Genomic DNA, 112,372 nt, shown 5'->3' on the forward strand with positions numbered 1-112,372 from the left:
ATGGGCGAGATCGCCTCGGCCAGCCAGGAGCAGACCTCGGGCATCGAGCAGATCAACCAGGCCATCACGCAGATGGATCAGGTCACGCAGCAGAACGCGGCGCTGGTGGAAGAGGCCGCGGCGGCCGCCGCTTCGCTGCAGGAGCAGGCCGGCCACCTGGTGCAGGCGGTCGGGGTGTTCCGCGTGGGCGAACCACGCTGAGAACGCGCGAATGAACCTGCTGCGCGCCTCGATCTCGCATCTGCGGTCCTCACCGCACGCCAGTGCGGCTCCGGTCCTCGACGCAAGCTCGGGGCGCTCGCGACGGTTCCTTCACGCGTTCTGAGCCGGCGGCCAAACGGGGAAAAGAAGGATGAAAGCCTCGCTGTTTGGCCCATCGAACCCTCTTCAGATTCGGGCGGCGCTGCCGATAAACAGTCAACGGCATCGCACGGTGCCCTTCACATCCCTACCAAACAGGTATCGAAACATATGGCCGGCAACATGTTCCTGACGGGCCTCAGTGGCCTCAACGTAGCGCGCAGCTCGTTGGTCACCACCGCCCACAACACCGCCAACGTCTACACCGCGGGCTACAGCCGGCAGGTGGCGCAGATCTCCACCAGCGGCGCGATCGCCACGGGCTCCGGCTTCGTCGGCATGGGTGCGCTGGTGACCACGACCAGCCGCAGCTATGACAGCTATCTGACGGCGCAGCTCAACACCGCGCAATCGGTGGCGGCGGGCCTGACCAGCTACGGCACCCAGATCGACCGCATCGACTCGCTGCTGGCCGACAAGACCTCAGGCATCAGCCCCCTCATGCAGAGCTTCTTCACGGCGACGCAGGGCGTGGCCAACACGCCGGCCGACCCGGCCGCGCGCCAGCAGCTCATCAGCTCGGCGCAGGCGCTCGCCACCAAGTTCCGGTCGACCGACCAGTACCTCACCGACCTGAACGGTTCGGTCAACGACCAGATCAAGGGCAGCGTCGAACAGATCAATACCTACGCCACGCAGATCGCCAGCCTGAACCAGCAGATCAGCCAGCTCACCGCCACCTCCGGCGGCCAGCTGCCCAACGACTTGCTCGACCAGCGCGACCAGCTGGTGAGCCAGCTCAGCCAGATCGCCGACATCAAGGTGCTCGAACAGGACAGCGGCAAGTACAACGTCTTCATCGCCACCGGCCAGTCGCTGGTGGTGGGCGACCGTGCAGCGACGATGAAGGCGGTGCCCTCGGCCACCGACCCGACCCGCATGGCCGTGGCCCTGGTCGGCCTGGCCGGCAACGTGATGGAACTGAGCCCCAACGCCATCACGGGCGGATCGCTCGGCGGCCTGATGTCCTTCCGCACCGAAACGCTGATCCCCACGCAGAACGCCATCGGTCGCCTGTCGATCGCCCTGGCCGACGCCTTCAACGACCAGCACAAGCTCGGCGTCGATCTCACGGGCGCGCTGGGCAAGGACTTCTTCTCGGTGGGTTCGCCGACCGTGCTCAGCAACGCCAGGAACACGGGGAACGCCGTCATCTCGGCCAGCGTGACCAACACCTCGGCGCTCACCACCAGCGACTATTCCGTCGAGTACAAGGACGTGGCCGGCACGCCCACCTATGTCGTGACGCGCGTCTCCGACAAGACGCCGGTCGGCAGCTTCACGACCTTCCCCGCCACCTTCGACGGTGTCACCGTGGCGCTGGACAGCGGCACGGCGACGCTCGGCGACACCTTCCTGGTGCAGCCCACCCGCACCGGCGCGCGCGACATGACCGTGCAGGTGCTCGACCCGGCCAAGGTGGCCGCGGCTTCTCCCGTGGTCACCGGCAACACGGCCGCCAACCAGGGCTCGGGCCTGCTGGGCAAGGCCACCATCGATGCGGGGTACCTCGCCGCACCACTGGCTGCGAACGTCACCATGAGCTACGACGCCGCCACCGGCACGCTGTCGGGCTTTCCGGCCACGTCGGCCGTGACCGTCACGCTGGCCGACGGCACATCGACCGTGTATGCGGCCGGGACGGCCGTGCCCTACACCGCCGGCGCGAGCATCGGCTTCGACGGCATTTCGGTGAAGCTGACCGGCGCCCCGGCCAATGGCGACACCTTCACCATCGGCAAGAACGTCGGCGGCGTATCGGACGGCAGCAATGCGCTGCTGCTGGCGGGCCTGCAGCGCGCGACCATCATCGGCGGCGGCACCAGCACCTTCAACGGTGCCTATGCACAGCTGGTGAGCACGGTGGGCAACCGTGCCATGGAAGTCGCCGTGGCCGAGAAGACGCAGACCAGCGTCGCGTCCCAGATCAAGACGAGCCAGCAGTCGGTGTCCGGCGTGAACCAGGACGAGGAAACCGCCAACCTGCTGATGTTCCAGCAGATGTACCAGGCCAATGCCAAAGTGATCCAGACCGCCTCGACGATGTTCGACGCGATCCTGGGCATCAGCCACTGAGCCCCCGCTTCCTACGAATCCAGGAGTCATGATGCGTATCAGCACCAGCACCTTTTACGAGCGCAACCTGTCTGCCTTGAACTCGCAGCAGCAGCAACTCTTCCGGACCCAGCAGATGCTGTCGGCCGGCACCAAGTTCCTGACCGCCGGCGACGATCCGGTGGCGGCGACCCGCGTCCTCGGCGTGACGCAGACCCTATCGGAGTCCAAGCAGTTCGCCACCAGCCGCGAACGCGCCATGCTCACCCTGTCGCACGAGGAAACGGCGCTGGACAGCGCCACGACGATCCTGCAGGACATCAAGACGCTCACCGTGGCGGCTGGCAACGGCACGCTGTCGGACGCCGACCGTGCGACGCTGGCGACCACGCTGCAGAGCAAGCTCGATCAACTCGTCGCGGTGGGAAACACCGACGACGGCAACGGCCAGTTCCTGTTCGCCGGCTACAAGAGCGGCAGCGCGCCGTTCGCGACCAGCGCCGGCGGCGGCATCCAGTACGTGGGTGACCAGGGCCAGCGCATGATCCAGGTCGACGTGGCACGCCAGATGTCGAGTTCGGACGACGGCCGCTCGGTGTTCCAGTCGGTCCAGGGCGGCGCCGGCTACGTGACCTCGGGCGGCACGGCGAACACCGGCACCGGAATCTTCGGTGCGGTGAGCGTCGTGGATGCCACCGCGGCCAACTACGGGAAGGACTTCGTCGTCAGCTTCGCGGCCGGCGCCTACACCGTCACCACCAACGACACACCGCCCGTGGTGGCGGCCACCGGCGCCTTCGTGGCCGGCACGCCGATCGCTTTCGGCGGCGTGCAGCTGAGCGTCTCCGGCACGCCTGCCGACGGCGACACCTTCGCCGTCACGACGGCCAAGAATGCCGGCACCGACGTGTTCGCCAGCATCGGTCAGCTGGTGACGGCGCTGCGTACGCCACTGCAAGGCGGCGGTGAACCGGCGCGCGCCAAGTTGCTCAATGCGCTGAGCACCGCCAACGTCAAGGTGACGAACGCGCACGACAACGTGCTGACGATCCGCTCCTCGGTCGGTTCGCGCATGAACGAAATCGACGCACTCGACAGCGGCGGCGCCGCGCGCGACCTGACGGAGAAGAGCTACCTCTCGAGCATCGAGGATCTGGACCTGACCAGCGCCATCTCGGACTTCTACCAGCGCGAAACCTCGCTCAAGGCGACGCAGCTGACCTTCGCGCGCCTGTCGAACATCGCGCTGTTCAACTACATCTGACCGGCTGACCGGGCAAGGCGCAGGTGGCTTGCCCGATCAGGGGGCGCCGCCCGACCGCCTGCCTTCGGCCAGCCAAGCCGTCATGGCCGCGCGCGACAGCGGCTGCGCGAACAGGTAGCCCTGCCCCTTGGCGCAATGGAGCCGCGCCAGCGCGCTCGCCTGTTCTTCCGTCTCGATGCCCTCGGCCACGGTCCGCATGTTCAGGCTGCGCGCCACGAGGATCACGGCCTCGATCAGCACCCGGTGGTGCTCGCTGCTTTCGACCTGCATGACGAACGATCGGTCGATCTTGAGCACGTCGATGGGCAGAAGATGCAAGGTTGCCAGCGACGAATAGCCGGTGCCGAAGTCGTCCAGGGCGATGGTGACGCCCATTGCCTTCAGTTCGTGAAGACTGTGCTGAACGCGCTCGTCCTGCGCTGCCAGGCTTTCCGTGACTTCCATCTGCAGTGCCGCGGCGTTCATGCCGCTCGACTCCAGCGCCTGCCGGACCTGTTCGGTGTGGTCGGTTCCGAGCAACTGGGCGCGCGAGACGTTCACCGAGACGCTGCGGGGTGCGTGGCCGCCGAACTGGCGCTTCCATGCCACGCAGGCCCGACAGGCCTCGTTCAGGACGAATCGGCCGAGTTCCGCGATCAGGCCGGTTTCCTCCGCGATCCCGACGAACTCCAGCGGCGACACGTCCCCCAGCGACGGATGGTGCCAACGCACCAGGGCCTCCATGCCCACGCACTGCCGGCTCGCCAGCGACACGATCGGCTGGTAGGCCACCGCGAGTTCGCCGCGGCCGATGGCGCCACGCAGGTCCGACTCGATGGTGGCGCGCCGGGCGGCGCGAAGCTTCATCGCGGGGTCGAACAGGCTGTAGCCCGCACCGCCCGCGCGTTTCGCTTCGCCCATGGCGAGGCTGGCGTCCAGCATCAGGGCGTCGGCGCTGCCGGCATCGCGCTGCCCCAGGACCACGCCCACGCTCGCGCTCACGCGCTCGGGCTGTTGATCGATCGCGTAGGGCTCGCCCAGTGCGTCGACCACCTTCTTCGCCAGCTGCGCCGCCACGTCGCGGTGCGCCACCTGGCGCGCCACGACGAGGAATTCATCCGCCTCCAGGCGGGCGGCGAGCAGTCCATGGGCACCGAGCGCCTCGATCCGGCCGCCCGGCTGGACCAGCCGAGCCAGTCGGTCCGCCGCGAGCCGCAGCAGATGATCCCCCGCTGCCTGACCGCGCGTGGTGTTGATTCGGTAGAAGCGATCGAGGTCGATAAATGCAATCGCGAACAAACCGTCGGGCGAGGTCGCGGCGTGGGCCCGTGCCGCCTCGATGTGTTCGGCAGCGACCGCGCGGTTGGGCAGCGCGGTCAGCTCGTCGCTGCGCGACTGGTCGTGCAGGCGCTTCTGCAGGTGCTGCTCTTCCTCGTGTACCGCCTGCGTGATGTCGCTGATCGTGGCCATCCACGTCTGCGCGTCGAGCAGCACCAGCCGCAGGCCCAGGGTCGACAGCAGGGTGCCCGGCTGGGCGCGATCGCCGACCGGGATGGGCAGCGTCCTGTCGCCCACAGCGTTGCCAGGGCTGGTGTGCGCAGCGGCCTGGGCACGGAGCTCGGGCGCGAAAGGATCGAGCACATCGAACAGATTGATCAGGGCGCCGGCCCGCGTCAGCGGCATGAGCAGCGACGCAGCCATCGGATTGATCATGGTGATCTCGCCGCCGAGCTCGGTCTGCAGCAGCCCGATGGGCACCTGGTAGAGGAACTGGATCAGCGCGTCGTAGTCGCCGCTGTCGGCGCTCATGGCAGTACCCCGCCGACCGAGGCGCGGCCCTGTTGCTCGAGAGCGTCGTCCCAGACGGCCACCCGATCACGCCCCGCAGCCTTCGCGGCGTAGAGCGCGATGTCGGCCTTCCGCAGAAGCTCGTCGATGCCGCAAGCCCCATCGGTAGAGGTCGCGACGCCCGCGCTCACCGTGCAGAGCACCTGAACGCCATCGACGGTGACCGGGCTGGCCGCGATGTGCGAACGGAAGCGATCGGCAGTGGCTTTGGCCTCGGCGAGGGAGTTGCCCGTCAGCAGCACCACGAACTCTTCGCCGCCGAAACGCGCGACGACGTCCGTCGGCGTGAACGTCACCGAAAGCCCCGCTGCGAGATGCCGCAGGACCGCATCGCCCGCTGCATGGCCATGCGTGTCGTTCACGGCCTTGAAATGGTCCGCATCGAACAGGACGATCGTGATCGGTTCTCCGGTGCGCGTGCGGCGCTGCGCGGCAGTCGATGCGGCGTCGAAAAACGCACGGCGGTTGGCCAGGCCGGTCAGGTGGTCCGACCATACGGATCGTCGCAGCGCTTCGTCGGATTCGCGGCGGTCGCTGATGTCACGAATGACAAGGCTGTAGGTGCATTTCGTGCCCGAAACCGCAGTGACCGTTTCGACCGGCGCGATCAGGCAGCTTCCCCAATAGCGCTCACCGTTGCTTCGCCGAAGCCATCCTTCCTCGAGGTTCCAGCCTGTCTGATCGGCTTCTCGAAGGCGTTCGAGCGCGCGATGGCCCAGCATTCCGCCTTCTGGATAGAAGTTTGCATAGGACCGGCCGATGGTTGCTTCGGCCTCGAAACCCGTCAGATTGCGGATGCCGACGTTCCACCCCTGCACGATGCCCTGGTCGTCCAGCGACATCAGTGCATAGCTGACATCGAAGATGCCGGAAGAGATGCTGTGAATCCATGACTGGCTGTGGCGCAGCTCCCGGTCGCGCTTGACCGATTGGGTCACGTCGTCGAGAACGGCCATCAAGCGGTCGGCGTCCAGCTTGAGCAAGGTCAGCGACAGGATCTGCGCATCGTGGCTCGACGTGCCGCCATGGGTCTGGATGTGCATGGCATCGCACACCTTGCCATGCAGGGGCGCAAAGATGCGCGCACGATGCGCCAGGTCGGGCGCGACCGGCTTCAGCACCTCGAAGAGGTTGGAGAGATCTCCCTGCTTCGAAAGCGGCATCAGCAGCTGCGCGCACAGTGGGTTGATCAGAACGATATTGCCATCGCGCGAGAGCTGCGCGAGACCGACCGGCGCCATGTAGAGAAACTGCAGCAGCGCCTCGTGGTCCTGTTCCAAGGTCGACGGGGCGCTGTCGCCGGGAATCACCGGTGCCTCTGCACGAAGAGATGGCGCAGGGGGATCGCCGGCTCGGCCAGCAGGCGCAACTTGACCTTGAGCGGCCGCATGCGCAGGGTCAGGACATAGTCGATCGTCTCGTCGAGCGTGCCGCCGGCCTGTGCCGTGTCCTCGAAGCGCTGGGCCACCATGAAATTGTTCATGCATGGCGCGACCACGGTGAAGAGGGAATAGCCCACCACGCGATCGAGCGAGAGACCGGCTAACTGCGATTCATGTGCGTTGTAGCGCTGGACGACACCCTCGGCATCGAACCCGATGACGCCGAACTCGAGGGCGTCGAGGTCGACCGCAGAAGCGCGACCCAGGAATGCTGAAACGTCGGCGGGGGCCGCGTCGAACTCGATCAAGACGGGTTGCGTCATCAGGGTGGCTTTCAAAAAAAAAAGGGAGCCGTCGCTCGGCAACGTCACGGCGGGTCCGGGGGCTTACCGATCGTGGTCGGGGAGAAAGCGCAAGTCTTATGTTGTCCAGGAGGCCATCGTGTAGGAAGAGGCGCCATCGCTTGCGACGCCGGGGAGGCAAGTTGGCGCGGGGTCATGTCCCGCGCAGGGCCTGCGTGAAGCGCAGCACCCCGGCCGCGCTTTCCGCGAAGCGCGGCTCGAGGAAGGCGCCGAGGTTCGGGATCAGCAGCAGCAGCATCGCGATGCCCGCCAGCAGCGTGAGCGGGAAGCCCACGGCGAAGATGCTGAACTGCGGCGATGCGCGATTCAGGATGCCCATGGCCAGGTTCAGGATGAGCAGCGCCGTCACCAGCGGCAGCGAGAGCATCAGGCCGCTGGCGAACACCTGGGAGCCGCCTTGCACCAGGAACATCCAGCCGCCGGTGGACCAGGGCGCGTCGGCGATCGGCAGCGTCTGAAAGCTCTCGGCCAGCACGCTCACCAGCAGCAGGTGCACGTCGAAGGCCAGGAAGAGCAGCATGGCGAGCAGGTTGAGCAGACGCCCGACGACCATCGTGGTGCCGCCGGCCATCGGATCGAAGAAGGACGCGAAGGACAGGCCCATCTGCAGGCTGATGTACTCGCCCGCTGCCTGGACGGCGGCGAAGACGAGCTTCATCGTGAAGCCCATGGCCGCGCCGATGAGCACCTGCTGGACGATGATCCAGATCCCCCCGGGTGAGACGATCGGCACGCTGGGCACCGGCCCGATCGCCGGGGCGAGCACCACCGCCAGGATGGCGGCGATGCCGACCTTCACCTGGCGCGGCACCGACTTCTCGCTGAACACCGGCGCGGTGCTCATCAGCGCGAGCATGCGCACGAAGGGGTAGAAGAAGGTGGTCAGCCAGACGGTCAGCTCCGCCGAGGTGACCGAGAAGACGGCCGGCATCGAAGGCTCAGCCGACGAGCGTGGGGATGCTGCCGAACAGCTGGCGGATGTAGTCGACCATGTTGCCGAGCATCCACGGGCCGGCGATCACGAGCGTCGCGAAGACCGCCAGCAGCTTCGGGATGAAGGACAGCGTGGCTTCGTTGATCTGCGTGGCCGCCTGGAAGATGCTGATCACCAGGCCGATGACGAGCGCCACCAGCAGCATCGGTGCGCCGAGCAGCAGCGCCACGTTGATGGCCTGGTTGCCCATGGTCATGATGGTTTCGGGGGTCATGGCTGGGGTTCCGTCGCGAAGGCTGGCTAAGTGAAAAAGCTCTGCGCCAGCGCGCCGATGAGCAGCTGCCAGCCGTCGGCCAGCACGAAGAGCATCAGCTTGAAGGGCAGCGCGATGCTCGCGGGCGGCACCATCATCATGCCCATCGACATCAGCACGCTGGCGACCACCATGTCGATGATCAGGAAGGGGATGAAGATCGTGAAGCCGATCTGGAAGGCCGTCTTCAGCTCGCTGATGACGAAGGCCGGCAGCAGGATCCGCAGCGGCACGTCTTCGGGGCCCTGCATCTCGGGCACCTTGGCCAGCTTGGCGAACAGGGCCAGGTCGTTCTCGCGGGTCTGGCGCAGCATGAAGGTCTTGAAGGGCTCGATGCCGCGTGCCAGGGCGGTTTCGACCGGGATCTTGTTCTCGGAGAAGGGCTTGTAGGCGTCGGCGTAGACCTTGTCGAACACCGGCGACATGACGAAGAAGGTGAGGAACAGCGACAGCCCGACCAGCACCTGGTTGGGCGGCGACGACTGCGTGCCGATGGCGGTGCGCAGCAGGCCCAGCACGATCAGGATGCGGGTGAAGCTGGTCATGCTCAGCATCAGCGCCGGCAGGAAGGTCAGCGACGTGAGCATCACCAGCGTCTGCACGCTGAGCGACCAGGTCTGGGCGCCGCCGGGGCCGGGGGTGCTGGTCACGCCGGGGAGGCCCTGCGTCCAGGCGGCCAGCGGCAGCGTCGCGGCCAGCAGGGCCAGCGCGATGCGCAGGCTGCGAAGAACGGTGCGCGGGTTCATGCGGTCGGCCGGCCCTTGACGCCCAGCGATTCGCGGAACTTCTGCGCGAAGAGGTCGAGCGGGCGCTGCAGGGAGGCCGGTGTGGCCATGCCGTCGGCGGCGTGCGCGGCGCCGGGCCTGGCCGGCAGGGTGTGCAGTGTCTGGATCTGGCTGGCGGTGACGCCGAGCACGAGCCAGGTGCCGTCGATCTCGACCACCACCACGCGCTCGCGCTGGCCCAGGGACGAACTCGACACCACCTTCACGACGTTCCCGGTACCGAAGCGTTGCAGCCCGAAGCGGCGGGCCGCCCAGGCGCACAGGAAGATCAGGCCCAGCACCATCGCCATGCCGAAGGCCGCCTGCAGCACGCCGCCGGCACCGACCGCGGCCGGTGCGGCTTCGGCCACCGGTGCGGGCACGGTCGGCAGTGCCGCGTGCGCGCCCGCGGCCAGCAGCCAGCCGCACACGAGGGCGGTGTGCGAGCGCCAGCGCAGCAGGTTCATGAACGTGCGAGCTTCTGCATGCGTTCGGACGGCGTGATGATGTCCGTCAGGCGGATGCCGTACTTGTCGTTCACCACCACCACTTCGCCCTGGGCGATGAGGTAGCCGTTGATCAGCACGTCCAGCGGCTGGCCGGCCAGGCCGTCGAGCTCGACCACCGAGCCTTGCGACAGTTGCAGCAGGCTCTTGATGGTGATGCGGGTGCGGCCGATCTCGGCGGTGAGCTGTACCGGCACGTCGAGCACGCGGGCCAGGTCGAGCCCGGCGACGCCGCTGGCCGCCGTGGGCGCGTCCATCGGCTGGAAGACCTGCGCGGTGGCGGGCGTTGCAGCGGGCGCCGCTGCAGGCGCGGGGGCCGGAGAAAGGGCCGGTGGAGGCGCCGGTGTGGCGGCGGTCTGTTCGGCCATTGCAGCCGCCCAGTCGTCCGTGTCGTCGGAAGCAGGGGTGTTGTCAGTCATGGTCGGTCTTGGGCTCGGTGTCTTGGTGGGTGATCATGTGCTGCACGCGCAGCGCGTAACGGTCGTTCGAGGTGCCGAAGGTGCAGTCCATCACCGGGATGCCGTCGACGTTGGCGGTGACGGTGGTGGGGAGCTCGATCGGCAGCACGTCGCCGACCTCCAGTGCGAGCACCTTGCCGATGGTCGAGGTCATCTGCACGAAGTTGGCGACGAGTTCGACGTCGGCCGACTGCATCTGGCGCGACATCTGCGTCACCCAGCGCTTGTCGATCTCGACCTCGTCCTGGATCGGGTTGGACAGCTGGTTGCGGATCGGCTCGATCATCGAGTAGGGGATGCACACGTGCAGGAAGCCGCCCACCGGGCCGAACTCGATCTGCAGCGTGGTGTTCACCACCACCTCGTTGGCCGCCACGATGTTGGCGAGCTTGCCGTGCATCTCGGCGCGCACATAGTCGAAGTCGAGCGGGAACACCGGCTTCCAGGCGTCGCCATAGCATTGCAGCGACAGGTCGAGCAGGCGCTTGATGATGCGTTGTTCGGTGCGCGTGAAGTCGCGGCCTTCCACGCGGACGTGGTAGCGACCATCGCTGCCGAACAGGTTGTCGACCACCAGGAAGACCAGCTTCGGGTCGAACACGAACAGCGCGGTGCCGCGCAGCGGCTTCATGTGCAGCATGTTGATGTTCGCCGGCACCGGCAGGTGGCGCACGAACTCGCCGTACTGCTGGATCTGGATCGGCCCGACCGAGATGTCCGGGCTGCGCCGCATGAAGTTCAGCAGGGCGCCGCGCAGGCCGCGCGCGAAGCGCTCGTTGATGACTTCCAGCGTGTGCATGCGGCTGCGCACGACACGGTCGGGCGCGCCCAGGTCGTAGGCGGGCAGGCCGCTCTGCGGTGCCGCGGTCGTCGTGGTGGTCTGGTCGACCGTGCCACCGGTGACGCCCCGCAGCAGGTCGTCGACCTCGTCCTGCGAGAGGACTTGTTCATAGGCCATGGGTCGGTTGCCTGAAAGTGATCACTGCACCACGAAGGTGTTGAAGGAGATGCTCGTGACGCCCTGGGGCGGCAGGTCGGCCGACAGCGGTGCGTTGATCGCGGTGCGGATCTCCTCGGCGAGCTTGGACTTGTCTTCGGTCGTCACCAGCGATTCGGGCTGGCGGTTCGACAGCAGCAGCAGCACGCGGCTGCGCAGCTCGGGCATGAATTCGACGACCTGTGCCTTGGCCTTCTCGTCCTTCACCTTGAGGGCGATACCCACATGCAGGAAGCGGGCGCGGCCCTCGGACTGCAGGTTGACGGTGAAGGGCTCGAGGGCCACGAAGATCGGCTTCTCGGCGACCTTGGCGGCCGGTTCCGCCTCGGCCTTCTTGCCGGCGGCGAGATAGAAGTAGCCGCCACCGGCGAGTGCGCAGAGAGTGACCGCGCTCAGGACGATGATCAACAGTTTCGGCGAACGCGAGGACGGTGCGGCAGAGACGGGTGCGGTGCTGGTGGCCATGGGTGGAACTGGTTGCGGTATGGGTCTTATTCTTGGCGAACTGGTCGCGGGAGCAACGGGGGATCAAGCAGGCAAAAGCGCGTCAGATCCCCGCATTGCGACGGCTGCGTGGCTCAGGCAAAGGTGTCGACGACACCCTCGGCACGGGCGCTGCGCACGGGCGCTGCCGGCGCCGCGCTCGAGGTCACGGTGCCGCTGCGTGCGGCGCCGGGGTAGCTGCTGCCGCTGTTGCCGCCCGAGCGGCCCGACGGGTTGTCTCCGGCGAAGTGGCTCTGGCCGCCCGGCTGGCGCGTGTCGGCGCCCACGGCGGTCTGGCCCAGGCTGATGCCGTGTTCGGCCAGCGTGGTGCGCAGTTGCGGCAGCGCGGCCTCGACCGCCTTGCGGACGCTTTCATGGCCCGAGACGAACATCGCCTGGGCCTGGTCGTCGCCGAGCTTGAGCGTGATCTGCAGCGGGCCGAGGTTCTCGGGGTTGAGGTTGAGCTGGGCGGTGTGCATGCCGCTGGCGCTCATGCGCAGCATCTGCTGGCCAAGGGCGGGCGCCCAGGCATCGCTGTCGACCGGCGGCGCCAGCGAGAGCACGGGCACGCGGTTCTCGGTCGTGGCGGCGTCGTTGCCGATGCCGGCGCTGCCGGGCTGGGCGGCCATCCATGCGAGCGGGGCGTTGGGCGCGCCGTCGTCGGCCAGGCCGGCGTCGTTGCCGGTGGAGACCTCGATGCGAGCGGCCAGCAGATCCAGCGGGTCGGCCTCGGCGGTGTCGGTGGCCGCCGCGGTGGTGGTGACCGCGGTGGCGGCCGTGTCGCGGCTGGCGGCGTCGGTGCGGCCCGTGCGTGCGGCGGGCGCTGGCGTGGCCGGCACGGTGCTGGCCGGCGCGGCGTTGAGCAGCGACGGGGCGACGGGCGTGGCCGGCACCGCCGCGGCGTCTGCCTTGGCGGTGGCTGCGGCGGTGGCTGCGGCGGCGTCGGCCTGGGCCGAGACGGTTGTGGATGTCTTGCCGGCTGCGGCGCGCAGGGCATCCGCCGTCGTCGCGTCGGCGGGCTCACCGTCGGCGAGCGCCGCCTTTGCCGCGGCATCGGCGGCCGGCAGGTCGGGTTCGGTCACGGCCTTGGCGGCCTTGGCGGCCTCGGCGGCCGCGTCGGTGCCCGCCAGGGCCGCCCGCACGTCGGTGCGTTCGGTTGCCGTGGCGGCGCCGCGCAGGGCGGCTGCGGTGACGGCTTCGGCGCCGGTGCGCGCGGCCGTCGTCGTGACCTGGGCGGCCATGGCCGGCACGAAGAAGTCGAGGTTCGGGATCTGGGGCAGGGTGTCGTCCTTGGGCGCCGACGCACCGCGGCGCGGCGTCCCGGGGCGTGCGGTCGCGCTGTCGGTGGGGCCGTTAGCGTCGGTGTCGGCCTGCGACGCACGCGAGCGGTCGAGTGCCGCGTGGAAGCTGCGGCCCTGCGGCTCGTCGGCGTTGCGGGTGCGTGCCGGCGACGAGGTGGACGAGAGGCCGGGCGAGACGAGGGCGGGGGAGACGAGTGCGGGCATGGGGGCTCCTGGGGTCAGAGGGTCGGGTTGGCGGCGCGGTCGAAGAACTTGCGCGTGGCGCGTTCGTCGCTTTCGCGCTGCTCGCGCTTGGCCTGGACGAGCATTTCCTGCTGGCGCACACGTTCGGCCAGGGTGTCGAAGGAACTCTGGCGGCGCTTCTGGTGCTGCCAGTCGACGCGGCCGTGGTCCAGGCGGGTGGTGGCCTGCGCCACGATGGCGCGCTGCTGGTCGATGGCGCCGTCGAGCGTGATCAGGAAGTTCTGGTAGTTGCGCAGCTTGGCGGCGGGCATGCCGTGGACCATCAGGGCGTTCAACTGGTCCACGTAGTCCTGTCGGTACTGCATCAGCAGCTCCAGCTTCTGCGTGCTGGTGATGCGCGCGGTCTGCAGGGCACCGAGGCGGATCGCGGCCTTGTCGGTCTGCGTGCGCGCCAGTTCGGTGAGCATGTCGAGGGGAAGCTTGGTGGACATGGGACTCCTTGAGATCCTTGAAAAGGGGTCAGGCCGCGCGGGCCGGGTCGAAGAGGCTTCGCATCCGCGAAATGGAGGCGTCGTAGTCGGTGCGCTCATCCATCGGCTGCTGCAGGAAGGCCTCGATCTTTGGGTACATCGCGATGGCCTGGTCGAGCTGCGCGTCGTGCCCCGGGGCGTAGGCGCCGACGCTGATCAGGTCGCGGTTGCGCTGGTAGCGCGACAGCATCTGCTTGAAACGGCGCACCGTCTCGAACTGCGCCGGCTCGATCAGCGCCGTCATGGCGCGGCTGATCGAGGCCTCGATGTCGATGGCCGGGTAGTGGCCGGCTTCGGCCAGCGAGCGCGACAGCACGACGTGGCCGTCCAGGATGGCGCGGGCCGAGTCGGCGATCGGGTCCTGCTGGTCGTCGCCTTCGGACAGCACCGTGTAGAAGGCCGTGATGGAGCCGCCGTTGCCGTCGGCGTCGCGCGCGCCGTTGCCGGCGCGTTCGACCAGTGCGGGCAGCTTGGCGAACACCGAGGGCGGGTAGCCCTTGGTGGCGGGCGGTTCGCCCACGGCCAGCGCGATCTCGCGCTGTGCCATGGCGTAGCGGGTGAGCGAATCCATGATCAGCAGCACGCTCTTGCCCTGGTCGCGGAAGTACTCCGCCAGGCAGGTGGCGTAGGCCGCACCCTGCAGGCGCAGCAGCGGCGAGTTGTCGGCCGGCGCGGCCACCACGACCGCGCGGGCCAGGCCTTCCTCGCCGAGCGTGTTCTCGATGAAGTCCTTCACTTCGCGGCCGCGTTCGCCGATCAGGCCGACCACGATCACGTCGGCGCTGGTGTAGCGGGCCATCATGCCCAGCAGCACGCTCTTGCCCACGCCCGAGCCGGCGAACAGGCCCATGCGCTGGCCGCGGCCGACGGTGAGCATGCCGTTGATGGCGCGCACGCCGACGTCGAGCACCGAGTCGATCGGCGCGCGCGACAGCGGGTTCACCGGCGGGCTCGACAGCGGCACGCGCTTGGCGACGTCCAGCGGGCCGAGGCCGTCGAGCGGCCGGCCCGCCGCATCGACCACGCGGCCGAGCATGCCTTCGCCCACCGGCAGGCGCTTGGTGTGGTTGTCGCCGCTGGCGCCGCCCGCGGCGATGCGCGGGAAGACCCGCGCGCCGGGCAGCAGGCCCGCGACTTCGCTCTGCGGCATCAGGAAGATGCGGTCGCCCGCGAAGCCGACGACTTCGGCCTCGGCATGGCGCATGGGGTATCCGGGCGGCAGCTCGATCAGGCAGTCGCTGCCCACGGGCAGTTGCAGGCCGGTCGCTTCGAGCACCAGGCCCACGGCGCGCGTGAGCCGGCCCGAGGCGACGGTGGTGGTGCAGCGGGCGATGTCGCTGCGCGCCTGGGTCAGCGCGTCGACCCAGTGCTGGACATGGGGGTTGGGGGCGATCGTGCTGCTCATGGTGGTCAGTCCTGGGCGTCGGCGTCGCGGTGGAGCGCGGCGGTCACGCTCTTCCAGCGGGTCTCGAGCGTCGCGTCGATCTCGCCGGCGGGCGACTGCACGCGGCAGCCGCCGCGCTGGATGCTGTCGTCGGGGCGCACCTGCCAGCCGGCCTGTTGCAGCTCGTTGCCCAGGCTGTCCTTGACCAGCGCGACATCGGCCGGGTTCAGCAGCAGCCGGGGTTCGCCCTGCAGCGTGGGTTCGGCGTGGACCAGGTCCTGCACCAGCGGCAGCAGCCATTCGGGTTCGGCGCGGAAGGTGCGGTGCACCACCTGGCGCGCGATGTCCAGGGCCAGCGTCAGCAGCACGTCGGTGATCTCGCGCTCGGCGCCGCGCAGTGCTTCGGGCAGCGAGGTGCTCAGCGCGCGCAGTTGTTCGGCGTGGGCGGTGGCCGCGGCCAGGCCGGTGGCCAGCCCGGCGATGTGGCCTTCGGCGTGGCCGGCGGCCCAGCCTTCGGCATGGCCGGTGGCCTGACCCGCGGCGGTGGCTTCCTGGCGCAGGCGGCGCAGCTCGGCCTGGGCGACACCCACGGGCACGGCCGGCGGGGGAGGTGGCGGCGGCAAGGTGGCCCGCGCGGCGGCCATCCGCCCGGCGGCGGTGGTGCGGCTCGGGTCGCCGGTGATGTTGCCCATCTCCCAGCGTTCCCAGGCCGACAGCACTGGCTTGGCCGGTGCCGCGTCTGTCTGCGGGGCGGCCGCGCCGCCCACGCGCGTCGACGCATACAGCGAGGCCAGCCGCGCCGCGGTCGCGGGGTTGGGCTTAGACGAATTCATCGGCGCCCGGCGCGGAAATCACGATCTCGCCGGCTTCGGCCAGGCGGCGGGCCGCCTGCAGGATCGTCTTCTGCTCGGCCTCGACCTGCGACACCCGGACCGGGCCGCGCAGCTCGATGTCCTCGCGCAGCGTCTCGGCGGCGCGGTTGGACATGTTCTTGAGGAACTTGTCGCGCAGCTCGATCGGCGCACCCTTGAGCGCGATGATGAGCGAGTCGGACTCCACTTCCTTGAGCAGGCGCTGGATGCTGCGGTCTTCCAGACCCATCAGGTTCTCGAAGACGAACATCTCGTCGACGATGCGCTGGGCCAGCGTGTCGTCGAGCTCGCGGACGTGGGCGATCGTGGCTTCCTCGTTGGCGCTGTTCATCAGGTTGACCATCTCCGCGGCGGTGCGCACGCCACCCAGGCGGCTGCGCTTCAAGCCTTCGCCCGACAGCATCTCGGTCAGCACATCGGTCAGTTCCTTGAGCGCCGCCGGCTGCACGCCGCCGAAGGTGGCCACGCGCACGACCACGTCGTTGCGCAGGCGCACCGGCAGCTTCTCCAGCACTTCCGCGGCCTTGGCGCGGTCGAGGTGGACCAGCAGCGTGGCCAGGATCTGCGGGTGCTCGTCGCGGATGAGCTCGGCCACTTCGCCGGCTTCGAGCTGGTTGAGGCGTCCGATGCCGCTGTCGGGCTCTTCCGCCTTGAGGATGTCTTCCAGCAGGTCGCTCGCGCGGTCCTCGCCCAGCGCCTTCTTGAGCACGGCGCGGATGTAGTCGCTCGAGCCCAGGTGCAAGGCGGACAGCTGTTCGGTCTCCTCGCGGAATTCGCGCAGCACCGAGGCCAGCTCGGCGCGCGACACCTGTTGCAGCTTCGACATCGCGAGGCCGAGCTCCTGCACCATCGCGGTCGGCAGCAGGTTCAGAGCCGCGGCAGCGCGGTCCTCGCCCACGGCCATAAGCAGGATGGCGCTCTTACGGGTTCCAACTTCATTGCTCATCGGTCGTCATCCAGTGTTGGATCATGATGGCCACCAGCTTGGGGTCCTGGGTGGCAGCCTCGAGGGCGAAGTCGAGGTCGGCCTTGTGGCGGTCGGCTTCGCGCTGGCGCAGCGCCTCGTCCGGGCTCGGGCCTTCGTCGGCGGTCGCCAGCTTGGCGAACACATCGTTGTCGTCGACGGCTGCCACCGGTGGCGGCGGCGGCGGCGCCAGGTGTTTGCGCAGCAGCGGACGGGCCACCGCGAACCAGGCGAACAGGGCGAACAGGGCGAGCAGCAGGTACATGCCCCCCGTCTTGGCCAGCGGGATGTTGGCCGGGTCGCGCCAGAAATCCAGGGCAGGCGCTTCCTTCTCGCGTTCGTCGGCGAAGGCGCTGTTGACCACGTTGAGCGAGTCGCCGCGGTCCTGGCTGAAGCCCACGGCTTCCTTGGCCAGGTTGCGGATCTGGTCGAGCTCGGCGGCGGTCAGTGCGCGGCTGGCGCCCTTGTCGTCGCCCACGCGGTTGTTCACCACCACGGCCACCGACAGGCGCTTGACGCCGCCGGCGCCCTGCTGCACATGGCGGATCGAGCGGTCGAGCTCGTAGTTGGTGGTCGTGTCCTTGCGGCTGCTCGACGGGCCGGTGGCGGCGGCCGTGGTGGTGGCGCGCTGGGCGGCGGCCTGTGCGGCGGCGGCCTGGGCCTGTGCCGGCGTCTGCGGGGCACCCGGCGGCGCGTTCGGCGGCGTGGTGATCGGCGCGTTCGGCGCGGTGGGCGGCTGGTTCGACAGCGCGCCGGGCACGCCACCGGGCGGGGTGCCGCCCAGCTGGTTCGACTCGCTCGACTGCTGGCTGCGCATCGCCGCATTCGCCGGGTCGGTGTTGGGGCGGTACTTCTCGTCGGTGTTTTCCACCACCGAGAAGTCGATGTCGGCCGCCACCTGGGCGCGCACGTTGCCGGTGCCCAGGATCGGCTGCAGGATGGCTTCGATGCGGCGGATGTAGCCCTGCTCGATCTCCTGCGTGTACTTCAATTGGCTGACATCGAGGCCGCGTGCGCCGGCGTTGGCCGCCGACAGCAGATTGCCGCGCTGGTCCACCACCGTCACGCTCTTGGGGTCGAGTTCGGGCACGCTGCTCGAGACCATGTGCACGATGGCGCTCACGGTGCCTTCGTCGATGCTGCGGCCGCGGTGCAGCGTCAGAACGACCGATGCCGAAGGCTTCTTCTGTTCGCGCACGAACAGGGAAGGCTTCGGCATGGCCAGGTGCACCCGGGCGGACTCGATGGTGCCGATGGATTCGATGGAGCGCGCCAGCTCGCCTTCGAGCGCGCGCTGGAAATTCACCTGCTCGGCGAACTGGCTGGTGCCGAACTTCTGGTTGTCCATCAGTTCGAAGCCCACGCCGCCCGCCTTGGGCAGGCCCTGCGAGGCCAGCTTGAGCCGGATCTCGGGCACGCGGTCGGCCGGCACCAGGATCGCGGTGCCGCCCTCGGCGAACTTGTAGGGCACGTTCATCTGCGAGAGCGACGCGATGATCGCGCCGCCGTCGCGGTCCGACACGTTGGTGTAGAGCACCTTGTAGTCGGGCCCGCGGCTGTACAGGGCGAAGGCCATGGCGATGGCCACCAGCGCGGCGCCGCCGACGATCAGCGGGAGCTTGGGCTGGGCGCGCAGCTTGTCGGTCCACGACGTGGCGTTGGCGGCGGGGGACGTCGGCGCGGCGCCGAGGGTCGCAGCCGAACTCATGCGAAAGCCCCTGTGGCGCCCGCTGGATCCAGATGGTCCATGTTCATGTTCAAGAGGATGAGTCGTCGATGTTCAGTGGCCATGCCGGGCGCCGACAAAGGAGGCCGGCAGGCTTGGGGTACGGCGTTCATTGTCTGGATCGGCGCCGAATTCGATTGGCCGAACAGCCGGGGTTTTCGCCGTCAGTTGAGCCCATGTGAATCGGGGCTTCGCAGGTACGCTGAATAGGCGAGGAGGCACCCGGGTGCTTCTGTAGTCAACCCAAAGTTCACTTACCTGAGGAACACGACGCCATGTCGATTTCAGCCATCGAATCCGTCCTGCAACAGATGCGGGCCACTGCCGTGCAGTCCGGCATCACCCCTCCTGCCGGCCCTGCGGTGGAGCACGGCGGCTTCGCTGCCGAGCTCAAGCGCTCCATCGACAACATCAGCGGGGCCCAGACCAAGGCCTACGGCCAGGCCGAGGACTTCGAACTGGGCAAGCCGGGCGTGGCGCTCAATGACGTGATGGTCGACCTGCAGAAGGCCAACGTGGCGTTCCAGACCGGGGTACAGGTGCGAAACAAGCTGGTTTCGGCCTACCAGGAAATGATGAGCATGCAGGCCTGACGCGGGGTTGCGCGGTGTGGATGGACGCTCTGCAACTTTTTGGGGCACGCCCCTAAATGTTTGCAAAGCCCTGCCGATAACTAATCCAACGATGGCTTGAGTCCAGCGTTACGGCCCCCCGGGTCGGAGTCCACAACCTTTAGTCAACCAGGAGTCTTCAATGGCGCAAGTCATCAATACGAACAGCCTCTCGCTGCTCACGCAAAACAACCTGAACAAGTCGCAATCGGCCCTCAACACCGCCATCGAGCGCCTGTCTTCGGGCATGCGCATCAACAGCGCCAAGGACGACGCAGCTGGTCAGGCCATCGCCAACCGCTTCACGGCCAACATCAAGGGCCTGACGCAAGCCACCCGCAACGCCAACGACGGCATCTCGATCGCTCAAACGACCGAAGGCGCGCTGACGGAAGTCAACAACAACCTGCAACGCGTCCGTGAACTGTCGGTGCAAGCCGCCAACGGCACGAACTCGGCCAGCGACCTGGACTCGATCCAGTCGGAAATCGGCCAACGCCTGGACGAAATCAACCGCGTGTCGGAACAGACCCAGTTCAACGGCGTGAAGGTTCTTTCGGCTGACGCCGGCAAGCTGACCGTGCAAGTCGGCGCGAACGATGGCGAAACCATCGACATCGACCTGCAAGAAATCAGCGCCAAGACGCTCGGCCTCGACGGCTTCAATGTCAACAACACGGGTGCCAAGAACAAGCAAGCGTCCGCCAGTGACCTGCTGGTCGCCGGCTTCACCGCCGCTGCTCCCGCAGGTGGCATCACTGTGTACAGCCGCACCCTGACCACGGCCGCCAATGGCGCCGTGTCGTCCGATGCGCTCGCCAAAATGGCGGACAAAGGTACCGTCACCATCGGCACTGAAAAGTTCACGTACAACGCTTCGACCAAGAGCTATGGCGCAGCTGACACTGCTCGCACGCTCGCAGCAACGAATGCGTCGCTGACCCCGCCGGCTGGGACCACCACGACCGCGACCGTCACCCTCAACGGCAAGGCGATGGATGTCAAGATCGACAGCAGCGGTTCATTGACCGATGCTGCCGATGGATCGACGCTGTATCTGGATGCCAGCAAGAACTTGACGAAGACCGGCACGGGCGTGACGATCGCTGCAACGGTGGCCAACTTGACCGATCCCGCCAAGGGCATGCAGGTCAACGACACGATCAAGATTGGTGCAACCGGCGCGGTCTACACGGCGGCCACTGCTACGACGTTTGACGTGAAGGGCGAAACGGCCACTGCTGAAGCTGTTGCGGCCAAGCTCAAGTCGGTGGGTGGCACCGTTGACTTCGACGGTGATGCCACCACCGACTATACGATCGCGGCCGGGGGTGCGGTGACTGGCGGCTTTATGGGCGTCGGCGGATTGACGCTGACGGCTGCAGAGTCGGTCAACATGAACGCCAACGGCATCGCCACCAATGCGGCTGGCAGCGTGGTGTATGCCGACTCGTCCAAGGCAGGAAGCGTCACGACCAAGGCCGTCGCTGACGGTAAGGCGACTGTCGACCCGCTCAAGGCCTTGGACGCCGCCCTGTCGAAGGTCGACAAGCTGCGCTCCTCGCTGGGTGCGGTGCAGAACCGTTTCGACTCGACGATCGCCAACCTCGGCACCACGGTCGTGAACCTGTCCTCGTCGCGTTCGCGCATCGAAGACGCTAACTACGCGGTGGAAGTGTCGAACATGACGCGCGCTCAGATCCTGCAGCAAGCCGGTACCTCGGTGCTGTCGCAGGCCAACCAGACCACGCAAGGCGTGCTGTCCCTCCTGCGTTAAGTCGAACCGACGAAAAGCAGAACCAAGCCAGGTTCCGTCCCGCAAGGGATGGGCCTGGCGACCGCAGGCGCCGGGTTCCGACCCGGTCCCCCTGCGCTTTCCTCTGCGGCCATGCCCCACGGCGCGGCCGCAGAGGAAAGCGAAACCCTTCAATCAGGTGAACACCATGTCCAACCCCGTGCCAGCCAGCAGCGCCCAGGAAAGCCCGTGGATACAACTGCTCGTCGGCCGTGCCGCGGTAGGTGCGGGTGCCACGGCGCGGGCGGTCGAGGACGTCGAGGAAGAAGCGACGCCGGTGCAGGTCGAAAGCGCGGTTCGCGCGGTGAACGCGGCGCTCGAGATCCGCTCGATCGGGATCCAGTTCGAGATCGACAAGGACACCGACAAGGTCATCGTGAAGGTGGTCGACCGCAACACCGGTGAGGTGATCCGCCAGGTCCCGAACGAGGAGGTGGTGCGCATCGCCAAGGTCATGGGCGAGATGTCCGGCCTGCTGGTCGACAACGCGGCCTGAGCCTCCCTTCATTCTTCCAACGCATTCCAGGAAACACTCACATGGCAACCATCAGCAGCATCGGCGTCGGCTCCAATCTCGACTTGGCGGGCCTGCTCACCAATCTCGAGAAGGCTGAAAGCCAGCCCTTGGTGGCACTCGAGGCCAAGGCCAAGAGCTACACGAGCAAGCTCTCTGCCTACGGCTCGGTGCAGAGCGCCCTGAGCACCCTGCAGGCCGCGGCGCTGAAGCTGTCGGACCGTGCGCTGTTCCAGAGCGTCACCGGCACGCCGACCGTCAGCGGCATCCTCTCGGCCTCGGCCACGGACACCAGCGCGGCCGGCAACTACAACATCACGGTGTCGCAGCTGGCGCAGTCGCAATCGTTGATCACCACCGGGCAGGCCAACACCACCACCGCGATCGGCAACGGAAAATTCACGATCGACTTCGGCACGGTCACCGGTGGCACGCTCGACCCGGCGACCGGCAAGTACACCGGCGCAGGCTTCACGGTGGACAGCGCGCGTACCGCGAAGACGATCACCGTCGACCCGACCAACAACACGCTGGGCGGCATCCGCGATGCGATCAACGCGGCGGGCGCCGGCGTCACCGCGACCATCGTCAATGACGGCAGCGGCACGCCCAACCGTCTCGTGCTGACCTCGACGCAGACGGGCGAAGCCTCGAGCATGCGCATCAGCGTCGATGGTGCGGCCGACGCGACCCTCAAGAATCTGCTGAACAACGACCCCGCCGGTACGCAGAACCTGCAGCAGACCGCGGCCGCGCAGAGCGCGAAGCTCAATGTCAACGGCATCGCCATCACGAGCCCGACCAACACCGTCAAGGAAGCCATCCAGGGCGCGACGCTGACGCTGGTGCAAACCGGCACGACGGGGCTGTCGATGAAGTCGAACACGGCCTCGGCGAAGACGGCGATCAACGATTTCGTCAAGGCCTATAACGCGCTGCAGAGCACCGCCAAGTCGTTCACGACCTACGACGCCGACACCAAGACGGCGGCGCCGCTGGTCGGCGATTCGACCCTGCGCAACCTGCAGACCCGCATCCGCCAGGCGCTGACCACGCCGCAGAGCGGTGGCGCCGACGACATGAAGGTGCTCACCGAGATCGGCGTGTCCTTCCAGAAGGACGGAACGCTGGCTGTGGATTCGACCAAGCTCGACAAGGCACTGGACACCGATCTGGCTGGCGTCTCGAGGCTTTTCGCGAGCGCGAGCGGCAGCACCGCGGGCTACGGCAAGCAGATCGACGCCCTGGTGACGGACCTGAACAAGACGGGTGGCTCGCTGAAGGTCGCGCAGGACGGCGTGACGTCGACCATCAAGGCGCTGGACGAACAGTACAACCAGGTCCAGGCGCGCGTGGACGCCACGGTCGCGCGCTATCGCGCGCAGTTCACGGCCCTCGACGTGGCGATCAACAGCATGAACAACACCAAGGCCTACCTCACGCAGCAGTTCGATGCGATGAACGCCAGCTCCGGCAAGTAAACCGGCCCACCTGATCGAAAGCCCGTGATGTACACCCCCCACACCTCCCGCAGCGGCGCTGGCGCCTATGCACGCGTCGGCGTCGAGACGCTGGCCATGAGCGCGTCGCCGCACCAGCTCATCGCGATGCTCTTCGATGGCGCCAAGACGGCGATCGGCATGGCGCGGCACCACATGGGTGCGGGCGATATCGAAGCCAAGGGGAACGCCATCTCCAAGGCCATGGGCATCGTCGAAAACGGGCTCAAGGCCAGCCTGGACGCCAAGGCGGCGGGCACCGAGGGCACGACGCTGGTGAGCAACCTGTCGGCGCTGTACGACTACGTCGTCCGCCGGCTGCTCTACGCGAACCTGCGCAACGACGTCGCGGTGCTCGACGAAGTCGACGCCCTGCTGGACAGCCTGGCTTCGGCCTGGCGCGAGATCGAGCCGGGCCGCGGCGGCTTCTGAACCGATATGACCTCTCCGGAACCCCTCATGGCCTATCCGCGCGACATCGTGCATTGCTACGGTCAGCTCGCCTCCACGATGGCGCAGATGGTCGTGCTGGCGCAGGCCAGGGACTGGGGCGCACTGCCGGCCGCGCAGGCGCAATGCGCGGCCATCGTCGACCGGCTGCGTGCCATCGAGCCGACGGTGGTGCTCGGCCCGGCAGACGCCGCCGAAGCGCAGCGTCTGATCATCTGCATCCAGTCCGACCAGGCCATCGTGAACGGCATCGTGAAGCCGCAACTCGAACGCCTGGTGGAGAAGATGAGCGTGCTGCAGCAGCGCAAGAGCCTCGACAAGGCCTACGGCAAGGCCCACTGAACGCGACCGCACCATGACCGGCCTCGTACGACTTCTCGACACCCTGCTGACGGCAAAGGTCTCGCCGCCGCTGGACGTTGGCGCCGTGGACGGCGACGCCGCCGTCAAGGCGCCGGGGTCCGTGTCGGGTGTGCAGAAGGTCGCCAACGACGTGCGCCTGCTGTCCAACGCGGCGCTCGACCGCCAGCTCGGCGGCGTCGACTCCCCGTTGACACGCGGCGCGGGCCTGGGCACCGCGGGCGGGGCAGCGCTGCCCGCATCGGCGGTGGCCCGGCTGTCCTTCGCGGCACGGATCATCAGCGCCGTGCTGGCCGACCTGGAGGTCGACGTCGGCCCCGTGCGCGGGCAGGGCCCCGTGTGGGCGTCGGGGCAGCAGCCGGCCGGCCCCGTGCTGGCGGGCTCATTGGCCCACACCGTGTCGAACAGCGGCCTGTTCTATGAATCGCACCTGGCGCAGTTCGCGCAGGGCCATCGCACGCTGGCGCAGATGGCGCAGGAGCCGCAGGCCGCGTGGCCGGCGCCCGGTGTGGCGGCAGGCGGGCGTGGCGCCACGGCCTTGCAGGCGGTGATGGCCGTGGTGGCCGATGCCAGCGCGCCGGCCGCATCGGCGAAGGCCGATCCGTCGCAGCCGACGGTCGCGTCACCGGTGGCGGTCGCCGCCACGGCGGCTGCCGCCGCGCAGGCCGCGCCGTCTGCCCTGACCGCAGCGCGCAGCGATGGGCCGGCCGCACCTGGGGGCCAGCCGGCTGCCGCCGGCGCCCCGATGCCGTCCGAGCCGGCCATCCCGGAGGCGTCTCCCGACGTCCTCAAGGTGCAGGCCGCGTACCGCTGGGGCGAGAGCGCTCAGACGGCCGCCGCCACGGCCGAGCGCGCTGCGATGCGTGACGTCGAGAACAAGCGCAGCGACAGCGACAACGCCGCCGCCGCGCGCCCCGCCTCGGCCCCGCCGAGCGGCGGCGACGTGGTGCACCCGCAATTGCTGACCACGGTCCATCAGCAGCTCGACCTGCTGGCGACCGCCGCCTTTCGCTGGACCGGCGAAGCCTGGCCCGGTGTGGCGATGGACTGGCGCATCGAGGAAGAGGGCGACCGTCACGCCGCCGGCGACGAGACGCCCGCCGATGCGCCGCGCCGCTGGTCGACGAACGTGTCGCTGCAACTGCCCACCCTCGGCACCGTCGACGTGCGCCTGAGCGTGGCGGGCGGCGACGTCCGGGCCACCGTGGTGTCGTCCAGCGAGAGCAGCCGCGCGCTGCTGGCCGGCGACGGCCGTACGCTCGCGGCGCGATTCGACGCGGCCGATCTGCGGCTGGAGCAGTTCCAGGTGGCGCAGGGAGTGGGTGTATGAACGCTGCTGCACCGTCGCTCGGCGACCGCCAGAGCGCCGTCGCCCTGTCTTACGACGACAAGACGCGCGCGCCGATCGTCGTCGCCAAGGGCTACGGCGTGGTCGCCGAATCGATCATGCGCGAGGCGCGCGAGAACGGCCTGTACGTGCACGCCTCCGGCGACCTGGTCAAGCTGCTCATGCAGGTCGACCTGGACCAGCAGATCCCGCCACAGCTGTATGTGGCGGTGGCCGAGGTCATGGCCTGGCTGCACGGCCTGGAAGAAGCCGCAGGGTCTGCGCGATGAATACTTTATTTCTATTTATTCCCGCTGGATCCGTGCGGAAAGCCGCCGATGAGAACGGTTTCCAATTGCGCGCATCCTCGCCGGAAAAATCCATTGGTAATGAATACTTTTTTCTAGGTATTCCATTGGCCGTTGCGAAACGTCGTTCGGTGTCATTGAGCAGTCACAAAACCGATTGTGGCGGGTTTGTAAATTCTGTAGGCGCCGTCCCACATCGCGTGCAAAAAGTCTCATTTCGCCCCCTGTGGCCCCAGGCCTTGGTAACACTTGTTAACAATGTGTTTTAAGATGCTACCAAGCTATCTAAATGGAGTCGGCGTGAATATCGAAAGAGAAGGCGTGTCAGTGAACAGTGAGATGTTCCGGGAAATCGGAGACATCAATCTGGCCTACATGTTGTTGGCCCAGAAGCTGGTCAAGCAGGACAAGGCCGCGGCGATGTTCCGCCTGGGCATCGGCGACGAGCTGGCCGACCTGCTGGCCAACATGACCCTGGCCCAGATCGTGAAGCTGGCGTCCTCGAACCTGCTGCTGTGCAGCTTCCGCCTCGAGGACAACCCGATGTTCGCGGTGATGGGGCAGCAGAAGGACGGTGCCCTGCAGCAGGCGCACATGTCGATCCTGATGGCGGCGCGCCAGCAGACATCGGTTCGCACGACGGGGGTTGCATGAGCGCGAAGACCGTCCTGGGCGAAGTCAAGGAAGTCAAGCTCGCCATCGAATTGATTGCCCTGGGTGCCCGTCTTCAATTTCTCGAAGCCGAAGTTAAATTGAGCCGTGAGCGGCTGATCAAGCTCTACAAGGAATTGAAGGGCGTTTCTCCGCCAAAAGGTCTTTTGCCTTTTTCGACGGATTGGTACATGACCTGGCTGGCGAATATTCATTCGTCGATGTTCTACAACATTTACCGATTCATGATTGTCCAGGCAAAAGAATCGAAACTCCAGGCGTTGATAAAGAGCTACCGGCTTTATCAGGAACAAAGCGAATATCAGGGCGGTGAAGTGGTGCTCGATTTCACCCGCGCCTACACGATGGTGCGTTTTTTCGACAGCGACATGCTGCAATTGAATTCCTGCAGCCGTTGCGGCGGGCAATTCGTGGCGCATGCGCATGACACCAAGAGCGGGTACGTGTGCGTGCTCTGCCGTCCGCCGTCGCGCGCCGGGAAGGCCCGTCCTCCCAAGCGTGTCGCTGCGGACGCGATGGTGCCGGTGCCCCATGCCCTGGATCGCTCCGGTTTTGGTTTGCCTTTGAACAGCGGCAGCGTGCATTGACCATGGTCCGCGCCGCCCTTCCCATTAATTGATCTAGATGCCTCAGGGCGAAAGGGGGCGCGTGTGCTCGTTCTTCTCGGTTATCTCGTTGTGGTCGGCGCCGTGTTCGGCGGGTATGCCCTCATGGGCGGCCACTTCGGTGTGCTGTTCCAGCCCATCGAAGTGTTGATGATCTGCGGCTCTGCCCTGGGCGCTTTCATTGCCGGCAACAACGGCAAGACGATCAAGGCCACGGCGCGTGAATTGCCCCGGCTTCTGCGCTCGTCCAAGCACAACCGCCAGCTCTACATGGACCTGCTGGCCCTCCTGTATGAATTGCTCGCCAAGGCACGCAAGGAAGGGATGATGAAGCTGGAATCGGATGTGGAAGACCCGAAGGGCAGCGAGATCTTCGGGCGCTATCCCACCATCCTGTCGAACGCGGAGCTGATGGAGTTCATCTGCGATTACCTGCGCCTGGCCATCAGCGGCAATACCGACCCTTTCGAGATCGAGGCACTCATGGACCACGAGATCGAGACGATCCGCCACGAGGCCGAAGTGCCTTCGCACAGCCTGTCCCGCGTGGGTGACGCATTGCCCGCCCTGGGCATCGTGGCCGCCGTGCTGGGCGTGGTGCATGCGCTGGCCTCGGCCGACCTGCCGCCCGCGGAAATGGGCGCCCTCATCGCGCACGCCATGGTGGGCACCTTCCTGGGTGTGCTGCTGGCCTATGGCTTCGTCACGCCGCTGGCGACGCTGATCGACCAGCAGGTCGAGGAGAACATGAAGACCTACCAGTGTGCCAAGGTCACGCTGCTCGCGAGCATGCACGGCTACACGCCGCAGCTGGCGGTGGAATTCGGCCGCAAGGTGCTGTTCTCGACCGAGCGTCCGTCCTTCACCGAACTCGACTCGCATGTCCGCGACGTCAAGACGCGCTGACCGGGACGGGCACGGAGTTTCACCATGAGCGCCGCCAAGGAAAGCCGTATCGTCGTCAAGAAGGTCATCAACGTGGCCGGGGGCCACCATGGCGGCGGCTGGAAGATCGCCTACGCCGACTTCATGACGGCCATGATGGCGTTCTTCCTGGTGATGTGGCTGCTGTCGATCGCGACCCCCAAGCAGCGCGAGGGCATCGCCGAGCACTTCAAGATGCCGCTGAAGGTGGCGCTGGCCGGCGGCGACCGCAGCGGCATCAGCGACAGCGTCATTCCCGGCGGCGGCGATGATCCCACGCGCGTGAAGGGCGAGGTCAACAACGCCGAGACGCAGAGCGAGGACGAGATCGACGCGCAGCGGCTGGCCAGCATGAAGGAGCGCCTGGACAAGATGCTCGAGAGCAGCCCCGTCTTCAAGCAGTTCCGCTCGCAGATCCTGATCGACATCACGAACGAAGGCCTGCGCCTGCAGATCGTCGACAACGAACGCAGCCCGATGTTCGACCTGGCCAGCGCCAAGGTGGTGCCGCACATGCGCGCCATCCTGCGCGAGATCGGCCCGATGCTGAACGACCTGCCGAACAAGATCACGCTGACGGGCCACACCGACGCCTTCAACTACACCAACGGCGACCGGGCCTACGGCAACTGGGAACTCTCTGCCGACCGCGCCAATGCCTCGCGCCGCGAACTCATGACCGGTGGCCTGGCCGACGGCAAGGTGATGCGCGTGATCGGCGTGGCCGACACGATGCACCTGGACAAGGCCGATCCGCGCAACCCGATCAATCGCCGCATCAGCGTGATCCTGCTCAACCACCGGACGCAGGCGCAGATCGAGCGCGAGAACGCCGGCAGCGCGAACCCGCTGGACCTGAAGAAGGCACCGCCGACGGCGGCGCTGGCGTCATCCCTTCCGGCGAACGTCAAGACCGTCGCATTGCAACCGGCCTCTCCAACGAAATAGACCACAGCGAGCCTCAGCGTCGTTGGCACGGTGCCGACGGCAGGGGATAAAAAATGGACCTCAGTCAATTCACGCAAGCATTCTTCGTCGAAGCCATCGAACTCCTCGCACAGATGGAGCAGTTGCTGCTCGAGCTGGATCTCGAACAGCCTGACAACGAACAGCTCAACGCGATCTTCCGCGCAGCCCACTCGATCAAGGGCGGGGCCGCCACGTTCGGCTTCTCGGCGCTGACGGAGACGACCCATCTTCTTGAAACCCTCCTGGACCGGGCGCGACACGGGCAGTTGCGCCTGAGCGGTCCCATGATCGATGCCTTTCTGGAAACGAAGGACGCCTTGCAAGAACAACTCACCGCCTACCAGGCCAATCGGGAACCCGAGGCCGACATGGTCGCGCACATCTGTGGCGTGCTTCAACAACTGGCCCGCGAGAACAGCGATGCCGCCGCGGCGGCCGCGTCTGCGGCATCGCCCGCGCCGGCATCCGCTCCCGCACCTGCGGTGGTGGCCGCCGCGCCTGCACCGGCCGAGCCGGCAGCTGCGGCGGGTGGCGACGGCGCCTTGCGCATCCGCTTCTCGGCCTTGCCCGACAGCGAGTGCGAGTTGCTGCTCGGCGAGTTGACCAACCTCGGCACGGTGCGCTCGAAGACCCGCAGCGGCACCGACCTGACCGTGATGCTCGAGACCACCTGCGAGCCCGACGCGATCATCGCCGTGTGCTGCTTCGTGATCGACGATTCGCAGATCGTCATCGACCGCGCCGGCGCCGAGCCGGCCCCGGCCGAGGCACCCGTTGCCAGCGCCCCCGCTGCGCCGGTGGCCGTGGCTGCGGCGCCTGCACCGGTGGCCGCAGCACCGGCCGCCGCGGCGGCGGCAGCCGCCGGCACCAAGGAATCGAGCTCGATCCGCGTCGACGTGGAGAAGGTCGACCAGCTCATCAACCTGGTGGGCGAACTGGTGATCACGCAGTCGATGCTCACGCAGGCCGCCACCATGCTCGACCCCGTGGCCTACGAGCGCTTCCTCAGCGGCCTGGGCCACCTGGAGCGCAATGCACGCGACCTGCAGGAATCGGTGATGTCCATCCGGATGATGCCGATGGACTACGTCTTCAGCCGCTTCCCGCGCGTGATCCGCGACGTGAGCGCCAAGCTGGGCAAACAGATCCGCCTGGACACCTTCGGCAAGGAAACCGAGCTAGACAAGGGCCTGATCGAGCGCATCGTCGACCCGCTGACCCACCTCGTGCGCAACAGCCTCGACCACGGCATCGAGACGCCCGACGTGCGCGTCAAGAACGGCAAGGACGCGACCGGCCAGCTGCTGCTGTCCGCACAGCACCACGGCGGCAACATCGTGATCGAGGTGAGCGACGACGGCGCCGGCCTCAACCGCGAGAAGATCCTGGCCAAGGCCCTGCAGCAGGGCATGCCGGTGAGCGAGGCGATGTCCGACGACGAGGTGTGGCAGCTCATCTTCGCGCCCGGCTTCTCGACCGCCGAGCAGATCACCGACATCTCGGGCCGCGGCGTGGGCATGGACGTGGTCAAGCGCAACATCCAGGAGATGGGCGGCCATGTGGAGATCCAGTCGCGCGGCGGCCGGGGCACCACCACCCGCATCGTGCTGCCGCTCACGCTGGCCATCCTCAACGGCATGTCCGTCAAGGTGGGCAGCGAGGCCTACATCCTGCCGCTGAGCTACGTCATCGAATCGCTGCAGCCGCTCGAGGAGCACCTGCACTCGATCACGGCCGACGGCCACGTGATCAAGGTGCGCGGCGAGTACCTGCCGATGATCGAACTGCATCGCGTCTTCGACGTGGCCGGCGCCCAGACCAAGCCCACCCAGGGCATCCTGGTGATCGTGCAGGCCGATGACTCGCGCTTCGCGCTGATGGTCGACGAGCTGCTCGGCCAGCATCAGGTCGTGGTGAAGAACCTCGAGACCAACTACCGCAAGGTGCCGGGCATCTCGGCGGCGACGATCCTGGGCGACGGCAGCGTGGCCTTCATCATCGACGTGGCCGCCATGCCCCGCATCCAGCGCGCGCAGGCGGCGAGCCTGTCGGCGCTGGCGACCGCATCGCGCACGGCATCGGCCGCGGCCTGAGGCCGCGCACCGACGCCGACCGCCACCAGCGAGCAACAGGGAACACGAGGAACCGCCATGCGTTTCGATTTTTTCAGGCGTTCCGAACCCCAGGACGAGACGGTCGACAAGCGGCCCCTCGACGACGTGAAGCTGCCCACCGCGACGCCTCGGGTGGCGAGCGATCCGGGCGAGGCGCCCGGGCACATCGTCCATGCCATGCTGCTCGACAGCCGCAAGCGGACGGTGGGCTACCGCCTGGCCTGGCGTGTCACCGGGGCGCCGTCGGGGCAGGGCGGCATGGCCGGCTTCAAGCCGCTGCTGCGTGCGATCTCGCAGCACCTCAACGGCGACGGCCGTGCCTGGGCCCTGGACGAGATGGAGCTGTTCGTCGACGCGACCATCGAGTCCCTCTTCGCGAGCGAGCTCCAGGCGCTGCCGGCGGAACGCATGGTGCTGTGCATGTCGCTGCAGGACCTGTCGGATGCGGATGCGCGACCGATGCTGATGTACCTGCGCGAGCAGGGCTTCGGCTTCATGCTGTGCGGCACGTCGGAGTTCCCGGAAGACCCCGAGCTGCGGCGCATCGTCACCCACATGGACGTGGGGGCGGTCAACCCGCTGGTGCTGGCGCGGATGAGCGAAGGCCCGGACCCGCTGCGGGTGCAGTGGATCGCCACGCGCATCCACGACCTCGGCGACCTCGACGCGAGCGCGAACTTCCACATGAAGGCCTTCGTCGACGGCGGCTTCCCGCTGCTGCCGGTGGGCCAGCTCGTCGATGCGCTGCAGCCCGATGCGCAGCTGATCGTCAAGCTCATGCGCATGATCCATCGCAACGAGGACACGCGCGAGATCGAGGCGACGCTCAAGCTCGACGCGCGCCTGACCTATCGGCTGCTGCGCCACATCAATTCGCCGGCCATCGGCGGCGGCGTGGAGATCCATTCGCTGCGGCACGCGGTGTCGATGCTCGGCTACACGCCCATGTTCCGCTGGCTGACGATGCTGCTGGCCAGCAGCCACAGCACGGCGGGCACGCCCTACATGACGAAGAAGGCGATCATCCGGGGCCGCTTCGTCGAGCTGCTCGGCCAGGGCCTGCTGCCACCGGCCGAAGCCGACAACCTCTTCGTGGTGGGCATGCTGTCGCTGATCGACCAGCTGCTGGGCGTGCCGATGGACGAGATCCTCGGCCACGTCCATCTGCCGATGCCGGTGCAGGACGCGATCCTGCGGCGCAGCGGCGTGTACGGCGCCTTCCTCGCACTGGCCGAGAGCTGCGAGTCGGACGGTGCGCTCGCCGCCGAACTCTCCGAAGAACTTTTCCTGAGCCAGGACCAGGTGAACGACGCGCATCTCACGGCGCTGGCCTGGGCCCAGGACGTGGGGGCCGGCGCGGACGTGGCCTAGGCGGCGTTGCATGAAAAGCGCGGCTTTGGCCTCTCTGATCGGACGCTCGCATCCATTGAACGCCAGGTACATTGAATCTCACCACCCGAGGCACCCTTGAGCACCGAATTCACCTTCACCGACAGCGATTTCGCCAAGGTCCGCACGCTGATTCATCGCCGTGCGGGCATCGCCCTGGGCGACCAGAAGCGCCAGATGGTCTACAGCCGCCTGTCGCGACGTCTGCGCGAGCTCGGTATCCCTGAATTCGCGACCTACCTGGCCATGCTGGAGGCCGGCAACGACGAGGGCGAGTGGCAGGCCTTCATCAATTCGCTCACCACCAACCTCACCTCCTTCTTCCGCGAAGCCCACCATTTCCCGGTGCTCGCGGAGCATGTGAAGAAGGCGCGCGAGCCGGTGACGATCTGGTGCGCGGCCGCCTCCACCGGCGAAGAACCGTACTCGCTCGCGATCACGCTGATCGAGGCCCTGGGCGAGCAGAAGGCCGCCTCGGCGCGCATCATCGCCACCGACATCGACACGGCCGTGCTGCAGAAGGCGGCGGCCGGCGTGTTCACGCTCGAACAGGTCGAGCGCCTGTCGACCGAGCGGCTGCGCCGCTTCTTCAACAAGGGCACCGGCGCGAACGCCGGGCGTGTGCGCATCCGGCCCGAAGTGGCGCAGCTGGTGAAGTTCTCGCGCCTGAATCTGCTCGACACGTCGTGGGCGGTGAAGGAACCAGTCGACGCGATCTTCTGCCGCAACGTGATGATCTATTTCGACAAGCCGACGCAGAACAAGATCCTCGAGCGCTTCCTGCCGCTGCTCAAGCAGGGCGGGCTGCTGTTCGCCGGGCATTCCGAGAACGCGTCGCTGGTGAACCAGAGCTTCAAGTCGCTGGGCCACACGGTGTATTCGGTGGTGCGCACGAAGAGCGCGGTGCCGGCATGAGCCCTTCGGCGTCGAGTGCGCTGGCCAGCCACCACTACTTCGACCGCGATCTGAATCAGATGGCGGTCAAGTTGCTGCCGGCGGAGTACTACGTCACGACCACCAACACCGTGCTGAGCACGGTGCTCGGCTCGTGCGTGGCCGCCTGCCTGCACGACGTCGACAGCGGCATCGCCGGCATGAACCACTTCATGCTGCCCGAGGACAGCGACCGCACCGCACGCAATGCCCGCGAATCGATGCGCTACGGCACCTATGCGATGGACGTGCTGATCGCCGAGATGCTGCGCGCCGGCGCGCGGCGCGAACGGCTGCAGGCCAAGGTCTTCGGTGGCGGCGCCGTGCTGGCGAACATGACGACGCTGAACATCGGCGACCGCAATGCCGACTTCGTCCTGCGCTACCTCGCCGAGCAGCACATCACGGTCGCGGCGCAGGACCTGCGGGGCCCGCACGCGCGCCGCGTCTGCTTCGTGCCGGCGACGGGCAAGGCCAGCGTGCGCAAGCTGCGCGCGCAGACGGACGTGCAACTGGTCCAGCGCGAGGAAGGCGAGCTGCTGCGACAGATCGTGGCGCCGCGCGTACTGGGCACTGACAAACCCACAGCCACGGCCACGCTGTCCGGGGCCAGGAACAAAGGAAGACTGTGAGCACGAACAAGATCAAGGTCCTGTGTGTCGACGACTCGGCACTGATACGCAGCGTGATGACCGAAATCATCAACAGCCAGCCCGACATGACGGTGGTCGGCACCGCGGCCGATCCGCTGGTGGCGCGCGACCTCATCAAGGTCACCCACCCCGACGTGCTCACGCTCGACGTCGAAATGCCGCGCATGGACGGGCTCGAATTCCTCGAGAAGCTGATGCGCCTGCGGCCGATGCCGGTCGTGATGGTGTCGTCGCTGACCGAGCGCGGTTCGGAGATCGCGCTGCGCGCGCTCGAACTGGGCGCCATCGACTTCGTCACGAAGCCCCGCCTGGGCGTGCGCGACGGCCTGCTCAACTACACCGAACTGATCGCCGGCAAGATCCGCACGGCCGCCAGCGCGCGCATCATCGCCGCGCGCCAGCCTTCGGCGAAGCCGGCCGACGCGCCACAGGAATCGCTGCTGCGCAGCCCGCTGCTGAGTACCGAGAAGCTGATCATCATCGGCGCCTCCACCGGCGGCACCGAAGCCATCCGCGAGGTGCTGCAGCCGCTGCCGCCCGACTCGCCGGCCGTGCTCATCGCGCAGCACATGCCCGGCGGCTTCACCAAGTCCTTCGCGCAGCGGCTCGATTCGCTCAGCCGCATCCACGTGAAGGAGGCCGAGCACGGCGAGCGCGTGCTGCCCGGCTACGCCTACATCGCGCCCGGCGGCTTCCACCTGTCGCTCGGCCGCAGCGGCGCCAACTATGTGGCGCACCTGGACCAGGAGCCGCCGGTGAACCGCCACCGCCCCTCGATCGACGTGCTGTTCGACTCGGCCGCCAAGCACGCCGGCAAGAACGCGATCGGGATCATCCTGACGGGCATGGGCAAGGACGGCGCCGAGGGCCTGCTGCGCATGCGAAAGGCCGGCGCCCACACCCTGGCGCAGGACGAGGCGAGCTGTGTGGTGTTCGGCATGCCGCGCGAGGCGATCGCCATCGGCGCCGCCGACGAAGTGGCGCCCCTGGGAGAAATGTGCCGACGTGTGCTGACCCATCTGCGCACCTTCGGTGAGCGGACCAACCGTGTTTGATGAATGACTTTGTGGAGTGAAATATCGTGATTGACAAGAGCATCAAGATCCTGGTCGTGGATGACTTCCCGACCATGCGGCGCATCGTGCGCAACCTGCTGAAAGAGCTGGAGTTCCTCAACGTCGACGAGGCCGAAGACGGCGCCGCCGGCCTCGAGAAGCTCAAGGGCGGCGGCTTCGGTTTCGTCGTGTCCGACTGGAACATGCCCAACATGGACGGTCTCACGATGCTGCAGACCATCCGCGCCGATCCCGCGCTGTGCAAGCTGCCGGTGCTGATGGTGACCGCCGAAGCCAAGAAGGAAAACATCGTCGCGGCGGCCCAGGCCGGCGCGAACGGCTATGTGGTCAAGCCCTTCACCGCGGCGACGCTGGAGGACAAGCTCACCAAGATCTTCGAAAAGCTCGCCAAAGAGGCCTGATCATGTCCACCCAAGCGCTGGAAACAGCAGACCACCACAACACGGCCGAAGAACTCCTCGGCCGCATCGGGCATCTCACGCGTCAACTGCGCGATGGGTTGCGAGAACTGGGCCTGGACAAGCAGGTCGAGAAGGCGGCACAGGCCATTCCCGATGCCCGGGACCGTCTGAGCTACGTCGCCGCCATGACCGAGCGCGCCGCCCACCGCGCGCTCAACGCGGTCGACGTGGCGCAGCCGCTGCAGGAAGACCTGGCGCGCAGCGCCAAGGACCTGACCGCACGCTGGGACGAATGGTTCGCCAACCCGATCGAGCTCGACCAGGCGCGCGGCCTCGTGCAGGACACGCGCGGCTACCTGGGCGCCGTGCCCGAGAAGGCCAGCGCGATCAACTCGCAGCTCATGGAAATCCTCATGGCGCAGGACTTCCAGGATCTGACCGGGCAGGTGATCAAGAAGATGATGGAAGTCGTCAACGACGTGGAGACGCAGCTGCTCCAGGTCCTGATCGACAACGTGCCGGCGGACCGCCGGCCGGTCGAGCCGACGGCGGCGAGCCTGCAGAACGGCCCACAGGTCGTGGCCGGCAACCCGGACGCGGTGAGCGACCAGTCGCAGGTCGACGACTTGCTGGCGAGCCTGGGTTTCTAGGCGGGAGAGCGGTGGCCGCCCCGGGTTTTCGGGCGGCTCATTGTGCGAGAAGCGGGGGGTTCGGGGGCTTGATCGACCGATTGTTTCGGACGACTGAATTCAATAATTCAGTCATGTGCAAGGCGCGATTCGCGCATGCCGGTTCGGAGCAAGAATGGCTGAGGAAAGCGATCTCGAAAAGACAGAATCCGCCTCCCCGCGGCGCCTGGAAAAGGCGCGTGAGGATGGCGATGTCGCCCGCTCCCGCGAGCTCGTGACCCTGGTGATCCTGGGGGCGGGCATCTCCGGGCTCTGGCTCACCTCCGGCTCGCTGGGCACGACCTTCGGCGGTGCGCTCCAGCACGGCCTGCAGTTCGACCGCAAGTCGGCCTTCGATGCGTCCCACATGCTGACCCAGACCGGGTCGATGGTGCTGGAGGCGCTCCTGGCCATCGCCCCGTTCTTCGGCATGATGATGCTGGCCGCGCTGGTCGGGCCGATCATCCTGGGCGGCTGGCTCTTCTCGACCAAGGCCATCGCGCCCAAGTTCAGCAAGCTCAACCCCCTGGCCGGCATCGGCCGCATGTTCTCGACCCAGTCGCTGGCCGAGCTGACCAAGGCGCTGGCGAAGTCGCTGCTGGTCGGCGTCGTCGCCTGGTGGGTCATTTCGGGCCACGTCGGCGACATGGTCGCGCTGATGGGCGAGCCGGCGCATCGTGCGTTGCCGCACGCCATCCGCATGGTGGCGGTCGACTGCGCCGTGATCGCCGCCACGCTGGTCATCGTGGCGATGATCGACGTGCCCTACCAGCTCTGGAGTCACGCCAAGAAGCTGCGCATGTCGCGCGAGGACCTGCGCCAGGAACACAAGGAGAGCGAAGGCGACCCGCATGTCAAGGCGAACATCCGCCGCATGCAGCAGCAGACCGCTAAGCGCCGGATGATGGCCGAGGTGCCCAAGGCCGACATCGTGGTGACCAACCCGTCGCACTTCGCGGTGGCGCTGAAGTACCGCGATGGCGACATGCGCGCACCGCGCGTCGTCGCCAAGGGCAGCGACCTGGTGGCCCAGCGCATCCGAGAACTGGCCAAGGAACACAACGTGGCCGTGCTCGAGGCGCCGCCACTGACGCGTGCGCTCTTCAAGCACACCCGCCTGGGCGACGAGATTCCCGCGGGCCTGTACACGGCGGTCGCCGAGGTGTTGGCCTGGGTCTACCAGCTCAAGCGCTGGAAGGACGAGGGCGGTGATGCACCGCGCACGCCGAGCGACCTGCCTGTTCCCTCCGAGCTTCAATACAACGTGAGCGCCGCATGAATTCACTCGCCGGACTGATGCGCCTGCCCAAGGGCATGCTCGACATCAAGCAGTTCAAGGGGCTGATGGGCCCCATCCTGGTCATGCTCATCCTGAGCATGATGGTGCTGCCGCTGCCGCCTTTCCTGCTGGACCTGCTGTTCACCTTCAACATCGCGGTCTCGATCATGGTGCTGCTCGTGAGCATGTACACCATGAAGGCGCTCGACTTCGCCGCCTTCCCGGCCGTGCTGCTGTTCTCGACCCTGCTGCGCCTGTCGCTCAACGTGGCGTCCACGCGCGTCGTGCTGCTCGAAGGCCACACCGGACCCGACGCGGCGGGCAAGGTGATCGAGGCCTTCGGCCACTTCCTGGTGGGCGGCAACTTCGCTGTCGGCGTGATGGTCTTCATCATCCTGGTGCTGATCAACTTCATGGTGATCACCAAGGGCGCCGGCCGTATCGCCGAGGTCGGCGCACGCTTCGCGCTCGACGCCATGCCCGGCAAGCAGATGGCGATCGACGCGGACCTCAACGCCGGCCTGATCGGCGAAGACGTGGCGCGCAAGCGCCGTGCCGAAGTGGCGCAGGAAGCCGACTTCTACGGCTCCATGGACGGTGCCAGCAAGTTCGTGCGCGGCGACGCGGTCGCCGGCCTGCTGATCATGATCATCAACATCATCGGCGGCCTGGTCGTCGGGATGCTGCAGCACGGCCTGGATTTCAAGACCGCCTCGACCACCTACACGCTGCTGGCCATCGGCGACGGCCTGGTGGCGCAGATCCCGGCGCTGATCATCTCGACCGCGGCCGGCGTGATCGTCTCGCGCGTCGCGACCGACCAGGACGTGGGCAGCCAGCTCACCGGCCAGCTGTTCTCGAACCCGAACGTGATGTTCCTCACGGCCGGCATCGTCGGCCTGCTGGGCATGATCCCGGGCATGCCGAACCTCGCCTTCCTGCTGATCGCGGGGGGGCTGGTCTGGATGGGGCGAAAGGGCCTTCAGCGCAAGGCGGCCATCCCCACGCCCGAGCAGGTGGCCGCCGAGCAGGCCGCGGTGCAGACCCAGAACCCCGACACGGCCGAAGCCACCTGGGACGACGTCGCGCTGGTCGATCCGCTGGGCATGGAAGTGGGCTACCGCCTGATCCCGCTGGTCGACCAGTCGCAGAAGGGCGAGCTGCTCGGCCGCATCAAGAGCATTCGCAAGAAGATCGCACAGGACATCGGCTTCCTGGTGCCGGTGGTGCACATCCGGGACAACCTCGAGATCAAGCCCAACAGCTACATCGTGAGCCTCAAGGGCGTGGAGATCGGCCGCGGCGAAGCCTTCCCGAACCAGTGGATGGCGATCAACCCGGGCCAGGTCTCGGGCACGCTGGCGGGCACGCCGACGCAGGACCCGGCCTTCGGCCTGCCGGCGGTGTGGATCGACGGCAGCCTGCGCCAGCAGGCGCAGATCCTGGGCTACACCGTGGTCGATGCGTGCACCGTGATGGCCACGCACCTGAACCACCTGATCCAGACCCACGCGGCCGACCTGCTCGGCCGCCAGGAAGTGCAGCAGCTGCTCGACCAGATCAGCAAGACCGAACCCAAGCTCACCGAGGACCTGGTGCCCAAGGCGCTGTCGCTCAGCACGCTGCACAAGGTGCTGCAGAACCTGCTGGAAGAGGACGTCTCGATCCGCGACATGCGCACCATCCTCGACGTCATGGCCGAGCACGCGCCGACCGTCAAGGACGCGACCGAACTCACCTCGCTCGTGCGCCTGGCCCTGGGCCGCGCGATCGTGCAGCAGCTCTTCCCGGGCGACTCGGAAGTGCAGGTCATCGGCCTGGACGGCTCGCTCGACGGCGTGCTGCAGCAGGCCATGAGCAGCAACAGCGGCATCGAGCCCGGCCTGGCCGACAACCTGCTGCGCCAGGCGCAGGCCGCCATCGCGCGCCAGGAGCAGATGGGGCTGGCCCCGGTGCTCGTGGCGCAGCACGGCCTGCGCGTGCTGCTCGCCCGCTTCCTGCGGCGCAGCCTGCCCCAACTCAAGGTGCTCTCCCATTCGGAGATCCCTGACACCCGCAACATCAAGATCACCGCCACCCTTGGAGGAAGAGTTTGACCATGACCCACGACGTGCGTACCACTGCCCGCAGATTTGTCGCCGCGACCAGCCGCGAGGCCCTGCGACTCGTTCGCGAGGCCCTCGGCACCGAGGCCATCGTGCTGACCAACCGCGCTTGCGCCGATGGCGTGGAGATCGTGGCGATGGCGGAAGGCGACGTGAACGCCGCCGTCGCGCAGGTCTCGCTGCCCGCGTCGCAGGCGGTGCCGGTCCATGCCGCGCCGATGGCCGTCCCGACACCGGCACCGCAGCCGCTGCGCGCGATGGCGGCGCCAGTGACACCCGTTGCCGTGATGGCGCCCGTCGCCGCGGCGGCGCCGGTGGCCCCGGTTGCACCCGTTGCCGTCGCCCCCGCCGCAGCCCCTGCCGACGACTCCGTGCTGAACGAACTGCATTCGATGCGCGGCATGCTCGAAGAGCAGCTCGCCAGCGTGGTCTGGAACGACAAGCAGCGCCGCGACCCGGTGCGCGGCCGCGTGCTGCGCACGCTGCTCGGCGCCGGTTTCTCGGCGCGGCTGTCGCGGGCGATGCTCGAGAAGATGCCGGCCGGCCAGAGCTATGCCGAAGGGATGGCCTACGCCCGCGCCGAGCTGATCCGTGCGGTGCCGGTGCATGAAGACGAAGACGCGCTGTTCCGCCAGGGCGGCGTGTATGCGCTGATGGGGCCGACGGGCGTCGGCAAGACCACCACCACCGCCAAGCTCGCGTCGCGCTGCGTCATGCGCTTCGGCGCCGACAAGGTGGCGCTGGTCACCACCGACAGTTACCGGATCGGCGCCTACGAGCAGCTGCGCATCTACGGCCAGCTCCTCGACGTGCCGGTGTACGCCGTGAAGGACAGCGCCGACCTCCACCTGGTGCTGCAGGACCTGCGCGACAAGCACCTGGTGCTGATCGACACCGTGGGCATGAGCCAGCGCGACCGCGCCGTGTCCGACCAGATCGCGATGCTCTGCACCAGCCACCGGCCGGTCAAGCGCCTGCTGCTGCTCAACGCCACCAGCCATGGCGACACCCTCAACGAAGTGGTGCATGCCTACCGCAACGGCAACGGCGGCAACGAGCTGGCCGGCTGCATCTTCACCAAGGTCGACGAGTCCACCCACCCGGGCGCGCTGATCGACACCGTGATCCGCCACCGCCTGCCGGTGCACTACATCTCCTGCGGCCAGAAGGTGCCGGAGAACCTGATGCCGGCCGACCGCGCCCAGCTGATCGACAGCGTGTTCCAGCCGCGCCGCCACAGCCCGCTGTTCGTGCCGCCGGAAGTGGAGAGCAGCGAGGAGTCCGGTGCGCCCTCGGCGCAGACCGTGCAGGCCCAGGCCGAAGCCGACCGCCTGCGCTCGCAGTACCACAACCTCATTCGCGCCATGGCGCACGACGCGCAGGAACTCGCGACCGCCGCCGGCGCGCTGGCCGGCGCGCAGATCGGCTTCGAGCGGGCCCGTGGCCTGTGGCGCCAGGCCGGCGACGAAGGCGCGGCCCAGCGCACCGTGATGGACGACCTGCTGGTGCACGCCCGCAGCGAAGTCGCTGCCGGTTGCCGCGGCCATGTGCTGGCGCTGAGCAGCCAGGTCGGCCTGCGCTCCGAAGGCGACGACGCCTACGAATGCCATACCAGCTTGCTGCTGTCCGACCGCACCGGCCAGCCGCTGGCCGCGCCGAACGGCTGGCTGTCGACCGCCGGTGCCGATGCGGTGCGCCGCCCCGGCCTGCGCCAGGTGCAGTGGCTGCGCCAGCAGGACTTCGGCAAGTCGCTGGTGCATGTGCTCACCAAGCTGCCCACGGCCGAGACGATGCTGCAGTGGCAGGCGCAGGGCCAGCGCTGGCTGGCGCGCGCCGTCGCCTCCACCGCCGTGACCGACACCGCGACCGGCGCCGGCCGCACGCTCGCGCGGCTTGAGCATCGTTTCGACGACCCCCGCACGGTGCAGTTCGGCGGTCGTCCGGCGCTGCAATCCCAGGCCGAGTGCGAGGTGCTGCTGCGCTTCAACGCCGCCGCCGCGGCATCGGGCCTGACCCGCGCTGACATGCCGACGCTGCGCTGCGTGGTCACGCGCATCGTCGACGCGCGCAGCGGCAAGCTGCTGCAGCAGAGCTATGCGTTGTCGAACCTCGGCAGCGACGTGAGCGGCGCGCAGCTGGCGCAATGGCAGGCCTGGGCCAGCGAGAACGAGCCGTGCTTCCGCCTGATCCGCCAGGGCGTTCAGCTCGTCGGCGGCCTGGGCGAACTGGGTGACCCGCACATGATGAAGCGGGTGCTGATCGCCGGCCAGATGACGACCACCGTGTGGCGCCTGCTGCGTGCCGACGGCGAGTGGGCCGACCGCACGCGCCTGCTGCTCAACCAGTTGAGCGGCCGGCCGGCGCGCGCCGGCCGGCCGCTGACGGGCAACGCGCTGTACGCGGGCATGGGCAAGTTGTTCCTGCTGCTCGAAGCGCTGGGAACGGAGTCCACGGCGCCGACGCAGACGTCGAAGCCACTGGAACAGCTGGGATGACGGGGATGACGGGGACGAGGACACGGGCATGAGCAAGCAGGTCGCAGACCAGGCCGACGGATTGAGGCGCCTGCTGGCGCCGGCGCCGACGCGGGTGATCGCCGTGGCCGGCATGGCGCGGGGCGCCGGGGCCACGACGACCACGATGAACATCGCCGCCGCGCTGGTGCTCCAGGGCAAGAACGTGCTGCTGCTGGACCAGCATGCGGCGCGCGCGGGCTCGGTCTGCGCACAGTGGGCGATCGATGCGCTGGGCACCTGGACCGACGTGGCCCAGCACCGCCTGCGCTGCGCCGGCGCGGCGGTGGCCACCGGCTCCGGCGTGCATGTACTGCCGGCGCCGCCCGACCCCGCCGTGGCCACCTCCGACCCGCGCGAGTTCTACCCGAGCGGCGCGATCCTGATCGACGCGGCGATCGACGACGAAGGCCGGCTGCTGCCCCTGGCGCAGATGGCCGACGAGCTGGTGCTGGTGCTCCAGCCCACGCCCAGCGCCGTGACCGCCGCCTACGCCGGCATCAAGCGGCTGCACTACGCGCATGCGCTGAAGCAGGCGCGGCTGATCTTCAATGGCGTGCGCGATGCCGACGCGGCCCAGCAGATGCTCACCAACCTCGTGAACACCGGCAGCCGGCACCTGGCCGTGTCGCTGCAGGACGGCGGTCTGGTGCGCGCCGACCCGCACCAGGCCGACGCGCGGCGCCTGTACCAGACCGTGGTCGAGGCCTTCGGGACCAGTCCCGCCGCCGTCGATTTCCGGCGCATCGCCGACGAGCTGTGGCGCTCGCCATGGCGCTCCAAGGTGCTGCGATCGCGCGCGGCCGAACAGGGCCACCGCATCGTCGACGGCGCCATCGACGCGGCGCATGCCGCTTCCCATCCCGCTGCTGCCTTCCAGGGCTGCAGCTTCTGAAACCCATCGAAAGGCCACGCGTGTACACCGCACAGGGAACCATGGAAAAGTCCCACCTGCTGGCACAGCACCAGCCGCTGGTCAGGCGCATCGCGCTGCAGATGCTGGCCAAGCTGCCGGCCAGCGTCGAACTCGACGACCTGATCCAGGCCGGCATGATCGGCCTGCTCGATGCGTCGAGCCGCTACGAAGACGGCAAGGGCGCCCAGTTCGAGACCTTCGTGAGCCAGCGCATCCGCGGCGCCATGCTCGACGAGCTGCGCGCGAGCGACTGGGGCTCGCGCGGGCTGCGCCAGTCGGCACGCGCCGTCGAGAAGGCGATCCATAAGCTGGAGCATGTCCTCGGGCGTCCGCCGACCGAAGGCGAGATCGCCAAGGAAATGAAGATGGAGCTGAGCGACTACCAGTCGCTGCTGCAGGACGTGCAGGGCTGCCAGCTGCTCTACGTCGAAGACTTCGCCAAGGGCGAGGCGGAGAACCCGTTCATCGACATGCATGCGCAGGCGGCGAGCCATGATCGTGGCGGCAGCAACGACCCGCTCGCGCAACTGCTGGAAAGCGGCTTCCGCCATCAGCTGATCGATGCGATTTCCACGCTGCCCGAGCGCGACCAGCTGCTGCTGAACCTGTACTACGAGGAAGAGCTGAACCTGCGCGAGATCGGTGCCATTCTCGAAGTGAGCCAGTCGCGCGTGTGCCAGCTGCACAGCCAGGCGATCAGCCGGCTGCGCGCGCGCCTCAAGGACGAGCTGAAGGACGACTGATGCCTCAGGCTCGGGCCGCGTGCCAGTCGATGACCGGCAGCGCCTCGACCTGCGGTCGCGCGAACAGGTAGCCCTGAAACAGCTCGACCCCGAAGCCGCGCAGCACCTTCAGCTCGTCGCGCGTCTCCACGCCTTCGGCCACGACGCGGATGCCCAGCTCGCTGCAGATGCCCACCAGCCCGCGCACGATGGTGCGGCGCACGCGGTCGGTGTGGATGTCGCGCACCAGGTGCATGTCGATCTTCACCACGTCCGGCTGGAACATCGCGAGCAGTTCGATGCCGGCGAAGCCCGCGCCGAAATCGTCGATGGCCGAGGTGAGGCCGCGGGGCTTGTAGGCGCGCAGCACGTCGGTGAGGTGGGGCACGTTGGCGATCTGCTCGCCTTCGGTCACCTCGAACATCAGGCGGTCGATGGGGAAGTTGCTGCGCTCGGCGGCCAGCACGGTCTGCGAGGCATAGTCTTCCGGCCGGGCCAGCGCATTGGGCAGCATGTTCAGGCTCAGACGCGACGCCATGCCGAGCGAGCCGGCGAGCGCGATCGCCTTGCCGCGGCAGGCCTGGTCGAAGGCATAGCGTCGCGCGGGATGCAGGCCGCGAAAGAGCGCGGCCACGCAGGGGCTGCCCGGTGAGCGCACCAGCGCCTCGTGGGCGAAGACCTCGTGACGCACCACGTCCACGATCGGCTGGAACGCCATCGTGAAGGGGCTGAAGGCCGGCGCACCGCCGGTGCCGAACATTGGGTTTGTTTCCATCGCATCGATACCCGCATGGCTGCATTGAAAAGCCGCCCGCGATGCCATGGCCGGCGCTCGAGCGCGGCCACTGCCGACGGGCTCATCAGGCTTATCGGCGCCGGGTGGAGAAACTGAAGGGCGTGCCGTGCCCCGGCGCTCACATGGCGCGGAACAGGTGGGCGTAGAGCCGGCTGACGGGGATGGTCTCGCGGCGGCTGCGGAGTGTGAGCGACAGCTTGCCTGCGTCGTCGCGGTGCACCGATTCGATCGCGCGGCTGCGCACGACCGCCGCGCGATGCACCTGCCAGAACACGGTGGCATCGAGCTGCGGCAGCAGCGCCTTCAGCGGCGTGCGGATGAGGTATTCGTCGGTGGCGGTGAGCACGCGGACGTATTTGTCGGCCGCCTCGAAGACCTGCACGTCGTCGATCGACACCATGTGCACCGTGGCGCCGGATGTGCCGGCCTTGCCCGCCGCGATGAATTTCAGCGGGACGCTGGTGTCGGTGGCGCCCACCGTGCCGCCGGCCACGCTCAGCAGCTTGCGCCATTGGGCCAGCGTGCTGGCCAGAATGTCCTCGCTCGGCAGCGCGGCCGAGCGGCGCAGCGCCAGCGCCTTCTGCAGCCGCATCACGGTGCGTTGGAGCCGATCGGGCTGCACCGGCTTGAGCACGTAGTCGATGGCCTGGGCGTCGAAGGCGCGCGCCGCGTATTCGTCGTAGGCCGTGACGAACACCAGCTGCGGCAGCGGCGCCTGTTCGGTCGGCCAGGCATCGGCCAGTTCGGCCGCGGCGGCCAGGCCGTCGAGGCCGGGCATGCGTACATCGAAGAAGAGCACCTGCGGCAGCAGGCGCAGGCTCTCCCGCACGGCACTGCGGCCATCGCCGACGCTGGCGATCACCTGCAGGTCGGGCCAGGCGAGGGCGAGTTCTGCCTGCAGCGCTTGGGCCAGCAGCGGCTCGTCCTCTGCGATGAGGGCAGTGGGCTTCATGACGGCACCGGAAACCAAATGCTGGCGCAGGTGCCGCCGTCACGCAAGGGGGTCAACCGCAGGCCGGCGCCATCGCCATGAACGGTGGCGAGGCGTTCCTTGACCTGCATCAGACCGAAGCCGTCGTTCGAGGAGGGCGGGGCATCGGTGTCGATGTCGATCCCCACACCGGTGTCGCACACCTCGAGCGTCATGCGTCCGCCCGTGCGGCGCGCGCGCACCGTGATCTCGCCCCCTTCGAGCTTCGGCTCGAGGCCGTGGCGGATGCTGTTCTCCACCAGCGGCTGCAGCAGCAGCGGCGGCACCGGCAGGTCGCGCAGGTCGTCGGGCAGGTCGAGCGTGTAGCGCAGGCGGTCGCCCATGCGCACCTGCATCAGCGCGAGGTAGTCCGACAGGCGGGCGAACTCCGCCGAGAGCGGATGCGACAGCGCGCGGGAGCCGGCGAGCGTCACGCGCAGGTAGCTGTTGAGCCGGTCGAGCATCGCCACGGCACGCGGCGGGTCGAGCGTGATCAGCGCGCGCAGGTTGGCCAGCGTGTTGAAGAGCATGTGCGGCTCGAGCTGCGTCTCGAGCAGCTTGAGCTTGGCTTCGCTCGCATCGCGCTCGGCTGCGCTGATCTTGGCGGCCATGGTCGCGGCCTTGCCGCGCGCGTGGAAGTAGAAGCTGCCGATGATCCCCGCCAGGATCGTGATGGCCAGGCTCAGCCTGTTGTCGCGCGGCGTGTTCACGAAGCCGGGGGTCAGGAACAGGTCGCCGATGCGATCGCCGACCACAAAGCCGCAACCGATACCGAGGCCGGTCAGCAGCAGCCCGCGCCAGCCCTTCGGCCAGCCGTGGCCTCCCGAACTGTCGCCGTGGCAATGGCGCTCATCGAAGAAATAGCGGCCGAACTCGATCACGCCCCAGGTGACGGTGCCGACAGACACCGAGTAACCCAACTGCGTGAAGTAACTCTTGGCCGGCCAGATCAACGTGGTCAGCACCGCGATCGCGCAACAGAACGCCAGCACCTGCAGGTAGTGGCGGGCTGCGTCGATCCAGCGGATGTTCATGGTGCCAGATTCTGGACGAAGAAGCGTGTGATGGCCGCGTTGGCCAGGGGCACCGCCGCGCGGTCGAAGCCGGGCGGGTCGCTCAGCAGGCGCGCGGCCTTGGGCGGAAGGTCGGGGATCTGCGGCGACAGGATCGAGCCATGCCCGCCACCCGGCATGTCGGCCAGCAGCGTGCAGGTCTTGCAGACGGCACGCACCGCGTCGATGTGCCACTGCGGCGCGAGCCACGCATCCTTGCCGGCGCGCACCAGGCCGAGCGGAACGCGCGGCTGCGCCAGCGAGGCCATGTCGATCGGCGCCGCCATCGGCACCGCCGCGACCACGGCGGCGATGCGCGGTTCGTTCCAGCCCTGCGGCGTGGTCTCGTCGCCGAACTTCCAGTCGACCACCCACCGGCCGACAGCCAGCTTCAGCCCATCGAAAGCGCCACCGGTGAGTTCGGTCGCCAGGCCGACGCAGGTCGGAAAGTCGTCGGCGATGTGGGCGTCGCAGTGCGCCGCGAGCCGGGACGGCGACCATTGCGCGCCGGCCAGCGTCAGTGCGGTGAGGCCGCCGGCGGACATGCCGTAGTGGCCCACGCGCTGGAAGTCGAGCAGGGGCGCGAAGCGCGCATCGGCGACCATCGCATCGATGGCCTGCGACACCTCGCGCGGACGATGTTGCCAGGAGCGCGGCCCGACGGCGCTCATGTCGTGGTAGTTGTCGCCGGCATGCTCGGGCATCGCCACGGTGAAGCCGGCTTGCACCAGCGCGATGGCCAGGTCGGCCTGCGGCCAGGGCGAGCCGCCGGAGCCATGCGACATCACGACGAGCCGGCCATTGCCGCGCTGCGGTGCCGCGTCGAGCGCCGCCTCGACGACGAAGGGCCCGCGCTGCAGCCGCGCGGCGGGCGCGGCCGTGGGATAGAAGACAGTGATCGGGCCGCTCTCGGTCGGCGCGGCCAGCGTCGTGAGGCCGGTGGCGGCGACCACCGCGGCGCTCGCGAGGCCGAGCGCCGCGGCGGTCAGCAGCCGCCGCAGGCCCACGGCTACCACGGCTCCCCCCGGGTGCTCGCTGGGAGCTTCGCGCGTTCGCGCCGCACCATGCGTTCCATCAGGTCGTTGCCGGGCGCGAACACCCAGACCGAGAGCCCATGGAAGAGGAGGCCGATGCCCCAGCCGAGCAGCGGGAAGATCGCCCAGGCCCGGCCGTTGTAGAGCGACAGCGCGATCAGCCCGAAGTTCACCGCGACATAGAGGCTCGCGTGGAAGAAGAAGCCCAGCTTCGCCTTGGCGCGGCGGCGTGCCAGCTGGTCGAGTTGAAGGTCGGTGTGTTGTTGCATGGAGGACTCCGGTGGTTTCAGGCGCGCTGGGTGGGGGTGACGAGGGCCGCGTCGCGCCGCAACGCGAGCTTCCAGAGCCGCAGGCCCCGCGCCGCGAAGATGCCGCTGAAGGCGCCGTACAGCGCGCCCACGCACAGGGCGAAGACCCGGTCGTTCGGCAGCGACGGATGCATCGCGATCTGGACGGCCACGACGTACTTGGTGAAGAAGATACCCATCATCAGCACCAGCGGCACGGCCGTGCCGGCGAGATGGACGCGGCGCGCGGCCGGGTCGTAGCGTGTGCTGTCCGGCAGCGCGCGCTGCAGCACGGCGATGGCGGTCATGAGCGCGGCAACGGCCCAGCCCAGCACCGCGACCGGCTGGTGGCTGAAGACCGACAGCAGGCCGTAGATGGACAGGGCGGTCATTGCGAACGGCAGGATCGTGGCGCGCCGGAGGGCGACGTCATGCGCCACCAGCTGTCGGCCGCCCAGCCACAGCAGCAGGGCGAAGAGGGCGAACACCCAGAGAGGCGTGCCGGCGAGGATATGGATCAGCATGAGGGGCTCCTGAAAGCAAGGGTGGCGAAGGAAGCGATGGGAACGGACGCGACTGTGCCCGGAGGGTGCGGGCCGCGACAGCGCGATGCGACGAAATGCGGATCGACGGTGCCGGATGTCGGCAGCCGGGGCGAACGGCACGGACCGGCGCCGACCGGGCGCGTGCGCCGCGTCTGCCGCGGAGTTGATCTGCGTCAACGGGAGGGCGCCACGCGCCCGCAAGATCGGTCGTGTCACGCGTCCGTCCTCAGGGCGCGGCACCGCAAGGTCGTTCATGAACTACAAAACCATCCTTGTTCACCTGGACCCTTCCCCGCGCAGCGCCGCGCGCGCGGCGCTGGCGGCCCGCTGGGCCCGGGCCTTCGGAAGCCATCTGGTCGGGCTCGTGCCGACGGGCCTGTACGACGGGGTGATCCCGGTCGAGGTGATCAGCAGCGACCCGGAGGACACCGTCGCCGCATCGGACGGCTACCTGCGGCGGCGTTCGGACGCCATTGCCCGCGCGTTCAAGGACAGCATCGCCGGTGACGGCCCCCTGTCCTGCGAGGTGCGACCGAGCGACGACCCCACGGTCGATGCGCTCGTGCGGCATGGGCACACCAGCGACCTGGTGGTGCTGGGCCAGGATGGCGCCGACGACCACCGGGACACGACGCCGCACCGGCTGGTCGACCCGGTGCTCCTGGCCCTGGGCCGGCCGGTGCTGGTGCTGCCTTCGGTCGGCACGGTGAGCGATATGCCCTGCCATGCGCTGGTGGGGTGGGACGGCTCGCGCGCGGCGGCGGTCGCGCTGGGCGCGGCGATCCCTGTGCTGCGGGGCGCCGATCGGGTCACGCTGGTCTCCCTGCGCCACCCGGGCGACGTGGCGGCGCCGCCCGACTGGCAGATCCCCGAGCTTCTCGCTTTCCTGCACCGGCATGGCGTCCGGGCCGCGGCCGAGTCGGACGTCGTCGAGACCGGCCTGGCCGATGCCCTGCTGTCGCGGGTGGCCGACCGCGGCGCCGACCTGCTCGTGGTGGGCGCCTACGGCCATGGGCGGCTGCGGGAGCGCGTCCTGGGCGGCGTGACGCGGCAGCTCCTGGCGGAGATGACCGTGCCGCTTCTCATGGCGCATTGAAGGTGTCGGCCCCCCTGGCCCCGGGGCCCCCTTCCATGTCCCCCTCTTTCCCGACCGGTTTTCCGGATGCCTGGCTGATCGGCAGCGTGGCCGCCGATGTCGCCGTGGCGCCCCTCGGCGGTGCCAGCGCGATCGCGCAGCGCGCCCAGCAGCGCCTGGCCGACCTGCTCGCGCACGCGGCGCGCCATTCGCCGCTCTATCGGGAGGTGCTCGGCGGGCGCCCGGCGTCGGCGCTGCGGCTGGCCGACCTGCCGGTGATGCGCAAGGCCGACCTGATGCAGCGCTTCGACCAATGGGTGACGGACCCGGATCTCACGCTGGACGCCCTGCGCGCCTTCATGGCGGACCGCACGCGCATCGGCGAAGCCTTTCGGGGGCGGTACATCGTCTGGGAGAGTTCGGGCAGCAGCGGCGCGCCGGGCATCTTCGTGCAGGACCCGTTCGCCATGGCCGTCAACGATGCGCTGGAGGCCTTGCGGCGACCGGTCCTCGATCCGATGCGTGCCCTGGTCGATCCGATGGGGCTCGCCGACCGCATCGCGTTCGTCGGCGCCATCGACGGGCACTTCGCCAGCACCGTCTCGATCGAACGCCTGCGCCGGCTCAACCCGTACCTGGCGCCCCGGCTGCACGGCATCTCCTTCCTGCAGCCCATCGCGGCGCTGGTGGCCGAGATCGATGCCATGGCGCCGACGGTGATCGCCACCTATCCCAGCGTGGCGCTGCTGCTCGCCGAAGCGCATCGCCGGGGCCAGCTGCGCACGCGGCCGCGCGAGATCTGGACCGGCGGCGAGGACCTGTCCGGTGCGCAGCGCCGGCGCATCCGGGAGGCGTTCGATTGCGCCGTGGTCAACAGCTACGGCGCATCGGAATTTCTCTCGCTGGCCTCGGAATGCCGCCATGGCCGGCTGCACCTCAACAGCGACTGGTGCATCCTCGAGTCGGTCGATGCCGACGGTGCGGCGGTGGCCCCGGGGCACCGGGGCGCGACGACCCTGTTGACCAACCTGGCCAACCGCGTCCAGCCGCTGCTGCGCTACGACCTGGGCGACCGGGTCGTGTACGCGGCCGAGCCCTGCGCCTGCGGCTCCTGCCTGCCCGTGATCGAGATCCATGGCCGCTGCGACGACACGCTGCGGCTGGGCCGCGCCGGCACACGGCGGGTGCAGGTCACGCCGCTCGCCCTCACCACCGTGCTCGAGGAAGACGCGGGCCTGGTCGACTTCCAGCTGGTGCAGGAGGGGCCCAGCGAGCTCATGCTGTGCACTGGCCTGCAGGGGCCGGCCGCCATCGCGGCGCTGCGGCATGCGCGCCCGGTGCTGGCGGCGTTCCTCGCAGCGCAGGGCGCGACGGGGGTGCGCATCCGTTGCCGCTCGGGCGAGCCGGCGCAGCGCGGGCGCAGCGGGAAGATCCAGCGGGTGCTGCGCGCGCCGGGCGCCGCCTGAGAGGCTGCACCGTCGGCGTCAGCCGCCGGCCGGCGGGCCCGAGCGCTGCCGCTGCCTGGCCGCCTCGACGGTACGGCGGGCGGTGTCGCGGGCGGTACGCGCCGCGCTGTGAAGGGCCGCGTCGGCCTTCTGCAGGGCCTCGCGCGTGGCCTGCGCGGCCTGTTCGGCATCTTCCCGGCTCGCATCGGTGGCGCGCTGCACGGCCTCGTCGGCCGCGCGCAGGGCTTCTCTGGCCGCCTGCGCGGCGTTCCGGCTTTCCGTCTCGACGGCCCGGGCCGCTTCCCGCGTTTCATCCGCCGCACGGGCGGACGACGCGGCGGCTTTCTCCTCGAAGCGCGTGGCCGATTCCGCCGCCTTGCGGGCCGCGCGACGGATGGCCTCGGCCAACTGGCGCGAGACCCGGCCTGCCGCCGCCACGCTTCGGTCGGCGGCGGCCTTGGCGTTCCGGGCGGCGGCAGCGGCCGCGCGCTCGGCCGCCTGGGCGGCATCGGCATCGGCGGTGTCGCGCGCGGCCGGGGCGCGATGGGGCGGCGGACTGAGCTGACCCGGCGGCACCATGTCCGCGGCGAAGGCGGCGGTGCCGAGCAGGGAAGCCAGGACCAGCAGGGCGGGAACGATTTTCATGCGAGTCTCCGTGGTGGAAGAGGGGCAGGATCCCTCAGCGCGAAGGCGCCGGTATTGCGCTCGCGCAAGCGAGCACGCTTGACGCAGCGCAAGCGGCCCGCCGCCCGGTGCGCTACGCTGGGCCGATCGCAGCGGGTCCGCCGCTTGGGGACGGACATGCAGCCTGCCAACGAGGAGTGCGGTCCATGCTTCATGAAGACGGTGTCGAGATGACCGGCACGCCGGCCGCCCAGAGCGAACTGGCCCGCGTGGACGCCTGGTGGCGTGCGGCGAACTACCTGTCGGTGGGGCAGATCTACCTGCTGGACAACCCGCTCCTGCAGGAGCCGCTCGCCCTGTCCCACATCAAGCCGCGGTTGCTGGGCCATTGGGGCACGACCCCCGGGCTGAACTTCATCTACGCGCACATGAATCGCGCGATCAGGGCACGCGACCTCGATGCGATCTTCATCGCCGGGCCCGGCCATGGCGGCCCGGGCGTGCTTGCCAACAGCTGGCTCGAAGGCACGTACAGCGAGGTCTATCCCGGGGTGGGGCGCGACCTCGACGGGATGCGCCGGCTGTTCAGGCAGTTCTCGTTTCCGGGCGGCGTGTCGAGCCATGTGGGGGCGGAGACGCCCGGCTCGATCCACGAAGGCGGCGAGCTCGGCTATTCGCTGCTGCACGCCTACGGGGCCGTGTTCGACAACCCGGGGCTCATCGCCTGCTGCGTGATCGGCGACGGCGAGGCCGAGACGGCGGCACTGGCCGCGAGCTGGCACTCGAACAAGTTCCTGAACCCGGCGTGCGACGGCGCGGTGCTGCCGATCCTGCACCTCAACGGCTACAAGATCGCCGGGCCGACCGTGCTCGCGCGCATCGGCGACGAAGAGCTCACCCAGCTCATGCGCGGCCTCGGCCACGAGCCGTACTTCGTCTCTGGCGACGAACCCGCCGCCATGCACCGCGACATGGCAGCGGCGATGGATCGCGCCCTCGATGCCATCCGGGCGATCCAGGTGGAAGCGTGCGAGGACGGCTTCGACCGCCGCCGGCACTGGCCGATGATCGTGCTGCGCTCGCCCAAGGGCTGGACCGGACCGAAGACGGTGGATGGCCGCGCGATCGAGGGCACCCAGCGTGCGCACCAGGTGCCTCTATCGGGCTTCGCCGGTCAGCCGGCGCACATCGAACTGCTCGAGGCCTGGCTGCGCAGCTACCGGCCGGAGACGCTCTTCGACGCCAGCGGCACGCTGGCCCCGGAGATCGCCGCACTGGCGCCGCACGGGCTGCGGCGCATGAGCGCGAACCCGCATGCCAACGGCGGCCTGTTGCTGCGCGATCTGCGCATGCCGGACTTTCGCCGCTACGCGGTGGCCGTGCCGCAGCCGGGCGCGGCGAAGGCCGAGGCCACGCGCGTGACCGGCGCCTTCGTGCGCGATGTGATGGCCCTCAACGAGCACCAGCGCAACTTCCGGCTGATGGCGCCCGACGAAACCACCTCGAACCGGCTGGACGCGGTCTTCGAGGTGACCAAGCGCATGTCGGCGGCCGAGATCCGTCCGGGCGACGACCACATCGCGCCGAACGGCCGCGTGATGGAGGTCCTGAGCGAGCACCTGTGCCAGGGCTGGCTCGAGGGCTACCTGCTCACCGGGCGCCATGGCCTGTTCACCTGCTACGAGGCGTTCATCCCCATCATCGACTCGATGTTCAACCAGCATGCGAAGTGGTTGAAGGTGGCGGCCGGCGTGCCGTGGCGCCGGCCCATCGCGTCGCTGAACTACCTGCTCACCAGCCACGTCTGGCAGCAGGACCACAACGGCTTCAGCCATCAGGACCCGGGCTTCATCGACCATGTCGCCAGCAAGAAGGCCTCGGTCGCGCGCATCTACCTGCCGCCCGACGCGAACACGCTGCTGTCGGTGATGGACCACTGCCTGCGCAGCCGCGACCTGGTGAACGTGATCGTCATCGGCAAGCAGCCCGAGGCGCAGTGGCTGGACATGGCCGCCTCCGAGCGGCACTGCAGCGACGGCCTGGGCATCTGGCGATGGGCGAGCAGCGACGCCGGCGAGACCCCCGACGTGGTGATGGCGTGCGCGGGGGACGTGCCGACGCTGGAGACGCTGGCGGCCGTGGACCTGCTGCGCGAGCTCCTGCCGGCGCTGCGGGTGCGCGTGGTCAACGTGGTCGACCTGATGGCCCTGCAGCCGCCCTCGGCCCATCCCCACGGGATTTCGGACGCCGACTTCGATTCGATCTTCACCCGCGACAGCCCCGTCGTCTTCGCCTTCCACGGCTACCCGTGGATGATCCACCGCCTCGTCTACCGCCGCGCCGGGCACGCCAATTTCCATGTGCATGGCTACCGGGAAGAGGGCTCGACGACCACGCCCTTCGACATGACGGTGCTCAACCGCCTGGACCGCTTCCATCTGGCCGCCGATGCGATCGACCAGGTGCCGCGCCTGCGCGACGCGGCTGGCCATGTCCGGCAGATCCTGCGCGATCGCCTCCTCATGCATCGTGCGTGGATCGAGGCGCACGGCGAGGACATGCCGGAGATCCTGAACTGGCGCTGGGGCGGCTGAGAGGCCGCGCCCGCGGGCCGCGTCGCGTCAGCGGCCGTGCCCCGTCATGGCGACGCCGGGCCCGCCGGCGCCGGCGACCAGGGCGGGCGCTCCGTGCGTTCGGTCTCGACGACGATGACCCAGCGCCCCGCATCCGCCAGGGGCGTGCGGTCGGGGGCGAGCACCCATGAGGCAGCGCCATCCGTCACGTTCAGGTAGTCCGCGTCGAGCACGCCGAAGCGGTCGAGCAGGCGGTTCAGGCTGGCGGGAATCCGGATGCATCCCTTGGACTGCGGGCTTCCCAGCCGCGGCTCCAGCCGTTCGGCGTCGGTCGCATGCATCTGCAGGCGCATGGTGCTGATGCCGCCCGTGCCCCAGAGCCGCCGCGCCTGCTGCCAGCCCAGATCGAACACGCGCAGCCCCTTGGCGCCGTAGCCGCGGATGCCGTTCGCATTGCGCGTCCCTTCCGCACGGAAGTCCGGATTGGCCGTGCCGTGCTCGAACACGCCGAGCGGCGTCTCGAAGTGGTCGAAGGCACCGCCGCGGCCGGTCGAGACCGGCGAGGCGCCCACCAGCCATCCCGGAAAGCCCGGCGACAGCCAGTAGAGGAAGAGGGCCTGCACGTGCGGGCTGCGATCGATCACGACCACGTATTCCGCCGAGGTCAGCGAGATGCCCGCGGCCGCCAGCGCGCTGCCTGCGAGCTCGCCATAGCGTTGCACCTCGTCGGCCGGCACCGCCAGGCGGCGATCCACCTCGTCCTGGTAGCGCTGACTCAGTTCGGCCGGGCCCGCCAGGGCACTGGCCGCGGCCCACCACACCGCGCCGAGCACCAGCGCCACCCGAAGGGCATGCGAGCGGCGCCGGCCCATCAGGCGTTGCGCGGCGACAGCGTGACCGGCCGCAGCGCGGGCGCGTCGGCGCGCGCCTGGTCGACCGCCGTGCCGAAGGCCTGCAGCCGGGCGCCGTGACTGCCTTCGTCGACTTCGCGCATGGTGACCGCGGTGGCGAGGACGGGCGCACGCCCGGTCAGCTGCGCGATCTCGGCGACGGCATTGGGCGCGCCGCGGCCGCCCATCACGGAAACCACCGCCATGTCGGGCAGCGCCGCCCGCCGCTCGGCCACGAAGCTGCGCATCGGCCCGGCCAGGCGCTGGGCCCAGATCGGCGACACCAGCACCACGGCGTCGAAGCCGATCGGCGGCGGGCCGTCGTAGAGGATCTGCGGACGCCGCCGCAGGAGCGAATCGGCCACGCAGCGCACGTTGCCCCAGACGCCCCGCCGCGGCTGCGCGTCGGTGATCGACGCGAGCCGCCAGCCCTGCTGGCTGCACAGGAGTTCCGCCACCCGTCGCGAGGTGCCGCTGAGCGAATAGACGACCACCAGGACATTGCTCATCGTTGTCTCCGGTTCAGCACAGGGCGGGGGCGGGCCGGGCGGGGCCGCGATCCGTCGTCCGGCGGGTTTCGTGATGCAGGTTCATGCAGCCTCCTGAAGCAATGGCCCATCATCGCCAGCGCGCGGCACGGCGGGTTGATCCAGCGCAATGCATTTCCCGGAGGCCGGCGCCGGCCGGGCTGGACCCGTCGAGACGAGGCGAGGCGGCCGGGCACCGCAGCGTGCCTTGACCCCGGTCAAGCCGTCGACCGCGCACCGTGGGAAGCTGGTGGCCCTTGCGAAGGACACGCGATGCAGATCGAATTTTTTGGCGGCACCGGGACCGTCACCGGCTCCAAGTACCTGCTGACGCACGAGGGCCGCCGGCTGCTGGTCGACTGCGGCCTGTTCCAGGGCCTCAAGCAGCTGCGCCTTCGGAACTGGGAGCCTCTGCCCTTCGACCCGGCGTCGGTCGACGCGGTGCTGCTCACCCACGCGCACATGGACCACAGCGGCTTCCTGCCGCGCTTCATGACGCTGGGCTTCCAGGGGCCGGTGTACGCCACGGCCGCCACGCGCGACCTGTGCGGGCTGCTGCTGCCCGATTCCGGCCGCCTGCAGGAGGAAGAGGCCGAGTTCGCCAACCGACACGGCCACAGCAAGCATGCGCCAGCGCTGCCGCTCTACACCGAGGACGAGGCGCGTGCCGCGCTCAAGCGCTTCGAGACCGTGGCCTTCGACCAGGACTGGTCGCCCTGGCCCGGGTGGACGGTGCGCCTGCGCCGCGCGGGCCACATCCTGGGCGCCGCGAGCGTGCATGTCGCATGGCCGGGCGGCAGCATCCTGTTCTCCGGCGACCTCGGCCGCAGCGACGACCTCGTCATGCGCGCGCCCCAGGCACCCGAGCCGGCCGACTATGTCGTGATCGAGTCGACCTACGGCAACCGGCTGCACCCCGAGGTCGACACGCTGCGCGCGCTGGCCGAGGTGGTCAACCGCACGGCCGCGCGCGGCGGCATGCTCGTGATCCCGGCGTTCGCCGTGGGGCGGGCGCAGACGATCCTGCACGGTCTGCAACTGCTCAAGCAGGCGCGGCGCATTCCCGACATGCCGGTGTTCCTCAACAGCCCGATGGCCGCCGACGCAACGCGCATCTACCGTCGGCATCTCGACGAGCACCGGTTGAGCGCCGAGCAGTGCGCCGCGATGAGCCACGAGGCGATCATCGTCAACACCGTGGCCGAGTCGAAGCGGCTCAATGCGCTGAACTACCCGTCCATCATCGTGTCGGCCAGCGGCATGGCCACCGGCGGCCGGGTGCTGCATCACCTCAAGGCCTACGCGCCGGACGCCCGCAACACCATCCTCTTCGCCGGCTTCCAGGCCGCCGGCACGCGCGGCGCGGCACTGGTCGGCGGCGCCGACGCGGTGAAGATCCATGGCGAATACGTGCCGGTGCGCGCCGAGGTCGCCAACCTCGACACCCTGTCGGCGCACGCCGACCGCAGCCAGCTGCTGGCCTGGATCGGCCAGCTGAAGGCGCCGCGGCGGGTGTTCGTCACGCACGGCGAACCGGTGGCCGCCGATGCCCTGCGGCTGGCCATCGCCGAGCGCCACGGCTGGCCGGTGAGCGTGCCCGACTACCGCGACAGCGTCGCGCTTTGAGCGGGCACCGGTCCATGGCCTTCGACCGCCTGCCCGCCCGCCGCGCGGGCATCGATACCTATCAGCAGCCGGTGGCCTACCTGCGCGCCGACAGCGCCGTCTGCCTGGCCGAGGGCTTCGAGGCCCAGGCCCAGGTCGAGCTGATCGTGCGCGGCCGGCATGTGCTGGCGATCCTGCACCACGTCCGCAGCGACTGGCTCCGGCGCGACGAGATCGCGCTGTCGGAGGCGGCCTGGGCGATGCTCGGTGCGGCCGAGGGCGAGGACGTGGAGGTGCGGCATCCGCCGCAACTGGCGTCGCTGGCGTACCTGCGCGGCAAGGTGCACGGCATCCGCTTCGACGACGTGGCGCTGCACGCGCTGATGGCGGACGTGAGCCAGGGCCGTGTGTCGGACATCCACCTGGCTTCCTTCGTGACCGTCTGCGCCGGCGGCGGGCTGGACCTGACGGAGACGGTGGCGCTGACCCGCGCCATGGTCGACGTGGGCGAGCGCATCGACTGGGGCGTTGCGCCCGTCATGGACAAGCATTGCATCGGCGGGCTGCCCGGCAACCGCACCACCTTGCTGGTGGTGCCCATCGTCGCGGCCTGCGGCGCGGTCATGCCCAAGACCTCGTCGCGCGCCATCACCTCCGCGGCCGGCACGGCCGATGCGATGGAAACGCTCGCGCCCATCGGGTTGGACGTGGCGGCGATGCGCCGCGTCGTCGAGCGCGAAGGCGGCTGCATCGTCGGCGGCTCGGCCGCGCGCATCAGTCCGGCCGACGACATGCTGATCCGTGTCGAGCGGCCGCTGAACCTCGACAGCGAAGGCCTGCTGGTGGCGTCGATCCTGTCGAAGAAGGTGGGGGCCGGGGCGCAGCGCGTGCTGATCGACCTGCCCGTCGGCCCGCAGACGAAGGTGCGCACCGCGGCGGCGGCCGAGGCCCTGTCGCGCAGCCTGGTGGCCGTAGGGGCCGAGTTCGGGCTGCAGGTGCGCAGCGTGCTGAGCGACGGCTTCCAGCCGGTCGGCCGCGGCATCGGCCCGGCGCTGGAGGCGCTCGATGTGATGGCGGTCCTCCGGCGCGAGCCCGATGCGCCGGCGGACCTGCGCGACCGGGCGCTGGTGCTGGCCGGCCTGCTGCTCGAGATGGCCGGCAAGGCCGCGTCCGGTGCCGGCCTGGCGCTGGCGCGCAGCGTGCTGGACGACGGTCGGGCCCTGGCCAAGTTCATCGCCATCTGCGAGGCGCAGGGCGGCCTGCGGGTGCCGCCGCGGGCGCCCCATACCCATGTGCTGTGTGCCCCGGTGGCGGGGCAGGCGACGGCCATCGACACGCGCCTGGCCGCGCGCGCCGCCAAGCTCGCCGGCGCACCGCGCGACCCGTCGGCCGGTGCCGTGATGCACGTGCGCGTGGGCGAGCGCATCGCGGCCGGCCAGCCGCTCTTCACCCTGCACGCCGGCAGCGTGGGCGCGTTGCAGTACGCGCTGGGCTTCCTGCGCGCGCAACCGCCGGTGGTGCATCTCGCGGTCGACCCCTTTTCAACCCCCTAGAAAGTCAGAAATGTCCCTCTTTCATGCAGTCGCTTTCGTCGACCATCAATCCGCCCAGGTGATGCAGTTCGACGCCGAACACACGGTGGAGCAGAAGATCCACGCGCATGCGCACTACACGCGCCAGCATGGCAGCGCCGTGCGCTCGGAACATGAATTCTTCGCCGAGGTCTGCGATGCGCTCGAAGGCATCGCCGAGGTGCTCATGGCCGGCGGGCATACCGGCCTGGCCGATTTTCGCCATTACGTCGAGAAGCACCGCCCGCAGACGGCCGCGCGGATCACCGGCTACGAGGTCGTGGATCACCCGAGCGAGAAGGCGCTGGTGGCGCTGGCGCGCAAGCACTTCGCCAGGTACGACCAGATGGGCGGCACGGGCACGCCGGCCTGAGCGGCCGAGCGGCCGAGCGTCCTCAGGTCGCCGCGAGCCACTGCGCGGCGATCGACTGCGGTGACACGGGTGCAGCGGCATCGGCGACGATCGCGGCCGCGCGCTCGGAGGCGCTGAGCGCTTCGTCCGCGCCGGCCAGCTGCTCCAGTACCGTCAGGTCGGCCTCCGACGCATCCGCGCCGCCGGCCTGCCGCGCCTGGACCCTTTGCCGCAGCACGGGCAGCGCGGCGCGGCAATCGAGCACGGAAAACGGCGCGCCCATCGCGGCCGCCAGGGCGGCGAACGAGGCCCTTTCTGAATGGCGCAGAAAGGCCGCATCGACGATCACCGGCCAGCCGGCGCGCAGGGCGGTGCCGGCGATCTGCTGCAGGCGCGCATAGGTGCGGTGTGTCGTGGCCGCATCGTAGATGCCGCCGGGCACACGATCGCGGGACGACGCGCGCGCCTCGAGCCCGAACAGGCGCTTGCGCTCGACGTCGGAGCGCACGCAGATGGCGCCGGCCGTTTCGAGCACGCCTTGCGAGACGAAGCTCTTGCCCGAGCCCGGCAGTCCGTGGGTGATGGCGAGCCGCGCATCGCCGGCGGTCGACAGCGCTTCTGCGAGCGCCCCGTAGGCGGACGCATCGCAGCCGTCGACCGCCTGCACGCCCTGCCGCTCGGCCAGCGTGGTGACCTGCGCGCGCACCAGCGCGCGGCACACCATGGCAAAGCGCAGGCCGGGGAGGGCGTCGTAGTCGCCGCTGGCGGCGAGGTAGGCGTTGATGAAGCGGAAGGCGAGCGGGCGGCGGTCGTTCGCCAGCAGGTCCATGGCGAGAAAGGCGATGTCGTCGACCACGTCGATCCAGCGCAGCGCCGGGTCGAACTCGATGCCGTCGAAGGCGGTGGCCTGGCCGTCGAGTTGCAGCACATTGCCCAGGTGCAGGTCGCCGTGGCACTCGCGGACACGGCCTTCGCGCTGACGCGCGGCCCACCAGGGCGCCAGCGCCTGCAACTGCCCGGCCAGCCAGGCGCGCAGCGCCGGCGCCTGGACCGTCTCGCCCAGGCCCTGCACCACCTGCGCGTGGGCGGCGGCGGACCCGAACGCGCTGCCCGCGGGCGCCACCGCGGCGTCGCGGTGGAACGCTGCCAGCGTCTGCGCCATCGCGTCGATGTGGTGCGGCGCCAGCGTGCCGGCCCTCAGCATCTCGCGCCACAGGGCGCCATCCGGGAACCGGCGCATGCGGACCGCGACATCGAGCACCTGGCCCGGGCCGCCAAAGGTGGCGCCCTGCCCGTTGTCGCAGACCTCCACCACGTCGAGGTAGAGCGAGGGCGCCAGCCGGCGGTTCAGCCGCAGCTCCTCGTTGCAGAACCGGCGCCGCGCGGCCAGCGTCGTGGCGTCCAGAAAGGGCAGCCGCAGGGGCTTCTTCAGCTTGTAGGCGGTCGACCGGCCGAGCAGCAGCCACGAGATGTGCGTCTCGATCCGTGTCGCCGGCACGCCGTCGGCGGCGCCGAGCCCGGCCTGGAGCGCCGCGACACGGTCGCGTGCCGCGGCCAGGGGTGACGAGGGGTTCATGCAGCGCACCATACAGGCAATGCGGGGTTCGACAGCAGTGATCAGGACTTGCGCCAGCGCATGGACGGCCTGCGGCGACGGGGGCATCATGGAATCGGGGACATTGCCCGGTGGCCCCGTTCCAAGGAGCCCACGCATGAACCTGCATTCCAAATTCAGCCACGCCGGCGCCGTGATCGCTGGCGCATTTCTGGGGGCATCGCTCCTCGCGCCGGCCGCCCAGGCGCAAAGCCGGGGCGAACTGCTCTACGCGACGCACTGCATCGCGTGTCACACCACCGAGATGCACTGGCGCGACAAGAAGATGGCCACCGACTGGGTGTCGCTCACGTTCCAGGTCCGCCGCTGGCAAGAGGCTTCCGGGCTGGGCTGGAGCGAAAGCGACATCCAGGACGTGGCACGCTACCTGAACGAGACCATCTACCGCTACCCGCCCATGGTCGACTCGGTGACGCGCCTCGGCGCGCCTCCGCCGGCGCGCGCAGCGGCACCGGTTTCATCGCGCTGAGGGCCGGGCATGGCGCACCTCACCCGACGGCATTTCTCGACCCGTTGCGCCAGCGCGATGGCCCCGCCGCTGCTGCTCGGCGGATGCTCCTTCGGCAACGCAGAAGTGAGCTACACCGAGGCGGTTCAACGCACCTGGCAGCGGGATGCGCCCGTGGCCGCGGGCCGTGTGCCGCTGCTCGAGGAACTGGTGCGCTGCGCCACGCTGGCGCCGTCGAGCCACAACACCCAGTGCTGGAAGTTCGCCCTGCAGGAACAGGCCATCGCCGTGATGCCGGACCTGTCGCGCCGATGCCCGGCGGTCGATCCGGACGACCACCATCTGTTCGTGTCGCTCGGGTGCGCCACGGAGAACCTGGTGCAGGCGGCGCTGGCGCACGGGCTGAAGGCCGAGCCCGTCGTCGACACCTCGGCGGGCGGCGTGGTGAGGGTGCGACTCGACCCGACCCGGGCGGCCACCTCCGACCTGTTCGGTGCGATCTTCGAGCGGCAATGCACGCGCGCCGAATTCGACGGCCGGCCGGTGTCCAGCGACGAGCGGAAGCTGCTCGAGCGGGCCGGCACCGGCACGGGCGTCGAGGTGCTGATCCTCGACGACCCGGCGGCCATGGAGAAGATGCTGGCCTATGTCGTCGCGGCCAACACCGCGCAGATGGACGACTCGGCATTCGTCGAAGAACTCAAGCATTGGATACGGTTCGGCGACGCGGAGGCGGTCTGCACGGGTGACGGTCTGTTTGTCGGCGCGTCCGGCAATCCGTCGCTACCGCGATGGCTCGGCGAACGGCTCTTCTCCAGCTTCTTCACCGCGAAGAGCGAGAACGACAAGTATGCGAAGCAGCTTCGCAGTTCGGCTAGCATCGCCGTGTTCGTCTCCGCCGGGAACGACAGGGCGCACTGGGTGGAGGTGGGGCGCTGCTACCAGCGCTTTGCGCTGCAGGCGACGGCGCTCGGCATCCGCAATGCCTTCCTCAATCAGCCGGTCGAGGTCGCCGGCGTGCGGCCGCAGCTGGCGCATGCGCTGGGACTCGGCGCGCGGCGCCCGGATCTCGTGGTGCGCTTCGGCCGGGGCCGCGCGATGCCGCGCTCCTTGCGGCGCCCCGTCGCGACGGTGCTGACGAGCGAATGACGGATGCGCTGAAAGCGCCTGCACCCGGCGATCCGTCCGTGCAGGCGGTGGGCCAGGTGCTGCAGGCGCTCGGGGCCGATGTCGAGCACGGCTTGACCTCGCAGGAGGCCGCGCGGCGGCTGGTCGAGCACGGCCGCAACGAGCTGCGCGGCGTGCCCGCCGTGGCAACGTGGCGGCGCCTTCTGGCGCAGTTCCAGGACCCGCTGGTCTACCTGCTGCTGGCCGCCATCGGCATCGCGCTGGGCGCCTGGGCGATCGAGGGCTTCGCCGGTTGGCCGCTGGATGCGCTGGTGATCGCGGCGGTGGTGCTGCTCAACGGCGTGCTCGGCTTCGTCCAGCAGGCCAAGGCGGCGAACGCGGTGGCCGCACTGGCCCGCATGACGGCGGTGACGTCGGCCGTCGTGCGCGACGGCCACGCGCTGCGCGTTCCGAGCGTCGAGCTGGTGCCGGGCGACCTGCTGGTGCTGGGCGAAGGCGATGCCGTCGGGGCCGATGCCCGGCTGCTGGAGGCGTCGTCGTTGCGGGTGCTCGAGGCGTCGCTGACGGGCGAGAGCGAGGCCGTGCTGAAGGATGCCGCGACGCTGCCGGCGCCCGCAGCGCTCGGCGACCGGCTCGACATGGTGTTCAAGGGCACGGCCATCGCCCAGGGCACCGGCCGGGCCGTCGTCACCGCCACCGGCATGCACACCGAGCTGGGCGCCATCGCCGGGATGCTGGACGCCACCGTGGAAGCGCCGACACCGCTGGGCATCGAGGTGGCACGCATCGGGCGCATGCTGGGCATCGCGGTGCTGGCGATCGCCGCCGTGGTGGTGGCGATGATCCTGCTGATCGCCGACATCCGCACGGCGGCCGATGTGGTCGCCGTGCTGCTGCTGGGCGTGTCGCTCGCGGTGGCGGCGGTACCCGAAGGCTTGCCGGCCATCCTGTCGGTGGTGCTGGCCATGGGCGTGCAGCGCATGGCGAAGCACAACGCCATCGTCAAGAAGCTGTCGTCGGTCGAGACGCTGGGCGCCGCATCGGTGATCTGCACCGACAAGACCGGCACGCTCACGCGCGCGGAAATGACGATCGAACGCGTCGTGACTGCCTCGGGCAGCACCCGCATCACCGGCGCGGGCTATGCGCCGACGGGGCGGGTCGAGCACCAGGGCGCCGAGCTGCAAGCCGGTCCGCTGCGCGACGAGCAGACCGTGGTGCTCGCCGGCGGCAGCCTGGCCGGCGATGCGCAACTGCGCCAGGACGAGGACGGCGCCTGGCTGATCCATGGCGACCCCACCGAAGCGGCGTTTCTCGTGGCCGAACGCAAGATGGGCCTGACCGCGCACCGGGTGCAGCGCTTCGAGCGCATCGCCGCCATCCCCTTCACCTCCGAGCGCAAGATGATGTCGACGATCGAGCGCGATCACGCGCACGACGACGAGGTCGTGCTCGTCGCCAAGGGCGCGCCCGACGTGCTGCTGGCCCGCTGCACCCGGGTGCGCGTGGGCCGGGACGTGATCGCGCTCGACGCGGCGATGCGCGCGCGGATCGTGGCCGATGTCGACGCGCTGTCCGACGCCGCCCTGCGCACGCTGGCCGTCGCCTACCGGCCCCTCACGGCGCTGGAACAGGCGTCGGCGATGGACACGGTCGAGGGGCTCGATGCGCTGGAACACGAGCTGGTCTTCGTCGGCACGGTGGGCATCATCGATCCGCCCCGCGCGGAAGCGGCCGTGGCGATCCGGGAGGCGCAGCGCGCCGGCATCCGGGTCATCATGATCACCGGCGACCACCCGCGCACGGCGGCCCGCATCGCGGCCGATCTGGGCATCGTGGCGCCGGGCGCGACGGCGCTCACCGGGCTGGAACTCGACAGGCTGGACGCCGCCGCCTTCGCAGAGGCCGTGCGCCGCACCGCGGTCTTTGCGCGGGTGGCGCCCGCGCACAAGCTGCGCATCGTCGCCGCGCTGCAGGCCGACGGCAACGTCGTCGCCATGACCGGCGACGGCGTCAACGATGCGCCGGCGTTGAAGGCGGCGGACATCGGCGTCGCCATGGGCATCACGGGCACCGAGGTGAGCCGCGAAGCGGCGCGGATGATCCTGGTGGACGACAACTTCGCCACCATCGTCGAGGCCGTGCGCGAAGGGCGCGGCATCTTCGACAGCATCCGCAAGGCCCTGCGCTACCTGCTGTCGTCCAACATGGGGGAGGTGCTCACCGTGTTCCTGGGCGTGGTCGGCGCCGGCGTGCTGGGGCTGGTCGGCGCGCAGGGGGCCGTGGTGCTGCCGCTGCTCGCGACGCAGATCCTCTGGATCAACCTCGTCACCGACTCCGGACCGGCGCTGGCCATGGGCGTCGACCCGCCGACGGACGACGTGATGGCCCGCAACCCGCGCGGCCGCAGCGAGCGCGTGATCGACGCGCGCATGTGGTCGGGCGTGCTCCAGATCGGGCTGGTGATGGCGCTGGCGACCCTGCTGACCATCGACATCCTCCTGCCTGGCGGAATGATCGAAGGCCGCCATGACCTGGCCACGGCCCGCACCGCCGGCTTCACGGCGCTGGTGCTGGCGCAGTTGTTCAACTGCTTCAACGCGCGCTCCGACCGTCGAAGCGCCTTCTCGCACCTGTTCGTCAACCGCTGGCTCTGGGCCGCGATTGCACTGTCGGTCGCGCTGCAGGTGGCGGTGGTCCACCTCGGGTTCCTCAATCTCGCGTTCGGCACCGTGCCGCTCGCGCTCGACCAGTGGCTGCTGTGCGCCGCGATGGCGAGCCTGGTTCTCTGGTACAGCGAACTGCGCAAGCTGGTGATCCGCCGGGTGCGCGTGAAATGAAACCCACCCCCGAGGCGCCTGCGGCGCCTCCCCCTTGAGGGGGCGCGCCCGGCGGCCTTGCAGAGCCAGTTCCGCGGGGGCCCTGGCCTCGGCCGTGCCGGTTTCGTGCGACGCGCGTGGCGCCATGGAAAACCGCCATCGAGGGGCGCCTGCGGAAGGCCATGAGGCGCCCGTGGGGCCGACCCCGGCAGCGCCTCACGGCTGGGACGACGCCCCGCGCAACCAGTCCTTCAACGTCCGTATCCCGAGGCGCCGGAACGCCCGGTACTGGTAAGTGCGCACGGTGGTGAGCCTGACGCCCAAGGCATGCGCCACTTCCTTCGCGGTGCGGCCCGCCATCAGGTGGGTCATCACCTCGCGCTCGCGCAAGGTGAGCGACAGCAGTCTCGACTGCATCGGATGGGTGTCCACCGGGTGCGGCGAAGCGCGGCCGACCAGGCCACGGCTGTGCGCGGCGGTCGCTTCGGCCAGCAGGGCGCCGTAGGTCGCGATGGCGTCGAAGTCCTCGGCGCCGAATTCCGGCAGCGCCAGACCGCGGTAGAAGCTCACGGCTGCACGCTGCCCGCCCGGCAGCAGCAGCAGCACCGAGGCGCGCTCGCGGATGCCGACATCGCCGTAGCAGGCGGCGCGGTAGGCCGGGTCCGCGACTTCCTCGGCGCGCTGGTGGCTCAGCCAGAGCTGCGGCGTCTTCGGCAGCGGCCGCGCCGACAGCCACACCATGTTCGGGTCGAGCAGGTCGAAGCGGTTCTCGATGTAGCTGCCGGCGGTCTGCAGGGCGGCATCGCCGTAGTTGCTGGCGGTCGAGACGGTCACGACGCGGCCGGTGGCGCCGAGCGCGAACACGGTGCAGAAGGTCAGCGGCAGCCGCCGCTGCATGGCGGCGAGAAAGCCGTCGGCCAGGTGCGGCGTGCCGATGCCGGCGACGATGCCGACGACCACGCAAGCGTCGAGCGGCGTGGAGGCGGGAGAGATGCGGCGGCGCTTCATGCAAGGGAAAACACGTCGTACGAAGTTACGACACACAAGCGCCTGGGGCATCGGGAGAATCCCTCCACCATGACGCTCGAACCCCCGCTGCATCCGATCCACGGCCTGCATCACTTCGCCTGGCGCTGCCGCGATGCCGAGGAGACCCGGCACTTCTACGAAGACATCCTCGGCCTGCCGCTGACGCATGTGATCAAGAAGGACACGGTGCCCTCGACCGGCGAACATTGCCCCTACGTCCACATCTTCTTCCGCATGGCCGACGGTTCGCACATCGCCTTCTTCGACCTGGGCGACGACACCGCCGCCGAGCCTTCGCCCAACACGCCGGCCTGGGTCAACCACATCGCGCTGCGGGTCGACTCCGACGGCGCGCTGCAGGACATGAAGGCACGGATCGAGGCGCACGGCGTGCCGGTGCTCGGCGTGACCGACCACGACGGCTACATCCACTCGATCTACTTCATGGACCCGAACGGCTTGCGCGTCGAACTCACCACCGAGCTCGCGACCGCGCCGATGATCGCGGGCTTCCGGCGCGGCGCGCATGCCGAGCTGGCGACCTGGATGGCGCAACGCCGGGCGGTCCATGTCTGAGCCGCAACTCGTTGCCATCGACGTGCAGCCGGGCGTCACGATGGAAAGCCAGTCGGGCCTGCAGGCGATGCGCCCGCGCATCTTCGGCGCGCTGATGCGGCCGAAGGGCGAGGGCAGCGGCACCGCCGCCATCGTCATGCACCCGACCAGCAACTTCATGGGCCACTACCTGCTCGGGCCGCTGGCCGCGCGCGGCATCGCCTGCCTGGGGCTGAACTCGCGCTACGCCGGCAACGACACCATGCTGCTGATGGAAACGGTGCTGCAGGACCTGGGCGCCGGCGTGAAGTGGCTGCGAGCCCAGGGCTTCCGTCGCGTCGTGCTGGTCGGCAACTCGGGCGGCGCGGCGCTGGCGGCCTTCTACCAGTCGCAGGCCGAGTCGCTCACCGCGACGCACTTCGTCGACGGCCTGCCGACGCACCTGTCGCCGATCGACCTGCCGCCGGTCGACGCGCTGATGCTGTCGGCCGCGCACCTGGGGCGTTCGCGCCTGCTGGCCGAATGGCTGGACCCCTCGGTCATCGCCGAGGACGATCCGCTCGGCACCGACCCGCGCTTCGACCTCTACGCCGGCAGCGAGCCGGTGCCTTTCGGCGCCGACTTCGTGGCCCGCTTCCGCGCGGCGCAGGTGCAGCGCCGTGACCGCATCGAGGCGTGGGTGTGGGCGCGGCTGCGCATGCTGCGCGCCACGGCCGGCGCGCCGCCGGACCAGACCTTCCTGGTCTACCGCACCCACAGCGACCCGCGCTTCCTCGACACCACGCTCGATGCCAATGACCGGCCGGTGGGTTCGATCTGGGGCGACGCGCGCACCGTCAACTACGCGGCCAATGCGATGGGGCGCTTCAACACGCTGCGCTCCTGGCTGTCGCAGTGGTCGTCCGGCTCGCAGGCCGACGGCCCGGCCTGCCTGGCGCGCACGTCCGTGCCGGTGTTGCTGATGACGCACACCGCCGACGGCTCGACCTTCCCGAGCACTGCCGCGTTGTGGCGCGCGGCGGCCGGCGATCGGCTGACCGAAGAACGTGTCGTCGGGGGCAACCATTACCTGGCCGGCCAGCCCGCGCTGGTCGCGCAGTCGGCCGACGCGATGCAGGCCTGGTTGGCCCGCGTACTGCACTGAATGCCTGCCATGACGATGACCGCTGCTCCTTCCGTCCCTTCCGCCACCGCCGGCAGCGCTGCTTCCGGCCCGGTGCCACCGCCCCGCGGCGACGCGCTGCCGCCGACCGTCGGCGCCTTTCACTACACCCGCTTCGCCCCCTTCACACCGCCGCTCGATGCCGGCCGCGAGCCCGGCCGGCACCCGGTGGTCATCGCCGGCGGCGGGCCGGTCGGCATGGCGCTGGCGCTGGGCCTGGCGCAACACGGCGTGCGCAGCGTGATCCTCGAAGCCGACGACACCGTCTGCGTCGGCAGCCGTGCGGCCTGCATCTCGCGCCGCAGCCTGGAGATCGTCGAGCGCCTCGGCGCGTTGCCGGCCTTTCTGGCCAAGGGTTTGCCGTGGACCGGCGGGCGCAGCTTCTACAAGACCGAGGAGGTGTTCCGGTTCGAGATGCCGCACGACGGCATGCAGAAGCTGCCGCCGATGATCAATCTCGAGCAGTACTACATCGAGCAGTACCTGCTGGATGCGATCGAGCGGTGCAACGCGCTGACACCGGGTCTGATCGACATCCGCTGGGGCACCGAGCTGCGCGCGCTGGCGCAGCACGACGAGGGCGTGACGCTCGACGTGTGCCATGCCGAGGGCGGCTACACGCTCGACGCCGCATGGCTGGCGGCCTGCGACGGCGGCCAGAGCTTCGTGCGCAAGGCGCTCGGGCTGCCACTGGAAGGCACCGCCTACGAAGGCCGCTACGTCATCATCGACATCGAGCTGCACAGCAGCCATCCGACCGAACGCCGCGCCTGGTTCGACCCGCCGTGGAACCCCGGCTCCACCGTGCTGATGCACCGGCAGCCCGACGACATCTGGCGCATCGACTACCAGCTGCGCGCCGGCCAGAGCACCGAAGCGGCCCTGCAGCCGGCGGCGGTGGCGGAATTCGTGCAGCGCCACCTCGATGCCATCGGCGAGGGCCACCTGCCCTGGCACACCGTCTGGACCTCGGTCTACCGTGCCGGCGCGATGACGCTCGCGAGCTACCGGCACGGCCGTATCCTGTTCGCCGGCAATGCCGCGCATGCGATGCCGATCTTCGGCGTGCGCGGCCTCAACTCCGGCTTCGACGACGCAGACAACCTGGCCTGGAAGCTGGCCTTCGTGGCGCGCGGCGACGCCGACGCCCGCCTGCTCGACAGCTATTCGCAGGAGCGCATCGCCGCCTTCCACGTCAACGCCGAGAACGCGATGCGCAGCACCGAGTTCATGTCGCCGCCGTCGCGCGGCTTCGACCTGCTGCGCGAAGCCGCACTGTCGCTCGCGGGGCGGCACCGCGGCATCGCCCACCTCATCAACCCGCGGCAGACCCAGGCGGTGCGCTACGACGACTCGCCGCTGTCGACCCCGAGCGATGCGTTGCCATGCGGGCCGCAACCCGGCGAAGCGATGCCCGACCTGCCGCTCGGCCCGACGCAGCACCTGAGCGACCTGCTGCAGGCGCCGGCTTTCCATCTGCTGGTGCTGGACGATGCGCCCGCGCCGCTCGACCTCGACGCCCCGTGGCTCGTGCAGCACTTGTTGCGGCGCGAAACGCATGGCGCGGCCTTTGCGGCCCTCGGGGCCGACACGCCTGAAGGTGCGGTCTACCTGCTGCGACCCGACGGCCATGTGGCGGCACGCTGGCACGGCCGGCCGGCGCCGGCGGCCTTGCGCCGGGCGCTCGCACGGGCCGGTGCGCTGCAGGCTTCGAACGAGACGCTGGAGCCCGCATGACGACACCCCTCGCCCCAGAAGCGCGCGACCGCCTGTACGCCGCGTGCGCCAACGCCATCACCGAAGCCGGCGAGTCGCGCGAGTCGCTGTTCCTCGCGCGGCTCGCGCTGCTGCTGTTCGAGCAGGTCGGCGACGAGGCGCGCTGCCGGCAGGCGCTGGCCGACGCGCTCGACGATCTCCCGCTGCCATCCCTGTCCGCCTCACCATCCACAACACCGGAGACAAGCACTTGAACCCCCAACGACGAACCCTCCTTGCCGGCCTGGCCGCTAGCGGCGCCGCCAGCCTCGCACCCTGGGCCCGGGCCCAGGGCTATCCGGAACAGACGATCAGGTGGGTGGTGCCGTACCCCGCGGGCGGCGGCACCGACGTGATCGCGCGCACCCTGTCGGAGGCGATGCGGCCGGGCCTCGGCCAGGCCATCGTCATCGACAACCGCCCCGGCGCGTCGACCAACATCGGTGCCGACCTGGTCGCCAAGAGCAAGCCCGACGGCTACACCATCATGTCGGCCGACAACGCGGTGCTGGCCTTCAACGAGTTCCTGTTCGGCAAGCTGCCCTTCAGTCCGGAGAAGGACTTCAGCTACGTCGGCGCGATCGGCAAGTTCCCGATGGCGCTGGTAGTGCATCCCGACTTTCCCGCCAAGGACTTCAAGGCCTTCCTCGCGTATGCGAAGGCGAACCCGGGCAAGCTGAACTACGCTTCGCCGGGCAACGGCTCGCCGCATCACCTGGCGATGGAGATGTTCAAGAACCGCACCGGCACCTTCATCACCCACATCCCGTACCGCGGCGCCGCGCCCGCGATGGCCGACGTGATGGGCGGTCAGGTGCCGTGCATGTTCCTCGACCTGGCCTCGGGCCTGTCGATCATGCAGGGCAACAAGGTCCGGGTGCTGGCCATCGGCTCGGCGCAGCGCAGCAAGCTGCTGCCCAGCGTACCGACGCTGGCCGAGGTGGGCGTGCCCAACACCGAGGTCTTCGCCTTCCAGGGTGTGCTCGGCCCGGCCGGCCTGCCAGCGCCGGTGGTCGCCAAGCTGAACGCGGAACTCAACAGGGCGTTCACCCTGCCGGCGGTGCAGAAGCGCTTCAACGACTTCGGCATGGAGGCGATGCCCGGCACCCCCGAGCAGTTCGCCGCCCTGTCACGCGCCGAAGCGCAGCGCTGGGGGCCGATCATCAAGGAGCAAGGCATTCGGCTGGACTGACCAGGCGCCGCCTCCGCCCCACGGACGGGCTCGGCGCGAAGCCGTGCGCGCCGAGGTCGATCTACTGAGGCCGCGAGGAACTCAAGTGCAGCGCTTTCACCACCAGCGAGAAGGCGGGCGAGGGCTGGCGCTTGCTGGGGTAGTACAGGTGGTAGCCGGCGAACTTGGGGCACCAGTCCTGCAACACGCGCACGAGCCGGCCCGATTCGATGTGCGACATCAGCTCGTCTTCCGGCAGCAGTGAGATTCCCATCCCGGCCAGCGCGGCGTCCACCTGTGGCGGGGCGGTGTTGAAGATCAGCGGGCCGTCCACGCGCACGTTGACCTTGCGGCCGCGCTTCTCGAAGTCCCAGACGTACAACCCGCCCGACGTCGGCATGCGCTGGTTGATGCATTGATGCCTGGTGAGGTCGGCAGGCGTCTTGGGGATGGGGTGGACCGCGAAGTACTCGGGTGAGGCCACCACCGCCATCTGCAGCGGCGGTCCGATGGGCACGGCGATCATGTCGTTGTCGATCGTGTTTCCCATGCGAACGCCGGCGTCGAAACGGTCGGCCACGATGTCGCGAAAGCTGTAGTTCATGTCGAACTCCAGCTTGATGTCCGGGTACTCGCGCAGCAGCGGCATGAGCTTGGGCAGCAGCACGGTGTGCATCACGTGGTCGCCGCAGGTGATGCGCACGGTACCGGCCGGCTTGTCGCGCAACGCCGTCAACGCATCGAGCTCGGCTTCGATCTCGTCGAAGCGGTGACCGATGGCCTTCATGAGTCGCTCGCCGGCCGACGTCGGTGCCACGCTGCGCGTGGTCCGCGTCAGCAGGCGGATCTGCAGCCCTTCTTCCAGGCCCCGAATCGCCTGGCTGAGCGCCGACTGGGTCACGCCCAGCGTGCCTGCGGCCTTGGTGAAGCTGCCTTCGCGGGCCACCGTCACGAAAGCCAGCAGGTCGTTGAGGTTGCGTCGTGGCATGTCGGATTCCGTGACACCTGAACTGATTAGTACTGCTAATAAATGTATTAAGCATTCATTAACTAGTCAACCTGCACAGCACTCGGCAAACTTCTCCGACGGTTGTGGCAAGCACGATGGACAGGGCAACGAATGCCTTCCCTGCGGCCGCTCTTTCAAGGAATCGACCATGAACAACACAGCAGACACCTCCCTCGCCGCAGACCAGGTCGGCGGCGCTTCCGATCGACGCGAATTTCTGAAGAGGGCCGGCACTGGCGTCGCTGCTGCGAGCATGCTGTCAACGACAGGTGGCACGGCCTTCGCGGCCGCTCCGCGGAAGGACACCAGCCTCGCCAACGGCGCCGACAACTTCTACACGAGCGACAAGGTCACCGTGCAGAAGGTCAGCTTCAAGAACCAGTACCAGATGAACGTCGCCGGGAACCTCTTCGTTCCCAAGGCGCTGGACCGGAAGAAGCGTACCCCGGCAATCGTCGTGGGTCACCCCATGGGGGCGGTGAAGGAGCAGAGTGCCAACCTCTATGCCACCAAGATGGCCGAACAGGGATTCGTGACCTTGTCCGTCGACCTCGCTTTCTGGGGAGGCAGTGCGGGCCAGCCGCGCAATGCCGTTTCACCGGACATGTATGCCGAAACGTTCAGCGCGGCGGTCGACTATCTTGGCAGTCAGGCGTTTGTCGACAGGCAGCAGATCGGGGCTCTGGGGATCTGCGGGAGCGGCGGGTTCGTCGTCAGTGCCGCGAAGATCGACCCGCGCATGAAGGCCATCGCGACGGTCAGCATGTACGACATGGGCGCTGTGAACCGCGACGCGCTCCATCATTCGCTGACGCTGGAGCAACGCAAGCAGCTCATCGCAGCGGCGGCCGCGCAGCGCGATGTGGAATTTGCCGGAGGGGCGCTCCAGTACACCAGCGGCACGGTGCATGCGCTGACACCGGACACGGACCCGATCCAGCGAGAGTTCTATGACTTCTATCGCACACCGAGGGGCGAGTACACCCCCTCGGGCGGCTCGGCGCGAACCACGACCCACCCGACATTGACCGGCAACGTCAAGTTCATGAACTTCTACCCGTTCAACGACATCGAGACGATCTCGCCACGCCCGATGCTGTTCATCACGGGCGACCAGGCGCATTCCAGGGAGTTCAGCGAAGACGCCTACCAGCGGGCCGCCGAACCGAAGGAGCTGTACATCGTCCCAGGCGCCGGCCATGTCGATCTTTACGACCGCGTGACCCTGATCCCGTTCGACAAGCTGACGTCGTTCTTCGGCAAGCACCTCGGCAGGCCGAGCGTCTGATGACAGCGCAGGCCATTGGCGCGCCCGCAGGCAGCGCTTTCCTTGAACACCAGGGCGAAGCGCGACCCGCCCATTGGGGCGGCGTCTTCGCGATGACGCTGTGCGTCTTGGCGCTGATCGCTTGGGAGTTCCTGCCCGTCAGCCTGCTGACGCCGATGGCGACCGATCTCCGGGTCACCGAAGGCATGGCCGGGCAGGGCATTGCCATCTCCGGCGCCTTCGCGGTACTCACGAGTCTGTCCATCTCGGCCGTCGCCGTCAGGATCAACCGCAAGACGCTGTTGCTCTCTCTCACGGCAATGATGTGCCTCTCCGGGGCCATCGTTGCGCTGGCGCCCAACTACCTGACGTACATGGCAGGCCGGGCGCTGATCGGCGTCGTCGTCGGTGGCTTCTGGTCCATGTCGGCGGCCACGGCCATGCAGCTCGTCCCGCCTGCCAAGGTGCCGCGCGCCCTGGCGATCTTCAATGGCGGCAATGCGCTGGCCACGGTCGTGGCGGCACCGTTGGGCAGCTACCTCGCTTCGATCGTCGGCTGGCGCGGCGCCTTCTTCTGCCTGGTGCCGGTCGCGGCGATCGCGTTCGTCTGGCAGTGGTTCAGTCTGCCGGCCATGCGGGCCCGGCCGCGCGCGCCGGGTTCCGGCAACGTCTTTCGACTCTTCAGGAGCAGGTTGGTGACCCTCGGCATGCTGGCAGTGGGCGTCTTTTTCATGGGGCAGTTCGCTTTCTTCACCTATCTCCGGCCATTTCTGGAGGCGGTCACGCGGGTCGACGTGTCGACGTTGTCGCTCATCCTGCTGACGCTGGGTGTCGCGGGTTTCCTCGGCACCACGGTCATTGGCCGGTTCCTGAAGAGGGGCTTCTACGGCACGCTGACGATCATCCCCCTGATGATGGGCGCGATCGCGCTGATGCTCATCGCCCTTGGCACGTCGGTAGCCGCCACGACGGTGCTGCTGGGCGTCTGGGGCCTGGCGGCCACCGCCGCACCGGTGGGCTGGTGGACATGGATTGCACGGACCCTCCCGCAGGACGCGGAGGCCGGGGGCGGGCTCATGGTGGCCGTGGTGCAGCTCTCCATCGCGCTGGGCTCCACGGTCGGTGGCGTGCTGTTCGACACGAGCGGCTATCGGAGCATCTTTGCATTCAGCGCAGGGCTGCTGGTGGTCGGTGCGCTCCTGGTTCTGTCGACTGCGCGCGCGGACCACGCTGAAGCATGTGGTGAGAAGTCGATCCCGGCTTCTCTCGTGGTCGCTGCTGCGGATGCCGGTGCAGCGCCCATCAAACCGAAGGAGTCACGCATGTGGATGACCGTTGGCGAACGTCGCTTCGCCGTTACCCTGGCCGACAACGCTGCTGCCAATGCGTTCGCCGCACGGCTGCCGCTGACGCTCGACATGGCCGAACTCAACGGCAACGAAAAGCACGCCGACTTGCCGAAGCCGCTGCCAGCGAACGCAACTCGACCGGGAACCATCCGCAATGGCGACCTGATGCTGTACGGCACAAAGACCGTGGTGGTCTTCTATTCGACATTCGACTCTTCCTATTCGTACACGTACCTCGGCCGGGTGGATGACCCTGCGGGCCTGGCCCAGGCGCTCGGGCGACGCGGCGCGCGGGTCGAGTTCTCCAACCCATAGAACGCCCAGGTTCCCTGCAAGGCGATTCCTCGTTGGCCGCGTGATGACACATCTTGTGAAGCGAACGCCCATGACTGAATCTTCAGAGCACACCCCATCACTTCAGTTCGCGCAAAGGAAAACACCATGACAGTCAAAGCCTATGGCGCTCGAGCGAGCGACCGACCCCTCGAATCCATGGACATCGCACGTCGCGTGCCGGGCGCGCACGACGTGCAGATCGCCGTGGCCTATTGCGGCGTGTGCCATTCGGATATCCATCAGGTGCGTTCCGAATGGGCCGGCACGCTGTATCCCTGCGTGCCGGGGCACGAGATCGTGGGCCGCGTAGCGACCGTGGGGGCGCATGTGTCGGGTTTCAAGCCAGGCGATCTGGTCGGCGTCGGTTGCATCGTCGACAGCTGCAAGCATTGCGAGGACTGCGACGCCGGGCTCGAAAACTATTGCGACCAGATGGTCGGTACCTACAACGGCCCGACGCCGGATGCACCGGGCCACACGCTGGGCGGCTATTCTCAGCAGATCGTGGTACACGAGCGCTACGTGCTGCGCATCCGCCACCCCGAGGCGCAACTGGCGGCTGTGGCGCCGCTGCTGTGCGCGGGCATCACCACGTACTCGCCGCTGCGCCACTGGAAGGTGAAGCCCGGTCACAAGGTGGGCGTGGTCGGCATTGGGGGGCTCGGTCACATGGGCATCAAGCTCGCGCATGCGATGGGCGCGCACGTTGTGGCACTCACCACGTCCGAATCCAAGCGCGAAGCGGCATTGGCCCTGGGCGCGAATGAGGTCGTGGTCTCGCGCCATGCCGAGGAAATGGCGGCCCATGCCAAGAGCTTCGATTTCATTCTCAACACCGTGGCCGCGCCGCACGACCTCGATCCGTTCATCAGCCTGCTCAAGCGCGACGGCACGATGGCCCTTGTGGGTGCGCCCGCCACGCCGCATCCGTCGCCGCAGGTGTTCGGCCTGATCATGAAGCGTCGCACCCTGGCCGGCTCGATGATCGGTGGCATTCCAGAGACACAGGAGATGCTGGATTTCTGCGCCGAGCGCGGCATCGTGGCGGACATCGAGATGATCCGCGCCGATGAGATCAACGAAGCCTACGAACGCATGCTCAAGGGCAACGTGAAGTACCGCTTCGTGATCGACAGTGCCTCGCTGGCCACGTAGCACGGCCGGGTCACCCTGGGAGCGCCCTCGCGATGCCGGTGAACGCCGACATCCGCGCCATCGAGACTGTTGCGCACGCAAGACGTGCGGACTGCCGTGGAGGATCGAGCCTGTCTCGCCGACGGCTATTGCCTCGCCGTTCGCCTCTTCGGCATGGCGTTGCCGCTCACGCCGCGGATGGCGTCCGCGAACGCGGTCAGGATCGCCGGCCTTTCCATGCCGTCCCGCCGGAAGAAAAGGCCGAACGACGGAAGAACGACCTGCGGCAGGACCCTGAGCCGCTGCACGCCGCCCCGGGCGACTTCGTCCACGGCATGCTCCAGCCGCACCGCGCACAGCAGTGACGGATCCTTGCGAAGCACGGTGCCGATCGTCACCGACGACATGGCCTCGATGACGGGCACGGGCGGCGTCACGCCGCTGTTCAGGAAGGCCGTCATGAACGCCTGCCTGACCAGCGTTTCCTTGGGCGGAACCACCCACTGCGCGTCCCGCAGATCGGCCCATTTCAAGCGTCGGGCGTTGACGCTTCTGTTGGCAGTGGAAGCGAGCACGCACAGCTCGTCCTTCAGCAGCACGACGGGCTCGAGCAGGGGGATCATGTCGCTGGCGATCAGCTCCGGGGTGATGGCGCCGAAGACGCAGTCGAGTTCCCCCTTGAGCAGGCGATGGATGAGCGCATGGACGCGACCTTCCAGCAACTGCACAGCCGCACCCGGCATGCGCTGTCGCAGCGCGACGATGGCTGCCGGGACGGTGGCGGTGACCGACGGCGCGCCGACGCGCAAGATCGCGGTCACGCCGCTGTGCATGGCATCGACGTCTTCGGTGGCGCGCGCCAGCTCATTGAGCGCTGCGCGTGCCCGGAAGGCGGCGCTCGACCCCAGCGCATTCGCCTGGATCCCCTGATGGCTGCGTTCGAAGAGCCTGGCCCCGAAGCAGCGTTCGATCTCGCCCAGCATCTTGCTGATCGCGGGCTGGCTCAGATGCAGCCGTGTCGCCGCGTCGCGCATCGTGGCGGTCTCTGAAAGAACGACCAGCAGTTCGAGATGTCTCAGGCGCAGCGTGCGGACGAGGCGGGCGGTTTTCGTGTCCATTCCAGATCCCTCGGGATATATCGAATCGTGATCACTCCCTCACGATTATCGAATTTTCAAGAATCGGGGAAGGCGATAACGTCGTCTCCAATGAACTTCAAGACACCAGAGACATCCGGGCCCGCCGCCCCGTTGAGCAACGTGCGCGTGATCGACATGGGGCAATACATCGCCGGGCCGGGCGCGGCCATGGTCCTGGCCGAGCTGGGCGCGCAGGTGATCAAGATCGAACCGCTCGCGGGCGACCAGGCCCGGCACATCGGCCGCTATGGCGAGTCGATGATCCGCGCCTACAGCCGCGGCAAGCAGTCCATCGCGCTCGACCTGAAGAGCGATGCGGGACGGGAGATCGCGTGGCGCCTCATTGGGGGCTGCGATGTCGTGATCCAGAACCTGCGCCCTGGCGCCGTGGAGGCATTGGGCCTGGGGGCATCCGCGGTGCGCGAGCGCTTTCCCAAGGTCGTCTACCTGTCGATCTCGGGGTTCGGCGACCTGGGCCCGTCGCGCGAGCGGCCCGGTTACGACATCGCGGCACAGGCAGAGAGTGGCTTGATGTCCGTGACGGGCGAGCCGGACCGGCTCCCGCAGAAGGTGGGCGTGCCGATCATCGATGCGGCCGCTGCGCACCTGGGTGCCCAGGCGGTGCTGGCGGCGCTCTATGGCCGCGCGCAGACCGGTGTCGGCGAGACGCTGCGGACATCGCTGCTCGAGGTGGCCATGCATCTGCAGGCCACCACCTGGTGCGACTACCTGGGCGGTGCGCCCGAGCCCACGCGCATCGGTGACGGACAGCCGAACAACGCGCCCGCCGCGGAGGTGGTGCCCACGCGTGACGGGCACATCGTTCTGTCCGCCTATGCAGACGAGCACTGGGCGCGCTTCTGCCGCGTCATGGGGCGAGAGTCGCTCGCGACGGACCCTCGATTCGCCACGAACGCGCTGCGGGTGCGGCATCGTGCCGAGCTGCGCATCGTCCTGCGTGAATGCCTCTCGTCCTTCACCAGCGAGGAATGCGTCGCGCTGCTGAGCCGCAACCAGATCGTCGTGGGCTTCGTCCGCAGTTACCGACAGGTGCTGCAGAGCGCGGACGTCCAGGCGAGCGGAATCCTGGTCGATGCCCTTGGTGCAGACGGCCGACGCTACCCGTCCCTGGGCTTGCCCTATCGGCTGGGCGAAGCGCCCCGCGCCACGCCCGGCGCCGCACCGGCGTGCGGGGCCGACACCGATCGGGTGCTGGGCGAGATCGGGCTCTCGGCGGACGAGATCGGCGAACTTCGCCGCCACGGTGTCGTGGCGTGAGGCCGGAGCAGAACGCCATGAATACCCAGGTGACTTCGACCGTGCCCGACTGCGACGACGTGGTGGTGCAGACGCTGCCGCTGTTCGAGATGATGCGGATGCGCGCGGCGACGACCGCACGCCGCCACCCGGCGCTGGGGTTCGCGGCGCCGAATCCGGACGCCACCGTGCGGTGGGTCAACCAGTTCACCCACACGTACCGTCGCCTCGGCCCGGACGACAGGGAGGTCGTCAGCCCGAACAACGACACGGTCTACAGCAACGCCTGGCTGGACCTGTCGGACGGGCCGGTCGTCATCGAAACCCCCGAGATGGGCGATCGCTACTGGACCCTGGGGCTGCTGGATGCCTGGACGAATCCCTTCGCCTACGTGGGCCGCCGAACGACGGGCAACAGGCCCCAGCGAACCCTCGTGCATGGGCCCGCCTGGCATGGTGCCGTGCCGCCGGACATCACGCTGACGATCGCCGCGCCGGGCGACGACGTGTGGCTGATCGGCCGCCATCTCGTGGAAGACGATGGCGACGATGCCGCCCGCGGGCGAGAGACACAGTCCGCGATGCGGCTCGTCCGGCTGGACGGCAGCGATGCGGCGATGCGCGTGGACACATGGGTCGACGGCCGCGATGCCGGCACCCCGGCGCCGGATCTGTACCTGTCCATCGTGGGTGCCGCACTGGCGCGCAATCCGCCGCACCCGGGCGAACGCCTGGCGTGGCCTCCCGCGGCGGGCGACTTGGCGATGTCACTGCCGGCCGTCTACGAACGACTGCGCACCGCCAACCAGCCGCACGATCTGGGCGGCGGCTGGGCAATCCCGGTCATGGTCAGAACGCACTGGGGCGACGACTACGCGACGCGCGCCCGCATCGCGCGCAACTTCATCGGCGCGCTGGGTGTCGAGGAGGCGATGTATCCCACGGCGGAGGTGGACGCGCACGGCGCGCCGCTCGACGGATCGCTGCGCTACGAGTTGCGCTTCGCGCCGGGGCAAGGGCTGAAGGTGGGCGCCTTCTGGTCGCTCACGATGTACCGCCGCAGCGACTGCCTTTTCGTGGCCAACCCGATCCACCGGTACTCGATCGGCGACCGCACATCGGGCCTGCACCACGACGCCGACGGCAGCCTGGCCATCCGGCTCCAGGCCGACGACCCGGGGCCGGGCGTCAACTGGCTTCCGGCGCCGACGGACGAACTGTTCTATGTCGTGCTGCGCCTCTATCAACCGCATGCCGACCACCTGGAGTTGCGCTTCGACTATCCCCCGATCCAGCCGATCTGAAACAAGAACACCCACGGAGACAAGCCACCATGACCATGAACCGCAGACATCTTCTTGGAGCCACCGCAGCCGGTCTGGCGCTGCCCTGGAGCGCCGCCAGCATCGCGCAATCCTGGCCGGCACGGCCGATCCGCATGGTCTCGCCCTACGGTGCGGGCGGCTCGAACGACATCCTCACCCGCGTGCTCGGCGACTTCCTCGGCCGCAAGCTCGGCCAGAGCGTCGTGGTCGAGAACAAGGCCGGCGCCGGGACGCGCATTGCCAACGAGTACGTGGCCAAGGCGCCCGCGGACGGCTACACGCTGCTCCACGCGGCCGCACCGATCGCCATCGGGGAGGCGCTGTACAAGGACTTGCCTTACGACGTGCACAAGAGCTTCGCCGCGATCGCCGGCACCGCCATCGCGCCCCTGTTCCTGATCGTCAATGCCGACGCCCCCTACAGGTCGCTGGCGGAGTTCATCAACTACGCGAAGGCCAACCCCAAGGGCGCCACCTTCGGCTCGCCGGGGGCCGGCTCCGCCCCGCATCTGACGGCAGAACTGCTGTTGCGTGCCGCGGGCGTGAAGGGCGTCGTGGTGCAGTACCGTGGCGACGCGCCGGCCTATACCGACCTTCTCGGCGGACGGATCGATGCCACCTTGACCGCCATCTCGACCGCGATCCCGCACATCCAGGCCGGCAAGTTGCGGGTGCTGGGCGTCGCGACGGAGGATCGCACGCCGCTCTACCCGGACGCGCCGACCCTCCGGGAGCAGGGACTGGCGTCCGTCGTGGGCTATGGGTGGTACGGCATGCTCGCGCCGGCCGGAACGCCAGCCGCTGTCGTCGAGCGACTGAATGCGGAAATCAATGCCGCAGTCGCCGACGCGGATGTCCGTCGCAAGGCCGAGGCCGCAGGGCTGCAATTGCGTAGTGGCAGCGCGGCCGAGTTCAGCGCGTTCATCGCCAGCGAGACGCGCAAGTGGGCCCAGATCATCAAGGCCGCGAACATCACGGCCGACTAGCGAGCGCCACGGCTTGCGCAGGGCAGCGTGAGTCGCCACCAGAACAAGACTCACGTCAGTCGATCAGAACCGGCGGCCGGCGGATTTTCACCGTGCCGTGGTCGGTGTCCGCGCCCATGCCGTAGAGGCCGGGGCTGCCGCCGTTCCGGTGGTGTTCGGATCGACCGTGGTGCCGTGGTGCGCGGCGAAGGCCTCCAGCTCTTCCAGCGTGTCGCAGCGCAGGCACCAGCCGACGAAGCGGTCGCCGTCGCGCGTCTGGCGCTCCATGAAGACGGCGAGCGGCTGGCCCCGGTTCGAACCCGACGGCACGCTGGTGGTGGGCGGGCCGCGATACGACACGGTGCACGCTGCCACCGGCGATCACTGCAGCGCGCGAGGCCGAAGAGCCTGGCCAGGGCGGAACGTCAGCCGCGGCCCGTTCAGTCGAACACGGGTGACCGCTTCTCGATGAAGGCGCGGACGGCTTCGCGATGATCTGCCGTCGTGTGCGCGATGGCCTGGTAGCTTGCGGAGAGCTCCAGCAGTGATTCGAGCGAACTGCGTTCGCCCTCGCGCAGGAGACGTTTGGTCATGCGCAGCACGGCGCCCGGATTCGCGGCGATCCGCGCCGCGAGCCTGAGGCTTTCGTGCATGAGCGCGTCGTGTGCGACCACGCGCGACACCAGACCGCGGGCGAGTGCTTCCTGGGCCGTGAGCGCGTCGCCCGTGAAAGCCATCTCGCAGGCGCGCGACATGCCGACCGCCCGCGGCAACAGCCAGGCACCACCGTCGCCCGGGACAATGCCCACCTTCACGAAGCTCTCCGCGAACGTCGCTTTTTCCGAGGCGATCCGCACGTCGCACATGCAGGCGAGGTCGAGGCCGGCGCCGATGGCCGGCCCGTTGACGGCGCAGATCACGGGTACATCGAGGTTGTAGAGCGCTTTCGGCAGGCGCTGAATGCCGTTGCGGTACTCCTCGCGGATCGCTTCTGTCGTGATGGCATCGCGCTCGTAGCGCTGCATGTCCTTCACGTTGCCGCCTGAGCTGAAGACCGGCCCGGCACCGGTCAGCACCACAACGCGGATGCTGCGGTCGTGCGTGACTTCGGCGCAGATCCGCACGAACTCGTCGACGGCCGTATTGCCGGTCAGCGCGTTGCGCGTTTCGGGTTGGTTCATCGTCAGGACGAGGATCGAGTCCTGGCGCTCGGTTTGCAGAAACGTCATGCGTGTTCTTTCGTGGGGGTGAGGGCCACGTCGGTGGTGGCGCGGAGCAGGTCGAGCGTGAGGTGGCCCGCGTGTGCGAGGAGGGCGGAACCGAGCACGTCCTGCCAATAGCCTTCGGAGCCGGCCGTCTGCCGCCAGGCATGCAGCCGCCGGGTGAACATCTGCAGGTCGAACTCGGCGGTGAAGCCGATGGCGCCATGGATGGCGTGACTCAGGGCCGCCACCGCCAGCGCAGCTTCGCCGGTTCGCGCCTTGGCGATGGCCACCCGAAGGCGATCCGGCGCCGGGCCGCTGCAACCGAGCTGCGCCGCCATCCGCGCCGCGCAGACATGCTCGGCCATCACGCTGAGCTGGTGCTGAATTGCCTGGAACTTGCCAATCGGCCGGCCGAACTGCTGTCGCTCGTTCGCGAAGGCGAGGGTCCGTGTGAACACCTCACCCAGGGCGCCGGCGAGCTGGACGGCTGTCAGGCAGGCTTGCCACGTGCGGATGTCGGTGGCGATGCGCACCGTCATGGCGGCTCGCTGCGCCTGCGCAGACCAGGTCATGGAGGCATCGAGTTTGCCGACGGCCTCACCACAGGTCGCCGCGTCGGCTGGAAGCAGTAAGGCGTCGGTGCCGCCTGTGTCAACGAGCACCCATGCCGCGGTCCTGCCGCAGCTCACGGCGTCGCAGATCCATCCGCCGTCGGCGAGTCGCCGCGCCGTGGCCAATGCGATGCTGCCGCTGGGCCGAGGCAAGCCGGCGCGTGCGAGCAGCGCGCGTGCAAGCATCGTCTCCGCGAGCGGGAACGGGACGATGAAGATGCCGCAGAGTTCCAGCAGGGCGAAGGCGTCCGCCAGCCCGAGGCCGGCTCCGCCCTCGGCCTCCGGCACGAGCACGTCGCTGAAGCCGGAATCTTCAATCGCCTGCCATAGGGGCTCGGCGGGTCGCCCGGCCTCGATGTCGCGCACCACGTCGAGGCCGCAATGGTCGGCCAGTATGCCGCGCAGGGTGTCGGTGTAGATGTCTTCCATGTCTTTCCTGTCGATCGTTCGGCGTCGGCGGTTCAGCGCAGCCCAAGGCCGCGAGCGATCATCCCGCGCAGGATGTCTCGTGTGCCGCCGCGAAGCGAGAACGAAGGTGCGACCTGCGTCACGTAGTCGAGGGTGCGCAGGAGTTCCAGTGGCACCGTGCCGGCTTCTCGTGTGTACAGGTCGTCGGCGATCGCCGCAGGAATGAACTGCTCGACCTCGGTGCCCAGGTCTTTGGTCAGTGCGGCCTCGACGATTGGGCTGCCGCCCTGAGCCACCTTTTCGGTGACCGCCAGCGACATGGCGCGCAAGGGGGCCAGCCTCGAGATGATTTGCCCGGCCAGCCGTATCGCGCCTGGCGTGCGGCCCGCCTCGGTCTTCACGAACGCCCGCCATTCGTCGAAGAGCACGATACTGGAGAACAGGCGCTCCGGCCCGCTGCGCTCGAAGGCGAGTTCGGCCGTTACCTGTTCCCATCCCTTGCCTTCACCGCCGATGAGTGCGTCCGGCGCGAGGGCGACGTTGTCGAAGAACACCTCGCAGAAATGCGAGTCCCCCGAGAGGTCGGCGATCGGGCGCACTGTCACCCCCGGCAGCCGCATGTCCACGATCAGCTGCGACAGGCCCTGGTGGCGGTTCTCCGACGTGCCGGAGGTGCGCACCAGCGCGATCATGTAGTTGCAGTGGTGCGCATTGGTCGTCCAGATCTTCTGTCCGTTGAGCGTCCAGCCTTCGGGCGTCCGCTCGGCACGGGTGCGCACGCTCGCCAGATCCGATCCCGCGTTGGGCTCGCTCATGCCGATGCAGAAGAAAGACTCGCCACGGCAGAGTGGCGGCAGGTAGAAGCGCTTCTGTGCTTCGGTGCCGTACTTGAGGATGAGCGGGCCGCTCTGGCGGTCCGCGATCCAGTGCGAGCCCACCGGGGCGCCGAAGTTGAGGAACTCTTCCACCAGCACATAGCGCGCGAATGCACTGCGCCCACCGCCGCCGTACTCGGTGGGCAGTGTGATTCCTAGCCAGCCGCGTCGGCCGAGCTCGCGGCTGAAGTCGCCGTCGTAGCCTGACCATGATTTAGCGCGCACGTGTGCGGGGATTCGGGCCATGGCGTCGGTCAGAAAGGCGCGCACCTCATGGCGCAGCGCCTCGTCCTCCGGCGGAATCGCCGTCATCGATAGCGAGGTCAGGGCGTTCATGCCACCACTCCTTGTTTCTTCAGTTCGGCCAGGCGCTCGGACGACAGGCTCAACAGTTCGGCCAGGACGCTCTCCGTGTCCTGCCCGAGCAGCGGCGGTGCGTGCCGGTAGCTCACCGGCGTCTTCGACAGCCGGATGGGGCTGGCCACCAGCGGGATGCCGCTACCGACTGCGTGGGTCATCCGGATCTGCGTGCCGCGGGCCAGAACCTGCGGGTCCTGGAACACCTCGGAGATCGTGTTGATCGGCCCGCAGGGAACGCCGTACGGCTCGAAGAGGGCGATCCACTCGGCGGTCGGACGCGTGGCCGTCAGCGCCCGCATCAGGTCGATCAGTTCGGACCTGTGCGCGATGCGATCGGCGTTCCGCTGGAACCGGGGATCCTCGGACCATGCCGTGCGGTCCACTGCGCGGCAGAAGCTTGCGAACTGGCGGTCGTTGCCGATGGCCAGGATCATGTGGCCGTCCCGCGTCGGAAAGTCCTGGTAGGGAACCGTGTTCGGATGGGCATTGCCCATCCGCTTGGGCGCCCCGCCATACAGGTGGTTCATGCCCTGGTTGGCCAGGCAAGCGACCTGCACATCCAGCAGTGCCAGGTCGATGTGCTGGCCGACGCCCGTCAGGTCGCGCGCGCGCAAGGCGGCGAGGATGGCCGTGCTGGCATAGAGGCCGGTCAGGATGTCGGTCAGCGCGACGCCCACCTTCATCGGGCCGGCGCCTGCTTCGCCATCCGGCCGGCCGGTGATGCTCATCAGGCCGCCCATGCCTTGCATGAGGAAGTCATAGCCGGCGCGCTCGGCGTACGGGCCCGTCTGCCCGAAGCCGGTGACGGAGCAGTAGACCAGCCGCGGGTTGATCGCCAGCAGCGACTCGGCATCCAGGCCGTACTGCGCGAGGCCGCCGACCTTGAAGTTCTCGATCAAAACGTCGCAACGCAGTGCCATGTCGCGCAGCAGCGCCTGGCCTGCCGGCGTGGTGAAGTCGATCGCCACCGATTTCTTGTTGCGGTTGGCGCACAGGTAGTAGGCCGAGTCGCGCGTGTCCGCACCCTCCGGGGTCTTGAGGAATGGCGGGCCCCAGAGCCGGGTGTCGTCGCCCAGGCCGGGCCGCTCGACCTTGATCACCTCCGCGCCGAGGTCGCCAAGGGTCTGACTGGCCCAGGGGCCGGCCAGCACGCGCGACAGGTCGAGCACCCGCAGATGCGCGAGCGCGCCGACGGCGGGCACTTCCGCCCCCTGCGGGGATACCGCCTCACTGTTGTTCGACATGGGCCTTCGCCGCGATGCGTTTCCACAACTGGATCTCGGTGGCCTGGAACGCCCGCATCTCCTCCGGGCCTCCGCGCATCACCTCCGCGCCGATGCGTTCGTAGAACTCACGTGTCTCGGGCAGCGTCTCGATCCGGGTAAGCAGCGCGGCGAGCTTGTCCGCCTCGGGTTTCGGCGTTTTCGCCGAGACCATCGCGCCGACCCAGGTGTAGGCCGTGAAGCCGGGGAGCCCCGCCTCCGACGCGGTCGGTACATCGGGCAGGGCAGCAGTGCGCTTGTCCGCAGCCACGGCGAGCGCCTGCACCTTGCCGGATTTGGCGAGCTCCTGCACGCTGGTGATTTCGGCGAACGCCATGTGGACCGTGCCGGCGACGACCGCGAGCACCGCTTCGCCCGCGCCCTTGAACGGCACATGCGTGGTCTGCACCCGCGCGGCATCGCTGAAAAGCTCCGACATCAGCTGGTAACCCGCCGAGCCGGCCCCGTAGTTGAGTGTGCCGGGCTTGGCTCTGGCACCGGAGATCAACTCGGGGAGGGTCTTGAACGCCGAGTCCCCGGGCACGATCAGGAGGGCCGGCGAGCGCATCATCATCGTGAGCGGTGTGAACTCGGTCACCGGGTCGTAGGGCAGCGACTTGAAGAGCGCCACATTGACCGCGAGCGTGGAATTGCTTCCGACGAAGACGGTGTAGCCGTCCGCAGGCGCCGACAGCACCGACTTGACGGCGATGAAGCCGTTGCCGCCGGGCTTGTTGTCCACGACCACCGGCTGGCCGGTGAGCTCGCTGAGCTTGCGCCCGAAATAGCGCGCCGAGGTGTCCGTGCCGCTGCCCGGCGGGAAGGGGACGACGAACCGGATCGGTCTGGATGGGAAGTCCTGCGCCGACGCGGGCGTGACGGCGGTCAGCATAAGGGCGGACAAGGTCGCCGCGAGGACGGGGAGGGCGGATTGGAAGCGGGGAAAGGTCATGGTTTGCAACCGTCCTTCAGTCCAGCGTGATGCCGGTCGCCTTGACCACACCCGCCCAGCGGACCAGTTCCTTCTTCACGTAGGCGCCATATTCCTGCGAGGTCGACCCGAGCGGCTCGGCGCCTTGCAGCGCGAGGCGTTCGCGCACGTCGGAAGACTTCAGCGCCTTTTGAATCTCGGTGTTGAGGCGCTCGACCACGGCCGGGGGCGTGCCGGCGGGCACCATCACCCCTTGCCACGCGCCGACCTCGAAGCCGGGCATGCCCGATTCCGTGAGCGTGGGCACGTCCGGAAAGAGCGACATGCGCTTGGCGGTCGTCACCGCCAGCATCTTCATGCGCTTGTCGCGAACGAAGCCCATCACGGAATTCACCGTGTCCGTCATGAACTGGATCTGGTTGCCCACCAGGTCAACGTCGGCCGGCGCGCTACCCTTGTAGGGGACATGAGTCGCTTCCAGGCCGTTGGCCTGAACGAATTGGAAGGCGCCCAAGTGGGTCACGTTGCCGTTGCCCGCCGATCCGTAGGACAGCTTGCCGGGGTTGGCCTTGGCATAGGCGACGAATTCCTTCACCGTGTTCGCCGGCACCGACGGGTGGACAACCAAGGCCAGCGGCACGACCGCCACCAGCGCGACCGGCGCCAGGTCCTTCTGCACGTCGTAGGGCACGTTCCTGTAGAGCGCGGGGCTGAGCGTGATCGACGAGGTGTTGTAGAGCAGCGTGTAGCCATCGGCTGGCGCCTTGACCACCGCTTGCGCACCGATGTTGCCGTTGGCGCCGCCTCGGTTGTCGACCAGGACGCTTTGGCCCATCTGCTCGCCGAGCTTCTGCGCCAGGACGCGCGCGACCAGGTCGGTGGGTCCGCCCGGCGGGAACGGCACCACCATCGTGATCGGCTTGGTCGGGTAAGCGTCGGCGGCGCGCGGCTGCGCATGGACCATCGGCGCTGCAAGACTCAGCAAGCCGAGGGCGATGACCAGGGCTGACCGGCGGATGGTGTTTGCGTGGGTGGGAACGATGTCGTCTGGCATGGTTTGTCTCCTTGGGTTGTTGTGGCGGTGCCTGTCCGGCCCGACGGTGCCGGCTGTCAGTCGCGGCCCGCGAGCAGGCGACGTGCGTCGTAATGCATGACGCAGCGGTCCTCTTGGTTGAAAACCGTGATGCGGGAGTCGACGATCGCGCGCCCGCCGCGGCTGGTGGGGCGGATGCCGGTGACCTCGACGACGGCGTCGATGCTGTCGCCCACGCGAACCGGCGCATGAATCTTCTGGACCAGTTCCAGCATGGCCAAGCCGGTGCCCTGAATCATGGTCTGCAGGATGAAGCCCTCGATCAGCGTGTAGGTGAGTGCTGCCGGAACCGGGCGTCCAGCGATCGCCGCGCCCTCGTAGGCGGCATCGATGAAGATCGCCTCGAGCATGCCGGTAATGCCGATGAAGTTGACCAGGTCGGTTTCGGTCACGGTGCGTCGGTAAGTGCGCATGCGCTGGCCGACGTGCAGGTCCTGCCAGACGAAGCCTCGGCCGAGTCGAGGCAACGTGGAGTGCTCCGAGGAGCGTGCGGTGGGAACTGTGTCGTTCATGCGATCTGCGAGTCGTTGGAGGGTGCGTTGGCTGCCGAAGGCCGCTGCGGGGCTGCGAAAGCGGCGCCATGTGCGATCAGATCGTCGATGGCCGCAGTCGGGAGGCCGACGGTCTCGAGGCACTGGCGGGTGTGTTCGCCCAGGCGGGGGGGGAGGTGGACGGGTGGGCGCTGCCCGTCGAAACGCACCGGCACGCCGGGAAAGCGAAGCTGCCCCATGTGCGCGTCCTTGATCTCCGCGAAGAATCCGGTGGCCGTGAGGTGCGCGTCGGTGGGCAAATCCTCCAGGGCACTGACCGGCGCTGCCGGGATCTCCAGGCGCTCGCAGATCGCGAGCCAGTGCGCGGTGGTGCCCTGGGCGACGAACCCGCCCGCGGTTTCCAGCAGATCGCCGATGTGGCGGGTGCGCATCGTGATGTCGACAAAGCGCGGATCGCTTGCCAGGGCCGGCGCTTGGACCTCGAGGAAGAAGCGCTGCCAGTGCGCGTCCGTGTAGGGCATCATGCAGATCGCGCCGTCGGCGGTGCGCCAGGGACGGCGCCAGGGCGTGAGCACACGCGGATAGCCTGCCGGCGCCAGGGCAGGCTCGAAATGGCGGCCGTAGAAGTGCTCGACCAGGTTGAAGGCCACCATGGTCTCGAACATCGGAATCTCGACGAACCCGCCGCGACCGGTCCGCTCGCGCTGGAACAGCGCCGCCAGGATCGCCTGGGCGGCGACCAGCGCACAGGTCTTGTCGGCCGCAATGGTCGGCAGGTAGCGCGGCTCGCCGCCTTGTGCCTGCATCAGCGCGGACAAGCCCGACATGCCCTGGATGACGTCGTCGTAGGCGGGGCGGCCTGCGTAGGGGCCGTCCTGGCCGAAGCCGTGCAGGCCGGCGTACACGAGGCGCGGAAAGCGTGCGAGCAGCGCATCGGCATCGATGCCCAGCGGTGCCAGCTTCTGCGGGCGCATGCTGTGCATGAAGACATCGGCATCGCCCAGCATCGACATCAGCGCATCACGGGCGCCCGTCTGCTTGAGGTCGAGCACCACGCTCTTCTTGCTGCGGTTGCTTCCGAGAAACAGGGCGGCCATGCCGGGCTCAGTTGCGGGACCGGTGTGGCGGGTCGAGTCGCCGCCGGGCGCTTCCACCTTGATCACCTCGGCGCCGTAGTCCGCGAGCGTCTGGCTTGCCAGCGGCCCGAACACCACGCTCGAGAGGTCGAGCACTTTCACGCCCTGAAGGGGAAGCATCATCTGTTGGTCTCCTGGTCGCATTCTGCGAAGCGGACCCAGGAACGTCCAATATCAAATTCTCGCTCTGTGATACCTTATGAGAATCATGGATCCCCGCCAACTTCGCCACTTCGTGGCCCTTGCCGAAACCCTGAACTTTCATCGTGCAGCCGAGCGCCTGCACATGGCGCAGCCACCGCTCTCGGCTTCGATTCGCAGGCTGGAGGCACAGGTCGGCGTACCGCTTTTCGAGCGCAATCGCCGCGGCACCGAGCTCACCGCCGCGGGGTCGGCGGCGCTTGACCATGCGCGCCGCGCCGTCTTCCATGGTGAGCAATTCGCGCTGGCCGCTCGGGCGGCTTCCCGCGGCGAGGCCGGATCACTTCGCGTGGGCTTCGTCGGCTCGGCGACCTATTCACTCATGCCGCGCGTGATGCCGCTGTTCCGCGAGCGGTTTCCTGGTGTCCAACTGCAGCTGGCCGAATCGACCACGGCTCGCATCGTCGAAATGGTCGAGGCGGGGGAACTGGATGCAGGGCTGGTCCGCTTCCCGATCGGGCGGGCCTGTCAGGCACTCATCCATCCTGCCGAGCGCGATGTCTTCGTCGCGGCGCTGCCTGTGAAACACCGTCTGGCGCGGCGGCGGCGGCTGGCGCTTGCCGACTTGGCGGGCGAGCCCTTCGTGATGTACGGCCCGAGTGCCGTGCCTGGCTTGCATTCGGCGGCCTTGCTGGCCTGCCAGGAGGCGGGCTTCATTCCGTCGGTGCAGCAGGAGGCGGTACAAGTACAGACGCTGGTGAGTCTGGTCGAGAGCGGCTTCGGCGTTGCGTTGGTGCCATCGGTCGCTGCCCGCCACGAAACCCGTCAACTGGTCTTCAAGCCCCTGAGCGGAGCCGGCGCGCTAACGCCCATCGGGTTGGCGCTGGCTCTGCCGCCAGGCGGGGCCACATCCGCGGCACAGCGGTTTCGTGAATGTGTGCTGGAGACATCCCAAATGCTGTGAGTCCTACTACGGCAACGTCACGCTGCTCGCGACCGACGGCGTGGCCGGCCTGCAGGTGCAGCGCCGCGACCGCGTGTGGCTCGATGCGCCCGTGCTGCACGGCGCCTTCATCTGCAACATCGGCGACTGCCTGATGCGCTGGACCCACGACCTCGACGTGTCGACCCCGCACCGCGTGCTCAAGCCCGCGGCGGAGCGCTATTCGATCACGCTGTTCGTCGACCCGAACCCCGATGCGCTGGTGAGCGCCATCCCGTCGTGCGTGCCCGCCGGCGAGTCGCCGCGCTACGCGCCGATCACGACGCGGGCTTGCCTGCAGTCGCACTTCGACGCGACTTGCGGCGCGCGGGGCTGAGGCCCGCGGGCGCGGCAGCGGCGAGCTGCTGCATCAGCACGGTTTCTTCCGCCCGCAGTTGCGCATCGAGTGCCAACAGCAGCTCGATGAACGCCCCCTCGGGCGCCGAGCGGCTGCGTCCGCGCAGGCGCGCGATGCCGAACTGCCCCACGCTGCCCAGGTCGAGGCCCGCGATGGCCTTCAACTCGCCGCTGCGCAACTGCGCCGCCACCATGAAGGCCGGCATCATCGAGATTGCGTCGGACTGCAGCAGCACGTCCTTGAGCACCGCGGCGCTGTCGCAGACGATGCGCAGCGGCTGGGCACTCCCGGCCTGCGGGCGGGCCGCCGGCGGCAAGGCTTGCGCCAGGCGCTGCTGCAGCGCCTGCGGCATTTGCGGCCCGGCCCAGGGGTAGGCCAGCAACTCGGCCAGCGTGGGCGTTGCGAGCGCCGTCAGCGGATGGCCGGCGCGGCACACCGTCAGCGGCGGATGCGGCTTCAACGCCGTGACCTCGATGGCATCGAGCCCCTGCACCTGGCTCAGCTCGGCCAGCATGAGGTCGATGTCGCGTGCGCGCAGGCGCTCGGGGAGCTCCTGCCAGGGCGCGATCACGATCTCCACGCGCACTTGTGGGTGCTGTCGACTCAACCGGCCCACGGCAGGCCCGACCAGCGAGGCGCCCGCAAAAGGCCCGGCGCCGATGCGCAAGGCGCCCAGCTCGGCACCCTTGGCCAACTGCACGTCGCGCACCATCTCCTGCGCGGCCAGCGCCCAGTCGCGTGCGTAGTCCAGCAGCAAATGGCCGATGGCCGTAGCCGTGACCTCGCCGCGGCCCCGGTCGAACAGCTGCGCGTCGAGCGAGGCTTCGAGCGCCTGGATGCTGCGCGTCAGCGCGGGCTGCGTGAGGTGCAGCGCGTCGGCCGCGCGCGCGTAGTTGCGGTGTTCGGCCAGGGCGAGCAAGTGACGGAGGTGCCGGGTTTCGATCACGATGCGCGTCAGTCATCAAAATGATGACTCTCATGCATTTGACTTCCAGTCGTGTTCTCGAAACCATGCGGGGCGCTACCCATAACGAACAAGGAAGAGACAAACATGGCATCCCTCAAGACCGCATGGGTCCTGCTCGCATCGCTCGCGGGCGCGGCCTGCAGCACGCCGCCCGCCACGCCTGCGGCCACGGCCGCTCCCGGCGTCGGCATCGGCGCATCACCCACCACGCAGTCCCGGCAGGCGGCCGTCGCACGCGACTACGCGCTCGATGGCGCGGCCCGCCACGAGGACGCGCGCCGCGGCTTCATCGCCGCGCCCACGGGCCAGGTACGCGCCGCCGACGGGCGCGTGGTCTGGGACTTCGACGCCTTCCAGTTCGTGCGCGGTGCCGCGCCGGCCACCGTCAATCCCAGCCTGTGGGGGCAGGCCATCCTGAACAACCACATCGGCCTCTTCAAGGTGACGGAGGGCATCTGGCAGCTGCGCGGCTTCGACCTGGCCAACCTCACGCTGATCGAGGGCCGCACCGGCTGGATCGTGGTGGACACACTCACGTCGCGCGAAACCGCCGAGGCGGCGATGGCCTTCGCGCGCCAGCACCTGGGGAACAAGCCGGTGTCGGCGGTGGTGTTCACCCACAGCCATGTCGACCACTTCGGCGGTGCGCTCGGCGTGCTGCCGGCCGACGAGGCCAGGGCGCGGCAGGTGCAGGTGGTGGCGCCGGCCGGATTCATGGAAGAAGCGACCAGCGAGAACCTGCTGGTCGGCACGGCGATGGCGCGGCGCGCGGGCTACATGTACGGCAACCTGCTGCCGCGAAGCGCCACCGGCGCGGTCGACACGGGGCTGGGCAAGGCGGTGTCGTTCGGCCGCATCGGCATCCTGCCGCCCACACTGCTGATCGACAAGCCGATGCAGGAGGTCACGCTCGACGGCGTGCGCTTCGTCTTCCACAACGTGCCGGGCGCGGAGGCGCCGGCCGAGCTGATCTTCGCGGTGCCCGAGAAGCGCGCCTTCGGCGGTGCCGAAATGGTGTCGCACACCCTGCACAACCTCTACACATTGCGCGGCGCCAAGGTGCGCGACGCGATGGGCTGGGCGACCCACATCGACCAGGCGCTGGAGTACGTCAAGGACGCCGACGTGATCTTCAACCAGCACCACTGGCCGGTGTGGGGGCAGGAGAACATCCAGGCCTTCATGAAAGCGCAGCGCGACGCCTACCGCTTCATCCACGACCAGACGGTGCGCCACATCAACGCCGGCCTCACCGCACCGGAAATCGCCGAGGTTCTGCGCTTCCCGAAGTCGCTCGACCAGCAACTGAGCGTGCACGGCTACTACGGCACCGTGAAGCACAACGTGCGTGCGGTCTACCAGTACTACATCGGCTGGTTCGATGCGAACCCGGTCAACCTCGACCCGGTGCCGCCGGTGGAGGCCGCGAAGCGCTACGTGCAACTGGTCGGCGGTGCCGACAGGGCCATCGCCGCCGCGCAGGAGGCGCACGACCGCGGCGAAGACCGCTGGGCCGCCGAGGTGCTCAAGCATGTGGTGCTGGCCGACGCCGGCAACCAGCGCGCCCGCGAGTTGCAGGCCCGCAGCTTCGAGCAGATGGGTTACCAGGCCGAGTCGGCGCCGTGGCGCAACTTCTACCTGAGCGGCGCGCAGGAACTGCGCAACGGCCCGCCGAAGGACGGCGTCACGCGCACCGCGTTGCTCGACATGCTGCAGCACACGCCCACCGCACGCTTCCTCGAAGCCATGGCCGCCGGCCTCAACGGCCCGAAGGCCGACGGCGTGAACCTGCGCATCAACCTCGTGCTGCCCGACAGCAACGAACGCTTCGGCCTGTGGATCGAGAACGCAGTGCTGCACCACCGGCCCGGCGCGCTCGAAGGACCGGTCGACACCACGCTCACCATGAGCAAGCCCTTCTTCCTGCGCCTGGTCACGGGGCAGGCCGGCGCCGCCGAACTGCTGACCTCGAAAGAGACGCGCATCGACGGCAGCGTGCTCGCGCTGCGCAGTTTCTTCGGCCTCATCGATCGGGCGCCGGGCACCTTTCCCATCGTCACCCGCTGACATGGACACGCCAACCTACGACGTCGACTGGATCGTCGTCGGCTCGGGCTTCGGCGGCAGCGTGGCGGCGCTGCGGCTGGCGCAAAAAGGCTACCGCGTGCAGGTGCTGGAGGCCGGGCGGCGCTTTCACGACGAGGACTTCGCGGTCAATGGCTGGGACGCGCGCAACACCTTCTGGGCGCCGCGCATCGGGCTGACGGGGCCGTCGCGCATCTCGGTCTTCAAGGACATCTTCATTGCCAGCGGCGCCGGCGTGGGCGGCGGCAGCCTGGTCTACGCCAACACACTGTACCGGGCCAAGCCCGAGTTCTTCGCGCACGAGAGCTGGGCCGGCCTGGCCGACTGGGCGCGCGAGTTGGCGCCGCACTACGACACCGCCGAGCGCATGCTGGGCGTGCAGACCGTGCCCTGGGACAGCGCCGGCCAGCAACTGCTGCGCGAGATGGGTGCGCACTTCGGTGTGGCCGACACCTTTCGCCGAACGCCCTGCGCCGTGTTCTTCGGCGAAGAGGGCGTCACCGTGCCCGACCCCTACTTCGACGGCGAAGGCCCGACGCGCACCGGCTGCACGCGCTGCGGCGGCTGCACGATGGGTTGTCGCGTCGGCGCCAAGAACACCCTCGTCAAGAACTACCTCTGGTTCGCCGAACGCGCGGGTGCCCAGGTCCAGGCCGAGACCGAGGTCATCGACATCCGGCCGCTCGACGGCGGGGAGGGCGTCACGGGTTACGCGGTGCATCTGCGGCGCTCGACCGGGGGCGGCGTGCGCGCGGTGTCGGTGTTGCGCGCGCGCGGCGTGGTGGTGGCCGCGGGCGCGCTGGGCAGCAACCAGCTGCTCGCGCAATGCCGGCTGATCGGCGGCCTGCCCCAACTTAGCGCGCGGCTCGGGCAGAAGGTGCGCACCAACAGCGAATCGATCCTCGCCGTCACACTGCCCGACGACAGCCGTCCTGTGCACCGCGACGTGTCGATCAGCGCCAGCATCCACGTCAGCGCCGACACCCACATCGAGTTCGTCACCTACGGCGAGAAGGGCGATGTGCTCAGGCTCTTCCACACGCTCTTGACCGGCGACGGCACGCGGCTGACGCGGCCGCTCAAGCTGCTGGGGCAGGTGCTGCGCCATCCATGGCGCTTCGTGCGCTCGCTGTCGCCGCGCTTCTGGGGCCGGCGCACCGTGCTGCTGCTGGTGATGCAGTCGCTGGACAACGCGATGTCCTTCGTGGCGTGCAAGAACCGGCGCGGGCAGGTCACGCTGCAGACGCGTCAGGACCCCGACAAGCCCAATCCCACCTTCATCGCCGAAGGCTTCGAAGCCGCCAAGTGGCTGGCCGCGCACACCGGCGGTGTGGCGCAGAGCACCACGACCGAGGCGTTGCTCAACATCCCGACCACGGCGCACATCCTCGGCGGCGCCGTGATCGGACGCGATGCCGATGCTGGCGTGGTCGACGGCGATGGCCGGGCCTTCGGCTACCGCAACCTGCTGGTGTGCGACGGCTCGATCATGCCGGCCAACCCGGGCGTCAATCCGAGCCTGACCATCGTCGCGCTGGCCGAGCGCATCATGGCGGCCGTGCCGGCGAACGCGGCATCGCCTTCCGCCTGATTCACTTCATCTCATGACCCTGTCGCTCCAACCCCTGTTCGATGCGCAACGCGCCGCGTCCCGCGTGCATGCCGAGGTGCCACTGGCGCTGCGCCGCGACCGGCTGCAGCGCATGCGGCGCCTGCTCGAACGCGACGGCGCCGCGCTGGCGGCTGCGGTCAACGCGGACTTCGGCAACCGCTCGGCGCAGCTTACCGAAGTGGCCGACCTGATGGTGCTGCGCGCGACGATCTCCGATGCGCTGCGCCATCTGGCGCGCTGGTCGCGTCCACAGCGCGTGCGCACGCCGCTCTACCTGCTGCCGGCGCGCGGCTGGGTGCAGCGCCAGCCGCTGGGCGTGGTGGGCGTGATCTCGCCGTGGAACTACCCGCTGCAGCTGTCGCTCGGCCCTGCGGCCACCGCGCTGGCGGCGGGCAACCGCGTGATGCTCAAGCCCAGCGAACTCACGCCGCGCACCTCGGCGCTGCTGGCCGCGTGCGTGGCGCGCGACTTCGCGGCCGACGAGTTCTGCGTAGTCAATGGCGATGCCGAGCTTGCCGCCACGTTCTCGAGCCTGCCCTTCGACCATCTGTTCTTCACCGGCTCGACCAGCGTGGGACGCAAGGTAGCCGCAGCGGCTGCGGCCAACCTGACCCCGACCACGCTCGAACTGGGCGGCAAGTCACCCTGCATCCTTGACGCTTCATGTCGCGTCGAGGACGCGGCCGCGAAGATCGCGCACGGCAAGTTGCTCAACGCCGGTCAGACCTGCATCGCGCCCGACTACGTGCTGTTGCCGCCCACGATGGAAGGGGCATTTGTTCAGGCCTTCACGCAGGCCGCCAACCGCTTGTTCCCCCGCTTCGACGGCAACCCCGACTACGCCGCGCTCGTGGGCGAGCGCCATGCGGCGCGCCTCGATGCGCTGGTGGCCGATGCGCAAGCCCAGGGCGCGCGCGTGCATGCGGTGGCTCCGCCGCCATCCAGCGACAGCGGCACACGCCAGATGGTGCCGCGCTTGGTGCTAGGCGCCACGGCCGACATGGCGCTGATGCAACAGGAGATCTTCGGCCCCGTGCTGCCCGTCATCGCCTGCGAATCCACCCTCGAGGCCATCGCCTTCATCAACGCCCGCCAGCGTCCGCTGGCGCTCTACTGGTTCGGCGACGACACCGCGCAGCGCGATGCCGTGCTACAGGGCACCGTGAGCGGCGGCGTGACGGTGAACGACACGCTCATGCACATCGCGCACGAGGGCCTGCCCTTCGGCGGCGTGGGCGAAAGCGGCTGGGGCGCGTCGCACGGCGAAACGGGCTTCCTGCGCTTCACGCACGAAAAGGCGGTGTTCGCCCAGTCGAGATGGGCTGGCGGCAAGCTGCTGTATCCGCCCTACGGCCCGCGCTTCGACCGGATGATGGGGATGCTGCGTCGCCTGGTGTAGCGCGCGCCGCGCGGCCTTCAGAGCGGATGCTCGGTGTAGAAGCGCCCGCCGTGGAAGAGCAGCGGCGACGCGCCGGGCGCTAGAGAAGGGGCGACGGGAGCCGAACTGATTCAGCAGTTCACACGCCACGCCAACACAGGCTTCGCTCACCGCTGTGCAGCGGCTGGCGCACGTTAGAGCGCCGCATTGATCGACTCCTGCCGTAGTACGGCAGGTGATGGGCGCGGGCGTGTAGGACGCCATCGAGGAGGGCACCCACCAGAACAAGACCCACGTCAGTCGATCAAAACCGGCGGCCGGCGGATGTCGACCGTGCCGCGGTCGGTATCGACGCCCATGCCGTAGAGGCCGGGGCTGCCGCCGTTGTACCGAACGTCGAAGGGGAAGTCGGCGGGGGTGCCGACATCGCCCAGCCACGCGGCCAGGTCCGACCGGCTGCCGCCGATCTCGATCCATGCCAAGCCCTTTGGGGTCACGCTGCCCGAGCCGGGCACGACCGGCAGGCTGGCCGCATGCGCGCCGCCGCCCGGCTTGAAGTACATGTTCGGCATGCCGGTCGGCCAAGTCGTGGTGGCGCTGGGTGCCTGCAGCGCGAAGCCGCGCGAGCCGTCCATCATCTGGCGGCCCAGTTCGCGGCCGGTGGTGTTCGGGTCGACCGTGGTGCCGTGGTGCGCGGCGAAGGCCTCCAGCTCCTCGAGCGTGTCGCAACGAAGGCACCAGCCGACGAAGCGGTCGCCGTCGCGCGTCTGGCGCTCCATGAAGACGGCGAGCGGCTGGCCCTGGCGCACCGGGCGCTGGTCGACCAGGCCCTCGACCTCGATGTAGATGTCGGGCGCGAGCGGCACCACGCGGTGGCCCAGGCCGTAGTGCGGGAAGAAGCCGCCGTCGTAGTTGCCCAGGCCGGTTTCCTGGCTCAGGCGGAAGGTGGACTCGTAGACATTGGGGCCGGCCATGCAGACGTGATCGAAGTGAATCATCGGAATCGCTTTGGTGTGGGAGGGTGGAGAGGAGGGCGGCCGTCGCTCAGTGTGCGACCGCGTCGTGCGCGCCGGGCGTTGCGTCGGGGCGCCGCAGCAGTTGCTTCTGCTGCATCAGGCGGCTGGCGAGGAACACGAAGACGGCGCCGCACAGGGCGGCACCCGCGAGGAACATCAGGCCGGCGTCATAGGAGCCGGTGCGGTCTTTCAGCAGGCCGATGAGGTAGGGGCTGAACATCGAGCCGACGATGCCGAAGCAGTTGACGTAGGCGAAGACCACGGCCGCGGTCTTGCCGCGCACGCCGATGCCGGTGAGCTGCCAGATGCAGATCGGGCCACTCACGAGGCCGGCCGTCAGCAGCGCCAGCCCGGCAATCGACGCATACAGGCTGTGCACCGACAGCAGGACGCCGATGCCCACCGCCGCAGTGACGAAGGACGCGATGGCGTGCCACACGCGCTCCTGGGTCTTGTCCGAATGCGCGACCCAGAACCAGTACATCACCATGCCGAAGATGCTGGGGATGGCCGACAGCAGGCCGACCTGGATGGTCGAGAGCGCGGTGCCGAAGAGGCGGCCGAACTCCTGCACGATCTGCGGCGTGAAGATGAGGCTGGCGTAGAAGCCCATCTGTGCCGTGGCGTAGGCGAGCGACAGCAGGATCAGGTGCGGCTGCGTGAGCGTGCTGCGCAGTGGTGGTTCGGCACCGGCTTGCGCGGCGGTGTCGTCGGCATCGCGCGCCGCGATGATCAGTTGCTGCTCGGTCGGCGTGAGCCAATCGGCCTCTTCCGGTTTCGAGGTGAGGTAGCGGATCGAATAGCAGCCCAGCAGCACCGGCAGCAGGCCTTCGACGAACAGCATGATCCGCCATCCCGCGAAGCCGAAGAGTCCGTCGGCATATTGAACGATGGCCGCCGACATCGGCGTGCCGACGATCACGGCCCAGGGCAGCACGGCGATGACCAGCATGCGCCCGCGCAGGTTCGGCGGAAACCACAGCGCCAGGCAATAGATGAGCCCGGGGAACAGGCCGGCCTCGGCGATGCCCAGCAGCATGCGGATGGCGATGAGCTGCGTGCCGTTCTGGACGAAGGCGGTGCATGCCGAGATCAGGCCCCAGGTGACCATGATGCGGGTGAGCCAGACACGCGCGCCCACGCGGTGCAGGACGATGTTGCTCGGGATCTCCATCAGCAGGTAGCCCACGAAGAAGAGCCCCGCGGCCAGCCCGAAGACCTGCTGCGTGATGCCGAGGTCGGCGTTCATCCGCAGCGCCGCGGTGCCGATGTTGATGCGATCGAGATACGCCATGGTGTACATGAGCATCAGGATCGGGATCAGGCGCCGGATCACCTTGCGCTGTGCGACGTGGAGGGGACTGGTGGACATGAGGGGCGATGGTTGGTTGGCTTCAGCGACCGAGATTGCGGGCGACTGAGTCAGATGATCGTGACGGTTTGATGGACGGGAAAGGACAATATTTCTCATGACTTGTGACCCATTAGGTCCCAGTCCTTAGAATCGCTCAGACCCTGCCGAGGAGCCCGCATGCATCTGATCGACCTGAGAACCCTGCGCCAATTCGTCAGCGTGGCCGAGCACGAAAGCATCTCCCGTGCAGCTGAGGCGCTGCACATGTCGGCCTCGCCCTTGAGCCGCACCATCCTCCAGCTGGAGGCACGCGTCGGGTTCGCGCTGTTCGACCGCGTCAATCGCGCGCTTCGGCTCAACAACGCCGGGCGCGAGCTGCTGCTCAATGCGCGCCAACTGCTCAGAAGCAACGAGACGCTCATGCGCGACCTGCAGCGGCGCGCCGACGGTGTCGGTGGGACGGTCGTGATCGGCCACATGGCCGGCGCGCTCTACAACGGAATCATCCCTGGCACCGCGCGCCGCGTGCAGGCGGCCCATCCGTCGATCGCCTTCCAGTTCGAGGGCGCGCAGGAGCCGCAGCAGCTGGACGCATTGCGGCGCGGTCGACTCGACTTCGCTGTGCAGACGCAGGAGGTGGCCGACCCGGCGCTGGCCTCGCGCATCTACAGCACCGAGAACTACGTGCTGCTCATGCCGAGGCACCACGCGCTGGTGGACGTGCAGGAGATCACGCTCGAGCAACTGGTCGATGCGCAATGGGTGGTCACGCCCGAGCGGAACGGTCCGTCGCTGCGCGCCAAGTTCATGGCGGCCTGTCACCGCCTTCGTTTCGAGCCGCAGGTGGCGTGTGTGGCCGGCGACATCGTCTCGGCGCTAGCCCTGGTGGCCAATGAGTTCGGACTGTGCGCGGCGCAGGAGAGCCTGGCGCAGTTTGCAGGCGAGGCGATCGTGGCCCGTCCCCTGCCGCTGCTCGAGATGCAGACTGAATACCGCATCGTCTGGCGGCCCGAGGCGGTGTCGCCGCCCGCTCAGCGCTTCCTCGACGCCCTGCCGCAAGTGCCGCACCCTGCGCGCGCACGACGGGACGCAGCGGCGAAGAAGCCGGCCCGCCCGGTGCGCGGGCGCCCCGACAGTTCGCGCGTGCGCATCGCAAAGCGCTGACGCGGCCCGGTACGGCATCGCGACCCGCGAAGGCGCTTGTGCTCGCTGCGCAACAGCCGGGCCGGATACCGTCTCATCGACTGACGGGTGGCGTGATCTTCGCGGCCCCAGGTTCACTGTGCGCTGCCCGCGGCCAGAGGCGCACCAGCAGGGCGCCCACGCCGGCTGCGGTCGCCAGTCCCGTGACCCCGATCCAGCCCCATTGCGCCAGGAGTAGGGCGCCGAGCGCGGACCCGGTCGCCATGCCAATGAACATGCCGGTGAAGAGGACGGCATTGAGGCGGCTGCGGGCGCCAGGGTCGATGCTGTAGACGATGGTCTGGTGCGCAATCAGCGCTGCCTGAATGCCGAGGTCGAAGCCGATCGCACTGGCGACGAGCAGGCCGAGTTGCGCATGCAGCGGCAGCATTGGGGCGAGCGCCATGGCCGCGAACGAGCCGATCACCAGGGTGGCCCCGAGCCGCGTGACCAGTTCGGGTCCGCGTTGATCGGCCAGCCGGCCGGCCAAGGGTGCGGCAAGGGCACCGGCCGCACCCGCCAGTCCGAAGGCGCCGGCTGCCGCAGCGCCCAGGCGGAAGGGCTCGCCATGCAGCATGACCGCCAGGGTCGACCAGAAGGCACTGAAGCCGACGGACAGGAGCGCCTGCGACCAGGTGGCCCGGCGCAACTCGCCATGCCGTTTCCACAGCTTGGCCAGCGAACCGAGGAGCTCGCCGTAGGAGAGCGTGGTCGTCGCCTTGAAGCGTGGAAGCCCGCGCCAGGCGGCGGCGCCAATCAGCGCCACGCTGCCCGCAGCGACGATGAACATCGTGCGCCAGCCCCAGTGCTCCGCGATGAAGCCGCTGACCACACGAGACAGCAGGATGCCCAAGAGCAGGCCGGTCATCACGGTGCCGACGACCTTGCCGCGGGACGCGTCGGGTGCCACGGTGGCGGCCGCGGGGACGATGTCCTGCGCCATCGTCGCGGAGAGGCCGATCACCAGGCTGGCCAGCAGCAGCATCGAGATGGAGGGCGACGCGGCGGCCAGAAGCAAAGCAGCGCACAGCACCGCTGCCTTCAGGAGGATGATCTTTCGGCGGTCGTATCGATCGCCCAGGGGCGCCAGAAACAAGATGCCCATGGCATAGCCGATTTGAGTCAGAGTCGGCACGAGACCCACCGACCGAGAGGATGCGCCGATGTCGGGCCCGAGCACGCCGAGCATGGGTTGGCTGTAGTACAGCGTGGCGACGCCCACGCCCGCGCCCGTGGCGAGCAGCAGCACCAGCGAGGGCTTCATCGTTGTCGTGTTCATGGTGTGCGCTCCGGGTCGGCAAGGGAAGAGACAGGGAGTGTGTTCATCGAAGAGCTCCGGCGGGTTGTGGAAGACCCATGGTCGGGCTGGGCGGTTTCGTGGCGGTGTCCACCGGGCCCGGAAGAATTGCATCTGCAACAACCGCTGAGCCGGTGCGCGTGCTCAGACATACCGGGGAATCGGTCCAACTTGCGGCGTGGTGTCGCCGCCGAGGTCAACGGCCACGCTATCGACGTAGCACCATCCCCAGCCTTCCGGCGGGTCGTAGCCTTCGATGATGGGTTGATGGGTCGCATGGAAATGCGCACGGGCGTGGCGGTGCGGAGACTGATCGCAGCACCCCACATGCCCGCAACTGCGGCAGATGCGCAAGTGCACCCAGGCGCTGCCGAGCGCAAGACATTCCTGGCAGCCCCGGGCGCTGGGAAGCACCTGGCGTATTTCATGGCGGTGTGTGCATTGCTGGCTCATGCGAGGTTCCTCAGGACATTGAAAGGTATTTGTGGACGAAGGCGACGGCCATGGCACCTTCGCCCACCGCCGATGCAACGCGCTTGATGGAGTCGTGGCGCACATCGCCCGCGGCGAAGGAGCCCGGGACGTTGGTTTCGAGGTGAAAGGGCGGGCGGCTCAGCGGCCAGGGCGTGTGCGAACCGGCGTCGCCCAGCAGATCCGAGCCAGTCACGATGTATCCCGCCGCGTCTCTCACGATGGCCGTATCGCGTGCCCACTCCGTATGGGGAAGGCCGCCGATGCAAACGAACATGTGGTGCGTCGCGAGCGTCGATGCCTTGCCGCTCGTTCTGTCTCGGACCGTGATTTGCGCCAGCGAGCGATCGCCGTCGACCCCGACGACTTCACAGTTCGTGACCACCCGGATGGTCGGCGACGCGACGATCTTGCGCACCAGGTAGTCGGACAGGGTGTCAGCCAGGCGATTACCGCGCACCAGCATCACGACCTGCCCGGCATACGCGGAAAGATGCATGGCCGCTTGTCCGGCGGAGTTGCCGCCACCGACCACGTACACGGTCTCCCCCCCGCACATCGGCGCTTCGCTCGCACCGGCGCCGTAGAAGAGACCGGCGCCCAGTAGGCGGTCTTCGTTGGCCAGCCCCAGGCGGCGCCAGGCGATCCCCGTGGCGCAGATGTTGGCGCGGGCCGTCAGCTGCGTGCCATCGGCCAGATCCACACGGATCCCGTTGTCCACGAAGATGGCATGTACCCCCTCACGCAGGCGCAGGATCTCCGCACCGAAGCGAACCGCCTGCTGACGCGCGCGCTCCGCCAGATCGGCGCCGCTGATGCCCTGGGGAAACCCCAGGTAGTTCTCGATCAGGGACGAGCTGCCGGCCTGGCCGCCAATCGCCTGGCGTTCCACAAGGATGGTTCGCAGACCTTCCGAGGCGGCGTATACCGCGGCGCTGAGACCGGCCGGACCGCCACCATAGATCGACACGTCGTAGGTCTTCAGACGCGGCTTGCGGATCCATCCCAGCTGCTGTGCCACGCCTTCGACGGTCGCCGCCACCAGGCGGCTGCCATCGGGGAACTCGCACAGCGGCAGCTGTGGATCGTCAAGACCCGAAAGCCCGGGGATCAGTCGCGCGGAGGCGGAATCCAGAGCGACCCATTCATACGGCACGAGGCTTCGGCTCAGAAAGTCGCGGATTGCGAACGCACGCGAGGAGTCCGGGGCGCCGAAGATCCGAACGTGCGCTGGGGGCACGGCCGCAGGCGGGCCCTCTTGATCTCTTTGTACGGCGTCAGTCATGTGAACCTTCCATCGGTTGAGGGGCGAGCGCTCTCGCCGTGGTGTCACTTTCCGACGGGGAGATGTCGCGCGCATTTCCGGTGGCGACGGTTGCCTTGCATATGAAACGTACCCGGCGCCACGCAGGGACGCAACGCTTTGGCGCACGCCTGGCCGTGCGTGGGCAAGGACGTCTCAGAGCGTGCGCGGCGAGACGGCCGTTTCGCGCATGACTGCTTCCGGCGAGCGGTACCGCTCGGCCATCTCTCGCTCCTCGGGCGTGGAGATCTGCGCCTGCATGTAGGCACCGAGCGCTCGTGCGTGGCCCACGATGAACGCCCCCTCCTGCAAGCGCTCCGCTTCATAACGCAGCAACGCCTTGGAAACGTCATCGCCGTACGCGAGCGCCTCTGCCAGCGCCCTGGCGTCGCTGCCTGCCTTGGTGACACCCATGCCGCAATGTGGCCGTGCCACGAACGCGGCATCGCCCAGGAGTGCGACACGCCCGAAGGCCAGCTGGGTGCTCTCCAGATCGAAGATCGGCTGGAAGAACAGGTTCTCGGTCTTCTCGACAAGTTCAGCGAACTGGGGCGAGAGAACCTGGTGCGCTGCCGTGCGCGCCTCCTCGAGCACCTCGGGTCGAATGAGCGGTGGCGGAATGCCGTCAGGCCAAACCTTCCCAGACGCGTCTGTGACCATCGAACGGAACGTGCTGACTTCGTCGGCGGGTCGATACCAGACGAAGTTGTACCGCCGATGCCCCGGGGCGACCGAGTTGTTCTGACCAGCCACGGGGTACGCGATCATCTGTTCGCGCGGTGGCAGCCCGAAGGCGAAGTAGGGAAAGAGTTCTCGCTGGGCCCGTTCGGACAACGCCGACTCCTCCACCAGACCGCGCCAGGCGATGTAGCCGGCGTACTGCGGTCGCACCTGGGGAAGCAGCGACTGCCGCACGGCCGAACGAAGGCCGTCCGCCGCGATCAGCAGGTCGGCACTGACGATCTCGCCGTCGGCGAATCTCGCCTCGACGGCGTCGGCGTCCTGCGCGAGGGACGTGAGGTGTTTCCCGTTGTGATACCGCGCGTCGGGGAACGCACTGCGCAGGACGTGGTAGAGCCGTCCCCAGGCGGTCAGGAGCTGCGGCAATTCGCGCTTGCCCGCGATGGAGCCGTCCTGCGCGAGCGTCACGCGCTGCGCCACCGTCACACCAAGGCTATCGTCAGCCGCGATCCCTGCAGCGGACAGCACTTCCATCAACTCGGGATGGGTCACGATTCCGGCGCCGCGCCCCTGCAATTCCTCGGCCACCCGCTCGTAGACGTGCACGTCCCAGCCAGCCCGCAGCAGCAGGTTGGCTGCGAAAAGACCGCCCAACGACCCGCCCACGACAACGGCCTTGCGTGCCGCCTTCATGGCTGTTGTCCTTGCTGCGCTTGGGTTTGGCCGGCCACCTGCGCAGCCTCCTCTGCAGGAAAATTCAACTCGATCGTGACGCCGGATGGGTCTTCGACAAAGACCTGATGAAGCCCCAGACTGGGCACGGTGCGCTCGCGAAACGCAAGCTGAGCGCTCTCCAGACGCGCCTGCATCCCCGTCAGGTCGGTCGCCAAGAAGGCCAGATGGTCCACGGCTGCACTGCCATGCAGACTGTCCGCACCCTTTTCTCCGAGGTAATCGACCAGACCCTGCGGGTCATTCGGGTCGACGCCAATCAGGTGGACCACGCCATAGTCGGCCTCGTCACCGCCTCGGTAGAGCCAGGCCCCGGGGAACTCAAAAGGAGGCCTGAAGCCCTCCTTGAAACCCAGGATGTCGGTGTAGAACTTGCGCGACGCGTCGAGCGTCGTCGTGCGCACGGAGTAATGCGCTAGCTTGGTGATCGGCATGGCTCTTTCCTTGATCCATTAGTTATCGATGGATAAATAGTAGACCGATCATCAAATGCGCGCAAGCGGGCTTGCGCGGCTTACCGCAGGAAGGCCTAGCCCCGCTGTGCTTTCAACACGGTCGGCACGCCCGCGATGAAGGCATCCACGCGCATGTCGATCAGCCGCTCCAGATTCTTGGGCGTCGGCAGTTCGTACACCCACTTGCGCACCCCGATATAGAAGACGCTCGAGTGCATGGCCCAGATGAGCTCGACCTCCTCGTCCTCATCCTGTGCACTGAGCGGCTCACGAATGCCGTAGCTATGGCGAAGCTCCCTGGCGATCACGAGAAAGTGCCGCTCCCTGAGGCGCGCCAAATACTTCTGGTTGATGCCGCCTCGACTCAGGCCCGCGTAGATGAAGATCCGCACCCATTCCCCTCGCAATACGAAGCGCGCGTAGTCTTTCAAGTAGCGCTTGAGCCTGTCCGGCAGGGGTACCGACCGGTCTGCGAGCCACTCCTCCCATTCGGGGTTCCAACGCCGAACGAAGACGTCTTCATACACGCGGTCGACCAAGGCCTCCTTGGTTGGAAAGTAACGGTAGAGCAGGGGCTGGGTGATGCCGAGTTCGCCGGCCAGTTCGCGCGTGCTGGCATCGAAGCCCTTGCGGGCGAAGAAGGCGGTCGCGGCCTGGAGGATCTGATGTTCACGGTCTTCCGGTGCGAGCCGCCGACGGGTGGGCGGCACAACGGCGGCGTCAGGTGCGCTGGGCTTGCGAGTGGCCATGGGATCGGGGTATTTCCTAGGTTGTTTATCGATTGACAAATTAATCGACGTGCCACAAAGTTATCACACGATAAACAGAAGGTGCTTTGCACGTCAAGGCACCGCCCAGGAGAACATCCCATGCACCCACGTTTTTGCGTCTCGCCTCGTCGGCTCCTGCTGGCTTTCACGACTGTAGCGTTCGTCTCGTCGGCTGGCCTGGCCCTGGCCCAGAGCGCACCGATCAAGATCGGACTGCCGATCCCGTTAACCGGTCCCTATGGCGCCGAGGCCAAGGACCAGGCGAAGAACGCCGAACTCGCGGTCAAGGAATTCAACGATGCGGGTGGGTTGGCAGGACGACGCGCCGAATTGCTGGTGCGCGATGACAAGCTCAATCCTGGCGAAGCCGCTACGCGGACGCTCGAACTACTGGAGAAGGACGGCGCGAACTTCATCGTCGGAGGGCTCTCGGCGGCGACGCAGCTGTCGATCAACAACGTGACACGCCAACGCAAGGTCATCTACGTCTCGATCAGCCAGTCCGACGCCATCAACGAAGCGGCGGATGCCAGCCCCTACACCTTTCATGAGGCGCTCAACCCGCACATGACGACGCAGGCGCTTGGCCGCTTCGTTTTCAAGAAGGGCATGCGCATCGCCTTCCTCACTGCGGACTATGCCTACGGGCAGGAAATGACGCGTGGCTTCACGCGTATCGCGAAGGAAGTGGGTGCGGAGGTGGTGGGAGAAGTCAAACATCCGCTGGGCCACCAGGACTATTCCACCTTCCTGCCGCGCCTGCAGGCCATGAAGCCCGACGTCCTCGTATTCAACAATTTCGGCCGAGACAACCAGGTCGCCATCAAACAGGCCGCCGACTTCGGCATGAAGAAATCGATGCGCTTCATGACACCGATCCTGACGTACACCGCTCGCGTCTCTGGCGGACCTTCGGTGTACGACGGCGTCATCGGCGGAACGCAGTACTTCTGGGGAATTCAGGACGGGACGCCTTCCGCCAAGACCTTCAATGCCAGCTTCCGCGCACTCAACGACGGGCGCTATCCCTCCGACTACGGGGCGATGGCGTACTCCGCGGTCAAATCGCTGCTCCTCGCGGTGAAAGCCGCCGGTTCTACAGACACCGAGAAGGTCGCGACGTCGTTGCGTGCGCTGAAATACGACACGTACAAGGGCACACAGTACTACCGCGCCTGCGATCAGCAGTCAGTGCAGTCGGTGATGGTGATCGAATCCAAAGCCAAGGATGTGAAGGACCCGGCCGATGTCTTCCGCGTCGTGCACGTCGAGCCTGCGAGCGAGTCGATGCTTCGCTCCTGCCAGGAACTGGGCTTCAAGTAATCGCGCCGGCGCCACCGCTTGCGAATGTCTGGATCCCTCATGGATGGAATCACCCCCCAACTGCTCGCGTTGCAGGTTTTCACAGGCCTCGCGCTCGGTGCAATCTACGTGCTGCTGGCCGTCGGCCTGTCGCTCATCTTCGGCATGTTGACCGTCGTCAACTTCGCGCACGGCGCGTTCTTCATGCTGGGTGCGTACATCGGCGTGTTCGCCGCGGAGCAGACCGGCAGCTTCTGGGCCGCGTTGGTGCTTGCGCCGCTGGCCGTCGCCGTCGTCGGGATGGCATGCGAGCGATGGTTGATCCGTCCGCTGTACGGGCGAGGCATCGACTATCCATTGCTGCTCACCTTCGGCTTGGCCTACATCATGGTTGAAGGCGTTCGTATCGTGTTCGGCAAGTCTGGTCTGCCCTTCGACACGCCGGAAATCCTGCAGGGCTCCGTCAGCCTGGGCTTCGCCGACTTTCCGACCTACCGACTCTTCGTCATCGCCGTGGTCGCGGCCCTTTTGCTCGGACTCTGGCTGTTGATCGAACGTACGTCCTTTGGACTGATCGTTCGGGCCGGCGCACGCGACCCGGTCATTGTCCGCGTGCTCGGCATCGACGTGTCGCGCGTCTGGCTGTTGGTTTTTGGGATGGGCACCGGCATCGCCGCGCTGGCCGGTGTGCTGTCTGCGCCGCTGCAAGGCGTCTCTCCCGAGATGGGGACTTCGGTGCTGACGGTCGCATTCGTCGTCACGGTCGTCGGCGGCATGGGATCTCTCATGGGCGCAGTGGTCGCAGGACTGCTCGTCGGCGTGGTCGAAAGCCTGGCGGTGCTGTTTTTCCCAGAGGCCGCCAAGGTCTCGATGTTCGTGCTGATGGCCGGCGTGCTGCTGGTGCGTCCGCAGGGCCTCTTCGGTCGTGCCGGCCTGATGGCCTGAGCGCGCTCTCCTCCAAGGAAACATATGACCACCACCCTGAAAGCTGCAGTGCGGCCGATCGATAGCGGCACGAAGCACCCTGCGAGAAGGGCAATGAAGGCGATCGCGAAGCACCGCATCGCTGCGACCTTTGCGGTCCTTGCCGTCTTCCCGTGGCTGATGCCCTATCAGTCGCTGGCCATCAACATCCTGGTCTATGGCCTCTATGCAGTGGGCTTCAACCTGTTGTTCGGCTATACCGGCTTGCTGTCGTTCGGGCATGCCGCGTTCCTCGGCGTGGGGGCCTATACCGCCGGCATCCTCATCGCTCAGCATGGCACCGCTTGGTGGCTGGCTATCCCTCTCGCCATCGTTGCTGGATGCATCGTTGCGCTCGCCATGGGCCTGTTGGCCATTCGCACGCGCGGCATCTATTTCGCGATGGTTACGCTGGCGCTGTCGCAATGCGTGTACTTCCTCATCTACCAGCTACCGGCCTCTGGCGGAGAGAACGGACTGCGCGGCGTGAACGTGAGCGAGGTGTCGCTGCTGGGCCTGAAGCTCGATCTGCTCAACCCGATGCAGAAGTACTACTTTGTCTTTGCCTTCGTCATGGTTGCCATGGGCGTGCTCTCCCGGATCCTTGCATCGCCGTTTGGCGCTGCCATCGAAGCAGTTCGCGAGAACGAAGCCCGAGCGCGAGCCTGCGGCTTCGATATCGAGCGCACCAAGCTGCTGTCCTTTGTTCTGTCCGCTGGCTTTTGCGCGCTGGCCGGTGCGCTCAACGCGATCCATCTGTCGAGCGTGCCGATCGAGACCTTGCACTACGCGACGTCGGGGATGGTCGTCATGCTGTGCTTGCTGGGTGGCATGGGCACGTACTTCGGTCCGTTTGTGGGGGCAGCACTGTTCCTGCTGATCCAAGACACGGCTTCGGCATGGACCGAGCACTGGCAGCTCTACGTCGGCATCGTGTTCGTTTTCTTCGTGCTCTTCTTCCCGAAGGGTGTGTGGGGAACCCTGCTCGAAAGGCTGAGCCATGACCGCTGATCCCGTCATCGAGACCCGCGGCGTGGGCATGCGCTTTCAGGGGTTCACCGCGCTCAAAGACGTCAATGTTCGCATCCAGCCTGGCATCTTGACGTCCATCATCGGGCCCAACGGAGCAGGCAAGAGCACCTACTTCAACATCCTGTCCGGCGCGTTGCGGCCATCCGATGGGCAAGTGCTGTTTCAAGGCAATGACATCACCGGCACGCCGCCTCACCGGTTCGCGCACATTGGTATCGCCAAGTCGTTTCAGATCACGAACCTTTTCCCAAACTTCACCGCTCTGGAGAACGTACGCATCGGCCTGCAGGCACATGTGTCGCGTTATGGGCTCTGGCGCAGGCGAGCTCTGCTCCAAGGGCTCACCGAAGAAGCGACGGCACTGCTCGAGACCGTGGGGCTTGCGGACTGTGCACAGAGACCGGCTCGGGAGCTCGCTCATGGCCAGCAGCGGGCACTGGAGATCGCGGTGGCTCTTGCGGCCCGACCGCGGCTTTTGCTGATGGATGAACCCACCGCTGGCATGAGCCCTGAAGAAACGCGCGTGATGATGGACCTGATCCGCAAGCTCGTCGGGGAGCGCACGGTGGTCTTGGTCGAGCACAAGATGAAGATGGTGATGAGCATCAGCGAGCGCCTGGTCGTGCTGCATCACGGCGAACTCATCGCCGAAGGGACGCCCGACGACATTCGAGGCAACGAGATGGTTCGACGCGTCTATCTCGGCCAAGGCCAACACTAGGGAATCGGAGGATCTCATGGCACTTTTGGAAATCAAGGGCCTCCACGCCTGGTATGGGTCGAGCCACGTGCTGCAAGGCATCGACCTGGATGTGGAACAGGGCGAACTCGTCTGCCTGATCGGACGCAATGGCGCAGGAAAGACCACGACAGTCAAAAGTGTGGCCGGCCTTATGTCAAAGGTTCGTGGGTCGATCCGGTTCGACGGCGAGGAGTTGGTCGGCCTGCCGGCCCATGCAAGGTTCGTCCGTGGCCTGGCCTATGTGCCGGAAGAGCGCCGCATCGTCCCGGGACTGACCGTTCGCGAGAACATCCGGTTAGGTCTGCTGTCGTCGCCGCTGCGCCGCAAAGAAAGCGACGTCATCGAAGAGATCGCCGAAACCTTTCCCCGGCTCAAGGAGCGACTGGACCAGGCAGCGACCACGATGTCAGGGGGTGAGCAGCAAATGCTGGCGATTGCACGCGCAGTGGCAGCGAAGCCCCGCTTCGTCTTACTCGACGAACCTTCGGAAGGCATCATGCCGCTGCTCGTCGACGAAATGTTTGCCTACTTCTCGGCGTTGAAGAAGTCGGGCGTCACCATCCTGCTGATCGAGCAAAACGTCGATCTCGCGCTGCGCATCGCCGACCGGGCCTACATCCTCGACCAGGGCGGCATCGTGTACCGGGGAACGGCCGAGGAGATGCTCGGCGACGCGGCCATCCAAGAACGCTACTGCGCGGTGTAGCGCTACCCCGAGGCCGACGCATGGCACGCCGGCTCCCGCATCGACCGCACCAGGTGGTCTTCTTGGGTGGTCAGTTGGGTTTGAGATGACCATCCCGCAACGCGGCGCGGATCAGGTCGACATCCTTGTCGATCATCGTTTGAAACTGTTCCGGCGTGCCACCCGCCGGCGTCAGTCCCAGGGCCTTGAGCTTGGCTGCGACTTCCGGCGAGCGAATGGCAGCGTTCATGTCCAGGGAGAGCTTTTGGGCGACTGCCGTGGGCGTCTTCTCGGCGATGAAGAAGCCATTCCATTGCGACGACGTGAATCCCTTGACGCCAAGTTCCTCGAAGGTGGGAACGTCGGGCGAGAGGGGCGGCCGCTGCTCGCCGGTTGCGGCAAGGATCTTGATCTTTCCCGAGGGCAGATGAGGCGCAACCGCACTGTATGGCAAGAAGGAGGAAGAGACCTGGCCGTTGAGCAGTTGGACGATGACGTCACTGTTGCCCTTGAAGGGCACGTGGGTGATCTCGATGGACGCCGATTTCTGCAAAGCGAGCAGCAGCAGATGACCGGTCGACCCGTTGCCGAAAGACCCGAAGGACAGCGCGCCCGGGTCGGCCTTTGCACTGCGAATGAATTGGTCCAGCGTCTGCGGCATGGCGGCGTTCTTTTCCTGGCGGCCGACCACGAAGTACATCGGCGTCTCGGTGGCGGCGATGAGCGGCTTCAACTCCTTGAACGTGTCGAACGGCATCTTCTTCGTGAAGGTGTTCTGCACGATCAGTGAGATGTTGCTGAGGATCGTGTAGCCATCGGCAGGAGCGCGAACCACATCGGAGGTTCCGATCAATGTGTCGGCGCCGGGCTTGTTGTCCACCAGGACGGGCTGCTTCCAGATTTGCGAGAGCTGCAGGGCGAGGGTACGGGCGATCGCATCGGAGTTTCCGCCGGCGGGAAACGGCACCACGATCCGTACGGGACGGTCCGGGAAGCCGACTGCCTGGCTTTGGGCGAGCGCGGCCGTCACGGTCGATGTCGCGGCCGTGCCGATGAGCGCGGCGATGAGTTGGCGTCTGGTTGTCATGGTTGGTCTCCTGGTTTGTTGTTCGGAATGAAGGGCAAAAGCAAGTACGCCGGATCGGACGGATCGACGTACAGCGTCCCCGTTGCGTCGAAGATCGCAGGCGGGCGGTCTTCGGGATCGTCATGCACGAACGGCCCGCAACCCCGCATCGGGTTCTTCATGTTGGACAAGGTCGCGGCGGGACCGTCGAATTCGTAGTCCTTTCCGCGAAGGGTCAAGCCGAGGCGGTAGCCGGCAGGGACCACGATCGATGTGGGCCAAATCTCCACATCGAGGCTCACCGGGACGCCGGCTGTCAGGCGTTCTTCGACGTCATGGGTGTGGAAGGGGCGCCAGGGCTGGCTGCGGGCCGGATCGGTCTTGCGATGCGACGCACGAAGCCAACCCTGCGCCAGCGGGGTATGGGGATCGAGCGCACCCTGGAAGGTCACCTCGGCGCCCTCGGGAGAAAAGAGGCGCAGCACGATGAAGAGATCGAGGTCCGCGGTGCTGGACGCCACGCGCAGGTGCACGGCCGAAGGTCCGGTGATCTCGGTGGGTTCCGACATCGGCGCCGACGTGAAGGTCAATCCGTGGCCCATGGTCGCGTAGTCGACGCGCGCAGCCCGCTGGGGCGGGGTGGGGGTCAGCGCCAACGTTTGTACGTCCAGGTAAAGACGGGTCCATCTCGTGCGCGGGAGGGGCCATGCCGACTCGTCGCGTTGTTCGAAACGGCCATCGGCGTGACGAATCTGTAGTTGCACGGCAGGCGTCGCGTCCCAGCCGTTCGGCTCACCCTTCAAGAAGTGATCGAAGAACCGCCGCTGCAGTTCGATGCCGCGCGCCGTGTAGAAGCCCGCCCAGTGGGACCCACCGTGCACTTCGAGCCATCTCTGCGCACTGCCCGCGCGAAGGAAGCCTTCGATATTGCCTCGACTGTGCAGCCCTTGTCCGCCCCAATTGGCTGCGGACAGCAGAGGCACCCGGATGTCCTCGAGCCTGGGGGTGCGCGCCTGGTAATAACCGTCGACCAACTTGCGGCTGCTGAGCTCACCCCACAGATCGGTGCGCAGCGCGGCCAGGTCTTCCTCGCTCAAGGTCTCGGGGCCGCACACCAGTTCGCCGGTGACGGCGCTGCGCGGTCCGCGA

At 68.2% G+C, this 112,372-nt stretch carries 106 protein-coding genes and 2 pseudogenes (1 of these 108 cut by a window edge); 59 read left to right on the plus strand and 49 right to left on the minus strand.

Annotation, left to right across the window (positions count from 1 at the left end; genetic code table 11):
• The 3 genes and pseudogenes from N8A90_RS18350 to flgL form a co-directional block, all read left to right on the plus strand.
• A pseudogene (locus N8A90_RS18350) lies at positions 1-201 on the plus strand (hypothetical protein); the annotation flags it as partial.
• Positions 202-471: 270 nt separating this feature from the next.
• Positions 472-2,436 (plus strand): flagellar hook-associated protein FlgK, encoded by a 1,965-nt coding sequence (gene flgK, locus N8A90_RS18355; protein WP_262076448.1) that lies wholly within the window; start codon positions 472-474, stop codon positions 2,434-2,436.
• A gap of 28 nt (positions 2,437-2,464) precedes the next feature.
• On the plus strand, positions 2,465-3,679 hold the full coding sequence (gene flgL, locus N8A90_RS18360) for a flagellar hook-associated protein FlgL (protein ID WP_262076449.1): 1,215 nt from the start codon (positions 2,465-2,467) through the stop codon (positions 3,677-3,679).
• 36 nt (positions 3,680-3,715) lie between these two features.
• Here the strand turns inward: flgL and N8A90_RS18365 are convergent, their stop codons facing one another.
• The 16 genes from N8A90_RS18365 to fliF all read right to left on the minus strand — a co-directional run bounded on the left by N8A90_RS18365 (position 3,716) and on the right by fliF (position 18,647).
• Positions 3,716-5,467, minus strand: coding sequence for a putative bifunctional diguanylate cyclase/phosphodiesterase (locus N8A90_RS18365; protein ID WP_262076450.1), 1,752 nt, complete (start codon positions 5,465-5,467; stop codon positions 3,716-3,718).
• Positions 5,464-6,816: a sensor domain-containing diguanylate cyclase gene (locus tag N8A90_RS18370; RefSeq protein WP_262076451.1), complete on the minus strand. Its 1,353-nt coding sequence runs from the start codon at positions 6,814-6,816 to the stop codon at positions 5,464-5,466. The genes N8A90_RS18365 and N8A90_RS18370 overlap by 4 nt, the downstream gene beginning before the upstream one ends.
• Positions 6,813-7,196, minus strand: coding sequence for a phosphonate transporter (locus N8A90_RS18375; RefSeq protein WP_316044024.1), 384 nt, complete (start codon positions 7,194-7,196; stop codon positions 6,813-6,815). Before N8A90_RS18375 ends, N8A90_RS18370 begins: the two co-directional genes overlap by 4 nt.
• Before the next feature lie 187 nt (positions 7,197-7,383).
• The gene (gene fliR, locus N8A90_RS18380; RefSeq protein WP_262076453.1) at positions 7,384-8,181 is read right to left on the minus strand and encodes a flagellar biosynthetic protein FliR; all 798 of its coding nucleotides are present in this window, start codon (positions 8,179-8,181) and stop codon (positions 7,384-7,386) included.
• Between the two features lie 7 nt (positions 8,182-8,188).
• Positions 8,189-8,458: a flagellar biosynthesis protein FliQ gene (fliQ, locus tag N8A90_RS18385; protein ID WP_262076454.1), complete on the minus strand. Its 270-nt coding sequence runs from the start codon at positions 8,456-8,458 to the stop codon at positions 8,189-8,191.
• Positions 8,459-8,484: 26 nt separating this feature from the next.
• Entirely contained in the window at positions 8,485-9,243 is a 759-nt protein-coding gene (gene fliP, locus N8A90_RS18390) for a flagellar type III secretion system pore protein FliP (RefSeq protein ID WP_262076455.1), read from the minus strand.
• Positions 9,240-9,728, minus strand: coding sequence for a flagellar biosynthetic protein FliO (gene fliO, locus N8A90_RS18395; protein ID WP_262076456.1), 489 nt, complete (start codon positions 9,726-9,728; stop codon positions 9,240-9,242). Before fliO ends, fliP begins: the two co-directional genes overlap by 4 nt.
• Positions 9,725-10,186, minus strand: a complete 462-nt coding sequence (gene fliN, locus N8A90_RS18400; RefSeq protein ID WP_262076457.1) for a flagellar motor switch protein FliN — start codon at positions 10,184-10,186, stop codon at positions 9,725-9,727. The genes fliO and fliN overlap by 4 nt, the downstream gene beginning before the upstream one ends.
• A complete protein-coding gene (fliM, locus tag N8A90_RS18405; protein WP_262076458.1) occupies positions 10,179-11,183 on the minus strand; it encodes a flagellar motor switch protein FliM in 1,005 nt (334 codons plus the stop codon). Before fliM ends, fliN begins: the two co-directional genes overlap by 8 nt.
• 21 nt (positions 11,184-11,204) lie before the next feature.
• Positions 11,205-11,687 (minus strand): flagellar basal body-associated protein FliL, encoded by a 483-nt coding sequence (gene fliL, locus N8A90_RS18410; protein ID WP_262076459.1) that lies wholly within the window; start codon positions 11,685-11,687, stop codon positions 11,205-11,207.
• Between the two features lie 113 nt (positions 11,688-11,800).
• Entirely contained in the window at positions 11,801-13,210 is a 1,410-nt protein-coding gene (locus tag N8A90_RS18415; RefSeq protein WP_262076460.1) for a flagellar hook-length control protein FliK, read from the minus strand.
• 14 nt (positions 13,211-13,224) lie between these two features.
• Positions 13,225-13,680 carry a flagellar export protein FliJ gene (gene fliJ, locus N8A90_RS18420; RefSeq protein WP_262076461.1) on the minus strand — a complete coding sequence of 152 codons (456 nt, stop codon included), beginning with the start codon at positions 13,678-13,680 and terminating at the stop codon, positions 13,225-13,227.
• Positions 13,681-13,708: 28 nt separating this feature from the next.
• Entirely contained in the window at positions 13,709-15,124 is a 1,416-nt protein-coding gene (fliI, locus tag N8A90_RS18425) for a flagellar protein export ATPase FliI (protein WP_262076462.1), read from the minus strand.
• A 5-nt stretch (positions 15,125-15,129) separates the two neighbouring features.
• On the minus strand, positions 15,130-15,936 hold the full coding sequence (gene fliH, locus N8A90_RS18430; RefSeq protein ID WP_262076463.1) for a flagellar assembly protein FliH: 807 nt from the start codon (positions 15,934-15,936) through the stop codon (positions 15,130-15,132).
• Positions 15,923-16,921 carry a flagellar motor switch protein FliG gene (fliG, locus tag N8A90_RS18435; RefSeq protein WP_262076464.1) on the minus strand — a complete coding sequence of 333 codons (999 nt, stop codon included), beginning with the start codon at positions 16,919-16,921 and terminating at the stop codon, positions 15,923-15,925. The genes fliH and fliG overlap by 14 nt, the downstream gene beginning before the upstream one ends.
• Positions 16,911-18,647: a flagellar basal-body MS-ring/collar protein FliF gene (gene fliF / locus N8A90_RS18440; RefSeq protein ID WP_262076466.1), complete on the minus strand. Its 1,737-nt coding sequence runs from the start codon at positions 18,645-18,647 to the stop codon at positions 16,911-16,913. Before fliF ends, fliG begins: the two co-directional genes overlap by 11 nt.
• Before the next feature lie 293 nt (positions 18,648-18,940).
• Between fliF and fliE the strand changes: the two genes are divergently transcribed.
• The 24 genes from fliE to N8A90_RS18560 all read left to right on the plus strand — a co-directional run bounded on the left by fliE (position 18,941) and on the right by N8A90_RS18560 (position 43,489).
• The gene (gene fliE, locus N8A90_RS18445; RefSeq protein WP_262076467.1) at positions 18,941-19,258 is read left to right on the plus strand and encodes a flagellar hook-basal body complex protein FliE; all 318 of its coding nucleotides are present in this window, start codon (positions 18,941-18,943) and stop codon (positions 19,256-19,258) included.
• Between the two features lie 160 nt (positions 19,259-19,418).
• The gene (locus N8A90_RS18450; RefSeq protein ID WP_262076468.1) at positions 19,419-21,053 is read left to right on the plus strand and encodes a flagellin; all 1,635 of its coding nucleotides are present in this window, start codon (positions 19,419-19,421) and stop codon (positions 21,051-21,053) included.
• A gap of 166 nt (positions 21,054-21,219) precedes the next feature.
• Entirely contained in the window at positions 21,220-21,567 is a 348-nt protein-coding gene (locus N8A90_RS18455) for a flagellar protein FlaG (protein WP_262076469.1), read from the plus strand.
• A gap of 41 nt (positions 21,568-21,608) precedes the next feature.
• Positions 21,609-23,066 carry a flagellar filament capping protein FliD gene (gene fliD, locus N8A90_RS18460; RefSeq protein WP_262076470.1) on the plus strand — a complete coding sequence of 486 codons (1,458 nt, stop codon included), beginning with the start codon at positions 21,609-21,611 and terminating at the stop codon, positions 23,064-23,066.
• 27 nt (positions 23,067-23,093) lie between these two features.
• Positions 23,094-23,516: a flagellar export chaperone FliS gene (gene fliS, locus N8A90_RS18465; RefSeq protein WP_262076471.1), complete on the plus strand. Its 423-nt coding sequence runs from the start codon at positions 23,094-23,096 to the stop codon at positions 23,514-23,516.
• A 27-nt stretch (positions 23,517-23,543) separates the two neighbouring features.
• Positions 23,544-23,876, plus strand: coding sequence for a flagellar protein FliT (locus tag N8A90_RS18470; protein WP_262076472.1), 333 nt, complete (start codon positions 23,544-23,546; stop codon positions 23,874-23,876).
• Positions 23,877-23,889: 13 nt separating this feature from the next.
• On the plus strand, positions 23,890-25,224 hold the full coding sequence (locus tag N8A90_RS18475; RefSeq protein ID WP_262076473.1) for a flagellar hook-length control protein FliK: 1,335 nt from the start codon (positions 23,890-23,892) through the stop codon (positions 25,222-25,224).
• Positions 25,221-25,511 carry an EscU/YscU/HrcU family type III secretion system export apparatus switch protein gene (locus N8A90_RS18480; RefSeq protein ID WP_262076475.1) on the plus strand — a complete coding sequence of 97 codons (291 nt, stop codon included), beginning with the start codon at positions 25,221-25,223 and terminating at the stop codon, positions 25,509-25,511. Before N8A90_RS18475 ends, N8A90_RS18480 begins: the two co-directional genes overlap by 4 nt.
• A gap of 339 nt (positions 25,512-25,850) precedes the next feature.
• Positions 25,851-26,183, plus strand: coding sequence for a flagellar transcriptional regulator FlhD (gene flhD, locus N8A90_RS18485; protein WP_262076476.1), 333 nt, complete (start codon positions 25,851-25,853; stop codon positions 26,181-26,183).
• A complete protein-coding gene (gene flhC / locus N8A90_RS18490) occupies positions 26,180-26,788 on the plus strand; it encodes a flagellar transcriptional regulator FlhC (protein WP_262076477.1) in 609 nt (202 codons plus the stop codon). Before flhD ends, flhC begins: the two co-directional genes overlap by 4 nt.
• 63 nt (positions 26,789-26,851) lie before the next feature.
• Positions 26,852-27,712: a flagellar motor stator protein MotA gene (gene motA, locus N8A90_RS18495; protein WP_262076478.1), complete on the plus strand. Its 861-nt coding sequence runs from the start codon at positions 26,852-26,854 to the stop codon at positions 27,710-27,712.
• 24 nt (positions 27,713-27,736) lie between these two features.
• Positions 27,737-28,678 (plus strand): flagellar motor protein MotB, encoded by a 942-nt coding sequence (motB, locus tag N8A90_RS18500; protein WP_262076479.1) that lies wholly within the window; start codon positions 27,737-27,739, stop codon positions 28,676-28,678.
• A gap of 53 nt (positions 28,679-28,731) precedes the next feature.
• Positions 28,732-30,792: a chemotaxis protein CheA gene (gene cheA / locus N8A90_RS18505; protein ID WP_262076480.1), complete on the plus strand. Its 2,061-nt coding sequence runs from the start codon at positions 28,732-28,734 to the stop codon at positions 30,790-30,792.
• Between the two features lie 57 nt (positions 30,793-30,849).
• Positions 30,850-32,184 (plus strand): EAL and HDOD domain-containing protein, encoded by a 1,335-nt coding sequence (locus tag N8A90_RS18510; RefSeq protein WP_262076481.1) that lies wholly within the window; start codon positions 30,850-30,852, stop codon positions 32,182-32,184.
• A 96-nt stretch (positions 32,185-32,280) separates the two neighbouring features.
• A complete protein-coding gene (locus N8A90_RS18515; protein WP_262076482.1) occupies positions 32,281-33,117 on the plus strand; it encodes a CheR family methyltransferase in 837 nt (278 codons plus the stop codon).
• Positions 33,114-33,767 (plus strand): chemoreceptor glutamine deamidase CheD, encoded by a 654-nt coding sequence (gene cheD, locus N8A90_RS18520; RefSeq protein WP_262076483.1) that lies wholly within the window; start codon positions 33,114-33,116, stop codon positions 33,765-33,767. Before N8A90_RS18515 ends, cheD begins: the two co-directional genes overlap by 4 nt.
• 56 nt (positions 33,768-33,823) lie before the next feature.
• The gene (locus N8A90_RS18525; protein ID WP_410087708.1) at positions 33,824-34,843 is read left to right on the plus strand and encodes a chemotaxis response regulator protein-glutamate methylesterase; all 1,020 of its coding nucleotides are present in this window, start codon (positions 33,824-33,826) and stop codon (positions 34,841-34,843) included.
• Between the two features lie 26 nt (positions 34,844-34,869).
• Positions 34,870-35,265 (plus strand): chemotaxis response regulator CheY, encoded by a 396-nt coding sequence (cheY, locus tag N8A90_RS18530; RefSeq protein WP_262076485.1) that lies wholly within the window; start codon positions 34,870-34,872, stop codon positions 35,263-35,265.
• 2 nt (positions 35,266-35,267) lie between these two features.
• On the plus strand, positions 35,268-35,915 hold the full coding sequence (gene cheZ, locus N8A90_RS18535) for a protein phosphatase CheZ (RefSeq protein ID WP_262076486.1): 648 nt from the start codon (positions 35,268-35,270) through the stop codon (positions 35,913-35,915).
• A 154-nt stretch (positions 35,916-36,069) separates the two neighbouring features.
• Positions 36,070-37,212: a flagellar biosynthesis protein FlhB gene (flhB, locus tag N8A90_RS18540; RefSeq protein WP_262076487.1), complete on the plus strand. Its 1,143-nt coding sequence runs from the start codon at positions 36,070-36,072 to the stop codon at positions 37,210-37,212.
• Positions 37,209-39,308 (plus strand): flagellar biosynthesis protein FlhA, encoded by a 2,100-nt coding sequence (gene flhA / locus N8A90_RS18545; protein ID WP_262076488.1) that lies wholly within the window; start codon positions 37,209-37,211, stop codon positions 39,306-39,308. Before flhB ends, flhA begins: the two co-directional genes overlap by 4 nt.
• A 2-nt stretch (positions 39,309-39,310) precedes the next feature.
• The gene (gene flhF / locus N8A90_RS18550) at positions 39,311-41,812 is read left to right on the plus strand and encodes a flagellar biosynthesis protein FlhF (protein WP_262076489.1); all 2,502 of its coding nucleotides are present in this window, start codon (positions 39,311-39,313) and stop codon (positions 41,810-41,812) included.
• A 28-nt stretch (positions 41,813-41,840) separates the two neighbouring features.
• The gene (locus tag N8A90_RS18555) at positions 41,841-42,725 is read left to right on the plus strand and encodes a MinD/ParA family protein (protein WP_262076490.1); all 885 of its coding nucleotides are present in this window, start codon (positions 41,841-41,843) and stop codon (positions 42,723-42,725) included.
• 41 nt (positions 42,726-42,766) lie between these two features.
• Positions 42,767-43,489, plus strand: a complete 723-nt coding sequence (locus tag N8A90_RS18560) for an RNA polymerase sigma factor FliA (RefSeq protein WP_410087703.1) — start codon at positions 42,767-42,769, stop codon at positions 43,487-43,489.
• A 4-nt stretch (positions 43,490-43,493) separates the two neighbouring features.
• Here N8A90_RS18560 and N8A90_RS18565 read toward each other — a convergent pair whose 3' ends face one another.
• The 6 genes from N8A90_RS18565 to N8A90_RS18590 form a co-directional block, all read right to left on the minus strand.
• Positions 43,494-44,243: an EAL domain-containing protein gene (locus N8A90_RS18565; RefSeq protein WP_262076492.1), complete on the minus strand. Its 750-nt coding sequence runs from the start codon at positions 44,241-44,243 to the stop codon at positions 43,494-43,496.
• Positions 44,244-44,382: 139 nt separating this feature from the next.
• The gene (locus N8A90_RS18570) at positions 44,383-45,216 is read right to left on the minus strand and encodes a LytR/AlgR family response regulator transcription factor (RefSeq protein ID WP_262076493.1); all 834 of its coding nucleotides are present in this window, start codon (positions 45,214-45,216) and stop codon (positions 44,383-44,385) included.
• Complete coding sequence (locus tag N8A90_RS18575) at positions 45,213-46,268, minus strand: sensor histidine kinase (protein WP_262076494.1); 1,056 nt, start codon at positions 46,266-46,268, stop codon at positions 45,213-45,215. The genes N8A90_RS18570 and N8A90_RS18575 overlap by 4 nt, the downstream gene beginning before the upstream one ends.
• Positions 46,265-47,302 carry an alpha/beta hydrolase family protein gene (locus N8A90_RS18580; protein WP_262076495.1) on the minus strand — a complete coding sequence of 346 codons (1,038 nt, stop codon included), beginning with the start codon at positions 47,300-47,302 and terminating at the stop codon, positions 46,265-46,267. The genes N8A90_RS18575 and N8A90_RS18580 overlap by 4 nt, the downstream gene beginning before the upstream one ends.
• Positions 47,296-47,589, minus strand: a complete 294-nt coding sequence (locus N8A90_RS18585; protein ID WP_262076496.1) for a 2TM domain-containing protein — start codon at positions 47,587-47,589, stop codon at positions 47,296-47,298. Before N8A90_RS18585 ends, N8A90_RS18580 begins: the two co-directional genes overlap by 7 nt.
• A 17-nt stretch (positions 47,590-47,606) precedes the next feature.
• Positions 47,607-48,131, minus strand: coding sequence for a DUF6622 family protein (locus N8A90_RS18590; RefSeq protein ID WP_262076497.1), 525 nt, complete (start codon positions 48,129-48,131; stop codon positions 47,607-47,609).
• Positions 48,132-48,405: 274 nt separating this feature from the next.
• On the opposite strand from N8A90_RS18590, the gene N8A90_RS18595 reads away from it, so the two are divergent.
• Together N8A90_RS18595 and N8A90_RS18600 are read left to right on the plus strand one after the other, a co-directional pair.
• The gene (locus tag N8A90_RS18595) at positions 48,406-49,248 is read left to right on the plus strand and encodes a universal stress protein (protein WP_262076498.1); all 843 of its coding nucleotides are present in this window, start codon (positions 48,406-48,408) and stop codon (positions 49,246-49,248) included.
• A gap of 35 nt (positions 49,249-49,283) precedes the next feature.
• Positions 49,284-50,693 (plus strand): phenylacetate--CoA ligase family protein, encoded by a 1,410-nt coding sequence (locus N8A90_RS18600; protein WP_262076499.1) that lies wholly within the window; start codon positions 49,284-49,286, stop codon positions 50,691-50,693.
• An 18-nt stretch (positions 50,694-50,711) separates the two neighbouring features.
• Here the strand turns inward: N8A90_RS18600 and N8A90_RS18605 are convergent, their stop codons facing one another.
• On the minus strand, positions 50,712-51,317 hold the full coding sequence (locus N8A90_RS18605; protein WP_262076500.1) for a hypothetical protein: 606 nt from the start codon (positions 51,315-51,317) through the stop codon (positions 50,712-50,714).
• 185 nt (positions 51,318-51,502) lie between these two features.
• Here N8A90_RS18605 and N8A90_RS18610 point away from each other — a divergent pair, with 185 nt between their 5' ends.
• Positions 51,503-53,890: a phosphoketolase gene (locus N8A90_RS18610; RefSeq protein WP_410087704.1), complete on the plus strand. Its 2,388-nt coding sequence runs from the start codon at positions 51,503-51,505 to the stop codon at positions 53,888-53,890.
• A gap of 44 nt (positions 53,891-53,934) precedes the next feature.
• Here N8A90_RS18610 and N8A90_RS18615 read toward each other — a convergent pair whose 3' ends face one another.
• Both N8A90_RS18615 and N8A90_RS18620 read right to left on the minus strand, forming a co-directional pair.
• Complete coding sequence (locus N8A90_RS18615) at positions 53,935-54,741, minus strand: L,D-transpeptidase (protein WP_262076501.1); 807 nt, start codon at positions 54,739-54,741, stop codon at positions 53,935-53,937.
• Positions 54,741-55,268 (minus strand): flavodoxin, encoded by a 528-nt coding sequence (locus N8A90_RS18620; protein ID WP_262076503.1) that lies wholly within the window; start codon positions 55,266-55,268, stop codon positions 54,741-54,743. Before N8A90_RS18620 ends, N8A90_RS18615 begins: the two co-directional genes overlap by 1 nt.
• A 291-nt stretch (positions 55,269-55,559) precedes the next feature.
• Here N8A90_RS18620 and N8A90_RS18625 point away from each other — a divergent pair, with 291 nt between their 5' ends.
• From N8A90_RS18625 to N8A90_RS18635, 3 genes are read left to right on the plus strand one after another with little or no spacing between them, the layout of a single operon-like run.
• Positions 55,560-56,912, plus strand: coding sequence for an MBL fold metallo-hydrolase RNA specificity domain-containing protein (locus tag N8A90_RS18625; RefSeq protein ID WP_262076504.1), 1,353 nt, complete (start codon positions 55,560-55,562; stop codon positions 56,910-56,912).
• A gap of 14 nt (positions 56,913-56,926) precedes the next feature.
• Entirely contained in the window at positions 56,927-58,444 is a 1,518-nt protein-coding gene (locus tag N8A90_RS18630) for a thymidine phosphorylase family protein (RefSeq protein ID WP_262076506.1), read from the plus strand.
• Positions 58,445-58,454: 10 nt separating this feature from the next.
• On the plus strand, positions 58,455-58,835 hold the full coding sequence (locus N8A90_RS18635) for a hypothetical protein (protein ID WP_262076507.1): 381 nt from the start codon (positions 58,455-58,457) through the stop codon (positions 58,833-58,835).
• Between the two features lie 22 nt (positions 58,836-58,857).
• Here N8A90_RS18635 and N8A90_RS18640 read toward each other — a convergent pair whose 3' ends face one another.
• Positions 58,858-60,390, minus strand: a complete 1,533-nt coding sequence (locus tag N8A90_RS18640; protein WP_262076508.1) for an AAA family ATPase — start codon at positions 60,388-60,390, stop codon at positions 58,858-58,860.
• Between the two features lie 136 nt (positions 60,391-60,526).
• Between N8A90_RS18640 and N8A90_RS18645 the strand changes: the two genes are divergently transcribed.
• From N8A90_RS18645 to N8A90_RS18655, 3 genes are read left to right on the plus strand one after another with little or no spacing between them, the layout of a single operon-like run.
• Entirely contained in the window at positions 60,527-60,898 is a 372-nt protein-coding gene (locus tag N8A90_RS18645; RefSeq protein ID WP_262076509.1) for a cytochrome c, read from the plus strand.
• Positions 60,899-60,907: 9 nt separating this feature from the next.
• Positions 60,908-62,026: an Acg family FMN-binding oxidoreductase gene (locus tag N8A90_RS18650; protein WP_262076510.1), complete on the plus strand. Its 1,119-nt coding sequence runs from the start codon at positions 60,908-60,910 to the stop codon at positions 62,024-62,026.
• Positions 62,023-64,845: a cation-translocating P-type ATPase gene (locus N8A90_RS18655; RefSeq protein ID WP_262076511.1), complete on the plus strand. Its 2,823-nt coding sequence runs from the start codon at positions 62,023-62,025 to the stop codon at positions 64,843-64,845. Before N8A90_RS18650 ends, N8A90_RS18655 begins: the two co-directional genes overlap by 4 nt.
• Before the next feature lie 195 nt (positions 64,846-65,040).
• Here the strand turns inward: N8A90_RS18655 and N8A90_RS18660 are convergent, their stop codons facing one another.
• Positions 65,041-65,832 (minus strand): helix-turn-helix transcriptional regulator, encoded by a 792-nt coding sequence (locus N8A90_RS18660; RefSeq protein ID WP_262076512.1) that lies wholly within the window; start codon positions 65,830-65,832, stop codon positions 65,041-65,043.
• A gap of 69 nt (positions 65,833-65,901) precedes the next feature.
• Between N8A90_RS18660 and N8A90_RS18665 the strand changes: the two genes are divergently transcribed.
• The 5 genes from N8A90_RS18665 to N8A90_RS18685 are packed head-to-tail and all read left to right on the plus strand — an operon-like array spanning position 65,902 to position 70,517.
• On the plus strand, positions 65,902-66,429 hold the full coding sequence (locus tag N8A90_RS18665) for a VOC family protein (RefSeq protein ID WP_262076513.1): 528 nt from the start codon (positions 65,902-65,904) through the stop codon (positions 66,427-66,429).
• On the plus strand, positions 66,422-67,552 hold the full coding sequence (locus tag N8A90_RS18670) for an alpha/beta hydrolase family protein (RefSeq protein ID WP_262076514.1): 1,131 nt from the start codon (positions 66,422-66,424) through the stop codon (positions 67,550-67,552). The genes N8A90_RS18665 and N8A90_RS18670 overlap by 8 nt, the downstream gene beginning before the upstream one ends.
• Before the next feature lie 15 nt (positions 67,553-67,567).
• Entirely contained in the window at positions 67,568-69,307 is a 1,740-nt protein-coding gene (locus N8A90_RS18675; protein WP_262076515.1) for an FAD-dependent monooxygenase, read from the plus strand.
• Complete coding sequence (locus tag N8A90_RS18680; protein ID WP_262076516.1) at positions 69,304-69,540, plus strand: hypothetical protein; 237 nt, start codon at positions 69,304-69,306, stop codon at positions 69,538-69,540. Before N8A90_RS18675 ends, N8A90_RS18680 begins: the two co-directional genes overlap by 4 nt.
• The gene (locus N8A90_RS18685) at positions 69,537-70,517 is read left to right on the plus strand and encodes a Bug family tripartite tricarboxylate transporter substrate binding protein (protein ID WP_262076517.1); all 981 of its coding nucleotides are present in this window, start codon (positions 69,537-69,539) and stop codon (positions 70,515-70,517) included. The genes N8A90_RS18680 and N8A90_RS18685 overlap by 4 nt, the downstream gene beginning before the upstream one ends.
• 61 nt (positions 70,518-70,578) lie before the next feature.
• Here the strand turns inward: N8A90_RS18685 and N8A90_RS18690 are convergent, their stop codons facing one another.
• Positions 70,579-71,484 carry a LysR family transcriptional regulator gene (locus N8A90_RS18690; RefSeq protein WP_262076518.1) on the minus strand — a complete coding sequence of 302 codons (906 nt, stop codon included), beginning with the start codon at positions 71,482-71,484 and terminating at the stop codon, positions 70,579-70,581.
• A 274-nt stretch (positions 71,485-71,758) separates the two neighbouring features.
• On the opposite strand from N8A90_RS18690, the gene N8A90_RS18695 reads away from it, so the two are divergent.
• The 4 genes and pseudogenes from N8A90_RS18695 (at position 71,759) to N8A90_RS18710 (ending at position 75,612) form a co-directional block, all read left to right on the plus strand.
• Positions 71,759-72,793, plus strand: a complete 1,035-nt coding sequence (locus N8A90_RS18695) for an alpha/beta hydrolase (RefSeq protein ID WP_262076598.1) — start codon at positions 71,759-71,761, stop codon at positions 72,791-72,793.
• 92 nt (positions 72,794-72,885) lie between these two features.
• Positions 72,886-74,004: pseudogene (locus N8A90_RS18700) on the plus strand (MFS transporter); the annotation flags it as partial.
• A gap of 96 nt (positions 74,005-74,100) precedes the next feature.
• On the plus strand, positions 74,101-74,436 hold the full coding sequence (locus N8A90_RS18705) for a cyclophilin-like fold protein (RefSeq protein ID WP_262076600.1): 336 nt from the start codon (positions 74,101-74,103) through the stop codon (positions 74,434-74,436).
• Between the two features lie 126 nt (positions 74,437-74,562).
• Entirely contained in the window at positions 74,563-75,612 is a 1,050-nt protein-coding gene (locus N8A90_RS18710) for an NAD(P)-dependent alcohol dehydrogenase (RefSeq protein ID WP_262076519.1), read from the plus strand.
• A gap of 125 nt (positions 75,613-75,737) precedes the next feature.
• On the opposite strand, the gene N8A90_RS18715 is transcribed toward N8A90_RS18710, so the two are convergent.
• On the minus strand, positions 75,738-76,709 hold the full coding sequence (locus N8A90_RS18715; protein WP_262076520.1) for a LysR family transcriptional regulator: 972 nt from the start codon (positions 76,707-76,709) through the stop codon (positions 75,738-75,740).
• Between the two features lie 90 nt (positions 76,710-76,799).
• Here N8A90_RS18715 and N8A90_RS18720 point away from each other — a divergent pair, with 90 nt between their 5' ends.
• From N8A90_RS18720 to N8A90_RS18730, 3 genes are read left to right on the plus strand one after another with little or no spacing between them, the layout of a single operon-like run.
• Positions 76,800-78,008 (plus strand): CaiB/BaiF CoA transferase family protein, encoded by a 1,209-nt coding sequence (locus tag N8A90_RS18720; RefSeq protein ID WP_262076521.1) that lies wholly within the window; start codon positions 76,800-76,802, stop codon positions 78,006-78,008.
• Positions 78,009-78,025: 17 nt separating this feature from the next.
• Positions 78,026-79,291: a DUF1254 domain-containing protein gene (locus N8A90_RS18725; protein WP_262076522.1), complete on the plus strand. Its 1,266-nt coding sequence runs from the start codon at positions 78,026-78,028 to the stop codon at positions 79,289-79,291.
• 29 nt (positions 79,292-79,320) lie between these two features.
• Entirely contained in the window at positions 79,321-80,298 is a 978-nt protein-coding gene (locus N8A90_RS18730) for a Bug family tripartite tricarboxylate transporter substrate binding protein (RefSeq protein WP_262076523.1), read from the plus strand.
• An 87-nt stretch (positions 80,299-80,385) separates the two neighbouring features.
• On the opposite strand, the gene N8A90_RS18735 is transcribed toward N8A90_RS18730, so the two are convergent.
• The 9 genes from N8A90_RS18735 to N8A90_RS18775 all read right to left on the minus strand — a co-directional run bounded on the left by N8A90_RS18735 (position 80,386) and on the right by N8A90_RS18775 (position 88,769).
• Entirely contained in the window at positions 80,386-80,652 is a 267-nt protein-coding gene (locus tag N8A90_RS18735) for a hypothetical protein (protein ID WP_262076524.1), read from the minus strand.
• A gap of 65 nt (positions 80,653-80,717) precedes the next feature.
• Positions 80,718-81,506 (minus strand): crotonase/enoyl-CoA hydratase family protein, encoded by a 789-nt coding sequence (locus N8A90_RS18740; protein WP_262076525.1) that lies wholly within the window; start codon positions 81,504-81,506, stop codon positions 80,718-80,720.
• Complete coding sequence (locus tag N8A90_RS18745; protein WP_262076527.1) at positions 81,503-82,522, minus strand: acyl-CoA dehydrogenase; 1,020 nt, start codon at positions 82,520-82,522, stop codon at positions 81,503-81,505. The genes N8A90_RS18740 and N8A90_RS18745 overlap by 4 nt, the downstream gene beginning before the upstream one ends.
• A gap of 32 nt (positions 82,523-82,554) precedes the next feature.
• On the minus strand, positions 82,555-83,712 hold the full coding sequence (locus N8A90_RS18750) for an acyl-CoA dehydrogenase family protein (protein ID WP_262076529.1): 1,158 nt from the start codon (positions 83,710-83,712) through the stop codon (positions 82,555-82,557).
• Positions 83,709-84,980 (minus strand): CaiB/BaiF CoA transferase family protein, encoded by a 1,272-nt coding sequence (locus N8A90_RS18755; RefSeq protein WP_262076530.1) that lies wholly within the window; start codon positions 84,978-84,980, stop codon positions 83,709-83,711. Before N8A90_RS18755 ends, N8A90_RS18750 begins: the two co-directional genes overlap by 4 nt.
• On the minus strand, positions 84,964-85,950 hold the full coding sequence (locus tag N8A90_RS18760; RefSeq protein WP_410087705.1) for a Bug family tripartite tricarboxylate transporter substrate binding protein: 987 nt from the start codon (positions 85,948-85,950) through the stop codon (positions 84,964-84,966). Before N8A90_RS18760 ends, N8A90_RS18755 begins: the two co-directional genes overlap by 17 nt.
• 16 nt (positions 85,951-85,966) lie before the next feature.
• The gene (locus N8A90_RS18765; RefSeq protein WP_410087706.1) at positions 85,967-86,983 is read right to left on the minus strand and encodes a Bug family tripartite tricarboxylate transporter substrate binding protein; all 1,017 of its coding nucleotides are present in this window, start codon (positions 86,981-86,983) and stop codon (positions 85,967-85,969) included.
• Between the two features lie 56 nt (positions 86,984-87,039).
• A complete protein-coding gene (locus N8A90_RS18770; protein WP_262076531.1) occupies positions 87,040-87,534 on the minus strand; it encodes a MaoC family dehydratase in 495 nt (164 codons plus the stop codon).
• Positions 87,531-88,769 (minus strand): CaiB/BaiF CoA transferase family protein, encoded by a 1,239-nt coding sequence (locus tag N8A90_RS18775; RefSeq protein ID WP_262076603.1) that lies wholly within the window; start codon positions 88,767-88,769, stop codon positions 87,531-87,533. Before N8A90_RS18775 ends, N8A90_RS18770 begins: the two co-directional genes overlap by 4 nt.
• A gap of 88 nt (positions 88,770-88,857) precedes the next feature.
• Here N8A90_RS18775 and N8A90_RS18780 point away from each other — a divergent pair, with 88 nt between their 5' ends.
• On the plus strand, positions 88,858-89,754 hold the full coding sequence (locus tag N8A90_RS18780) for a LysR family transcriptional regulator (RefSeq protein ID WP_262076532.1): 897 nt from the start codon (positions 88,858-88,860) through the stop codon (positions 89,752-89,754).
• Complete coding sequence (locus tag N8A90_RS18785; protein WP_262076533.1) at positions 89,720-90,109, plus strand: 2OG-Fe(II) oxygenase family protein; 390 nt, start codon at positions 89,720-89,722, stop codon at positions 90,107-90,109. Before N8A90_RS18780 ends, N8A90_RS18785 begins: the two co-directional genes overlap by 35 nt.
• Here N8A90_RS18785 and N8A90_RS18790 read toward each other — a convergent pair.
• The gene (locus N8A90_RS18790) at positions 90,051-91,076 is read right to left on the minus strand and encodes a LysR family transcriptional regulator (RefSeq protein WP_262076534.1); all 1,026 of its coding nucleotides are present in this window, start codon (positions 91,074-91,076) and stop codon (positions 90,051-90,053) included. The genes N8A90_RS18785 and N8A90_RS18790 overlap by 59 nt on opposite strands.
• A 105-nt stretch (positions 91,077-91,181) precedes the next feature.
• Between N8A90_RS18790 and N8A90_RS18795 the strand changes: the two genes are divergently transcribed.
• Genes N8A90_RS18795 through N8A90_RS18805 form a run of 3 tightly spaced genes read left to right on the plus strand, consistent with a single transcriptional unit; the run spans position 91,182 to position 96,193 of the window.
• Positions 91,182-93,164 carry an alkyl/aryl-sulfatase gene (locus N8A90_RS18795; RefSeq protein ID WP_262076535.1) on the plus strand — a complete coding sequence of 661 codons (1,983 nt, stop codon included), beginning with the start codon at positions 91,182-91,184 and terminating at the stop codon, positions 93,162-93,164.
• A 1-nt stretch (position 93,165) separates the two neighbouring features.
• Positions 93,166-94,773, plus strand: a complete 1,608-nt coding sequence (locus N8A90_RS18800) for an FAD-dependent oxidoreductase (protein WP_262076536.1) — start codon at positions 93,166-93,168, stop codon at positions 94,771-94,773.
• A gap of 13 nt (positions 94,774-94,786) precedes the next feature.
• Complete coding sequence (locus tag N8A90_RS18805; RefSeq protein WP_262076537.1) at positions 94,787-96,193, plus strand: aldehyde dehydrogenase family protein; 1,407 nt, start codon at positions 94,787-94,789, stop codon at positions 96,191-96,193.
• A 275-nt stretch (positions 96,194-96,468) separates the two neighbouring features.
• Here the strand turns inward: N8A90_RS18805 and N8A90_RS18810 are convergent, their stop codons facing one another.
• Entirely contained in the window at positions 96,469-97,170 is a 702-nt protein-coding gene (locus N8A90_RS18810; protein ID WP_262076538.1) for a VOC family protein, read from the minus strand.
• Positions 97,171-97,216: 46 nt separating this feature from the next.
• Positions 97,217-98,560, minus strand: coding sequence for an MFS transporter (locus N8A90_RS18815; protein WP_262076539.1), 1,344 nt, complete (start codon positions 98,558-98,560; stop codon positions 97,217-97,219).
• Positions 98,561-98,719: 159 nt separating this feature from the next.
• Between N8A90_RS18815 and N8A90_RS18820 the strand changes: the two genes are divergently transcribed.
• On the plus strand, positions 98,720-99,706 hold the full coding sequence (locus N8A90_RS18820; protein WP_262076541.1) for a LysR family transcriptional regulator: 987 nt from the start codon (positions 98,720-98,722) through the stop codon (positions 99,704-99,706).
• A gap of 73 nt (positions 99,707-99,779) precedes the next feature.
• Here the strand turns inward: N8A90_RS18820 and N8A90_RS18825 are convergent, their stop codons facing one another.
• The 6 genes from N8A90_RS18825 to N8A90_RS18850 all read right to left on the minus strand — a co-directional run bounded on the left by N8A90_RS18825 (position 99,780) and on the right by N8A90_RS18850 (position 105,412).
• Positions 99,780-101,003 (minus strand): MFS transporter, encoded by a 1,224-nt coding sequence (locus N8A90_RS18825; protein WP_262076542.1) that lies wholly within the window; start codon positions 101,001-101,003, stop codon positions 99,780-99,782.
• Positions 101,004-101,165: 162 nt separating this feature from the next.
• Entirely contained in the window at positions 101,166-101,474 is a 309-nt protein-coding gene (locus N8A90_RS18830; RefSeq protein WP_262076543.1) for a UBP-type zinc finger domain-containing protein, read from the minus strand.
• A 10-nt stretch (positions 101,475-101,484) separates the two neighbouring features.
• Positions 101,485-102,777, minus strand: a complete 1,293-nt coding sequence (locus N8A90_RS18835) for an NAD(P)/FAD-dependent oxidoreductase (RefSeq protein ID WP_262076544.1) — start codon at positions 102,775-102,777, stop codon at positions 101,485-101,487.
• Positions 102,778-102,951: 174 nt separating this feature from the next.
• Entirely contained in the window at positions 102,952-104,169 is a 1,218-nt protein-coding gene (locus N8A90_RS18840; protein ID WP_262076545.1) for an FAD binding domain-containing protein, read from the minus strand.
• Entirely contained in the window at positions 104,166-104,642 is a 477-nt protein-coding gene (locus tag N8A90_RS18845) for a VOC family protein (RefSeq protein WP_262076546.1), read from the minus strand. Before N8A90_RS18845 ends, N8A90_RS18840 begins: the two co-directional genes overlap by 4 nt.
• Positions 104,643-104,737: 95 nt before the next feature.
• Positions 104,738-105,412, minus strand: a complete 675-nt coding sequence (locus N8A90_RS18850) for a TetR/AcrR family transcriptional regulator (RefSeq protein WP_262076547.1) — start codon at positions 105,410-105,412, stop codon at positions 104,738-104,740.
• Between the two features lie 120 nt (positions 105,413-105,532).
• Between N8A90_RS18850 and N8A90_RS18855 the strand changes: the two genes are divergently transcribed.
• The 5 genes from N8A90_RS18855 to N8A90_RS18875 are packed head-to-tail and all read left to right on the plus strand — an operon-like array spanning position 105,533 to position 110,178.
• A complete protein-coding gene (locus tag N8A90_RS18855; RefSeq protein WP_262076548.1) occupies positions 105,533-106,756 on the plus strand; it encodes an ABC transporter substrate-binding protein in 1,224 nt (407 codons plus the stop codon).
• A gap of 39 nt (positions 106,757-106,795) precedes the next feature.
• Positions 106,796-107,680 carry a branched-chain amino acid ABC transporter permease gene (locus N8A90_RS18860; protein WP_262076549.1) on the plus strand — a complete coding sequence of 295 codons (885 nt, stop codon included), beginning with the start codon at positions 106,796-106,798 and terminating at the stop codon, positions 107,678-107,680.
• Positions 107,681-107,704: 24 nt separating this feature from the next.
• Positions 107,705-108,709: a branched-chain amino acid ABC transporter permease gene (locus tag N8A90_RS18865; RefSeq protein ID WP_262076550.1), complete on the plus strand. Its 1,005-nt coding sequence runs from the start codon at positions 107,705-107,707 to the stop codon at positions 108,707-108,709.
• Entirely contained in the window at positions 108,699-109,451 is a 753-nt protein-coding gene (locus tag N8A90_RS18870) for an ABC transporter ATP-binding protein (RefSeq protein ID WP_262076551.1), read from the plus strand. The genes N8A90_RS18865 and N8A90_RS18870 overlap by 11 nt, the downstream gene beginning before the upstream one ends.
• A gap of 16 nt (positions 109,452-109,467) precedes the next feature.
• Positions 109,468-110,178 (plus strand): ABC transporter ATP-binding protein, encoded by a 711-nt coding sequence (locus N8A90_RS18875; RefSeq protein WP_262076552.1) that lies wholly within the window; start codon positions 109,468-109,470, stop codon positions 110,176-110,178.
• 70 nt (positions 110,179-110,248) lie between these two features.
• Here N8A90_RS18875 and N8A90_RS18880 read toward each other — a convergent pair whose 3' ends face one another.
• Together N8A90_RS18880 and N8A90_RS18885 are read right to left on the minus strand one after the other, a co-directional pair.
• The gene (locus N8A90_RS18880) at positions 110,249-111,244 is read right to left on the minus strand and encodes a Bug family tripartite tricarboxylate transporter substrate binding protein (RefSeq protein ID WP_262076553.1); all 996 of its coding nucleotides are present in this window, start codon (positions 111,242-111,244) and stop codon (positions 110,249-110,251) included.
• Positions 111,241-112,372 carry the 3' portion of a CocE/NonD family hydrolase gene (locus N8A90_RS18885; RefSeq protein WP_262076554.1) on the minus strand. It continues 647 nt past the right edge of the window, so 1,132 of the gene's 1,779 nt are visible here — the last part of the coding sequence; its start codon lies beyond the right edge, outside the window — the gene reads right to left on this strand; the stop codon is at positions 111,241-111,243. Before N8A90_RS18885 ends, N8A90_RS18880 begins: the two co-directional genes overlap by 4 nt.

This window comes from Variovorax sp. N23, assembly GCF_025486315.1.
GTDB lineage: Bacteria > Pseudomonadota > Gammaproteobacteria > Burkholderiales > Burkholderiaceae_C > Variovorax.

Excerpts from the sequence above, each read along its gene's own strand:
- N8A90_RS18635 (WP_262076507.1), top strand. The coding sequence starts at position 58,455 with ATGTCCCTCTTTCATGCAGTCGCTTTCGTCGACCATCAATCCGCCCAG.
- N8A90_RS18825 (WP_262076542.1), bottom strand. The coding sequence starts at position 101,003 with ATGAACACGACAACGATGAAGCCCTCGCTGGTGCTGCTGCTCGCCACG.
- N8A90_RS18645 (WP_262076509.1), top strand. The coding sequence starts at position 60,527 with ATGAACCTGCATTCCAAATTCAGCCACGCCGGCGCCGTGATCGCTGGC.
- N8A90_RS18590 (WP_262076497.1), bottom strand. The coding sequence starts at position 48,131 with ATGCTGATCCATATCCTCGCCGGCACGCCTCTCTGGGTGTTCGCCCTC.
- N8A90_RS18680 (WP_262076516.1), top strand. The coding sequence starts at position 69,304 with ATGACGACACCCCTCGCCCCAGAAGCGCGCGACCGCCTGTACGCCGCG.
- fliL (WP_262076459.1), bottom strand. The coding sequence starts at position 11,687 with ATGGCCACCAGCACCGCACCCGTCTCTGCCGCACCGTCCTCGCGTTCG.
- N8A90_RS18705 (WP_262076600.1), top strand. The coding sequence starts at position 74,101 with ATGACCGTTGGCGAACGTCGCTTCGCCGTTACCCTGGCCGACAACGCT.
- N8A90_RS18770 (WP_262076531.1), bottom strand. The coding sequence starts at position 87,534 with ATGAACGACACAGTTCCCACCGCACGCTCCTCGGAGCACTCCACGTTG.
- fliR (WP_262076453.1), bottom strand. The coding sequence starts at position 8,181 with ATGCCGGCCGTCTTCTCGGTCACCTCGGCGGAGCTGACCGTCTGGCTG.
- N8A90_RS18870 (WP_262076551.1), top strand. The coding sequence starts at position 108,699 with ATGACCGCTGATCCCGTCATCGAGACCCGCGGCGTGGGCATGCGCTTT.
- fliE (WP_262076467.1), top strand. The coding sequence starts at position 18,941 with ATGTCGATTTCAGCCATCGAATCCGTCCTGCAACAGATGCGGGCCACT.
- fliM (WP_262076458.1), bottom strand. The coding sequence starts at position 11,183 with ATGGCCTATGAACAAGTCCTCTCGCAGGACGAGGTCGACGACCTGCTG.
- fliP (WP_262076455.1), bottom strand. The coding sequence starts at position 9,243 with ATGAACCCGCGCACCGTTCTTCGCAGCCTGCGCATCGCGCTGGCCCTG.
- N8A90_RS18455 (WP_262076469.1), top strand. The coding sequence starts at position 21,220 with ATGTCCAACCCCGTGCCAGCCAGCAGCGCCCAGGAAAGCCCGTGGATA.
- flhB (WP_262076487.1), top strand. The coding sequence starts at position 36,070 with ATGGCTGAGGAAAGCGATCTCGAAAAGACAGAATCCGCCTCCCCGCGG.
- N8A90_RS18845 (WP_262076546.1), bottom strand. The coding sequence starts at position 104,642 with ATGCCGATCACCAAGCTAGCGCATTACTCCGTGCGCACGACGACGCTC.
- N8A90_RS18670 (WP_262076514.1), top strand. The coding sequence starts at position 66,422 with ATGTCTGAGCCGCAACTCGTTGCCATCGACGTGCAGCCGGGCGTCACG.
- N8A90_RS18775 (WP_262076603.1), bottom strand. The coding sequence starts at position 88,769 with ATGCTTCCCCTTCAGGGCGTGAAAGTGCTCGACCTCTCGAGCGTGGTG.
- fliJ (WP_262076461.1), bottom strand. The coding sequence starts at position 13,680 with ATGTCCACCAAGCTTCCCCTCGACATGCTCACCGAACTGGCGCGCACG.
- N8A90_RS18835 (WP_262076544.1), bottom strand. The coding sequence starts at position 102,777 with ATGACTGACGCCGTACAAAGAGATCAAGAGGGCCCGCCTGCGGCCGTG.
- N8A90_RS18625 (WP_262076504.1), top strand. The coding sequence starts at position 55,560 with ATGCAGATCGAATTTTTTGGCGGCACCGGGACCGTCACCGGCTCCAAG.
- N8A90_RS18820 (WP_262076541.1), top strand. The coding sequence starts at position 98,720 with ATGCATCTGATCGACCTGAGAACCCTGCGCCAATTCGTCAGCGTGGCC.
- N8A90_RS18795 (WP_262076535.1), top strand. The coding sequence starts at position 91,182 with ATGGCATCCCTCAAGACCGCATGGGTCCTGCTCGCATCGCTCGCGGGC.
- fliO (WP_262076456.1), bottom strand. The coding sequence starts at position 9,728 with ATGAACCTGCTGCGCTGGCGCTCGCACACCGCCCTCGTGTGCGGCTGG.
- N8A90_RS18565 (WP_262076492.1), bottom strand. The coding sequence starts at position 44,243 with ATGGAAACAAACCCAATGTTCGGCACCGGCGGTGCGCCGGCCTTCAGC.
- N8A90_RS18475 (WP_262076473.1), top strand. The coding sequence starts at position 23,890 with ATGACCGGCCTCGTACGACTTCTCGACACCCTGCTGACGGCAAAGGTC.
- N8A90_RS18860 (WP_262076549.1), top strand. The coding sequence starts at position 106,796 with ATGGATGGAATCACCCCCCAACTGCTCGCGTTGCAGGTTTTCACAGGC.
- N8A90_RS18830 (WP_262076543.1), bottom strand. The coding sequence starts at position 101,474 with ATGAGCCAGCAATGCACACACCGCCATGAAATACGCCAGGTGCTTCCC.
- N8A90_RS18810 (WP_262076538.1), bottom strand. The coding sequence starts at position 97,170 with ATGATTCACTTCGATCACGTCTGCATGGCCGGCCCCAATGTCTACGAG.
- flgK (WP_262076448.1), top strand. The coding sequence starts at position 472 with ATGGCCGGCAACATGTTCCTGACGGGCCTCAGTGGCCTCAACGTAGCG.
- N8A90_RS18415 (WP_262076460.1), bottom strand. The coding sequence starts at position 13,210 with ATGCCCGCACTCGTCTCCCCCGCCCTCGTCTCGCCCGGCCTCTCGTCC.
- fliF (WP_262076466.1), bottom strand. The coding sequence starts at position 18,647 with ATGAGTTCGGCTGCGACCCTCGGCGCCGCGCCGACGTCCCCCGCCGCC.
- N8A90_RS18710 (WP_262076519.1), top strand. The coding sequence starts at position 74,563 with ATGACAGTCAAAGCCTATGGCGCTCGAGCGAGCGACCGACCCCTCGAA.
- N8A90_RS18805 (WP_262076537.1), top strand. The coding sequence starts at position 94,787 with ATGACCCTGTCGCTCCAACCCCTGTTCGATGCGCAACGCGCCGCGTCC.
- N8A90_RS18765 (WP_410087706.1), bottom strand. The coding sequence starts at position 86,983 with ATGCCAGACGACATCGTTCCCACCCACGCAAACACCATCCGCCGGTCA.
- N8A90_RS18450 (WP_262076468.1), top strand. The coding sequence starts at position 19,419 with ATGGCGCAAGTCATCAATACGAACAGCCTCTCGCTGCTCACGCAAAAC.
- motB (WP_262076479.1), top strand. The coding sequence starts at position 27,737 with ATGAGCGCCGCCAAGGAAAGCCGTATCGTCGTCAAGAAGGTCATCAAC.
- N8A90_RS18875 (WP_262076552.1), top strand. The coding sequence starts at position 109,468 with ATGGCACTTTTGGAAATCAAGGGCCTCCACGCCTGGTATGGGTCGAGC.
- N8A90_RS18600 (WP_262076499.1), top strand. The coding sequence starts at position 49,284 with ATGTCCCCCTCTTTCCCGACCGGTTTTCCGGATGCCTGGCTGATCGGC.
- fliS (WP_262076471.1), top strand. The coding sequence starts at position 23,094 with ATGTACACCCCCCACACCTCCCGCAGCGGCGCTGGCGCCTATGCACGC.
- N8A90_RS18865 (WP_262076550.1), top strand. The coding sequence starts at position 107,705 with ATGACCACCACCCTGAAAGCTGCAGTGCGGCCGATCGATAGCGGCACG.
- N8A90_RS18855 (WP_262076548.1), top strand. The coding sequence starts at position 105,533 with ATGCACCCACGTTTTTGCGTCTCGCCTCGTCGGCTCCTGCTGGCTTTC.
- N8A90_RS18815 (WP_262076539.1), bottom strand. The coding sequence starts at position 98,560 with ATGTCCACCAGTCCCCTCCACGTCGCACAGCGCAAGGTGATCCGGCGC.
- N8A90_RS18725 (WP_262076522.1), top strand. The coding sequence starts at position 78,026 with ATGAATACCCAGGTGACTTCGACCGTGCCCGACTGCGACGACGTGGTG.
- N8A90_RS18745 (WP_262076527.1), bottom strand. The coding sequence starts at position 82,522 with ATGGAAGACATCTACACCGACACCCTGCGCGGCATACTGGCCGACCAT.
- N8A90_RS18720 (WP_262076521.1), top strand. The coding sequence starts at position 76,800 with ATGAACTTCAAGACACCAGAGACATCCGGGCCCGCCGCCCCGTTGAGC.
- cheD (WP_262076483.1), top strand. The coding sequence starts at position 33,114 with ATGAGCCCTTCGGCGTCGAGTGCGCTGGCCAGCCACCACTACTTCGAC.
- N8A90_RS18480 (WP_262076475.1), top strand. The coding sequence starts at position 25,221 with ATGAACGCTGCTGCACCGTCGCTCGGCGACCGCCAGAGCGCCGTCGCC.
- N8A90_RS18850 (WP_262076547.1), bottom strand. The coding sequence starts at position 105,412 with ATGGCCACTCGCAAGCCCAGCGCACCTGACGCCGCCGTTGTGCCGCCC.
- N8A90_RS18610 (WP_410087704.1), top strand. The coding sequence starts at position 51,503 with ATGCTTCATGAAGACGGTGTCGAGATGACCGGCACGCCGGCCGCCCAG.
- N8A90_RS18840 (WP_262076545.1), bottom strand. The coding sequence starts at position 104,169 with ATGAAGGCGGCACGCAAGGCCGTTGTCGTGGGCGGGTCGTTGGGCGGT.
- N8A90_RS18800 (WP_262076536.1), top strand. The coding sequence starts at position 93,166 with ATGGACACGCCAACCTACGACGTCGACTGGATCGTCGTCGGCTCGGGC.
- fliG (WP_262076464.1), bottom strand. The coding sequence starts at position 16,921 with ATGAGCAATGAAGTTGGAACCCGTAAGAGCGCCATCCTGCTTATGGCC.
- N8A90_RS18510 (WP_262076481.1), top strand. The coding sequence starts at position 30,850 with ATGCGTTTCGATTTTTTCAGGCGTTCCGAACCCCAGGACGAGACGGTC.
- N8A90_RS18570 (WP_262076493.1), bottom strand. The coding sequence starts at position 45,216 with ATGAAGCCCACTGCCCTCATCGCAGAGGACGAGCCGCTGCTGGCCCAA.
- fliD (WP_262076470.1), top strand. The coding sequence starts at position 21,609 with ATGGCAACCATCAGCAGCATCGGCGTCGGCTCCAATCTCGACTTGGCG.
- flgL (WP_262076449.1), top strand. The coding sequence starts at position 2,465 with ATGATGCGTATCAGCACCAGCACCTTTTACGAGCGCAACCTGTCTGCC.
- N8A90_RS18690 (WP_262076518.1), bottom strand. The coding sequence starts at position 71,484 with ATGCCACGACGCAACCTCAACGACCTGCTGGCTTTCGTGACGGTGGCC.
- fliH (WP_262076463.1), bottom strand. The coding sequence starts at position 15,936 with ATGAATTCGTCTAAGCCCAACCCCGCGACCGCGGCGCGGCTGGCCTCG.
- N8A90_RS18640 (WP_262076508.1), bottom strand. The coding sequence starts at position 60,390 with ATGAACCCCTCGTCACCCCTGGCCGCGGCACGCGACCGTGTCGCGGCG.
- N8A90_RS18575 (WP_262076494.1), bottom strand. The coding sequence starts at position 46,268 with ATGAACATCCGCTGGATCGACGCAGCCCGCCACTACCTGCAGGTGCTG.
- N8A90_RS18620 (WP_262076503.1), bottom strand. The coding sequence starts at position 55,268 with ATGAGCAATGTCCTGGTGGTCGTCTATTCGCTCAGCGGCACCTCGCGA.
- N8A90_RS18675 (WP_262076515.1), top strand. The coding sequence starts at position 67,568 with ATGACCGCTGCTCCTTCCGTCCCTTCCGCCACCGCCGGCAGCGCTGCT.
- N8A90_RS18595 (WP_262076498.1), top strand. The coding sequence starts at position 48,406 with ATGAACTACAAAACCATCCTTGTTCACCTGGACCCTTCCCCGCGCAGC.
- N8A90_RS18780 (WP_262076532.1), top strand. The coding sequence starts at position 88,858 with ATGGATCCCCGCCAACTTCGCCACTTCGTGGCCCTTGCCGAAACCCTG.
- N8A90_RS18665 (WP_262076513.1), top strand. The coding sequence starts at position 65,902 with ATGACGCTCGAACCCCCGCTGCATCCGATCCACGGCCTGCATCACTTC.
- N8A90_RS18560 (WP_410087703.1), top strand. The coding sequence starts at position 42,767 with ATGGAAAAGTCCCACCTGCTGGCACAGCACCAGCCGCTGGTCAGGCGC.
- N8A90_RS18760 (WP_410087705.1), bottom strand. The coding sequence starts at position 85,950 with ATGACCTTTCCCCGCTTCCAATCCGCCCTCCCCGTCCTCGCGGCGACC.
- N8A90_RS18655 (WP_262076511.1), top strand. The coding sequence starts at position 62,023 with ATGACGGATGCGCTGAAAGCGCCTGCACCCGGCGATCCGTCCGTGCAG.
- N8A90_RS18525 (WP_410087708.1), top strand. The coding sequence starts at position 33,824 with ATGACCGAAATCATCAACAGCCAGCCCGACATGACGGTGGTCGGCACC.
- N8A90_RS18880 (WP_262076553.1), bottom strand. The coding sequence starts at position 111,244 with ATGACAACCAGACGCCAACTCATCGCCGCGCTCATCGGCACGGCCGCG.
- N8A90_RS18365 (WP_262076450.1), bottom strand. The coding sequence starts at position 5,467 with ATGAGCGCCGACAGCGGCGACTACGACGCGCTGATCCAGTTCCTCTAC.
- N8A90_RS18715 (WP_262076520.1), bottom strand. The coding sequence starts at position 76,709 with ATGGACACGAAAACCGCCCGCCTCGTCCGCACGCTGCGCCTGAGACAT.
- N8A90_RS18585 (WP_262076496.1), bottom strand. The coding sequence starts at position 47,589 with ATGCAACAACACACCGACCTTCAACTCGACCAGCTGGCACGCCGCCGC.
- flhA (WP_262076488.1), top strand. The coding sequence starts at position 37,209 with ATGAATTCACTCGCCGGACTGATGCGCCTGCCCAAGGGCATGCTCGAC.
- N8A90_RS18615 (WP_262076501.1), bottom strand. The coding sequence starts at position 54,741 with ATGGGCCGGCGCCGCTCGCATGCCCTTCGGGTGGCGCTGGTGCTCGGC.
- flhC (WP_262076477.1), top strand. The coding sequence starts at position 26,180 with ATGAGCGCGAAGACCGTCCTGGGCGAAGTCAAGGAAGTCAAGCTCGCC.
- N8A90_RS18470 (WP_262076472.1), top strand. The coding sequence starts at position 23,544 with ATGGCCTATCCGCGCGACATCGTGCATTGCTACGGTCAGCTCGCCTCC.
- N8A90_RS18660 (WP_262076512.1), bottom strand. The coding sequence starts at position 65,832 with ATGAAGCGCCGCCGCATCTCTCCCGCCTCCACGCCGCTCGACGCTTGC.
- N8A90_RS18755 (WP_262076530.1), bottom strand. The coding sequence starts at position 84,980 with ATGTCGAACAACAGTGAGGCGGTATCCCCGCAGGGGGCGGAAGTGCCC.
- N8A90_RS18695 (WP_262076598.1), top strand. The coding sequence starts at position 71,759 with ATGCTGTCAACGACAGGTGGCACGGCCTTCGCGGCCGCTCCGCGGAAG.
- N8A90_RS18730 (WP_262076523.1), top strand. The coding sequence starts at position 79,321 with ATGACCATGAACCGCAGACATCTTCTTGGAGCCACCGCAGCCGGTCTG.
- N8A90_RS18650 (WP_262076510.1), top strand. The coding sequence starts at position 60,908 with ATGGCGCACCTCACCCGACGGCATTTCTCGACCCGTTGCGCCAGCGCG.
- N8A90_RS18555 (WP_262076490.1), top strand. The coding sequence starts at position 41,841 with ATGAGCAAGCAGGTCGCAGACCAGGCCGACGGATTGAGGCGCCTGCTG.
- cheA (WP_262076480.1), top strand. The coding sequence starts at position 28,732 with ATGGACCTCAGTCAATTCACGCAAGCATTCTTCGTCGAAGCCATCGAA.
- N8A90_RS18605 (WP_262076500.1), bottom strand. The coding sequence starts at position 51,317 with ATGAAAATCGTTCCCGCCCTGCTGGTCCTGGCTTCCCTGCTCGGCACC.
- N8A90_RS18740 (WP_262076525.1), bottom strand. The coding sequence starts at position 81,506 with ATGACGTTTCTGCAAACCGAGCGCCAGGACTCGATCCTCGTCCTGACG.
- N8A90_RS18630 (WP_262076506.1), top strand. The coding sequence starts at position 56,927 with ATGGCCTTCGACCGCCTGCCCGCCCGCCGCGCGGGCATCGATACCTAT.
- flhF (WP_262076489.1), top strand. The coding sequence starts at position 39,311 with ATGACCCACGACGTGCGTACCACTGCCCGCAGATTTGTCGCCGCGACC.
- cheZ (WP_262076486.1), top strand. The coding sequence starts at position 35,268 with ATGTCCACCCAAGCGCTGGAAACAGCAGACCACCACAACACGGCCGAA.
- fliI (WP_262076462.1), bottom strand. The coding sequence starts at position 15,124 with ATGAGCAGCACGATCGCCCCCAACCCCCATGTCCAGCACTGGGTCGAC.
- fliN (WP_262076457.1), bottom strand. The coding sequence starts at position 10,186 with ATGACTGACAACACCCCTGCTTCCGACGACACGGACGACTGGGCGGCT.
- N8A90_RS18750 (WP_262076529.1), bottom strand. The coding sequence starts at position 83,712 with ATGAACGCCCTGACCTCGCTATCGATGACGGCGATTCCGCCGGAGGAC.
- fliQ (WP_262076454.1), bottom strand. The coding sequence starts at position 8,458 with ATGACCCCCGAAACCATCATGACCATGGGCAACCAGGCCATCAACGTG.